General features: G+C 57.5%; 98 protein-coding genes (1 of these 98 running past the window's edge). 42 read left to right on the top strand and 56 right to left on the bottom strand.

The window, feature by feature from the left end:
* Positions 1–323: 323 nt before the first annotated feature.
* The 6 genes from ABLO27_RS26110 to ABLO27_RS26135 all read right to left on the bottom strand — a co-directional run bounded on the left by ABLO27_RS26110 (position 324) and on the right by ABLO27_RS26135 (position 6,392).
* Positions 324–1,172 (bottom strand): carbon-nitrogen hydrolase family protein, encoded by an 849-nt coding sequence (locus ABLO27_RS26110; RefSeq protein WP_353037040.1) that lies wholly within the window; start codon positions 1,170–1,172, stop codon positions 324–326.
* A complete protein-coding gene (locus ABLO27_RS26115) occupies positions 1,173–2,081 on the bottom strand; it encodes a MurR/RpiR family transcriptional regulator (RefSeq protein ID WP_353037041.1) in 909 nt (302 codons plus the stop codon).
* Positions 2,082–2,212: 131 nt separating this feature from the next.
* On the bottom strand, positions 2,213–3,505 hold the full coding sequence (locus ABLO27_RS26120; RefSeq protein WP_353037042.1) for a TRAP transporter large permease: 1,293 nt from the start codon (positions 3,503–3,505) through the stop codon (positions 2,213–2,215).
* Positions 3,502–4,056: a TRAP transporter small permease gene (locus ABLO27_RS26125; RefSeq protein ID WP_353037043.1), complete on the bottom strand. Its 555-nt coding sequence runs from the start codon at positions 4,054–4,056 to the stop codon at positions 3,502–3,504. Before ABLO27_RS26125 ends, ABLO27_RS26120 begins: the two co-directional genes overlap by 4 nt.
* Positions 4,057–4,122: 66 nt before the next feature.
* The gene (dctP, locus tag ABLO27_RS26130) at positions 4,123–5,136 is read right to left on the bottom strand and encodes a TRAP transporter substrate-binding protein DctP (RefSeq protein ID WP_353037044.1); all 1,014 of its coding nucleotides are present in this window, start codon (positions 5,134–5,136) and stop codon (positions 4,123–4,125) included.
* 356 nt (positions 5,137–5,492) lie between these two features.
* Positions 5,493–6,392, bottom strand: a complete 900-nt coding sequence (locus ABLO27_RS26135; RefSeq protein WP_353037045.1) for a MurR/RpiR family transcriptional regulator — start codon at positions 6,390–6,392, stop codon at positions 5,493–5,495.
* Between the two features lie 109 nt (positions 6,393–6,501).
* On the opposite strand from ABLO27_RS26135, the gene ABLO27_RS26140 reads away from it, so the two are divergent.
* Genes ABLO27_RS26140 through ABLO27_RS26150 form a run of 3 tightly spaced genes read left to right on the top strand, consistent with a single transcriptional unit; the run spans position 6,502 to position 10,250 of the window.
* Positions 6,502–7,284: an enoyl-CoA hydratase/isomerase family protein gene (locus ABLO27_RS26140; RefSeq protein WP_353037046.1), complete on the top strand. Its 783-nt coding sequence runs from the start codon at positions 6,502–6,504 to the stop codon at positions 7,282–7,284.
* A 19-nt stretch (positions 7,285–7,303) separates the two neighbouring features.
* Positions 7,304–9,448 (top strand): acetate--CoA ligase family protein, encoded by a 2,145-nt coding sequence (locus ABLO27_RS26145; RefSeq protein WP_353037047.1) that lies wholly within the window; start codon positions 7,304–7,306, stop codon positions 9,446–9,448.
* Position 9,449: 1 nt separating this feature from the next.
* Positions 9,450–10,250: a crotonase/enoyl-CoA hydratase family protein gene (locus ABLO27_RS26150; RefSeq protein WP_353037048.1), complete on the top strand. Its 801-nt coding sequence runs from the start codon at positions 9,450–9,452 to the stop codon at positions 10,248–10,250.
* Between the two features lie 68 nt (positions 10,251–10,318).
* On the opposite strand, the gene ABLO27_RS26155 is transcribed toward ABLO27_RS26150, so the two are convergent.
* The 9 genes from ABLO27_RS26155 to ABLO27_RS26195 all read right to left on the bottom strand — a co-directional run bounded on the left by ABLO27_RS26155 (position 10,319) and on the right by ABLO27_RS26195 (position 21,531).
* The gene (locus ABLO27_RS26155; RefSeq protein ID WP_353037049.1) at positions 10,319–11,827 is read right to left on the bottom strand and encodes a SpoVR family protein; all 1,509 of its coding nucleotides are present in this window, start codon (positions 11,825–11,827) and stop codon (positions 10,319–10,321) included.
* Positions 11,820–13,142 carry a YeaH/YhbH family protein gene (locus ABLO27_RS26160; RefSeq protein WP_353037050.1) on the bottom strand — a complete coding sequence of 441 codons (1,323 nt, stop codon included), beginning with the start codon at positions 13,140–13,142 and terminating at the stop codon, positions 11,820–11,822. Before ABLO27_RS26160 ends, ABLO27_RS26155 begins: the two co-directional genes overlap by 8 nt.
* A gap of 23 nt (positions 13,143–13,165) precedes the next feature.
* The gene (locus ABLO27_RS26165) at positions 13,166–15,103 is read right to left on the bottom strand and encodes a PrkA family serine protein kinase (RefSeq protein ID WP_353037051.1); all 1,938 of its coding nucleotides are present in this window, start codon (positions 15,101–15,103) and stop codon (positions 13,166–13,168) included.
* A gap of 303 nt (positions 15,104–15,406) precedes the next feature.
* On the bottom strand, positions 15,407–16,402 hold the full coding sequence (locus tag ABLO27_RS26170; RefSeq protein ID WP_353037052.1) for an ABC transporter ATP-binding protein: 996 nt from the start codon (positions 16,400–16,402) through the stop codon (positions 15,407–15,409).
* The gene (locus tag ABLO27_RS26175) at positions 16,399–17,430 is read right to left on the bottom strand and encodes a Gfo/Idh/MocA family protein (RefSeq protein ID WP_353037053.1); all 1,032 of its coding nucleotides are present in this window, start codon (positions 17,428–17,430) and stop codon (positions 16,399–16,401) included. Before ABLO27_RS26175 ends, ABLO27_RS26170 begins: the two co-directional genes overlap by 4 nt.
* Positions 17,427–18,266, bottom strand: coding sequence for a carbohydrate ABC transporter permease (locus ABLO27_RS26180; RefSeq protein ID WP_352948775.1), 840 nt, complete (start codon positions 18,264–18,266; stop codon positions 17,427–17,429). The genes ABLO27_RS26175 and ABLO27_RS26180 overlap by 4 nt, the downstream gene beginning before the upstream one ends.
* Before the next feature lie 8 nt (positions 18,267–18,274).
* Complete coding sequence (locus tag ABLO27_RS26185; protein ID WP_353037054.1) at positions 18,275–19,195, bottom strand: carbohydrate ABC transporter permease; 921 nt, start codon at positions 19,193–19,195, stop codon at positions 18,275–18,277.
* A gap of 155 nt (positions 19,196–19,350) precedes the next feature.
* Positions 19,351–20,604: an ABC transporter substrate-binding protein gene (locus ABLO27_RS26190; RefSeq protein ID WP_353037055.1), complete on the bottom strand. Its 1,254-nt coding sequence runs from the start codon at positions 20,602–20,604 to the stop codon at positions 19,351–19,353.
* A gap of 27 nt (positions 20,605–20,631) precedes the next feature.
* On the bottom strand, positions 20,632–21,531 hold the full coding sequence (locus tag ABLO27_RS26195; protein WP_353037056.1) for an N-acetylmuramic acid 6-phosphate etherase: 900 nt from the start codon (positions 21,529–21,531) through the stop codon (positions 20,632–20,634).
* Between the two features lie 157 nt (positions 21,532–21,688).
* Here ABLO27_RS26195 and ABLO27_RS26200 point away from each other — a divergent pair, with 157 nt between their 5' ends.
* Both ABLO27_RS26200 and ABLO27_RS26205 read left to right on the top strand, forming a co-directional pair.
* The gene (locus tag ABLO27_RS26200; RefSeq protein ID WP_353037057.1) at positions 21,689–22,570 is read left to right on the top strand and encodes a BadF/BadG/BcrA/BcrD ATPase family protein; all 882 of its coding nucleotides are present in this window, start codon (positions 21,689–21,691) and stop codon (positions 22,568–22,570) included.
* Positions 22,558–23,316: a GntR family transcriptional regulator gene (locus ABLO27_RS26205; protein WP_353037058.1), complete on the top strand. Its 759-nt coding sequence runs from the start codon at positions 22,558–22,560 to the stop codon at positions 23,314–23,316. The genes ABLO27_RS26200 and ABLO27_RS26205 overlap by 13 nt, the downstream gene beginning before the upstream one ends.
* 7 nt (positions 23,317–23,323) lie before the next feature.
* Here ABLO27_RS26205 and ABLO27_RS26210 read toward each other — a convergent pair whose 3' ends face one another.
* The 5 genes from ABLO27_RS26210 to ABLO27_RS26230 are packed head-to-tail and all read right to left on the bottom strand — an operon-like array spanning position 23,324 to position 27,820.
* Positions 23,324–24,184: an HpcH/HpaI aldolase/citrate lyase family protein gene (locus tag ABLO27_RS26210; RefSeq protein ID WP_353037059.1), complete on the bottom strand. Its 861-nt coding sequence runs from the start codon at positions 24,182–24,184 to the stop codon at positions 23,324–23,326.
* Positions 24,185–24,188: 4 nt separating this feature from the next.
* Positions 24,189–24,794: a TetR/AcrR family transcriptional regulator gene (locus ABLO27_RS26215; RefSeq protein ID WP_353037060.1), complete on the bottom strand. Its 606-nt coding sequence runs from the start codon at positions 24,792–24,794 to the stop codon at positions 24,189–24,191.
* Complete coding sequence (locus ABLO27_RS26220) at positions 24,791–25,819, bottom strand: zinc-dependent alcohol dehydrogenase family protein (protein WP_353037061.1); 1,029 nt, start codon at positions 25,817–25,819, stop codon at positions 24,791–24,793. Before ABLO27_RS26220 ends, ABLO27_RS26215 begins: the two co-directional genes overlap by 4 nt.
* 4 nt (positions 25,820–25,823) lie before the next feature.
* The gene (locus ABLO27_RS26225; RefSeq protein WP_353037062.1) at positions 25,824–26,996 is read right to left on the bottom strand and encodes an acyl-CoA dehydrogenase family protein; all 1,173 of its coding nucleotides are present in this window, start codon (positions 26,994–26,996) and stop codon (positions 25,824–25,826) included.
* A complete protein-coding gene (locus ABLO27_RS26230; RefSeq protein ID WP_353037063.1) occupies positions 26,993–27,820 on the bottom strand; it encodes an enoyl-CoA hydratase/isomerase family protein in 828 nt (275 codons plus the stop codon). The genes ABLO27_RS26225 and ABLO27_RS26230 overlap by 4 nt, the downstream gene beginning before the upstream one ends.
* A 94-nt stretch (positions 27,821–27,914) precedes the next feature.
* Between ABLO27_RS26230 and ABLO27_RS26235 the strand changes: the two genes are divergently transcribed.
* From ABLO27_RS26235 to ABLO27_RS26250, 4 genes are read left to right on the top strand one after another with little or no spacing between them, the layout of a single operon-like run.
* Positions 27,915–29,459 carry an acyl-CoA carboxylase subunit beta gene (locus tag ABLO27_RS26235; protein WP_353037064.1) on the top strand — a complete coding sequence of 515 codons (1,545 nt, stop codon included), beginning with the start codon at positions 27,915–27,917 and terminating at the stop codon, positions 29,457–29,459.
* Positions 29,460–29,467: 8 nt separating this feature from the next.
* Positions 29,468–31,456 carry an acetyl/propionyl/methylcrotonyl-CoA carboxylase subunit alpha gene (locus tag ABLO27_RS26240; protein WP_353037065.1) on the top strand — a complete coding sequence of 663 codons (1,989 nt, stop codon included), beginning with the start codon at positions 29,468–29,470 and terminating at the stop codon, positions 31,454–31,456.
* A 2-nt stretch (positions 31,457–31,458) separates the two neighbouring features.
* Positions 31,459–31,914: a MaoC family dehydratase gene (locus ABLO27_RS26245; RefSeq protein WP_353037066.1), complete on the top strand. Its 456-nt coding sequence runs from the start codon at positions 31,459–31,461 to the stop codon at positions 31,912–31,914.
* The gene (locus ABLO27_RS26250; protein ID WP_353037067.1) at positions 31,911–32,966 is read left to right on the top strand and encodes a CaiB/BaiF CoA transferase family protein; all 1,056 of its coding nucleotides are present in this window, start codon (positions 31,911–31,913) and stop codon (positions 32,964–32,966) included. The genes ABLO27_RS26245 and ABLO27_RS26250 overlap by 4 nt, the downstream gene beginning before the upstream one ends.
* Positions 32,967–33,062: 96 nt before the next feature.
* Here ABLO27_RS26250 and ABLO27_RS26255 read toward each other — a convergent pair whose 3' ends face one another.
* From ABLO27_RS26255 to ABLO27_RS26275, 5 genes are all read right to left on the bottom strand, one after another.
* Positions 33,063–33,884, bottom strand: a complete 822-nt coding sequence (locus ABLO27_RS26255) for an inositol monophosphatase family protein (protein ID WP_353037068.1) — start codon at positions 33,882–33,884, stop codon at positions 33,063–33,065.
* A gap of 11 nt (positions 33,885–33,895) precedes the next feature.
* On the bottom strand, positions 33,896–34,957 hold the full coding sequence (locus ABLO27_RS26260; protein WP_353037069.1) for an ABC transporter ATP-binding protein: 1,062 nt from the start codon (positions 34,955–34,957) through the stop codon (positions 33,896–33,898).
* On the bottom strand, positions 34,954–37,185 hold the full coding sequence (locus ABLO27_RS26265; protein ID WP_353037070.1) for an ABC transporter permease: 2,232 nt from the start codon (positions 37,183–37,185) through the stop codon (positions 34,954–34,956). Before ABLO27_RS26265 ends, ABLO27_RS26260 begins: the two co-directional genes overlap by 4 nt.
* Before the next feature lie 88 nt (positions 37,186–37,273).
* A complete protein-coding gene (locus tag ABLO27_RS26270) occupies positions 37,274–38,275 on the bottom strand; it encodes an ABC transporter substrate-binding protein (protein ID WP_353037200.1) in 1,002 nt (333 codons plus the stop codon).
* A gap of 191 nt (positions 38,276–38,466) precedes the next feature.
* Positions 38,467–39,507, bottom strand: coding sequence for an ABC transporter substrate-binding protein (locus tag ABLO27_RS26275; protein ID WP_353037071.1), 1,041 nt, complete (start codon positions 39,505–39,507; stop codon positions 38,467–38,469).
* A gap of 214 nt (positions 39,508–39,721) precedes the next feature.
* Between ABLO27_RS26275 and ABLO27_RS26280 the strand changes: the two genes are divergently transcribed.
* Positions 39,722–40,462: a response regulator transcription factor gene (locus tag ABLO27_RS26280; RefSeq protein WP_353037072.1), complete on the top strand. Its 741-nt coding sequence runs from the start codon at positions 39,722–39,724 to the stop codon at positions 40,460–40,462.
* The gene (locus tag ABLO27_RS26285; RefSeq protein ID WP_353037201.1) at positions 40,462–42,582 is read left to right on the top strand and encodes an ATP-binding protein; all 2,121 of its coding nucleotides are present in this window, start codon (positions 40,462–40,464) and stop codon (positions 42,580–42,582) included. Before ABLO27_RS26280 ends, ABLO27_RS26285 begins: the two co-directional genes overlap by 1 nt.
* Before the next feature lie 63 nt (positions 42,583–42,645).
* Here the strand turns inward: ABLO27_RS26285 and uxaC are convergent, their stop codons facing one another.
* Complete coding sequence (gene uxaC / locus ABLO27_RS26290; RefSeq protein ID WP_353037073.1) at positions 42,646–44,058, bottom strand: glucuronate isomerase; 1,413 nt, start codon at positions 44,056–44,058, stop codon at positions 42,646–42,648.
* Positions 44,059–44,180: 122 nt separating this feature from the next.
* Between uxaC and ABLO27_RS26295 the strand changes: the two genes are divergently transcribed.
* Both ABLO27_RS26295 and ABLO27_RS26300 read left to right on the top strand, forming a co-directional pair.
* The gene (locus ABLO27_RS26295; RefSeq protein ID WP_353037074.1) at positions 44,181–44,876 is read left to right on the top strand and encodes a GntR family transcriptional regulator; all 696 of its coding nucleotides are present in this window, start codon (positions 44,181–44,183) and stop codon (positions 44,874–44,876) included.
* A gap of 2 nt (positions 44,877–44,878) precedes the next feature.
* Entirely contained in the window at positions 44,879–45,817 is a 939-nt protein-coding gene (locus ABLO27_RS26300) for a sugar kinase (protein WP_353037075.1), read from the top strand.
* 36 nt (positions 45,818–45,853) lie between these two features.
* On the opposite strand, the gene ABLO27_RS26305 is transcribed toward ABLO27_RS26300, so the two are convergent.
* Positions 45,854–47,395: an acetolactate synthase large subunit gene (locus ABLO27_RS26305; protein WP_353037076.1), complete on the bottom strand. Its 1,542-nt coding sequence runs from the start codon at positions 47,393–47,395 to the stop codon at positions 45,854–45,856.
* 314 nt (positions 47,396–47,709) lie between these two features.
* On the opposite strand from ABLO27_RS26305, the gene ABLO27_RS26310 reads away from it, so the two are divergent.
* Both ABLO27_RS26310 and proC read left to right on the top strand, forming a co-directional pair.
* The gene (locus ABLO27_RS26310) at positions 47,710–48,489 is read left to right on the top strand and encodes an aspartate/glutamate racemase family protein (protein WP_417714855.1); all 780 of its coding nucleotides are present in this window, start codon (positions 47,710–47,712) and stop codon (positions 48,487–48,489) included.
* A 7-nt stretch (positions 48,490–48,496) separates the two neighbouring features.
* On the top strand, positions 48,497–49,324 hold the full coding sequence (gene proC, locus ABLO27_RS26315) for a pyrroline-5-carboxylate reductase (RefSeq protein ID WP_353037078.1): 828 nt from the start codon (positions 48,497–48,499) through the stop codon (positions 49,322–49,324).
* A 37-nt stretch (positions 49,325–49,361) separates the two neighbouring features.
* On the opposite strand, the gene ABLO27_RS26320 is transcribed toward proC, so the two are convergent.
* Complete coding sequence (locus tag ABLO27_RS26320) at positions 49,362–50,060, bottom strand: GntR family transcriptional regulator (protein WP_353037079.1); 699 nt, start codon at positions 50,058–50,060, stop codon at positions 49,362–49,364.
* A gap of 167 nt (positions 50,061–50,227) precedes the next feature.
* Between ABLO27_RS26320 and ABLO27_RS26325 the strand changes: the two genes are divergently transcribed.
* The 7 genes from ABLO27_RS26325 to ABLO27_RS26355 all read left to right on the top strand — a co-directional run bounded on the left by ABLO27_RS26325 (position 50,228) and on the right by ABLO27_RS26355 (position 57,831).
* Entirely contained in the window at positions 50,228–51,919 is a 1,692-nt protein-coding gene (locus ABLO27_RS26325; RefSeq protein WP_353037080.1) for a thiamine pyrophosphate-binding protein, read from the top strand.
* A gap of 4 nt (positions 51,920–51,923) precedes the next feature.
* Positions 51,924–53,177: an NAD(P)/FAD-dependent oxidoreductase gene (locus ABLO27_RS26330; protein WP_353037081.1), complete on the top strand. Its 1,254-nt coding sequence runs from the start codon at positions 51,924–51,926 to the stop codon at positions 53,175–53,177.
* 71 nt (positions 53,178–53,248) lie between these two features.
* Positions 53,249–54,232 (top strand): TRAP transporter substrate-binding protein, encoded by a 984-nt coding sequence (locus tag ABLO27_RS26335; protein ID WP_353037082.1) that lies wholly within the window; start codon positions 53,249–53,251, stop codon positions 54,230–54,232.
* A 69-nt stretch (positions 54,233–54,301) separates the two neighbouring features.
* Positions 54,302–54,829 carry a TRAP transporter small permease gene (locus ABLO27_RS26340; RefSeq protein ID WP_353037083.1) on the top strand — a complete coding sequence of 176 codons (528 nt, stop codon included), beginning with the start codon at positions 54,302–54,304 and terminating at the stop codon, positions 54,827–54,829.
* Between the two features lie 3 nt (positions 54,830–54,832).
* On the top strand, positions 54,833–56,146 hold the full coding sequence (locus ABLO27_RS26345) for a TRAP transporter large permease (protein WP_352948673.1): 1,314 nt from the start codon (positions 54,833–54,835) through the stop codon (positions 56,144–56,146).
* A gap of 84 nt (positions 56,147–56,230) precedes the next feature.
* Entirely contained in the window at positions 56,231–56,665 is a 435-nt protein-coding gene (locus tag ABLO27_RS26350; protein ID WP_353037084.1) for a universal stress protein, read from the top strand.
* 41 nt (positions 56,666–56,706) lie between these two features.
* Positions 56,707–57,831 carry an enolase C-terminal domain-like protein gene (locus tag ABLO27_RS26355; protein WP_353037085.1) on the top strand — a complete coding sequence of 375 codons (1,125 nt, stop codon included), beginning with the start codon at positions 56,707–56,709 and terminating at the stop codon, positions 57,829–57,831.
* A gap of 60 nt (positions 57,832–57,891) precedes the next feature.
* Here the strand turns inward: ABLO27_RS26355 and ABLO27_RS26360 are convergent, their stop codons facing one another.
* From ABLO27_RS26360 to glyA, 9 genes are all read right to left on the bottom strand, one after another.
* Entirely contained in the window at positions 57,892–59,946 is a 2,055-nt protein-coding gene (locus ABLO27_RS26360) for a methyl-accepting chemotaxis protein (RefSeq protein ID WP_353037086.1), read from the bottom strand.
* A gap of 278 nt (positions 59,947–60,224) precedes the next feature.
* Positions 60,225–61,640 carry an L-serine ammonia-lyase gene (locus ABLO27_RS26365; protein ID WP_353037087.1) on the bottom strand — a complete coding sequence of 472 codons (1,416 nt, stop codon included), beginning with the start codon at positions 61,638–61,640 and terminating at the stop codon, positions 60,225–60,227.
* 59 nt (positions 61,641–61,699) lie between these two features.
* Positions 61,700–64,555, bottom strand: a complete 2,856-nt coding sequence (gene gcvP, locus ABLO27_RS26370; RefSeq protein ID WP_353037088.1) for an aminomethyl-transferring glycine dehydrogenase — start codon at positions 64,553–64,555, stop codon at positions 61,700–61,702.
* Between the two features lie 12 nt (positions 64,556–64,567).
* Complete coding sequence (gcvH, locus tag ABLO27_RS26375; RefSeq protein WP_353037089.1) at positions 64,568–64,933, bottom strand: glycine cleavage system protein GcvH; 366 nt, start codon at positions 64,931–64,933, stop codon at positions 64,568–64,570.
* A gap of 119 nt (positions 64,934–65,052) precedes the next feature.
* Positions 65,053–66,150 (bottom strand): glycine cleavage system aminomethyltransferase GcvT, encoded by a 1,098-nt coding sequence (gene gcvT / locus ABLO27_RS26380; RefSeq protein WP_353037090.1) that lies wholly within the window; start codon positions 66,148–66,150, stop codon positions 65,053–65,055.
* A 34-nt stretch (positions 66,151–66,184) separates the two neighbouring features.
* Complete coding sequence (locus tag ABLO27_RS26385; protein WP_353037091.1) at positions 66,185–66,598, bottom strand: universal stress protein; 414 nt, start codon at positions 66,596–66,598, stop codon at positions 66,185–66,187.
* A gap of 64 nt (positions 66,599–66,662) precedes the next feature.
* A complete protein-coding gene (locus ABLO27_RS26390; protein WP_353037092.1) occupies positions 66,663–68,036 on the bottom strand; it encodes an alanine/glycine:cation symporter family protein in 1,374 nt (457 codons plus the stop codon).
* 144 nt (positions 68,037–68,180) lie between these two features.
* Positions 68,181–69,575, bottom strand: coding sequence for a dihydrolipoyl dehydrogenase (gene lpdA, locus ABLO27_RS26395; RefSeq protein WP_353037093.1), 1,395 nt, complete (start codon positions 69,573–69,575; stop codon positions 68,181–68,183).
* A 10-nt stretch (positions 69,576–69,585) separates the two neighbouring features.
* Entirely contained in the window at positions 69,586–70,848 is a 1,263-nt protein-coding gene (gene glyA / locus ABLO27_RS26400) for a serine hydroxymethyltransferase (protein ID WP_353037094.1), read from the bottom strand.
* 160 nt (positions 70,849–71,008) lie between these two features.
* Here glyA and ABLO27_RS26405 point away from each other — a divergent pair, with 160 nt between their 5' ends.
* A complete protein-coding gene (locus ABLO27_RS26405) occupies positions 71,009–71,614 on the top strand; it encodes a helix-turn-helix domain-containing protein (protein WP_353037095.1) in 606 nt (201 codons plus the stop codon).
* A gap of 187 nt (positions 71,615–71,801) precedes the next feature.
* On the opposite strand, the gene speB is transcribed toward ABLO27_RS26405, so the two are convergent.
* From speB to dctP (ABLO27_RS26425), 4 genes are all read right to left on the bottom strand, one after another.
* Entirely contained in the window at positions 71,802–72,767 is a 966-nt protein-coding gene (speB, locus tag ABLO27_RS26410) for an agmatinase (RefSeq protein ID WP_353037096.1), read from the bottom strand.
* A gap of 17 nt (positions 72,768–72,784) precedes the next feature.
* The gene (locus tag ABLO27_RS26415) at positions 72,785–74,065 is read right to left on the bottom strand and encodes a TRAP transporter large permease (protein ID WP_353037097.1); all 1,281 of its coding nucleotides are present in this window, start codon (positions 74,063–74,065) and stop codon (positions 72,785–72,787) included.
* Entirely contained in the window at positions 74,062–74,673 is a 612-nt protein-coding gene (locus ABLO27_RS26420) for a TRAP transporter small permease (RefSeq protein ID WP_353037098.1), read from the bottom strand. Before ABLO27_RS26420 ends, ABLO27_RS26415 begins: the two co-directional genes overlap by 4 nt.
* 63 nt (positions 74,674–74,736) lie before the next feature.
* Positions 74,737–75,756, bottom strand: a complete 1,020-nt coding sequence (gene dctP / locus ABLO27_RS26425) for a TRAP transporter substrate-binding protein DctP (protein WP_352948628.1) — start codon at positions 75,754–75,756, stop codon at positions 74,737–74,739.
* A 136-nt stretch (positions 75,757–75,892) separates the two neighbouring features.
* Here dctP (ABLO27_RS26425) and ABLO27_RS26430 point away from each other — a divergent pair, with 136 nt between their 5' ends.
* Positions 75,893–76,780, top strand: coding sequence for a LysR family transcriptional regulator (locus ABLO27_RS26430; RefSeq protein ID WP_353037099.1), 888 nt, complete (start codon positions 75,893–75,895; stop codon positions 76,778–76,780).
* Positions 76,781–76,798: 18 nt separating this feature from the next.
* Here the strand turns inward: ABLO27_RS26430 and hisC are convergent, their stop codons facing one another.
* The 8 genes from hisC to ABLO27_RS26470 all read right to left on the bottom strand — a co-directional run bounded on the left by hisC (position 76,799) and on the right by ABLO27_RS26470 (position 85,154).
* The gene (gene hisC / locus ABLO27_RS26435; RefSeq protein WP_353037100.1) at positions 76,799–77,878 is read right to left on the bottom strand and encodes a histidinol-phosphate transaminase; all 1,080 of its coding nucleotides are present in this window, start codon (positions 77,876–77,878) and stop codon (positions 76,799–76,801) included.
* An 81-nt stretch (positions 77,879–77,959) separates the two neighbouring features.
* A complete protein-coding gene (locus ABLO27_RS26440) occupies positions 77,960–79,342 on the bottom strand; it encodes an FGGY-family carbohydrate kinase (RefSeq protein ID WP_353037101.1) in 1,383 nt (460 codons plus the stop codon).
* A gap of 6 nt (positions 79,343–79,348) precedes the next feature.
* Complete coding sequence (gene rhaM / locus ABLO27_RS26445) at positions 79,349–79,663, bottom strand: L-rhamnose mutarotase (RefSeq protein WP_353037102.1); 315 nt, start codon at positions 79,661–79,663, stop codon at positions 79,349–79,351.
* 3 nt (positions 79,664–79,666) lie between these two features.
* Positions 79,667–80,683: an ABC transporter permease gene (locus ABLO27_RS26450; protein ID WP_353037103.1), complete on the bottom strand. Its 1,017-nt coding sequence runs from the start codon at positions 80,681–80,683 to the stop codon at positions 79,667–79,669.
* Positions 80,680–81,663, bottom strand: a complete 984-nt coding sequence (locus ABLO27_RS26455) for an ABC transporter permease (protein WP_353037104.1) — start codon at positions 81,661–81,663, stop codon at positions 80,680–80,682. The genes ABLO27_RS26450 and ABLO27_RS26455 overlap by 4 nt, the downstream gene beginning before the upstream one ends.
* The gene (locus tag ABLO27_RS26460) at positions 81,660–83,213 is read right to left on the bottom strand and encodes a sugar ABC transporter ATP-binding protein (protein ID WP_353037105.1); all 1,554 of its coding nucleotides are present in this window, start codon (positions 83,211–83,213) and stop codon (positions 81,660–81,662) included. The genes ABLO27_RS26455 and ABLO27_RS26460 overlap by 4 nt, the downstream gene beginning before the upstream one ends.
* A gap of 88 nt (positions 83,214–83,301) precedes the next feature.
* Positions 83,302–84,294, bottom strand: a complete 993-nt coding sequence (gene rhaS, locus ABLO27_RS26465) for a rhamnose ABC transporter substrate-binding protein (protein WP_353037106.1) — start codon at positions 84,292–84,294, stop codon at positions 83,302–83,304.
* 53 nt (positions 84,295–84,347) lie between these two features.
* Positions 84,348–85,154, bottom strand: a complete 807-nt coding sequence (locus ABLO27_RS26470; RefSeq protein WP_353037107.1) for a DeoR/GlpR family DNA-binding transcription regulator — start codon at positions 85,152–85,154, stop codon at positions 84,348–84,350.
* A 185-nt stretch (positions 85,155–85,339) separates the two neighbouring features.
* On the opposite strand from ABLO27_RS26470, the gene ABLO27_RS26475 reads away from it, so the two are divergent.
* The gene (locus ABLO27_RS26475; RefSeq protein WP_353037108.1) at positions 85,340–87,442 is read left to right on the top strand and encodes a bifunctional rhamnulose-1-phosphate aldolase/short-chain dehydrogenase; all 2,103 of its coding nucleotides are present in this window, start codon (positions 85,340–85,342) and stop codon (positions 87,440–87,442) included.
* 11 nt (positions 87,443–87,453) lie between these two features.
* Positions 87,454–88,740 (top strand): L-rhamnose catabolism isomerase, encoded by a 1,287-nt coding sequence (gene rhaI, locus ABLO27_RS26480; RefSeq protein ID WP_417714856.1) that lies wholly within the window; start codon positions 87,454–87,456, stop codon positions 88,738–88,740.
* 100 nt (positions 88,741–88,840) lie between these two features.
* Here the strand turns inward: rhaI and ABLO27_RS26485 are convergent, their stop codons facing one another.
* From ABLO27_RS26485 to ABLO27_RS26500, 4 genes are read right to left on the bottom strand one after another with little or no spacing between them, the layout of a single operon-like run.
* The gene (locus ABLO27_RS26485) at positions 88,841–89,674 is read right to left on the bottom strand and encodes an amidohydrolase family protein (RefSeq protein WP_353037109.1); all 834 of its coding nucleotides are present in this window, start codon (positions 89,672–89,674) and stop codon (positions 88,841–88,843) included.
* Entirely contained in the window at positions 89,671–90,099 is a 429-nt protein-coding gene (locus tag ABLO27_RS26490; protein ID WP_353037110.1) for an RbsD/FucU family protein, read from the bottom strand. Before ABLO27_RS26490 ends, ABLO27_RS26485 begins: the two co-directional genes overlap by 4 nt.
* Positions 90,089–91,141 carry an aldo/keto reductase gene (locus ABLO27_RS26495; protein ID WP_353037111.1) on the bottom strand — a complete coding sequence of 351 codons (1,053 nt, stop codon included), beginning with the start codon at positions 91,139–91,141 and terminating at the stop codon, positions 90,089–90,091. The genes ABLO27_RS26490 and ABLO27_RS26495 overlap by 11 nt, the downstream gene beginning before the upstream one ends.
* A gap of 14 nt (positions 91,142–91,155) precedes the next feature.
* A complete protein-coding gene (locus ABLO27_RS26500; RefSeq protein WP_353037112.1) occupies positions 91,156–91,866 on the bottom strand; it encodes a GntR family transcriptional regulator in 711 nt (236 codons plus the stop codon).
* 114 nt (positions 91,867–91,980) lie between these two features.
* Between ABLO27_RS26500 and ABLO27_RS26505 the strand changes: the two genes are divergently transcribed.
* The 16 genes from ABLO27_RS26505 (at position 91,981) to ABLO27_RS26580 (ending at position 111,534) form a co-directional block, all read left to right on the top strand.
* Complete coding sequence (locus tag ABLO27_RS26505; protein WP_353037113.1) at positions 91,981–93,504, top strand: UxaA family hydrolase; 1,524 nt, start codon at positions 91,981–91,983, stop codon at positions 93,502–93,504.
* Complete coding sequence (locus ABLO27_RS26510) at positions 93,504–94,241, top strand: SDR family oxidoreductase (protein ID WP_353037114.1); 738 nt, start codon at positions 93,504–93,506, stop codon at positions 94,239–94,241. The genes ABLO27_RS26505 and ABLO27_RS26510 overlap by 1 nt, the downstream gene beginning before the upstream one ends.
* A 20-nt stretch (positions 94,242–94,261) precedes the next feature.
* Positions 94,262–95,788, top strand: coding sequence for a sugar ABC transporter ATP-binding protein (locus tag ABLO27_RS26515; RefSeq protein WP_353037115.1), 1,527 nt, complete (start codon positions 94,262–94,264; stop codon positions 95,786–95,788).
* Positions 95,785–96,792, top strand: a complete 1,008-nt coding sequence (locus tag ABLO27_RS26520; RefSeq protein WP_353037116.1) for an ABC transporter permease — start codon at positions 95,785–95,787, stop codon at positions 96,790–96,792. Before ABLO27_RS26515 ends, ABLO27_RS26520 begins: the two co-directional genes overlap by 4 nt.
* A 73-nt stretch (positions 96,793–96,865) precedes the next feature.
* Complete coding sequence (locus ABLO27_RS26525) at positions 96,866–97,810, top strand: ABC transporter substrate-binding protein (RefSeq protein ID WP_353037117.1); 945 nt, start codon at positions 96,866–96,868, stop codon at positions 97,808–97,810.
* A 71-nt stretch (positions 97,811–97,881) separates the two neighbouring features.
* Positions 97,882–98,739 (top strand): fumarylacetoacetate hydrolase family protein, encoded by an 858-nt coding sequence (locus ABLO27_RS26530; protein ID WP_353037118.1) that lies wholly within the window; start codon positions 97,882–97,884, stop codon positions 98,737–98,739.
* Positions 98,740–99,095: 356 nt separating this feature from the next.
* A complete protein-coding gene (locus ABLO27_RS26535) occupies positions 99,096–100,112 on the top strand; it encodes a substrate-binding domain-containing protein (RefSeq protein ID WP_417714857.1) in 1,017 nt (338 codons plus the stop codon).
* Between the two features lie 107 nt (positions 100,113–100,219).
* Positions 100,220–101,740 (top strand): sugar ABC transporter ATP-binding protein, encoded by a 1,521-nt coding sequence (locus tag ABLO27_RS26540; protein ID WP_353037119.1) that lies wholly within the window; start codon positions 100,220–100,222, stop codon positions 101,738–101,740.
* A 92-nt stretch (positions 101,741–101,832) separates the two neighbouring features.
* Positions 101,833–102,756, top strand: a complete 924-nt coding sequence (locus ABLO27_RS26545; RefSeq protein WP_417714862.1) for an ABC transporter permease — start codon at positions 101,833–101,835, stop codon at positions 102,754–102,756.
* 23 nt (positions 102,757–102,779) lie between these two features.
* Positions 102,780–103,760, top strand: coding sequence for a sugar-binding transcriptional regulator (locus ABLO27_RS26550; protein ID WP_353037121.1), 981 nt, complete (start codon positions 102,780–102,782; stop codon positions 103,758–103,760).
* Positions 103,750–104,745: an aldo/keto reductase gene (locus ABLO27_RS26555; protein ID WP_353037122.1), complete on the top strand. Its 996-nt coding sequence runs from the start codon at positions 103,750–103,752 to the stop codon at positions 104,743–104,745. Before ABLO27_RS26550 ends, ABLO27_RS26555 begins: the two co-directional genes overlap by 11 nt.
* A gap of 60 nt (positions 104,746–104,805) precedes the next feature.
* The gene (locus ABLO27_RS26560) at positions 104,806–106,551 is read left to right on the top strand and encodes a glycerol-3-phosphate dehydrogenase/oxidase (RefSeq protein WP_353037123.1); all 1,746 of its coding nucleotides are present in this window, start codon (positions 104,806–104,808) and stop codon (positions 106,549–106,551) included.
* On the top strand, positions 106,524–107,366 hold the full coding sequence (locus ABLO27_RS26565) for a class I fructose-bisphosphate aldolase (protein ID WP_353037124.1): 843 nt from the start codon (positions 106,524–106,526) through the stop codon (positions 107,364–107,366). Before ABLO27_RS26560 ends, ABLO27_RS26565 begins: the two co-directional genes overlap by 28 nt.
* Positions 107,359–108,879 carry an FGGY-family carbohydrate kinase gene (locus tag ABLO27_RS26570; RefSeq protein WP_353037125.1) on the top strand — a complete coding sequence of 507 codons (1,521 nt, stop codon included), beginning with the start codon at positions 107,359–107,361 and terminating at the stop codon, positions 108,877–108,879. The genes ABLO27_RS26565 and ABLO27_RS26570 overlap by 8 nt, the downstream gene beginning before the upstream one ends.
* A gap of 4 nt (positions 108,880–108,883) precedes the next feature.
* Positions 108,884–109,894, top strand: coding sequence for a zinc-binding alcohol dehydrogenase family protein (locus tag ABLO27_RS26575; protein WP_353037126.1), 1,011 nt, complete (start codon positions 108,884–108,886; stop codon positions 109,892–109,894).
* A gap of 17 nt (positions 109,895–109,911) precedes the next feature.
* The gene (locus ABLO27_RS26580; RefSeq protein ID WP_353037127.1) at positions 109,912–111,534 is read left to right on the top strand and encodes a GMC family oxidoreductase; all 1,623 of its coding nucleotides are present in this window, start codon (positions 109,912–109,914) and stop codon (positions 111,532–111,534) included.
* Here the strand turns inward: ABLO27_RS26580 and guaD are convergent.
* From guaD to xdhC, 3 genes are all read right to left on the bottom strand, one after another.
* Positions 111,531–112,829 carry a guanine deaminase gene (gene guaD, locus ABLO27_RS26585; RefSeq protein WP_353037128.1) on the bottom strand — a complete coding sequence of 433 codons (1,299 nt, stop codon included), beginning with the start codon at positions 112,827–112,829 and terminating at the stop codon, positions 111,531–111,533. The two genes, ABLO27_RS26580 and guaD, sit on opposite strands and share 4 nt — an antisense overlap.
* 67 nt (positions 112,830–112,896) lie before the next feature.
* Positions 112,897–114,480, bottom strand: a complete 1,584-nt coding sequence (locus tag ABLO27_RS26590) for a xanthine/uracil/vitamin C permease (RefSeq protein ID WP_353037129.1) — start codon at positions 114,478–114,480, stop codon at positions 112,897–112,899.
* Between the two features lie 71 nt (positions 114,481–114,551).
* A protein-coding gene (gene xdhC / locus ABLO27_RS26595; RefSeq protein WP_353037130.1) for a xanthine dehydrogenase accessory protein XdhC crosses the window boundary here: on the bottom strand, positions 114,552–115,343 show its 3' portion. 63 nt of this gene lie beyond the right edge of the window; the window shows 792 of its 855 coding nt (coding positions 64–855); its start codon lies off the right edge, out of view; its stop codon occupies positions 114,552–114,554.

A 115,343-nucleotide genomic window follows, 5' to 3' on the forward strand; every position in this document is an offset into this window, starting at 1 on the left:
CGCACAAAACAAGAAAATCATGCACAAACAACAAAACAAAAAAAGCCCGCACGGTGCACTCCCGCGGGCTTTTTGACGTCGAAAACGGAAACAGAGCAAAAACTAAAAGGGCTTCCTGACGTGAAAAACTAAGTGCCCTCACTCAAAAACAGAACGTCAAACAGGCTAAAAGCCTAAACAGAACGCTCGATAAGTCTGAGCAACGCACAAAACAAATTCCAATCTGACAGACCTCGGTGGTTCCAAAGCTTTCTTCGTCGGGCATTCAGAAAAAAAGACCCCGCACGGTTGTCCCGGCGGGGTTTTCAGGTGGGACCGGAGAGTTAGGCCTTCATCAGGTCTATCCGATAGTGCTCCAACCGGTCCTTGAGGAAAGTGTAGTCGCTGCGTGCCTTTTTGAGCGTCGCTTTGTTGATGGTGATGACCCGAAAGTCCTCTTCAGTCTCAGCAAACGAAAGCGGTAGAGTATTTTCATCCTGCCAGGGCAGGCAGAACAGGGAATTGCCGTAGGTTTTTCCGGCTCTGTTCAGGGACAGGAAAAAAACCTGATTTTCTAGCGCCCTGGCGACGGCGAAGGCATGCCAGGTATGAAAGCTCTCATCGCGGTAATAAGCGCCGCAATGAAGAAGAACATCGACATTCTGGTCAATCACCAACGTTCTGGAAAGTTCCGGAATGCGAATGTCGTAACAGATGATGGGAGCGAGCCGGAAGCCATTGACCTCAAAGGCGAAAAGGTGGTTTCCGCGATTGAAATACTCCTTTTCCATCGATGCGCCATATTGGGCCAGGTGCAGCTTGTCGTAATAGCCTTTTAGGGTGCCATTCGGACCGACCACTCCGACACTGATAAAAGGACCGTTCCTGTCCGCCCTCGGAAAGCCATAGGAAACATGAACGCCAAACTCCTGGGCGACTTTCCGCCAGGCTTGAAACGACGCGCCTTCCAGGGTCTCTGCCAGGTCATTCAGGCATGAAAACGTTTCGCGCGAATAGTCGATGCTTGAGAGTTCAGGTAGAACCACCAGATCGACCGCCGGTTCCGTAGCCAGCTTTGCTCTCACTTTTGCAACGGATTCTTCCAGGTGAGCATCTCGTTCCGCCGCAGTTTTCATTGGTGGAATGCTGATCTGGCAGGCCAGCAGCGAAAGAGTCTCGTTGGCACTCATCATTCAGGCTTTCTTGTTCTTCCAGTATTCATTCATTCGCATTCGGTCCGCCTCGATCCTTTCAATCCGCTCAACCACGTCGCTGGATTGTCCGATGGTGAAGAAGCCGATCAGGGCCTCTATCAGCACCGTGGTGCCGACATAAGATTCAAAAAACAGCGGGCTGCGGTTCGGTCCGAGCAATACGTAGTCCGCTTCGAATGCAATGGGGGAGGCGGGGCTGTCGGTAATGGCAACGACCTTGGCGCCGCGCTCCCGGGCGATGATTGCCAATTCGATTGAAGCACGGGCGCAGGGTTGCTGACTGATGGATATCATCACGTCGCCTTCACCGATATCGGCAACAGGATCGGCAAACACACCACCTTCACCACGGACCAGTCGGATTTTTCCGCTTGCCATGCCACCTATGTAATGAGTGTAGGCGGAAAAGCTCGCCGAGGCCTGCATCCCGACGACAAAGATTTGCCGGCTCTCGTTCAGTATGTGGGCGACACTGGAGAAATAATCCGGATCGATGGAATCGAATATTGCGCTGACATTGGCGAGGGTTGACGACCGGAATTCTTCCCAGACTTCGCGTTTGCTGGTATCGCCACCGGTCTTCTGCAGGCTTTCTGCGCGCAGGTGATATTCCTTGATATCGTTTTGCTGCACCTGCTTGCGGTAGATTTCACGCAGCTCGCCATAGGTTTCATAGCCGAGTGTCTTGGCCAGGCGCGCAAAGTTCGGCAGGGAGACACCGGCACTGGAGGCGACCTGGCGCATCGACAGAGTTGCGATGTCGCCCGGATGTTCCAGCATATAGGTCGCGGCAACCTTCAAGGCGCGCGGCAATCCTGGAAACACTTCCTTTAAACGTTCGCTGACACTGAGATACGTGTTCATGTCGGTCGTCTTTTCCTGTGGCAAACGAGTCTCCCTGCCTGATTTCCGGGCGCTGATCTGATCATTCGTTACACCCAAGAGCAACAGTTATTACATTTGCAACAACTGCAGCCGGGACATTCCTTGAACGATGGCGCTGCACCTCCTGCAATTGCCTATCGGCTTAACAACAGATCGGGCAGCCAGAGCGACAGCGCCGGCACGAAGGTGGTCACTGCAAGGGTTGGAAGCCACGCACAGAAGATGAACAGGAAGGTCGGGCCGAGCATTTTGCTCACCGGAGTGTTTGTCACCTGGGCCCCGAGATAAAGCAGCGGCGCTGTGGGAGGCGTCACATTGGCCATTCCCAGGTTCACGCCCAGGATTGCGGCAAAGTGGATCGGATCGACGCCTACGCTTTGGACAATCGGTAGCAACAGCGGTGTCGAAAGAAGCAGACCTGAAATGTCGTCCATCAGCATGCCGATCAGGATCATAACAAGATTGACCATGAGCAGGATGACGATTGGATTTTCCGAGACGGAAAACACCATTTCGCGCGCAATGGTCGGGATGTCTTCGAAGATGAGGAACCGACTGACGATCAGGACCATGAAGATCATCGTCATGACGACGCCGATGGTGATACCTGCATCCGACAATGTGTTGATCAGGCTGCGCCAGGTCAGTCCTCTGTAGACATAAATCGCGATCGGGATCGAATAGACCACGGCAACGCCGGCAGCCTCGGTTGGTGTCATGATGCCACCATAGATACCGCCAAGAATGATCAGCGGCATGAACAGAGCGGGCATGGCCTGGCGCGTTTGCAGTTTGAATTCGGGGACGAAGTCTTTCGGCCGGTCTGTAACCTTTATGTCCTTGTATTTGCGCAAGGCAAACTGATTTGTGACGATCAGCAGAATGATCAGGATGATGCCCGGAATAACAGTCGACAGAAACGCCTTGAGCACTGATTGCTGGGCGACCCAGGCGTAAAGAATGTGCGAGGAACTTGGCGGAATCAGCAGGCCCAGGGGACTGGCGCTGACGATTAACGCAGCGGACAGTCCTTCAGGATAATTGGCCTTGCGCAAGTGAGGCATCATGATGCCGCCGATGCACGTCAGCGTCGCATTTGCGCTGCCCGAAATCGAACCGAAGATGCCACTGGCGACGACGGCGGCTGCTGAAAGGCCGCCCTTGATGTGGCCGATGAAAAGTTCGGCCAGGGCAACCAGTGGCGCCGCGATCTTGCCCTTCTCCATGATGGCTCCGGCAATCATGAAAAGAGGGATTGCGAGGAGAACCAGTGTGTTCATCTTCCAGTAGCCGGCTGGGAGATAGCCGGTGATGTCATGTCCCCCGGTCAGGGCAAGGAAAAGAAGAACAGCGCCAAAGGCGATATAGACACTGACCCCGAGCAGCAGCAGGCCGCAGATGATGAGAATGCTTCCGAAGATGATCATTGTTCGGTCTCCGGATGCGCGGCCTCAAATCCTTCGGGACCATCGATGAGATGCAGCACCATGTAGATTGCGTTGAAGAGGGTCATGAAGAAAAAACCGACCAGGATCGCGGCACGCGGAAAAACGGCCGGAATCTTGAGTGCAGTGGTCGTTTCCCAGAGCGGATAGGCAATGATTTCGCTCTCCACTGCCAGGTAGCACCAGTAGACAATGTAGAGGCCGATCACCAGTTCGATGATGTAGACGAGCAGACCGCGCCACCAGGCCAGTTTCGATTTGCCCAGCACGACGCCAAGAATGTCTGCATTGACGTGAGATTTTCTTTCTGCCGCAAGAGCAGCTCCGAAGAAGAAGGACCAGAAACTGATCGCCAGCAGCCATTCTTCATAGGCGAAGAGATTGCCGGAAAAACCGTATCGGATAACGACCACCGCGCAGAACGTGAGGGCCATCAAGAGGCCGCCGGCGGCGACGAAGAGGCGCATGAAGTTGATGACCGCTCTCAAAGGGCGCGCAGCGGCTGGCGGCAGTCGGTCCACGATCTCGGTCATTCGCCCCTCCCAAAGGCTGCCTGATAAAAGTAGCCGGCGACCAGGGCCGCCGGCCCGTTCGCCCGATTATTCGGCGGTCAGGCGGTCCAGAGTGTCTTGCCCTACGGTTTCAACCATTGTCGGCCAGATGTTTTCACGCACCCAGGCAGCCATTTCGGCCTGTTCGTCATCGTTGAGAGCCAGGATCTCATAGCCCTTCTCTTCAAGCTTCTTGCCGAACTCTGCGTCGTTGGCACGGTTATAGGCGAAGAAATCGTCGGAAGCCTTGGTGAAAGCCGCCTGAACAACGGCACGCTGCTCGTCGTTGAGCTTGGCCCATGTTTTTTCAGACGCGTAGTAGGAAGTCAGCTCGGAAACCGAGTTGTACTGAACGTAGTAGTTTCCGACATCCGATTGCGCGAAGATGGAGTAGGTCGCTGACTTGGTGCAGCAGATCGCGCCGTCGACGATCCCGGACTGAAGAGCAGGGAAGATATCGCCCCACGCCATGGTGGTGGCCTGATAGCCCATGCCTTCAACCATTGACTTGATCACGTTTGAAGACCAGACGCGAATGTTCATGTCCTTGGCGCCGAGGGTATTCCAGTTCTCCGGTTTCTTGCTCGCAACAATTCCGGTGAACCCTTCGGGATTGTTGGCCAGGAGGCGAAGACCCAATTCGTTCAGGCGTTCCTGCAGGATCTGGTTGAAAGGGGAGTCCATATTGCGCATCACGCTGTCCATCTCGTCAAAATTGTTGACGAGGAAAGGCATCGACAGGAATTCCAGCCGCGGATCCTTGTGCGAATAGATGAAGGCAGCGGTGAAGTCGATGTTGCCGCGAATTGTGTCTTCCATGAGCGCTTCACCGGAACCGAGCTGGTTGGCCGGGAAGATCGACATTTTCAGCCCGACATCGGCTGCTTCGATGTCCGCCTTGATCTGCTCCATCATCTTGGTGCCCGGATGATCGACCGGGAAGGTGCCTGCGAATTTCAGGCGCATGTCAGCGGCTGTCGCCGCACTCATCGCAGACATCGTCAGGGCGCCAGCCAGAGTGACTTGGGCGAGAACTTTTCCGAATTTCAGTGACTTGAGCATGATTTCCTCCCTTGCTCAGGCTCGTCGTGACCGGCACCGAGGGGCAGCGGTGCGAGGACCTCACCGCGATTTGTCCAATACGGCACCACGCGTGTGATTGGCTTGAGCTAACGGTAAAAATATTACAAATGCAACTCTTTTGTTGAAATATGTTACATTTGATAAAAGTCAAGCAAGGCACGAGCGACGCCCGGAAAACGCTGAAGATTGGAAAACTTCTGGAAAAAGGTGAGTCTGCTTTCATAGCAAATGAAGGAAACAGGCTGTGATATCAATGCGGAAGGCGCATGCCTCTGGAGGAAAGGAGGCACTGAGTGGGAGTGGCTCGCATTATGTCTTGCAATTTGAAGAAGAAACTAATTTTTGCGCAACTTCGGCAACTTGGCCTGCCAGTAAGCGCCGAAATCTTCCCGGAGCGCTTCATAGCTCGCAATGCGGGCCTGCGCGTCGTCTCCGCCTCGGCTGACAAGGTGATAGAGCAGGCACTCAAGGACCACCATTGCGCCTGAAAAACAGCTGAAGTGGTGCAGAGAATTTAGCGACACCTTCAGGAAAAGATCCGCATCGATATTGGGCGCAATAAGTTCTGAATCGGAAATCAGGATGACACGTGTTCCGTTTCGTTTTGCCAGTCTCAATGCGCTGATCGTGTCTGCGCTGTAGGGAGGAAATGTAATCGCCAGGAGAACGTCCTCCTGGCCGACCGAGATCATTTCATCGACCGGGCTGCCCATGTGCCGGGGAATCAGATGCAGGTTCGGCAGCGCCATGCGGCCGACATAGTGAAAGTAATAGGCGAGTGCGTAGCTGGCGCGCGTCGCTGTTACGTAAGCACTGCGAGCCCCTTTGAGCATGTCCACCGCCATTTCCGTCTTCTCCACGGTGAGAAGACGAAGCGACTGTTTGACGATATCGACTTCATTGCGAACTGTTTGGGCATGAGACTGTCCGAACTCGCCGCTGTCGGACAGGCGGTCGATCCAGCCGTCTCCGCCGGCGGTGTCATACTGTTCCACCAGAGAAATCCGAAATGGTTCGCGCAGGTCCTCAAAACTTGCAAAACCAAGGTGGTTGGCGAGGCGCACAAGGGAATTGGCGCTGATACCGATCTTGTCCGCCGTCGCCCGGATCGTGTCGAGACCAAAGTCGTTGGCATGGTCGATAATGTATTTCGCGGCGAGCTGCAGGCGTGGCGGTAGGGAGTCAACGTCTCTCAGCAGTTGCTTGCAGATTTCGTTTTTTTGATTGGAAGACACAGCCGCTCTCCGCGCTTGGACAAAAAAGAACATTTGTTCTTATAATACTGGATTGAGAATATTTGTGCCTCCTGCGCATGTCACGTCCGAATTTTCAAAGGAGGGCGTCATGCCGTACCAGACCATCATCTATCGCAGGAACGGACCGGTTGCCGAAATCCGCTTCAATCGGCCTCATCGGCTGAATGCAGTCGTATCCGAGCTCTATGCCGAAACCATCGAAGCCTTGAGCGAGGCTGCAAACGACATTGATGTGCGCTGTGTCGTGCTGACGGGCGAGGGCCGCGCTTTCTGCGTTGGAGCCGATCTGAAGGAGCACGGGGCAGGAACGCGGACCGAGCTGGAAAAACTGCAGTATCTGCAGCTTGGAAACGATGTCTGCGAAGCAATCTACAAACATCCAAAGCTCATCATTGCAGCAGTCAATGGATATGCCCTCGGCGCGGGGGCGGAAATGTCCTGTTCAGCTGATTTCATTCTGATGAAGCAGAGCGCACAGATCGGGTTTCCAGAGATCTCCATCGGAACCCATGTGGGCGGAGGCGTCACTGAAATTCTGCCGCGGCTTGTCGGTCTGGCGAAAGCGCGTGAACTGATCTTCACGGGACGGCGGATTGATGGCGCGGAAGCCGTTGATATCGGCCTCGCGACAAAGGTCCTTGCCGACGAAGAATTCGAGGCCGGAGTTGCTGCCTTTGCAGCTGAAATCGGCGCCAAAGCGCCGTTTTCGATGCGTTTTGCCAAGGAAAACCTGAACAACGCGCATCGGGACCACGCCTCGCGCCTGGTCACTGAACTGGATGCGCTGCGCACCTGCATGTTGACCGAAGACTGGCAGGAAGGTGTCAACGCCTTTGCGGAAAAGCGGGCACCCGTTTTCAAGGGCAGATAACAGGGCAGGACTTAAGCTCATGAGCAACGCACTCAACAACATCTTCAAGGCACAATCCATCGCCATTATCGGGGCTTCGAACGATCCCTTCAAACGCGGCAACCAGGCAATCCGAATGTTGCGCGCGGATGGGTACGAGGGCCGGATCTACCCGATCAATCCGAAAGCGCCTGAAATCCTCGGCTTGAAAGCCTACGCTTCCGTTCTGGAAGTCGATGACCGGATCGACGTGGTACTTGTCTGCACGCCGGCAAAGACATTACCGGCCATTTTGGAGCAATGCGGCAAGAAGGATATTCCGGGAGCCGTCGTGCTGGCGGCCGGATTTGCCGAAATCGGAGCAGACGGTGAGGCCATCACAAAAGACGCGTTGGAGGCAGCGAGAAAACACAACGTGAGGATTGTCGGACCGAATACCAACGGAGTGTTCAACCTCCACAACAAGATGAACATGGTTGGCGTTCAGGACGTGGAGCCGGGAAACATCGGCATCTGCTCCCAGTCGGGCAACATGATGCTTGCCTTTGTCACAGAGGCGAAGCGCCGGGGAGGTGTTGGTTTCTCATCATACATCGGAGTCGGCAACCAGCTGGATGTGAACCTGGCCGAGTATCTTCAATATTTCGGTGATGATGACGACACAAGGGCGCCGGTCTTCTATGTCGAGGGTTTTCAGGACGGGCGTGCGTTTCTGGAAACCTGCAGGGAGGTGACGCAGAAAAAACCGGTCGTCGTCTATAAGTCCGGCCGAACCGAAGCCGGACAGGTTGCGGCGAGTTCTCACACCGGGTCGCTGGCCTCCAGCTTCGACCTGACCCGGGGTCTGTTGCGGCAGGCCGGAGCAACCGTCGTTGAGCAGTCGGACAAGATCCTGTCGATTGCCGAGGGGCTCTCCAAGCTGGCTGTTCCGCAAGGAGGCCGGGTGGCCATTCTGGCAGATGGCGGCGGCCACGCAACAGTGACAGTCGATGCTCTGGTCGACGCCGGTGTTGAGCTTGCTGACCTGTCCACGGAAACAATTGAGAAGCTGCGGGATGCACTGCCCGCGGCGGCATCCTGCATCAATCCGGTGGACGTTGCCGGGGGCACCGACGACGATCCATCGGTCAGTGCAACATGCGCAGAATTCCTTCTTGCGGATGAGAATGTCGACATCCTGATGATCATCGGCATGTATGGCGGCTTTGCCGCCCGTTTCAATCCGGCGTTGCTCGACGCGGAAATCGAAACTTCCCGGCAGCTGGCAGCACTGCCTGAGAAGTATGGCAAACCTCTGATCGTGCAGAGTGTCTACAACACCCTGCGTCCGAAACCCATCGAGGTACTGAAGGATGCAGGCGTCCCGGTCTTTGTCTGGCCCGAACCTGCCGTTCGGTGCGTCGCGGAACTGATTGACTATGCAAGGGCCAGGGCCAGGAACGCATCATCGCCTCTCATCGTCCCTGACGGTCCAACTGCGGAGGGCATGAAAATTCTGACCGAGGTCAGCGGCGCGCAAAGAGACGCCCTTTATGAACACGAAGCAAAGGATCTCCTGGCAGCTTACGATGTTGCGGTTCCGGGACAGATGCTCGCCCGCAGCGAAGAAGATCTGGTCCGGGTTTCGGGGGAGCTTGGCGATGGGGCAATGGCGATGAAAGTCGTCAGCCAGGACATTTTGCACAAGTCGGATGCAGGTGGGGTAAAGCTCAAGCTCTCCGGTGAGAATGCGCTGCGCCAGGCGTATCGGGAAATCCTCTCGAACGCGCGTGCCTACGATCCGGACGCTGATATTCATGGGGTTCTGGTTTCACCGATGGCACAGCCAGGGGTCGAGATAATCATCGGTGTTGTGCATGATCCCATGTTTGGCCCGGTCATGATGTTTGGTCTCGGGGGCATATTCGTGGAAGTGTTGAAGGACGTTTCCTTCCGGGCCCTGCCAATGAGCCGGGCAGATGCTGAAGAGATGATTGGTGAAATACAGTCCAGCAAGATCTTGGATGGAGTGCGCGGCGGATTGCCTGTCGACAAGGACGCGCTGACCGATCTGATGATGAAGGTCTCCCAACTGGCGCTTGCCCATCCGGAAATCAGGGAAATTGATCTGAACCCGGTTATTGTGCGGCCAGATGGCTATGAAGTTGTCGACGCGCGCATGATCCTGAATTCGAAAGGCCACTGACATGACCGACAAGCTGTTAGTTACGAAAGAAGGTCACGTGGTGACCTTGACCCTCAACATGCCCGAGACGCGCAACGCGTTGACCGACGCGGATCTTTGCGATGCGCTCGTCAACGCATTGCATACGATCAACGCAGACCAGTCCGTGCGATGCGCCATACTGACCGGAACGGGCAAGGCCTTTTCATCCGGCGGCAACCTCAAACACATGCAGGAAAAGTCATCGATCTTCGGCGGTGATGCTATTGATGCAAAGGATCGGTATCGCGAAGGAATTCAACGTGTTGCCAGAGCTGTCTGGGAATGTGAAGTGCCTCTGATCGCGGCGGTCAACGGCCCTGCTTACGGCGCTGGATGCGACATGACCTGCATGTGCGATATCCGTATCGCGTCTTCCCGTGCAACGTTTGCCGAGAACTTTGTTCGTGTCGGCTTGATCTCCGGCGATGGTGGCGCCTGGCTGCTGCCGCGTCAGGTCGGCCTTTCACGGGCAGCCGAAATGACGTTCACGGGCGATCCGGTGGATGCTGAAACGGCGCTTTCCTGGGGGCTCGTTTCGAAGGTGACCGAACCTGAAGAACTGTTGCCCGAAGCAAACAGGCTGGCATCACGAATTGCGCAAAACCCGCCTCGCCAATTGCGCATGGCCAAGCGCCTGTTGCGGGAAGGTCTGAACACCCGTTTCGACAGTCTGCTGCAGTTGGCTGCCGTTTATCAGGGAGCGTGCCACCAGACCGAGGATCACTCTGAAGCAGTGGATGCGCTGCTGGAAAAGCGCGCGCCTCAGTTCACCGGACGTTGACAAACAACACCGGCACCGAGTTTGAAGCCCGGTGCCGGTGTTCATTCAAAAATCAGGTTGAAGCCAGGTTAGGTGGTTGAGTTGACTTCCTTCAGTTCGACCTTGTAGCCCCACAATTGTTCAACATATCTCAACGTGGCCGCTTTGCTGTCGGCGTCCAGTGAAACGCCATTGCGCCGAACAGCCTGCAGGTGCAGACAACGATCTCCCCGTAAATCCGCATCAACGATCTGGATGTCCGGTTCCATGTTGGAAAGATCGTGATTGCGGGCCAGCACGTCGCGCAAATGACGATAGCCGTGATCGTTGTGGATCCCCGTGATGGTGCAATAGGAGGCGCTTGCCTCATCGGCCAGAGCGAACATCCGGAAGCGCCGCATGACAGTTGGCGACAGGAATTGCTGGATGAAACTCTCGTCCCGATAGTTTGCCCAGGCGTGTTTCAGCACGTTACGCCAATCTCCTGACCCCGCAATGTCGGGGAACCATTCCCTGTCTTCCTCCGTTGGTTCCTCGCACACCCGTTTGATGTCCTGCATCATGGCAAAACCCAAAGCATAGGGATTGATGCCGCCATAGCGCGGATCATCGAAGCCGGGTTGGGTCAGCACGTTGGAATGACTGTGCAGGATTTCCAGCATGGCACCGTCCGTCAGGCGGCCCTCGGCGTAGAGTGCGTTCAAAATGTAGTAGTGGACGAAGCAGGCGCAGCCTTCGTTCATCACCTTGGTCTGCTTCTGCGGATAGAAATACTGACCCACATTGCGCACGATCCTGAGGATTTCACGTTGCCAGGATTGCAGTATAGGGCTGTAGAGCTCGAGGAAATAGAGGAGGTTTTCCTCCGGAAGCTGCATCTCGCGTTTGCGTTCCAGCAGCGCGGCGTCGCCGTTTCTTTCGTCGGCCGGCTTGTCGAGAATGGTGTTCCAGAGATAATGGACGTTCTTCTCCGCCGCGGCGAGCCGTTCCTGACGTTGCTCTTCTGCTTCGCGCAGGGACAGCTGGCGCGGACGGCGGTGCCGGAATACGCCGAAGGACATCAGCGCGTGGGCAGCGTCAAGCAGAGCCTCGACTTCATCGGCACCATGCTTTTCCTCGCAGCCTGCGATAAACCGGCGCGCATATTCCAGATAGTCAAGAATGCCTTCCGCGTCTGTCCACTGTTCAAACAGGTGGTTGGACTTGAAAAAATGGTTATGGCCGAAGGCTGCGTGCGCCATGACGAGCGCCTGAAGCGGCATGGTGTTTTCTTCAAGGCAATAGCTGATGCACGGATCGGAATTGATGACGATCTCGTAGGCCAACCCGCGTGCACCCTTTCTGTAGAGGCGTTCATGGCCGAGGAAATGCTTGCCAAATGACCAGTGATGATACATCAGCGGCATGCCGATGGAGGAATAGGCGTCGAGCATCTGCTCTGACGAAATGATCTCGATCTGGTTGGGGTAGGTGTCCAGCTCCAGATCTGTCCGGGACACGTGCTCAATCGCGTCAAAGGTTCTGCGTAGCGTATCGAAATCCCAGTCGGCCTGATCGAACAGCGGGGTCGATTTGGAAGATTCGGCACGCCTATCCATGGTTCTTTCCTGCATGATCCTTTGCGAAGAGTTCGCGGAAAACGGGATAGATATCGGAGGCCTTGGAAACACGTTTCCTGGCAAAATTCGGCCAGATATCAGCGACCTGACGATAGGACTCCCATAATTCCATGCCACTGGCTTCGCTGTTGATCAGTTGAGCTTCGTCCTCGTCGACAATCTCGACATAGGCAAAGTACTGGCAGATCTTCATCAGCTCCTCGTTCAGAAGCGATGCGCATTTTGAAGAATCGCCGCTGAAGTTCTCACCATCGGAGGCCTGAGCGGCGTAAATGTTCCACTCGGATGGCGGATATCGCTCGTCTATGACGTCTTTCATCATGACAAGAGCGGTACTGACAACGGTTCCTCCGGTCTGGGGAGAATAGAAGAAGGTTTCCTCGTCCACTTCGGATGCATCATGGGTATGGCGAATGAAGACGATATCGGTCTTTTCATAACGCCGGTCGAGGAACAGGTGCAGCAGCATGAAGAACCGCTTGGCCAGGTCTTTTTCCCGTTCTCCCATGGAAGCAGATACGTCCATCAGGCAGAACATGACGGCATTTGCATTGGGTTCGGGCTGCTGTTCGAAATAATTGTAGCGAACGTCCAGCGGGTCGATATAGGCCACCACCCGGCGACGCCTCATGATCTGGTCACGCTTTGCCCTGAGGGCGATGAGTTCGTCTATCTGTTCCTTGGTGGGGGAGGAAATCTGTTCCAGCAGCAGAATACGCCTCAACAGGTTCAGCGTTTCCTTGTCTTTGGGGCGGCCAAGTCCGATCCTTCGGCCAAGCGAGTTGCGCATTGTGCGCGCAACATTGATGTTGGCCGGAGCACCTGTGGTCGAATATCCTGCCCGGCGCGGATGGGTCTTGGTGATTTCCTTCAGGCTCTGCTTGATCAGGTCGGGCAGCTCGAGATCGTCAAAGAAGAAATCGAGGAACTCTTCGCGCGAGAGCGCGAACAGAAAATCATCCTCGCCTTCACCGTCCGGCGAGCCCTGTTTGCCGGCACCGCCCGCACCGCCCTGTGGCGGTTTTTCGATCTTGTCGCCGGTCTGGAAGGTCTTGTTTCCGGTAAAGACCTGTTCCCGCCGGCCGCTTTCACGCGATTGCCTGAAAGTCGGCTCGGCGATCCCTTCTGTGGGCACGGAAACGTCCTTGCCGCGATCGACATCGGCAATGCCACGTTCGCGCACGGCTTCTTCGACCGCCCTCTTGATTTGAGTGCGAACCCGTTTGAGAAACCGGCGCCTGTTGCTAAGACTCTTGTCCTTCGGGTTCAACCGGCGGTCGACGAAGTGCGCCATCGTTCATTCGGCCTCCACGTATCTTACCCTGCCTTGTTGACGCGCATGTACCATTCGACCAGGCGTCTGACCTGACGTTTGGTGTAACCGTGCCCGGTCATGCGCTCGACGAACTCGTGATGCTTGGCGTCGGTCTTCTTGTCCCGTTTGGCGCCGAAGCTGATCACCGGCAACAGTTCCTCGACCTTGCCGAACATGCGTTTTTCGATGACCTGACGCAGTTTCTCATAACGCCGCCAGTCCGGATTCTGGCCGTGGTTCTCTGCGCGTGCACGCAGCACGAACTTGACGACCTCGTTCCGGAAGTCCTTCGGGTTGGCAACGCCCGCCGGCTTTTCGATCTTTTCGAGTTCCTTTTCCAGAACCTCACGGTCGAAAATCTGGCCCGTGTCCGGATCCTTGTAGTCCTGCTCCTCGATCCAGGCATCGGCATAAGCAATGTACCGGTCGAACAAGTTCTGGCCGTAATCGGTATAGGATTCCAGATAGGCCTTCTGGATTTCATTACCGATGAATTCGGCGTAGTGCGGCGCAAGCTCCGTCTTGAGGAAGTCGAGATATTTGCTCTCGGTTTCCTTGTCGAACTGCTCCCGCCTGATGGCCTGTTCAAGCACATACATCAGGTGAACCGGGTCAGCCGAGATCTCCTCGGTATCATGGTTGAAGGTTTCCGACAGAACCTTGAACGCAAAGCGCGTCGATATGCCGTTCATGCCTTCATCGACACCAGCCGCGTCCCGGTATTCCTGCAGCGACTTTGCCTTGGGATCGGCGTCTTTCAGCATTTCGCCGTCGTAAACCCGGAGCTTGGAATAAAGCGTCGAGTTTTCATGCTCGTGTAGACGGGTCAGTACGCTGAACCTTGCCAGAAGCGGCAGGGTCTCGGGTGCGCAGGGCGCGTCCGATAGCGCGCTTTCACTCAGAAGCTTTTCATAGATTTCAGCTTCGCCGGTGGCGCGAAGGCAATAAGGCACCTTAACAACGCTGATGCGGTCCAGAAACGCTTCGTTGTTCTTGTTGTTCTTGAACTGATGCCATTCGGATTCATTCGAATGCGCCAGGATCAGGCCGCGATAGGGCAGGGCGCCGATGTTTTCGGTGCCCACGTATGACCCCTCCTGCGTTGCCGTCAGAAGCGGGTGCAGCACCTTGATGGGTGCTTTGAACATCTCGACGAATTCCATCAGACCCTGCGTCGTCCGGTTGAGTGCACCGGAGAAGCTGTAGGCGTCAGGATCGTTCTGGCTGAATTCCTCCAGCTTCCGGATATCGAGCTTGCCGACCAGGGAGGAAACGTCCTGGTTGTTCTCGTCGCCGGGTTCGGTCTTCGTCACGCCGATCTGCTGCAGCCGCGAGGGAAACAGCTTCACGATGGTGAATTTCGAGATGTCGCCATCAAATTCCTGCAGGCGTTTTGCCGCCCATGGCGAAATCAGTCCCGACAAAAGCCTTCTGGGAATGTTGTACTTGTCCTCAAGCAGATCGCCCATGCGCTCAGGACTGAACAGACCGAGAGGCGACTCGTAAATGGGGCTGAGCTGATGGCCAGCCTTGAGCACGTATATCGGCTCCTGTTCTATCAATCGCTTGAGAATTTCAGCGATACTGGACTTGCCGCCACCGACCGGTCCGAGCAGATAAAGGATCTGCTTGCGCTCCTCCAGACCCTGACTGGCATGTCTGAAGAAGCCGACGATGCGCTCGATCGTCGCTTCCATGCCGTAAAGGTTCTTGAACGGCGCGTATCGCTTGATTGTTCGATTCATGAATATACGGCCAAGACGCTGGTCCTGACTCGTATCGATGACCTCGGGCTCTCCAATCGCGGCCATCATTCGCTCTGCCGCCGTGGCGCGCATGAGCGGATCGTCTCTACAACCCAGGAGATAATCCTGGATTGAAAGCTCTTCCAGCTTCTTATTTTTGTAGTCTTCGGCGAACCGTGTGTAGATCTCCATCATTCGACTTCCATTTTAAGGCGATTCCGCATAATCGACCCCTATAAGGATACATGGGGTGCTCCTCCGCGGAGGCAATCCAATCTTTTGGATTCCGTAAATTTTTCGCTTTCAAAATAAAGTGCGATTTCTGATTCGTGCTGGATTCGTTGGCTCAGATGATACCACGCGAACAAGCCCGCGTGTTGGATTTCAGGCCGGGCAGTGGATATCTGGGCACCCGGCCACCACCCGGAAAGCACAAATGTTTCCAGGTGGAGCCGTCGGTTTTCCGCGGATTTGCAGCCAAATTTACCTTAAGGCCAATTAGGTGATGCGCTGGCCGTTCTGGTCGAAGAAATATTGCTTGTCCTGCTGAGCCGATATGCGGATCTGCTCTCCGACATCGATGCGATGCTGGCCGAACAGGCGGACCGTCAGCTCCGATGCGTCGGTGTCGACAATCAGGTTTGTATCTCCGCCAAGGTTCTCTATGTGGGAGACGCGGCCCGAGAGGGGCCCCTCCGGATCCAGCACCAGGTCTTCCGGCCGGATGCCGAGCGTGCGTGTGTCGCCATTGATCAGCGTGCTTGCAGGAAGGAAATTCATCGAAGGAGCCCCAAGAAAGCCGGCGACGAACTGGTTTGCCGGATTGTTGTAGAGCTCCATCGGGCTGCCAACCTGTTCGACGCGGCCGTCGCGCAGGAGAACGATCTTGTCAGCCAGGGTCATGGCTTCGGTCTGGTCGTGGGTCACATAGATCATCGACGCTGAAAGTTGCCTGTGAAGTCTTGAGATCTCCAGACGTGTGTTCATGCGCAGCGCGGCGTCGAGGTTGGAAAGCGGTTCATCGAACAGGAAGAGTTTCGGCTGCCGGACGATTGCACGCCCGATTGCCACGCGCTGGCGCTGGCCCCCGGAAAGTTCCGACGGGTACCGGTCCAGATAATCTTCCAGATTGAGCATCCGGCTGGCTTCGGCAACACGCTTCTCGATCTCCGCTTTCGGCTGGCGCTCCTGCTTCAGAGCAAGGGACATGTTGCCGCGAACATTGAGATGCGGGTAAAGCGCATAGGACTGGAAGACCATGGCAATGCCACGCTTGGCCGGAGGCGTCGCGTTGACCACCTTGCCCCCGATAGTGATCTCGCCGGAAGAGGCATCCTCAAGCCCCGAAATCACCCGCAACAAGGTTGACTTCCCGCAACCCGACGGACCGACGAAGACCACGAATTCGCCGTCTTCGACCTCCAGATCGATGTCTTTCAGAACATGGACGGCACCAAAAGATTTGTTGACGCCTTTCAGTGTCAAAGCCGTCATTGCTCGGTCTCCTTCAAGATAACGGGCTTGCCGCTGCGAATGCTTTCATCCGCCGCAAGGCAGATTGCCAGAGAGTTCACCGCGTCGTTCATGTGGCGGGTAAGGTCCATGTCTTCCGTGATTGCCTTGAGCACGAAGGCCTGTTCGGCGTCACAAAGTTCCTGGTGTCCGGGTTCGGAGGGCAGTTCGATCAATTGATCGCCATTTGGTTTGTGAACGAGGATGCCGCCGACCCTGGTATGACCGTCAATATCGGACGAGGCACCCTTGTCGCTGTCGGTTATCGAAACGGACCCGTTAGGTGAAACGATATCCTTCACGAAAAAGGCGGTTTCGGACATCATCGGACCCCAGCCGGCCTCGTACCAGCCCACCGAGCCGTCAGCGAAGACGACCTGGAACTGGCCATAATTGTACATGTCCTGCGCAATCTCGTCGCTCAAGCGCACACCCATTCCATGCACCCGCTCAGGTTCCGCGTCGGTGATCTGACACATCACATCGACATAGTGAACGCCGCAATCGACGATCGGGCTGGTGGTTCGCATGAGAGCCTTGTGGGTTTCCCATTCCGAGCCGCTGGATTGCTGGTTGAGGTTCAGGCGGAAGACGAACGGACCGCCAAGGTCCTGCGCTTCCTTGATGAGGCGTTGCCATGAAGGATGGTGGCGCAGGATATACCCGACCACGAGCTTGCGTCCGGTTTCCCTGGCCTTTGCCACCACCCGCCTGGCATCGGCAACATTGGTCGCCAGCGGCTTTTCGACGAAAACATGTGCTCCGGCATCCATCGCCGCACATGCATAGTCCGCATGACTGTCCGAATATGTGGCAACAACCACGATGTCCGGCCGTGTTTCCATACCGGCTTCAAATGTTGTGAAGACAGGGTAGTCGGAAAGCTCCGGCGGCAGGGTTGCGGGTGAGCGATTGACCAGTCCGACGACCTGGGCCGAAGGGAGCTTGTGATAGGCCAGAGCATGGGAGATCCCCATGTTGCCGAGGCCGACGATAAGGACACGTTTCATTTGACCGCTCCTGACGTAATGCCGCGGATAAGCTGGCGCGAGAAAATGACATAGAGGATGAGAACCGGCAGGATCGCCATCGACAGGGCCGAGAGAACGGCATTCCAGTCGGTCACGAACTGGCCGATAAAGACCTGGCTGCCCAGGGTCAGTGTTTTCACTTCTTCAGCCGGCGCCAGGATCAGCGGGAACCAGAGGTCGTTCCAGATAGGGATCATGTTGAACACTGCAACTGTCGCCATGGCCGGGCGGACAAGAGGCAGTACCAGCTTGAAGAAGATCGTATATTCGGTGAGGCCGTCGATGCGGCCGGCGTTTTTCAGGTCATCGGACACCTGGCGCATGAATTCGCTCAGGATGAACACCGCTAGCGGCAGGCCCTGGGCGGTGTAGACCAGAATCAGGGCCATGAGAGTGTTCACCAGACCCGTCGCAACCATCATTTCCAGGATGGCGACGGTCCCGATGCGAATCGGGATCATGATGCCGAGCGCCAGATAGAGCCCCATCAGCATGTTGCCGCGGAACCTGTATTCGCTGAGCGCAAACGCGGCCATGGCACCGAACAGCAGGATGAAAAACAGAGATGCCACTGTCACGATCATCGAGTTCTGGAAGTAGAGGAAGAAATCTCCCTGCTTCATCACGGTCTGGTAGCCGATCATCGAAAAACTGTCGGTGGTCGGCAGCGCCAGCGGCTCCCGGAAGATTGCCTTCCGGGTCTTGAAGCTGTTGATCAGGATGACGAACACCGGAAACAGTGCAATGAGCGTGTAAAGGATCAGCGCTCCGTGCATTGCCAGCGTATTGAGCGGGTTTGTGCGTGCCTTATGCATGGTCCACCTCAAAGCTGATATCGGCGCATCCGGGTCTGTATTCCGAAGAGGTAGATACAGACGCCGATCAGGATGATCGCGAACATGGCGCTTGCAATCGCGGAGCCCATGTAAGGGTCGCCCAGTTGCAGCTGAAAACCGAAGAAGGTGCGATAGAGAAACGTGCCCAGGATATCGGTTGAGAAATCCGGCCCCGCCAATGCTCCCTGCGCGGTGTAGATCAGGTCGAAGGCATTGAAGTTGCCGACGAATGTCAGGATCGAAATGATGCCTATGGACGGCAGGATCAACGGCAGCTTGATCTTCCAGAAGGCGGACATCCCGGTGATGCCGTCAAGTTCCGCGGCTTCAAGGATCTCCTCGGGAATCGAGAGCAGAGCGGCATAGATCAACATCATCGGTATGCCGACGAACTGCCAGACGGAAATCAGCGACAGCGTCGTCAGTGCATAGTCTTCCTTGCCGAGCCAGGGCGTATAGAGAAACTTCAGGCCAATGGCATCAAGCATCGAGGGCGCAATACCCCAGATCGGCGACAGGATCAGCTTCCAGGCAAACCCGACGATCACGAAACTGAGGATCGTTGGAATGAAGATGGCCGAACGATACAGGCCGGCGAAGCGCAGACGCGGGTGGCTCAGGATTGCGGCAAGAGCGATACCGATCGGGTTCTGCACAATCATGTGTATGAAAAAGAACCAGAAATTGTTGCCGAGCGCATTCCAGAACTGATCAGACCAGATCGGATCGCCGAACAGGGACTGAAAGTTCTGCAGGCCGACAAAGACACGTGTCTGGTCGATCTGGCTGTAAAGCGCCAGCCGCAGAGTATTGAACAGGGGGAAGATCATCACCGCCGTGTAAACCAGCACCGCAGGCGCCAGGAACACGATGATGTGCCATCGGATTTTGGGTTTGTGCTGGCTCACTGTCGTTCTCATTTCCTGAGCGCTGTGCCGGTTGCAGTCGGCAAGCAAAACGATCCCACAAGAAACCATCCGGGCGGATGTGTAGAAACCCGCCGCGTTTCGCCTTGAATTGCAAACCCCTCCCGACCGGAAAGGCGGGGAGGGGTGTCAGTTTCTTATTTCTGAGGCTCGTACCAGGTGGCAAGGCCATCCTGCAGCTTGGCACCAAGCTCTTCCGGAGAAGACGTTCCCTTAATCGCTGCAACAGATGCGCCCCAGGTTTCGTTTTCCAGGTTGGGCGTGCCACGGGACAGGATGTGGTAAGTCGAGCGAATGGTGGATTCACACTCGTCGCGCCAGCTTGCGAATTCCTTGGCGAGCGGATCTTCCAGCTCGACCGGCTCTTTCGAAAGCGGGAAGAAGCCCGGCAGGGCATTCCCCATGATCGAAGCGAATTCCGGGCTGGCCACCCAGGCCAGGAACGTACGTGCAGCTTCCGGGTTTTCCGACTTGGCGTTCATGCCGATGCCGATGTCGGTGTGATCGGAAATGTAGCAGGTATCGCCAGCATTCTGGACCGGTGGCTTGAACGCGCCGAGTTCAAAATCGGCCTGCGTGTTGAAGCCTGCAATTTCCCAGGAACCAGCCGGATAGATTGCCGCCCGACCGAGGGTAAAGATGTTCTGGCTGTCCGGATAGGTCTGTGCTTCATAGCCGTCGCCCAGATACGGACCCCACTTGGCGAGCGTCTCGAAAGGCGCAACCCACTGCGGATCCGTCAGCTTCTGTTCACCGCTGATGAGTGCCAGACGGCCTTCTTCACCCTTCCAGTAGTTCGGGCCAATGTTGTTGTAGCCCATCGTGGCTGCTTCCCACTGGTCATTCGTGCCCATGGCCATGGGAATGTAGGAGCCGTCTTCCTTGATCTTGTCGAGCGCCGCGAAGAACTCTTCTTCGGTTTTCGGAACTTCAAGGCCAAGCTCTGTAAAGGCGTCCTTGTTGTAGATGAAGCCATGGATCACCGATGCCATCGGCACACAGAACGTTGCCGAAGCGTCGTCGGTCTGCCAGGCGGACTTGGCAACGTCGGAGAAATTCGACATGGCGTCCAGGTCGCTGAGATCTGTCAGGTGACCGGCATCATAAAGGGCAAGCGAAGCGTCGAACGGACGGCAGGTAATCAGGTCTCCGGCACTGCCCGCGTCAAGCTTGGAGTTCAGAACGGCGTTGTATTCGGCCGGGGCGGAAGGCGAAAACTTGACCTTGATGCCCGGGTGTTTTGCTTCAAAAGCCGGAATGATCTTTTCCTGCCAGAGGGTCAGATCGTCATTCCGCCAGCTCTCAATGGTGAGCGTTGCGTCTTCAGCAAATGCGATTGTGGATGTTAATGCGGTTCCTGCCAGGGCAAGGGCAACTGTCTTGCGTATCATTATGGCTCCTCCAGTTAATTCTTGAATTCAGGTATTTGTCAGTTCCAACCGTGCCATTGCACGGTCTACCCGGCCTTCTTCGGACCGTAGGATGGCTTGTGCCTCTTCCCGGGATTTGACCCCGAAAGCGATGAGGCAGGCAACTTTCACGTCGTTGTTTGCCGCCTTCAAAGCGTGTAATGCGCCTGCTTCGTCCACATCGGCGATGTCCTGAACAATCCGGCGCGCGCGCATGTGAAGTTTTTCGTTATCCGCGTGCAGATTGACCATTCGGCCGCGATAGACATGGCCAAGCTCGACACCCATCAGGGTCGACAATGTGTTCAGCGCAATCTTTTGCGCTGTCCCGGCTCCCAGTCGGGTCGAGCCGGATAGAATTTCCGGCGGCGTGTTGAGAAAAATGGCGTGGTTCGCAAGGTCGAACAAGGCCGCGTTCTCATTGTTTGCAATCGCGATGATCGGTGTCCCGGCAGCTTTTGCGAGTTCCGCCGCCTTGACGGCATAGCGCGTATCGCCACTTGCAGACACCACGACAAGACAGTCCTTCGGACCGATGGTTTCCAGCGCTGTCGCGAGGCCGTGGCTTTCATCTTCCACGTCGCCCGGCATGTCGGCGGTTGTCGGAATTCCACCTGCCATCAGGATCTTGACCTGTCTGGTGGGGATGCCGAACGTTCCACCCAGCTCCATTCCGTCCGCGGCGGCCATCAGGCCGGAGGAACCGGCAGCAGCGTAGTAAAGCGTTCCGCCATTACGGATGGCAGCCGCCATGACGGCAGCCCCTTTGGCAATGACGCCGGAGCAGGCCTCCACCGCTTGCGCGGCTTCCACGTTCGCTCTGGCAATGGCTGACGCGGCCTCGCTCAAAGGCAAGGCGTCCAGCGTTTTTTCCATCGCATAGAGCTGCTCGGTTTTACGTGGCGGCATTCGATTACTCCAAATTCCGGGTAATCATACCTATTTAATACCATTAGTCTACCATTTTCTTTTTCGTTTAAATTTCGTAAGCAAATCTGACAAAATCAGGCGTTTTGGAGGGGGGGTGGCCTTTTCATCTGGAAATAGGTATTATATAGGTATCAATATGACGTACCAGCTTCAGACAATCGCGATCGATGGCGGTGGCACCCGTTGCCGGGTGGCATGCATGATTGGCGGACAAAAGCACATTGTTGAAGCCGGTAGCGCCAATGTGTCGACGGACCTTGAAAGTGGTGTGGCGGAAATCGTCAGCGGTCTGGGCGAATTGGCGCGCAAGCTCGATATCCCCGCAGCGGCATTTGAGCCGGTTCCTGCATATATAGGTCTGGCAGGCGCATCGTGGCCTGAAATCGTGGCGAAAGTGGCTGCGCGTTTGCCGTTGAAGCATGTGCGTGTCGAGGATGACCGCCCCTCGGCCGTTCGCGGTGCGCTGGGAAGAGATGACGGGATCCTGGTGCATTGCGGGACCGGTTCCTTTCAGGCGATGCAGCGCGCTGGGCGGATTGTACTGACAGGGGGGTGGGGCCCGGTCCTTGGTGATGAGGCCTCGGCTCAATGGGTCGGGCGCAAGGCGCTCAGTGCCGTGTTGATGGTTCAGGATGGTGTTCGGCCTGTTTCGGAGTTGACCGAACACCTGCTGGAAAAGTTTGGCAGCCCTGCAGGTATCGTTGCTTTTGCAGGAAATGCCTCACCAGCTGATTTCGGCAATCTTGCCAAAGGCGTGACTGAAGCGGCGGCGGAGAACGATCCGGCCGCAATAGAGATAATGCGATCAGGGGCGGATCACATTGCAACGCACGTGCGTGCTCTTGGTTGGTCGGAAGGATTGCCGCTGCTTTTGACAGGTGGAATTGCCGCGCACTACGCGCCTTATCTTGATGTGCGGATGCAGCAGGCACTTGCCCAACCCAAGGGGCAACCGATCGATGGAGCGCTGTCCCTGGCCCGCGAATTTGCAGAGGAGTTGTCCGAATGCTCAGTGTAGCTGAATTTCTGCAGCCGGACGCCTGGCTGTCCGAGAATGCAGGGCCACGCTATGTCCAGCTTTGCCGACGGCTTGAAGACGGCATAAACGACGGCGTTCTGGCCCCCAACAGCTCTCTGCCGCCCGAGCGTGAGCTGGCGGACATGACGGAACTGTCTCGCGTAACCGTTCGCAAGGCGATCCAGGAACTGGTTCAAAAGGGTCTTATCGAACAGCGGCAGGGATCCGGTTCCTTCATTCGTGAGGCAGCTCCAAAGGTTGAGCAGTCCCTCTCGTTTCTCACCTCCTTCAGCGAAGACATGAAACGGCGGGGGATGGAGACGACGTCGAAATGGCTTGAGCGCGGCATCTTTCTCCCCTCGGCGGAAGAAACATCCATACTGGAGCTGCAGCCCGACGCCTCGGTGGCACGCATTTCGCGCTTGCGCGAGGCGGACGGCCGGCCGATGGCCCTGGAGCGTGCGGCGTTGCCTCTCGACATCCTGCCCAATCCGCTGCAGGTCATCACCTCGCTATACGAGGTCCTTGACCTGACTGGTCAACGCCCGGTACGTGCCCTGCAGAAGATCTCGGCGGTCAATCTGTCGGCTGAGGATGCCGAACTGCTCGGAGTTGCCGAAGGCGACGCCGGTTTGAACATCCAGCGCATTTCCTATCAGGAAAACGGACGCGTCGCCGAGTTCACCAAGTCCCTTTATCGCGGCGACGCCTACGACTTTGTCGCCGAACTGCGTCTTTCGGAATAGAAACGGTTCACTCCTGCACGCTTCTGAGGATCTTTTCCGCGAGCCTCAGGTGTGGGCGGTCGAGCATTTTTCCGTCAAGCTGAGCGACCCCGTCACCGGCGGCCTGCAGCGTTTCAATCACGCGGTGCGCCCAATCCAGCTCATTCTTTGTAGGGGCCAACTGTTGATGGATGGGATCAATCTGCGCCGGATGTATGGCAAGCTTCCCATCAAAGCCAATCGCCCGCGCCTGCTGTGTCTCACGCACAAAGCCTTTTTCATCGCGAAAATCGGTATAAACGGAATCGATCGCCAGCACTCCGGCATCCCTGGCGGCAAAGAGAGCCAGATCACGTGCCGTTGCGAAGGGCGAAAGATAAGAATTGTCCTGATCCCGGTTTGTCAGGGCGCCTAGGTCGGCCTGCAGATCCTCACCGCCCCAGGTCAGTCCGGTCAGGAGCGGGTGCGCCCAATCGAGCCGCATGAGATTGCGGACAGCTCGAACCGTTTCGGAGCAGATTGCAACGATACCCGGGAGCTTGTCGGGATTGTGGGCCCGGATAATCCCGGCAAAGCGATCGATATCCTGCGGCCCTTCGCACTTGGGCAGCAGATAGCCGTCCGGAGAGCTTGCGATGGTATGAGCGACGTCGAGTTCCGTCAGATCGGTATCCAGACCATTGACGCGTACGTAGCGAGCCGACCCACTTTGGAGCTGAAGCCTGGCTGCCGTCATTGTGCGGGCTTCGGCTTTCCGCTGAGGTGAGACCGCATCTTCCAAGTCGAAAATGACGGCATCGGCGCCAGCCGACAGCGCCTTTTCCGTTTTTCTGGCATCGTCTGCCGGAACAAATAGCCAGGACCGGTGCCTGTGTGGCGGAATGGGCATTTCGCTATTCCTGTTCTGGAAGCAACCCGGCGATTGAAGCCACGTAAGTGTCGACATCGTCTCGGTCGGAGTTGAACCACTCCAGCGACCAGTTCATGGCACCGAGCAAAGTGTAGCGCAAATGTCGGATCTGGACCGGCGTCGCCGCCGCGCCCAGATAAGCGCCAATAATGTCATTCCAGACCGAGTTGTAAGCACGGCGCACCGCTTTCAGTTCTTCCCTGACCGTATCGGGCACAAAGGGGTAGCATCGAATATGTGCGGATGAAAAATCGCTCTCCGACAAAAGAGTTTTCAAGTGTATGCGCATCGCAAGAATGAGCCGCTCCCGGGCGGACAGGTGACTGCTTTGCTCCAATTCTCCCTTCACAGCGTCTTCCACCATCTCGACCCCAAGACGCATGACTTCCGAGGCCAGCGCTTCCTTGGAAGGAAAATGATAGTAAAGGCTTCCAGCTTTCATGCCGACTTCGGCAGCCAGGTCCCTCAGGGACATGTCGGCATATCCGATCTCGCGCATCATGCGCGCCGCCACTCCCAGGATTTCACGCCGGGCCTCCGCGGCCTTCGCCTTGGATCTCTGCCTGGAGGGTTTGGCTTCTTCGCTCACTTGTCGCTCCCTTGAAAGGAAGAGATGCAGATGTTTCCAACGCCTTTATGCGTTTCAAGGGCCGTGAAAGCAGCTGGGGCTGTATCAAAGGAAATGATTTCGGAAATCTCCGGCCGGATTTCGTGTTGCTCCAGTGCCCGGTTCATTGCCTGGAAGGCGGCGCGCGATCCGCAGGAAACCGAGTGAAGTGTCAGGCGTCGTGTCAGCACGAGCGGCAGGAACAGTTCCGCCTTGTTACCCGTGACATTTCCGATCAGAACAATGGTTCCGCCTGTTCTGACAGCCTTGATGGAAGCTGCAAGGGTTTCCGCGCCACCCAGCTCCAGAACGCGGTCGCATCCAATGCCGCCTGTTACCGTTCGGACTGATTGAGCCCAGTTTTCCTCAGTTGATCTGTCAATCACGATGTCCGCGCCGAGCTCTCGGACCTTCTCTGCTTTCGAAGGTCCGGAAGTCGTGATGATTGTGCGGGCGCCGGAAGCCTTGGCAAGTGACAAGGCCATCAACGCAACACCGCCGGTACCAAGAATGAGAACTGTTTCGCCGGGGCGGATCGGAGCCGGTTCGCTCAAGGCGCTCCAGGCCGTAACGCCCGCGCAGGGCAGGGTGGCAGCCTCTTCGTCGCTGAGATGGTCCGGAACCCGAACGAGGGTTGAGGCCGGGAATACGCAGTGACTGGCAAGAACACCGTCAAGGGGACCGCCAAGTCGTCCGACTTCGAGGTCGGCGGGAGGAGGACCGCCTTGCCAGTGCTGGTAAAAGGCAGGGCAGACCCTGTCACCGATTTTGAAACCGGTTACGTCTTTTCCGGTTTCGACGACCACACCAACTCCATCCGACAGGGGAATGAGCGGTGGCTGGACCATCTTTCCATGCTGTCCGCGCATGACGACAAGGTCGCGGTAATTCAGCGAAACCGCCCGCATTTCCAGCAAGACGTCACGTGGACCGGGGCGAGGGAGTTCGCCCGTCTTTCTGATCAGGTTGTCCAACCCGAACCCGTTTGAAAACGACCAGTATTCCATGCGGTTACATCCGTTTGGCGACTTCTTCCAGCATGACCTCGGTTGCGCCGCCACCTATGGCTTGCACCCGCGCATCACGCGACATGCGTTCAATAGCACTTTCCCGCATGAAACCCATACCGCCGTGAAACTGAACGCAGGCATACATGACCTCGTTCACCAGTTCGCCGCAATAGGCCTTGATCATCGAGACTTCCCGGACAAGGTCCTCGCCGTGCGCGGCACGGGCTGAAGTGGCATAAACCATCTGTCGTCCGGCTTCGACCTTCGCGCTCAGTTCTGCCAGACGATTGCGAATGACCTGCTTGTCCCAGAGTGGCGCTCCGAAAGCCCTGCGATCCCTGACATAATTGACTGTCATTTCGATCGCTGCCTGTGCTTCGCCCATCGCCATGGCGCCAAGCACAAGCCGCTCGTTCTGAAAGTTCTTCATGATTTCGTAGAAACCACGGCCTTCCTGTCCGAGCACGTTTTCTGCAGGAACGAATACATCGACAAAGGACAGTTCGGCCGTGTCGGAACTCAGCCAGCCATGCTTCTTCAGCGATCTTGAAACGGAAAAACCCGGCGTGCCCTTTTCCACGATGAACATGGTCACCGACTGACTGGGCCTGCCGCTCGTATCGGTTTTCGCCGCCACGCAGTAAACGTCGCCAAGAACGCCGTTTGTGATGAAGGTCTTGGCACCGTTCAGAACATAGCCGTCACCCTCTCGCCTGGCTGTTGTCCGAATGCTCTTCACATCCGAGCCTGCGTCGGGTTCGGTGACACCTACCGCAGTAATGATGTCGCCTGAAATAACCCTGGGCAGATACTTTTCCTTCTGTGCATCGTTGCCGGCATTGAAGATATGAACCGAAGCCATGTCCGTATGGACCAGCGCGGTGATGGCAACGCCTGCATAAGTGCATCGTCCGAGCTCTTCAGCCAGAACGACCGTGGCGCGTTCATCCATGTGCGATCCACCGTACTGCTCGGGATAACGAATGCCGAAAAATCCGAGATCGCCCATCTTGCGCAACAGCTCGCGCGGCGTTGCGCCTTCTTCTTCCCAGGCATTGGCATTGGGTTTGATTTCCTCTTCGACAAAGCGTCGCACCTGCGCGCGCAGCAGATGGTGTTCCTCCTCAAAGAAGAAGCTGCTGGTTGTTGTTGCGTCAAACCCGAGTGCACTCATCTTTCAGTCCTGTCGTCTTGAATTGGAGATCTGGTAAAGTCCGGCTTGCGTTTGTCGACGAAAGCAGAAGTGCCTTCCGCAAAATCCGGGCCTGCGCAAAGACGCGCGTTGGTGTCGCGTTCATGATCGAGAGCCTGCTCCAGATTGGATGTCAGGCCCTTGTCGACGGCCTTCCTGATTTCGACGAAGGCCTCAATCGGCCCCCGAGAAAGGTCATGGGCAAGGGTGAACGCTTCGCGGGGAAGATCGTTATCCTCGACACAGCGTGCAATCAGGCCCCGGTTTTCGGCTTGTGCAGCGCCAAGCGTTTCTCCAGTCAGCATCAACTGCATGGCTTTCGCCCTGCCCATGGCCTGGGGAAGAAACCAGGTATTTCCGACGTCCGGAATAACGCCCAACTTTGGTCCGAACACCTGGATGAAACGGGCCGACCGGGCCGCCAGCACCATATCCGCGGAGAGCGCAAGACCGACACCGCCTCCCGCCGCAATGCCGTTGACCGCGCTGACGACGGGTTTCGGCATGGACCGGATCAGGCGCACCGCCCGGTTCCAGCCGTCGTGGAGCAGCTTGTATATGCCGGAGCCCTTGTCCTCGAGGGCAGCCATCTCGCCGACATGGGCCCCGGCGCAAAAACCTCGCCCCGAACCGGTCACGATCACCGCCCTGACCCTCTCGTCCTCATGGAGGTCCTCAAGCCGCCGGATAAGCTGATCCATCATCGGCTTATGGATGGCGTTCAGCTGGTCAGGTGCAGACAGTGTCAGCGTACCGACGGCATCCGATACATCCAGGGTTATCCAGTCTCTCTCGATTGCATCCATCGAAATCTCCAATTCGACACGAGCTGTTGACATTTATTTCTAACGGTCGTTAGGTAGATGTCAACAGTGAAGCATTGAATGAAAGGTGGCGGCAATGGTCGAAATGGCCGATCTCATCGCCGAATTGAGGGAAACTCAGCGATTATCGTCTGAAGGCGGCGGCGAAAGATTTCGGGCCCGGCACCAGCAGCGGGGCAAGATCTTCGTTCGGGACCGAATTGAATTTCTGCTCGATGCGGGGACGGCATTTCTGGAATTGTCGCCGCTGGCGGCGCATGGGCTCTATGGCGGCGAGGTGCCGGGTGCCGGCATCGTGACAGGCATCGGCCTGATCCATGGCCGGCCCTGCATGATCATCGCCAATGATGCGACGGTCAAAGGAGGTTCGTTCTTTGCCGAGACCGTGCGAAAGCATTCCCGAGCGCAGGAGATCGCCCAGCAACATCGATTGCCCTGCCTATACCTGGTCGACTGTGGCGGCGCATTTCTGCCCGAGCAGGACCGCGTCTTTCCGGACCAGGATCATTTCGGTGGAAGTTTCTGGCGGCAATGCCAGATGTCGGCTGCCGGCATACCCCAGATTTCCGTCGTCTTCGGTGGGTGCACCGCTGGAGGCGCTTACATTCCCGCCCTTTCCGATCAGGTCATCATGGTCAGGGGCACCGGGCGGATTCATCTCGGCGGCCCGCCGATCGTCAAGGCGGCGATCAACGAAATTGTCGACGGCGAGACCCTGGGTGGAGCAGACATGCATACAACGGTTTCCGGTGTCAGCGATCATGTTGCTCCAGATGAGGAAACGGCTTTGCAGAAGCTCCGGGAGATCGTGGCCAATCTTGGTATTGAAGGGGCAATCATGCCGCCGCCCAGGCCCCCGGTCGAACCGTTGGCCAACTCGGGAAATCCGGAAGACTATGCGCCTGTTGATCTGAAACGCCCTGCTGACATGCGGGCTTTGATCTGTTCGATGGTCGATGCGTCTGTTCTGTCCGAGTTCAAGCCGGACTACGGCGCAAGCCTGATCACCGGCTTTGCGCATATCCACGGCTATCCGATTGGAATTCTGGCAAACGACGGCGCCCTGTTTTCTGAAAGCTCGCTAAAGGGTGCGCATTTCATCGAATTGTGCGACCAGCGCCAGATCCCGCTTCTTTTCCTTCAGAACATAACCGGCTTCATGGTTGGAACCGAAGCCGAGAAGGGAGGCATTGCCAAACATTCGGCCAAACTGGTCTATGCGGTCTCCAATGCCCGGGTTCCAAAATTCACCGTCATTGTCGGTGGCAGTTATGGAGCCGGGAACTATGGCATGTGTGGTCGGGGCTTCAGGCCGCGCTTCCTGTTTTCCTGGCCCAACGCCCGGATTGCGACCATGAGCCCGGATGTGGCGTCAACGGTCGTGACCGACCTTCGCCGTGCCAGTCTGAAGTCCGAAGCGAGTGAAGAGGACATTGCAGCCCTTGATGCCAGAACCCGAGAGCAGTTCGAAGAGCAATCCGATCCCTACTACGCCACGGCGAGGCTGTGGGACGACGGCATCATCGAACCGAACCAGACACGTGATGTGCTTGGCCTGTGCATCTCGCTGGCTGCGGGAGAGGACCCGGATACGGGGACGCGCCCGGTTTACAGAATGTGAGGTCCCGGATGTTTGACAGTCTGCTGATTGCAAATCGCGGTGAAATTGCCTGCCGCATCATCAAGACGGCCCGAAAGATGGGGCTGCGGACCGTTGCGGTCTTCTCGGAAGCCGACCGGGACGCGCTGCATGTGCGCATGGCCGATCAGGCGGTTGCCATCGGACCCGCCCCGGCGGGTGAAAGTTATCTGTGCACGGACAAGATCCTTGAAGCTGCCAGACTGACGGGCGCGCAAGCGGTTCACCCGGGCTACGGGTTCTTGTCGGAGCAACCTGATCTGGTCGAAGGGTGCGCCGCACAGGGCCTTGTATGGGTTGGGCCCCATCTGGAAGCGATCACTTCCATGGGGTCCAAGATCGCTGCGAAGAAAATCGCACTTGAGGCAGGTGTTCCCTGCATTCCGGGCTATGCGGGTGAGGACCAGAGCGACGCTGCACTTGTTGCTGCTGCACATGAAATCGGTCTGCCCGTCATGGTCAAGGCCAGTGCGGGCGGCGGTGGCAAGGGCATGCGCGCTGTCTTCGAGCCGATTGATCTTGAAGCTGCGATCAGGGCTGCGCGCACGGAGGCTGCAAGGTCCTTCGGCGATGACCGGTTGCTGATTGAAAGACTGATCCGGAATCCACGACACGTCGAGGTACAGCTCCTGGGCGATAAGCATGGCAACGTGATTCATCTGTTCGAGCGTGATTGCTCGGTCCAGCGAAACCACCAGAAGATTCTGGAAGAAGCCCCGGCTCCGAACCTGACCGAAGCAACGCGCCAGGCCCTCTGTGAGGCGGCCGTGGGACTGGGCCGGAAAATTGGCTACGACAGTACCGGCACGGTTGAATTTGTCATGGACGCCGCGACGAGTGAGTTCTTCTTTCTGGAGATGAACACCCGTCTTCAGGTGGAACATACCGTCACTGAAGAAGTGACCGGCCTTGATCTGGTCGAGCAGCAACTGCTGGTCGCTTCCGGTAGACCGCTGGGACTGACGCAGGATCAGGTGATGTGTACCGGTCATGCCATGGAAGCACGCCTGACGGCGGAAGACGCCTCGGACGGTTTCCGTCCGGAAACGGGAACGATCTTGAAATGGCAGGTCCCTCAGAGCATTCGCTGTGACAGCGGTGTCGATGCCGGGTCAGCCGTTGGCTCCAGCTACGATTCCATGATCGCAAAATTGATCGCTCATGGTCCGGACCGAGACGCGGCGCGCCGAAAGCTGATTGCAGGTCTGGAACGAACGGAAGTCGCCGGACTTAGGACCACCAGGCAGTTCTTGCGGGACGCTCTTCAAACCAAACGGTTTCAAAGCGGTGAAATTACAACGGACTTCCTGAGGCAGGAATGGCCCAAAGGCTGGCGGCAATCGAATGGAGACACGCTGGTCTATGCTGCGCTGGCGCTTCATCTGGCACCAAAGGATAGCAAGTCCCCATGGCAGTCGCTCAGCGGATTCAGGCTCCTGGAGGCTGCCGGTCGGCCAGCTCATGCGGTGTACCTGGATGCAAAAGCACCGGAAAACCGGGTTTCGGTTCAAAAGGTAGCTGGAACCCGGTTCGTTGTTGGCAGGACTTCAGATGAGGAAAGACTGGAGGCGACCTGGCTCGCCCCGGAAACGCTCCGTGTTGAGCGAAACGGTGTTCAGGAAATCATTGGAGTTCTGATCTCCAATGGCATGGTGCATGTGTGGGGCAAAGACTTCGACGCCGCCCATCAAGTTGTTCAGCTGGGCGACTACAACGCTGCGCAGCATCAAAAAACCACGGCGGCACCAGATCGGATTGCAGCGACGATGCCGGGTCTGGTGGTGAACGTGCTGGCGGAAAAGGGAGCAGCCGTCGGTGCTGGAGAAACGCTGGTGGTGATGGAATCCATGAAACTGCTGATGGAGCTGAAAGCGCTCGCCGCCGGAACGGTCGAGAGCATCAGGGCAGTGCCGGGAGAGAGCGTCGAGGCCGGCACGCTGCTTGTGCAGTTGCAGCTCAACGAGGAGCAAAGGGGATAGGTATGGCAGGTCTCTGGTACGAAGAGTTTGAAGAAGGCATGGTGATCGACCATGCCATCACCCGCACCATCACAGAGGCAGACAACATGTTCTTCTGCTCAATGACTTACAATTCGCAGCCGTTGCACATCGACCGGCATTTTGCCGAAAAGACGGAGTTCGGCAAACCCCTGGTCAATTCGCTGCTCACTCTGGGTGCGATGATCGGCATGTCTGTTTCCGAGACTACTCTTGGCACAACGATCGCCAACCTCGGGATGACTGATGTCGAGTTTCCGGCACCCGTCTTTCACGGTGATACTCTGCGGGTGCGCACAACGGTTGGAGAATGCCGCGAAAGCCGATCGCGGCCCAATGCCGGGATCGTCCGGTTTCGCCACGAAGCTTTCAATCAGGACAATGTGCTGGTCGCATCCTGCCAGCGCTCCGCGTTCATGCACAAACGATCAGCGGCATGAACCCTTTGAAGCCTCTTGCCGGACTGAAGGTGCTCGAATTCGATGCCATTGGGCCGGTGCCGTTCTGCGCGATGATGCTTGCTGACCATGGCGCCGAGATCACCCGGGTCACGCGTCCGGGTGGACAGCCCAATGGAGTTGATGCAGGTCAGGATGACCTGCTCTTGCGGGGACGTTCGGCTATCGTTCAGCTTGATCTGAAATCGGATGAAGGCCGGAGTGAAGCGCTGGAACAGGTTGCCGGAACAGACGTTCTGCTGGAAGGTCATCGACCAGGCGTGATGGAAAGGCTGGGGCTCGGCCCCGAGACCTGCCGAAAGATCAATCCGGCGTTGGTCTATTGCAGGATCACCGGATACGGGCAGACGGGGCCTCTTGCTGATCATCCCGGACATGACATCAATTATGTCGCGCTTACCGGCGCCCTTCATGCTGCGGGACATGCCGACCGGGAGCCTGCGCCCATACTGCCGCTGGTAGGTGACTTTGCCGGTGGGGGATTGCTCGGGGCCTTTGGTGTGCTTGCAGCAATCTTTTCTGCGAAGACGACCGGACAGGGCTCGGTTGTCGACACGTCGATGGTTGACGGAACCGCCTTGTTGATGGCGCTGCATTACGGTTGGCAGAATGCCGGTCTTTGGTCGCCGGCGCGTCAGAGCAATCTTCTGGATGGCGCCGCCCCCTTTTACCGATGTTATCGTACGGCCGGGGGCCGCCACATTGCGGTGGGAGCCATAGAACCCAAATTCTACCTGGCCATGTGCAAGGCGTTGGATCTGAACGATCCGCTCTTTCAAAACCAGATGGACAAGAAAAACTGGCCTCAGATGAGCCAGCTTGTCGAAGCCCGGGTCGCGTCAATGAGCAACGCCCAGCTTGATCAGGCCTTGGCGATGCCGGACGCCTGTATCTCCTGGGTGGAGACCACCGCCGACGCGCATCTGGGTGAGCACATTGGAGCCCGTGGGACCATCACAAAGGAAGACGGTCGTTTTTCCGTTGCTCCGGCTCCCCGTTTCAGCCGAACCGGGGATTGTTCCGAAGACACATGAGACATGCAAAAGGCCGGCAAAAGCCGGCCTTCTGACATCTGGTGCCGCCACGGCCTTGTCATGCCGGACCGTCGATTTGCACGCCCGTCAGGCTGCTCAGAAATTTTCGATCCTGGGTGCAAGCTCTTCAAGATCGCGGAAGGCACCAGGGCCAGCGGCCAGGACCGGAGATCCCTTGCGGATCGTCTCTCCTTCAACGGGAAAGCGCAGGTGCTCGCCACCGGCTTCTTTCACCAGGCAATATCCGGCCAGGCAGTCCCATGCATGCATGTAGGGCTCGTAGTAGCCAACGAGCCGGCCCGCAGCGACATGGGCCAGCATCAGCGCGCCGGAACCGGTACGGACGAAATTGCCACCGGCTTCCAGGAGCGACGTGATTGAGGCACCGATCATCGCCGGAGGCACATGACTGTTTCCGCCGATGCCGGTCAGGCCGTTCTGTAGCGTTCTCTCCGGGTCCAGCTCGAGGCTTTGGCCATCCAGGGTCGCTCCCTTGCCTTTCATGGCAGCGAAGGTTTCATTGTCGCAAGGGGCCTTGATGACACCGATGACCGGCTCACCATCGTGAAGCAGCGCTATGGAAACGCACCAGCTGGACAGACCGTTGAGAAAGGGAGCGGTACCGTCAATCGGGTCCACCACCCAAGTGTAACCGCTGGTGCCCTCTTCGTAACCGTGCTCTTCACCCAGAATGCCGTCGTCGGGAAAGGATGCTGAGATCCTTTTGCGGATGAGGTCTTCAACGTTCCGGTCAGCGATTGAAACAACGTCGTGCAGGTCGCGTTTGGTTTCAATCATCAGTTCATGACGTCGCTGGAAGTAATCCAAAGCCAGAGCTCCGGCTTCTTCAGCCATTTCTTGTGCGAGCTGGAAGCGCTTGTCCAAGTCTATCGTATCCTCAGTGCTGGAAATGATCATGATGTCTATGCTCAGCCATCGATCAAGGCAAGGCCGCGATTGCGGAAGCTAAGGGAAACAGTCGTTTTGGGAGACAAAAAGCGTTCCACGGCGTGATCGATGACGAAAAAGTTGCCGACCGGCGTTTCCACTTCATATTCGACATGGTCACCGAGATAGGCCGTGGTCAGGATTTCGCCGCCAAGACCTGTATCCGTGTCCGGGTTCAGCGTGACCGCGCCGGGGCGGACAGCCAGTTTCGCCTGACCGACCTTGGCCCGTTTTGAATTCAGCTTGTGCTGAAGACCGCCGACATTGATGGTTGCCAGATCTCCGACCTGCTCGACGACCTCGCAGGAAATGACATTCGCCTCGCCCATGAAGTCCGCAATGAATGCGGAGACCGGTTCGTCGTAAAGGTTCTGCGGTGTATCGGACTGGGCAATCTTGCCATCTTTCATCACGACAATCCGGTCGGATACCGCGAGGGCTTCGTCCTGGTCGTGCGTCACATAGACAGCGGTAAAGCCGAGACGTTGCTGCAGCTCCCGGATGTCTGTCCGCACCTTCCGGCGAAGGCGCGCATCAAGGTTGGAGAGTGGCTCGTCGAGAAGCAGAACCTGCGGCTCCAGAACCAGCGCCCTGGCAACTGCAACGCGTTGCTGCTGACCGCCGGAAAGTTCGGCGGGCAGGCGATGCCCCATCCCTTCCAGCCCGACCTGCACCAGGCCGTCTTCGGCGCGTTCGCGCGCTTCTTTCTTGTTGAAACCCGAGGACTCAAGCCCGTAGGCGACATTGTCCAGCGCACTCATATGCGGGAACAGCGCGTAGGACTGGAAGACCATGGACACGTCCCGCTCGTGAGCGGGAAGCATGGTCACGTCCTTGCCACCGATCAGGATCTTGCCGGAGGTCGGATGTTCCAGTCCGGCCAACATGCGCAGGGTTGTGGTTTTGCCGCAACCGGATGGCCCCAACAGGGTCACCAGGTTGCCGGGTTCGATCGTGAGGGAAAGATCCGGGATCGCGGTAAACGTGCCGAAGTCCTTGCGAACGTTTTCAAATACGACGGATCCGCTTTTCAGGGTAGTCATGCAGTTTTCTCCTGCGACATACGAAATTTACGTGACTTGATGAGACCGGAGACCCGGTTTTCCCGGCGCAGACGCCGTTCGCCAACCAGCAGCTGGAACACGGTAATGACCGTGATCATCACGAAGATGAGCATGGAGGAATAGGCGATCGCGATGCCGTATTCGCCGTTTTCGACGAGGCCGACAATGTAGGAGGTCGCCATGTTGTATTCCGCGCTGACGAGGAAGATGACCGCGCTGATCGACGTGATCGCCCTGACAAAGGAGTAAACCAAGGCAGCGGTGATCGCCGGACGCAGCAAAGGCAGGATCACCTTGCGCAACGTGCGCGCGCTGTTTGCCTTCAGGGTCAGGGAAGCTTCATCCAGGCTCTTGTCGATCTGGCTCATGGCCGCAACACCACCGCGAACGCCGACCGGCATGTTCCGGAAGACGAAGCACGCAACCAGGATCAGGGCTGAACCGGTCATCTCGAGCGGAGGCAGGTTGAACGCCATGATGTAGCTGATGCCGATAACGGTGCCCGGGATCGCGAAACTCATCATCAGGGCGAATTCAAAGGCGTTTTTGCCCGCGAAAGTCTGTCGGACGATGATGTAGGCGGTCAAGAGACCGACGGCCGCAGTCAAGGGAGCCGAGATCAACGCGATTTCCATGGTCGTCCAGAAGGAGTTCCAGGCGACACCGGTCCAGACGAAAGCACCATCTTCGAAGCTGACGGAGAAGGCGCGTGCGTAGTGTTCCAGCGTCAGGGAGTTGTCGAGACCCCAGGTCTTCACGAAACCACCGAAGATGATCATGCCGTAGACGACCAGCGTGAAGCCCATCCAGGGGATGACGATGCCGTAGACCGAAATGGACAGGCTCTTCGGCAGTCCAGCATGCTGACCGCTGTCGCCCTTGCCGGTCACCGTGGCGAAGTTCTTGCCCGACAGCCACAGCCGCTGTGCAAGAAACGCCGTCAGCGTGAAGCTGAGCAGGACAATCGCGAGAACGGCTGCCCGTGATGGATCGATCTGCGATCCGACCACCGCGAAGAAAATCTCCGTCGAGAGAACGCCGTGGCTGCCGCCAAGCACCAGCGGGTTGCCGAAGTCGGCCATGCTCTCGATGAATCCGATCAGGAACGCATTTGCCAGACCCGGCTTCATCAGGGGCAGGGAAACCTTCCAGAACGTTCGCCAGCGATCGGCACGCAAGGTCTGCGACGCCTCTTCCATTGATGGGCTGACACCTTCAACGACGCCGATCAGCACGAGGAACGAAATGGGGGTGAAGGAGAGAACCTGCGCAATCCAGATGCCGGTCAGGCCATAGAGCCAGCGGCTCGGTTCAATGCCGAAGAGGAAATCGAGCGCTTCGGTAACGACGCCGGAACGGCCGAAAAGGAGCGTCAGGGCGAGGCCGATCACGAAGGGTGGCGTGATGATTGGCAACACCGTCAAGAGCCGCAGGCCTCTCTTGAACGGGAAATTGGTGCGCGTTGCCACCAGGGCGAAGGCAAGTCCCAGAACAGTCGAGCCGATCCCGGTCATCACCGCGAGGGTCAGCGTGCGCCACGCAACACCGCAGCGACCTGCGCCAACAACGCAATTGAGGCTCCAGATTGACGGATCCTGCATGTTCTCAAAGAAGCCGTCCGGCTTGAACGAGCCGTCGAAGTCCTGGAACGAACCGACGAACATGCTGCCGATCGGATAAAAAATGAAAACGGTCACCAGGAAGATCAGGACGGAAATCGATCCGACGACGAAGGCATCGCCCTTCATCACACCACGCTCGGCAAAGCCGAAGGCGATGAAAAGAACAAAGACGAGGGACAGCACGATGGCACCGGCGCCCATGGCCGGTTGGCCCGTGGCCAGCATCCCGAAGTTGTTGTCCATGAAGGTCCAGGCCCAGCCGGTGAAGCTGATCGCAAGGCCCTGCATGGTCATGTAGACAATGCCGAGGCTGCCGGCAATCACCATGAGCTTGCCGCGCTTGTCCGGGTCCGCGATGAACCGGGCGCCTGCGCCCACAAGAAAGAATGCCAGTGCGAGGACCAGCCAGCTGCGCCCTTCGACAAACATTTGCAGGATGCCGGGTGCCAAGTCTGACGAGGAGAGGAAACCGGATAGCCATTCAAAGGCAAAGAAGCCCCCCTCCACCCTGTACCAAGGCAGAATTAGAAACGAGATCAGCCCCATTATCAGGAGATAATCCAGCCGTTTATTGCCACTTTGCATGGCCACCCCTGTCATTTCAGTAAGTCATATGATTTGGGCCTGCACCAGAGCCCGAAGGCCCCGGTGCAGACCCGCCCTGGGAGCTCGATTAGTTGGCGATTGCGCCGATTTCATCATCCCAACGCTCCAGAAGAGCCTTGCGGGTCTTCGGGTCGCCATAAGTGGTGAAATCGTAATCGATCAACTTGATGTCTTCGAACTTCGGCGCTTCCTTCGGCACTTCAGCAGCCTTGTTGGACGGAAGCTGGAAGGACTTGGCATCTTTCATGCGGGACTGAACTTCAGGGGAAAGCGCCCAGTCGTACCAGACCTTGGCGTTGTCCAGATTCTTGCTGCCCTTGACGATCGACATGGAGCCGATTTCGTAGCCGGTGCCTTCGCACGGAGCGATTGCCTTGACCGGGAAGCCTGATGCAGCCTGTGCAACTGCGTCGTGCAGGAAGACGATGCCGAGGCCGGTTTCGCCGCGCGCCGCAGCCTTGACCGGAGCGGAACCGGACTTGGTGTACTGCGAGATGTTGTTGTTCAGTTCCTTCAGGTATTCGAACGCCTTGTCCTCGCCCATGATCTGAACAAGCGACGCCAGGGTCGTATAGGCCGTACCGGAGGAGTTCGGGTTTGCGACCTGAATTTCACCTTTGAGTTCTTCGTTCAGGAGGTCCGCCCAGCAGACCGGCTCCTTGTAGCCTTTTTCCTTGAAGATGTCGGTGTTGAAGCCCCAGCCGAGTGCACCGGCATAGATGCCGACGGTCTTGAAGCCGGAGCTTTCCGCCTGCTTTTGCGCCCACTCATGAAGGTCACCGAGCTTGTCGGACTTGTATTCCTGGGTCAGGCCTTCGGAAGCCGCCTGCAAGTGCGGGTCGCCGGTGCCACCCCACCAGATGTCGGTCTTCGGATTGCGTGATTCCGCACGGATCTTGGCATAGCTCTCACCTGAGGACAGGCGCACCATGTTGACCTTGATGTCGTGCTGCTTTTCGAAATCGCCTTTGAGCTGTTCGCAGATGACAACGTCTGCCGAGCAGATGACATTGAGGTTGCCTGCTGCCTGAGCCTGCGAAACGGTGAATGCTGCCGTTGTGGTCAGCATTGCGATGGAAAGAGCTTTAATTGACATTTAGTTTCCTCCACTTAGGGCGTTTGCCTGATGTTTGGTTTTCCGGTTCAGACAACCGGATTCAGCCATTCGGCTGGGTCATGACCGGCATTGGGCATAATTCTCCCGTTCGGAGCCGCGAGAACGGTCCGTTGCCGGTCAGATCTGACGTGTTTGAAAGTCCTCTAGTTCATGGCTTCGGGCTCTGCGTTCTGGAGCACTTCGCCATTGAAGCGTTCAAGCAACCTGCGTCTCTGCTCTGGCGAGCCGAAGGTCGCAAAATCGTAGTCGACCATTCTGATCAACGAGATATCAGGTGCTGCCGGTGGCAGGGCCGCTTTTGCGTTTGACGGGATCTGGTTCTGGCCGGAGGCAGCGCCGGTCGCCTGTCCCGCAGGACTGAGCGAAAAATCGACGAACTGACGGGCCGCTTCCATGTTTCGGGCACCCCTGACGATGCTGACAGCGCCAATTTCGTACCCGGTCCCTTCGCAAGGCGCGACGATGACGAGGGGTACGCCGGCTGCTTTCTGCGTCACGGCGTCATGAATGAAGGAGATACCGATCCCGGTTTCGCCGCGTGCTGCCGCCTTGACCGGCGCGGCGCCCGACGTAGTGAAATCGGATATGTTTCTGCTGAGGGCGGTCAGATAATTGAAGGCTTCATCTTCCCCCAGCAGCTGAACCAGCGTTGCCAGCGTCGTATAGGCCGTTCCGGAAGAGTTCGGATTGGCCATCTGGATCAAGCCGCGGAATTGCGGATCCGTCAGGTCCTTCCAGCACGAAGGCGCAGACACACCGTTCTCGGACAGGACTTCGGAATTGTAGGAAAAGCCGAGCGCGCCGGCATATACTCCGGCGGACATACCACCCGACATTAGATAAAAATTCTGCGCCCAGGGAAGGACGTCATCCTCGTTATACGACCGGTAGGGTTCCAGAAGGTCCTCGGCAACGGCCTGCAAATGAGTGTCGCCGGTTCCGCCCCACCAGATGTCCGTCTTGGGATCTTCGCTCTCGGCGCGAATCTGGTCGAGGATTTCGCCTGTGCTCTTGCGCTTTGTGGACACGTCAAAGCCGGTTTTCTCTTCGAAAGCCGCTTCCATGGCTTGGCACCAGGCCTCGTCAACGCCGCACAGGACATTCAGGTCCTGAGCCGAAGCATCGGCGAGTGAGGCCGACAGCCATAGGGCTGTGCCCACTCCGAGTGGCGTGACAAGTTTCATGTTTCCTCCCACTCCCGAAGACAAGTCTCCAGGAACCTCACCAACATGGCAGAAGTGACGGCATTCACAACTGTAATTTGGTTACCGTTGTTTCGCCGGCGCAGGAAAAAAGTTGCAAATATTACAAACCTTACAAATGTAACAAACACAAGGAAAATCAGTACTTTGCTTATGCGTCGACGATGCATATTATGCATTCCGGGAGGAATGCAAATTGCTCAATGAAGGCATCAATATCCTGATTGTCGAAGACGATCCGGATATGGCGGAGCTTATTTCGGATCTATTGGAGGCCGAAGGCTGGTTGCCCCATATTGCCAGTTCCGCCGAAGAAGCCGCCAGTGTCCTGACGGCAAGACACTTTGATCTTGTGCTGGTGGATCACAATCTGCCCGGCATGTCTGGTCGCGTGTTTGCCCAAAAGCTGAGATCGCAAATGGATATCGGCATCGTCATGGTGACGGCTGCCGGCAGCGCGGCGGAAAGAGTGCTGGGGCTGGAAACCGCAGCAGATGATTATGTGGTCAAGCCGTTCGAGCCGATTGAGCTGACGGCTCGGATCAAGGCCGTTCTGCGGCGCCTTCATCCGGCCCTCAAGAGTGAGAAGGAAAATCCTGCCGTACAGCATGAGCCGTCCGCGATCCTCCTGGGCGACTGGGTCATTGACCTCGTCAATCGCAAGGCGATCTGTACCTCCGATCCGTCGAAGACACTGACATCGTCCGAGTTTTCCTTGTTGGAAATCCTCGCCGCAACGCCGAACGAACCGGTCAGCCGCACCCAGATCCTGGAACAGCTTGGTGCAGAAACAGACCGTCTCATCGACAGGAATGTAGACGTGCTCGTTCTGCGTCTTCGCCGCAAGATCGAGCGAAACCCGGACCTGCCTCGCCATATCAAGACCCGTCGCGGCAAGGGCTATATCCTTCACCGAGACCAAGCCGATCTGACATGATGATCAGCCGCTCTGTCCTTTCTTCAATCGCATTCCGTCTTCCGGCGGCCATCGTGCTGATCTGTGTCGTTGCCTTTGCTCTGTCGGCGATTGCGATTTACGGCCTGCTCAAGGCACGGGAAGAAACAGCGGCCTATGGCCTGCAGGCCTATTCCAGCCTGGCGGATGCGTCACTCGTCTCGCGCCAGGTGTCCGACCTGGTGTCCAGCGCACCCTTTTTGATGAACGCGACATCACCCTATCGGGTGTCCAGCAAGAGCAGGGCATTGGTCGAACAGGTCGACGAATTGCTGCGCACGATCCCCGAATATCCCCCCGGAAAGGAAGCGTACCGGGCTGCGAACACGCGGATCTTCGAGCTTCTGGGCCAGATCAGGGAACAGACACTGGCCCTGGCCGGCAAGGCAGAAACCGCGCAGCAATTCAAGGAACAGGTTTCCTCCGCCCTTGGGGAAATCGCAGTCGGAGAAACCGTCAAGCAGAAGCAGTTGCGTCAGCGTCTGAATGCGATTGTCCATTCCGTCTCGAGCTCCGGCAGTCTGTTTCAGCTCGGAGAGCTGCGCCGCCGATACGTGGCTGAAACCGGAGATCGGTCGATCCCCGCCGAAAAGTTGATGGAAGCCGAACTTGAGCCATATGAACGGGTCTTTGCGGCACAGACCAGCTATCTCCTGGAAATCTTCGCAGTGCGTTCTTCGATTGCCAGGCTGCACGATGTGGCGAGAGAGCTTTCCCTCGCGACCGAAACCCAATCCGATATTGTCACCGAAACGCTCAACAAGGATTTTCAGTCGACCTCTCAGACGCTCCAGAACCTCTTGATCATCGTTGCTCTGGCATCCTTGCTGGTTCTGACCATTGCCGTTGTTTCGATCCGTTCGGCCATTCGGGTCTCAAGAGGGATCGTTTCTCTTTCCAGCGGCATGAATGATCTGGCCAAGGGCCAGAAAGATGTGGGACCGCCGGTCTATCAGGGCGATGAAACGGAGCTCCTGAACCTTCAGAGTGCCTTTCAGGCGTTCAAGGAGAGTGTGGACCGCGTGACGCGTCTGCGCCGCACCGCGGAAGCTGCTGCCCGCACCATTCGCTCGACCTTCCGCAGCATGAACGAAGGCATTGCCATTTTCGATGCATCTGGCCTTCCGATCACCATGAACCGCCGCGTGATCGAGCTCATGGGACACAAGGGCGCTGCCCGCAAGCTGCCGCTTGTTCAGTTTCTGGAACCCATTCCGGAAATTCGGACCGACACTCTGCCGGGCGGTACCAACGGACGTCCTTTGACCGAACCGGTCTCGGTCCGCCACCGCGCGGAAAACGGCACGGTTACGGAGATTTCGCTGTCGCATCAGAGCGACGATGGCGTCGTCTTGCTTGCCCGCGATGTCACGCTTCTGGACAAACAGGAAGCGGAGGCCGCAAAGGCAATGCGGCTTGATGGCATCATGCGTCTGACGCATCAGCTGAGCCATGAAGTCGGCAATATGATCGGCATCATCACCGGAAGTCTCGGCCTGCTGGAACAGGATGGCGGTTTCAGCCAGAAGCAGATGCGCAACATTACCCGTATCCGCAAGGCTGCCGACCGGGGACGTTCGCTTGCCAGCAGCATGCTGACCATCGGCCGTCAGCAGCCGATCAACTCCAGCAAAATCGAGCTCTCGGCGGTGCTTCGCGGAATGGCCGACATCCTGGAAATCGCCATAGGTGAGACCTGCAGCCTGAAACTTGATCTGGACAACGATTTGCCGGCCATGGTTCTCGACCCGGAGCTGTTTGAGCAATCAATCCTCAATCTGTGTCTCAATGCAGCAGCGGCAATGCCTGAAGGTGGAGAAGTTTGCGTGAAGACCCTCCAGCATGCAGGTGAGGTTGTCGTTCAGGTTGAGGACAAGGGCATTGGCATGAGCCACGAAGAGGTCGACAAGGCGTTCGAACCCTATTTCACGACCCGGACCGATCAGGGTGGTGCCGGGCTCGGACTGGCAGTGGTCTACGGATTCGTCCGCCAAAGCGGCGGTTCGGCAAGCATCATCTCCGAACCGGGCAAGGGAACGACCGTCGAACTGCGGTTCCCTTGCGAACTTCAATCCTTGCCTCTGGCTGCGTCCACCGGATGATTTACCGGGATCAAGCCGTCATCTGGGGGCATTCCGGATCGTTCAGAACTCGGACGAACGCCCTTAAAGCCGGTACGCTTCCTTTGCGAGTCTGTAGGTAAGGTCATGGGCAACCTCGAAGGCTTCGTCCTCGTCCAGCCTGCCCGAGGTTACGAGAGTTGCAAGATAAGCGCAGTCGACACGGCGTGCCACGTCATGGCGCGCAGGGATCGAGCAGAATGCGCGAGTATCGTCATTGAAACCGACCGTGTTGTAGAAGCCGGCCGTTTCAGTCGTCATCTCGCGGAAGCGGCGCATGCCCTCCGGACTGTCGTGGAACCACCAGGCCGGTCCCAGTTTCAGGGTTGGATAAACACCGGCAAGAGGCGCCAGCTCACGGGAATAGGCCGTTTCGTCCAGTGTGAACAATATGATGCTGAGGTCTTTCTCCAATCCGACACGGTCAAGCATTGGCCTGAGTGACTTCACATAGTCTGTTGATGTCGGAATATCGAAACCCTTGTCCCGGCCGTAAGCGGCCATAACCGGATTGGAGTGGTTCCGATAGCTGCCCGGATGTATTTGCAGTACCAACCCGTCGTCGAGGCTCATCACGGCCATTTCAGTGAGCATATGCCCACGGAAGGCGTCGGCTTCCTCTGGTGTGCAGCGGCCGGTCAACGCTTTCTGGAAGAGGTCCTCAGCCTGGTTCTCCGGCAGGTTCTCGGTTCGCGCCGTCGGATGTCCGTGATCGGATGAAGTTGCGCCAAACGACTTGAAATACTCACGGCGGACGCGATGGGCACGAAGATAGCCTTTCCAGGAAGTCGTGTCCTCACCCGTCAGCTCACCGAACCTTTCAACATTGGCTGTAAACCCCTCAAAATCCGGGTCAACAACCGGATCAGGCCGGTATGCCGTGACAACCCTGCCGTTCCAGTCTTCATCGCGGATTTGCCGGTGCCACTTCAAATCGTCGAGCGGGGACTCCGTTGTCGCGATGACTTCGATGTTGAAGCGTTCGAACAACGCGCGTGGACGGAATTCGGGCCGCGTCAGGCAATCAGCGATATGGTCGTAGGCAGCATCCGCATTTTCGGCGCAAAGGCGGGTGTTCCAGCCAAACACTTCCTGAAAGGCGTGATCCAGCCACATGCGCGACGGGGTTGCCCGGAAGAGATGGTAGTTCTGTGCAAACAGGCGCCAGATTTTCCGGCTGTCCCGCTCCGTCCAGCCCTCGTCGGTTCGGGGAACACCGAGCGCGCTGAGGTCGATGCCCCGGGAGAACAGCATCCGGAAGACGTAGTGGTCCGGGACAATGAACAGCTGCGCCGGGTCCGGAAAGGCCGTGTCTTCGGCAAACCATCGCGGATCGGTGTGGCCGTGAGGGCTGATGATCGGCAGGCTTTCAACCGTCTCGTAAAGTTTTGCGGCGAAGGATCTTGAATCTGGATCAGCCGGAAACAGCCGCTGCGGATCTAGCTTGTTGTTGCTCATCGCCAAAACACCCACCGGTTTCAATTGCTGTCAGCGCTTCAACCAGAGAAGCGCGAGGGTTCATGTTGAAACTGGTAAACTGATATGCTAGTTGAGTAGTTGTGTCAACGAAGGGAAACCTGATGGCAGATAGCAGCGCACTCAAGACGCTTGGCCCGTTAAAGATCCAATCGATTGCCGACACGGTGTTCGATGAGCTGCATCAGCAGATACTGTCGCTGGAATTGCCGCCGGGAACGAAGGTTTCGGAAGCGGAGGTTGCGAAGCATCTGGGTGTTTCCCGGCAACCGGTCAGGGATGCCTTCTACAGGCTTTCCCAGCTCGGTCTTCTTTTGATCCGCCCTCAGAGGGCAACGGTGATTTCGAAGATTTCCAAAGCTTCGGTGCTGAAGGCAAAGTTCATAAGAACCGCCCTCGAAGTTGCCTGCTGGAAGCTTGTGCTCAAGGTCATTACGGAGAGCCAGATTGGTGAATTGGAAGATATGCTGCATCAGCAGCAAGCCTCAATTGCCGCCAACAACCAGCAGCTCTTTCATCAACTTGACGATGATTTCCATCGCCTGATCTGTGAAATCGCGGGGCAGGGCTATGTGTGGACGCTCATTCGAGAGCAAAAGGCGCATATGGACAGGGTGCGGTTTATCTCGCTCACCATCGGCGCTGCACAAAAGGCTTATGAAGATCACATCAAGCTTGTCGAAGCTGTGCGTGAGCGTGACGCTGCCAGGCTGGAGATCGTTCTGACCGAGCACCTAGGCGGCGTTGAGATGGTTCTGGAGCAAATTCGTGCCGAAAGACCAGAGTTTTTTGAGGAGTGACCATGGTGCAGCGGTTTCTCGCCATTGGCGAATGCATGATCGAGATGTCACCGACTGCGGATGGCACTTATGCACTCGGTTACGCCGGCGATACTTTCAACACCGCCTGGTACGTAAGGCAGGTGTCAAAGGGTAGTGCTCTCGATGTCTCCTACTTCAGCGCCGTTGGAGACGATCAGGTATCAGCTGATCTGATCAAGTTCATGCAGAGTGCCGGCATCGAAACGCATATGGCGCGCGTGACGGGGGTCAGTTCCGGCCTCTACATGATTTTTCTGGATGACGGAGAAAGAAGTTTTCAATATTGGCGCTCGACATCGGCTGCGCGTCAATTGGCGGACCATCTTGATCTGCTGCCTCGAACCGACGCTGGCGATGTCGTCTATTTTTCCGGAATCACCGTGGCCATACTGCCTGAAGACGGCAGACGCAGGTTGCTTGAAAGGCTGACGGAGCTGGCTCAGCAAGGCGCGACGGTCGTCTTCGATCCGAACCTGCGACCACGACTTTGGGAAAAGATTGAAGACATGAGGGACTGGACGATGAAGTCGGCGGCAACCGCGCGGATCGTCCTGCCTTCTTTTGCTGACGAAGCAGAATTTTTCGGCGACCGGAGTGCCGCCGAGACCGCGGATCGTTATCTCCGGAACGGCGCGACGCTTGCCGTTGTCAAAGACGGTCCCGAACCTGTTGTCGTCAAGGATGCTGACGGGCACGGGTTCCGGTACCGGCCACAGGCGGCGGTGGACATCGTTGACACCACGGCTGCAGGGGATTCATTCAACGCCGCCTTCCTGGTCGAATATCTGAGGCAAGGCGAGCTGCAGGCGGCCGTTGAGGCGGGATGTGAACTCTCACGCAAGGTGATCAGCCAGCGCGGGGCACTTGTACCAATCGCGAAGGCTGAGTCAGATGATGAACCCGTTGCTGCACACGGTTGAGTGGCCAACAGGCTTCCGTTGATGGCCGCCGGTTTCTTAAGTAAGCAGTTCGATCAGGAAAGGGCCAGGTTTGGCAAAGCTGGCCCGCATCAGGTCGCACAGTTCGTCGAGATTGCTGGCAACGGCACCTTCAACACCCATACCATTGGCAAGGCTGACCCAGTTCAGGTCGGGATTGCCGAGATCCAGCATGTCCATCGCAGTCTTTCCCGGAGTGGCCCCCACATTCTCGTATTCGCCGATCAAGATGCTGTATTGCCGGTTCGAAAGAATAATCGTGGTGCACGGCAGGTTTTCACGAGCTTGCGTCCAGAGCGACTGTAGCGAATACATGGCGCTTCCGTCGGCCTGCAGATTGATGACCCGCCGTTCGCGGTTTGCGCCGATCGCGGCGCCCGTCGCCACGGGCAATCCGTCGCCGATGGCGCCGCCCGCAAGATGCAGCCAGTCATGGGCTGGTGCTGCGAATGTGTGCGGGTAAAACGCGTATCCGAAGGTAATGCTTTCATCAGAGACGATTGTTCGCTCCGGCATCAGGGCCGCCACGGCCTGTGCAAGTCCTTCTGACGAAACCTCGCCGCTAGGGACCCCAGGTCGCGGACCCGGATCTGGAATGGAAACTTCGGGAACATTCAGCTCCTCTGCCAACATTCTAAGGGCGGCAAGAGCGTCCTGGTCAGGTCGTGAGAGAGTTAGCAGTTGTGCATCGGGAGCATATTGAGTCGATGGTTTTCCCGGATAGGCAAAGAAGCCGACGGGTGGTTTGGCTCCGACCAGAATTATGTTCTTGAATGGTGCAAGTGTTTCCCTGGCAACGTCGGTGTTGTAAGGCACGCGCTTGATCTGAAGCCGGCCACGGCCACGTGACAGATGTGAACACATGAAGTCCGCCATAACCTCCGCACCGCTAGCCTGTGCGATGCTCCAGACGAGGCTCTGGGCAGGTGCGAGGATGCCTTGTCCGGAAAGAAGGATCAGCGTTTTTTCACCATTCCGTAACATTCGCGCAGCTTGCTCTATGACATGAGGATCAAGAGTGGGGGGCGTCGGCACCGGAAGCGGTTCGGCGACCACGCCTCCATCTTTCCAGCTGGCGTCGGAAGGCAGGATCAATGTTGCGATCTGACCGGGATGGGTCTTCGCCGCCCGGACGGCAAGAGCCGCATCGTGTCCGACATCCTCGGACCTGGTGCTGGTGTGGATCCACTGCGATACCGTTCTCGCCAGACTGTCGGTGTCAGCCGTGAGGGGAGCGTCAAGCGGCCGGTGATAGGTTGCCTGATCGCCGACAATATTGACGATCCCGGCATTGGCCCGGCGTGCATTGTGGAGATTGCCCAAGCCGTTGGCGAGACCGGGACCGCAATGGAGCAGGGTTGCTGCCGGTTTTCCCGCGATCCGGTAATAGCCGTCCGCCATGCCGGTAACCACGTTTTCCTGCAGGCCAAGCACACAATGCATTCCCGGTATCTGGTCGAGAGCGGCTACGAAATGCATCTCGCTTGTGCCCGGATTGGCAAAGCAGGTGTCGATATCAGACTTGAGCAGGGTCCTGACGAGGCTCTCGGCGCCGTTCATTTCTATTCCTTTGCCGGGTGGTAAATGCGCGGACCTTATCGTCAAATCGACGCGGCCGGAAATCTTTTCATCTCAACAATTGTGAGGATCGGTCCTGACGAAGCAAGGTTGAGCGGGTTTTCGGTCTCGAGAAACGCTTTGGGGCTTCGAAGCGGTGTGACAGAAGAACATTTGAGAACGCATAAAGCATGTGAGCTCTTTTCCCGGACAAGCCTTCACCTCATATTTCCTGCATGAAGAAAGATGGTTCGAGCGAGATCGATCGATGTTCATGAAAAATTGTATACACCTTTGCGTTCAAACTTGTATATTACATGACAAATCGATCTCCAAAATCAGAGGGCGTTGCAGTGACGACTGAACATGGCGGCAAGACCGTTTACGGTGCCAATGTTGGAATTTTGATGCTTGAAACCCGGTTCCCGCGGATACATGGCGACATCGGCAATGCATCCACCTGGCCATTCCCGGTGCAATACCGCGTTGTGCGCGAGGCAACGCCGGACAAGGTTGTGCGGAACGATGCCCGTGTTCTCCTGGACAAGTTCATCGATGCCGCGAAGGATCTTGTGGCAAGCGGCTGTGACGGCATCACAACCAATTGCGGCTTCCTCTCCATCCTTCAGGACCAGCTTGCGGAAGAAATCCAGGTCCCGGTTGCCACGTCTTCGCTCATGCAGGTTCCGATGGTTCAGTCCACGCTTCCTCCTGGAAAGCGGGTCGGCATCCTGACGATTTCGAAGGAAACCTTGACCGACGCCCATCTGGAGGCGGCAAAGGTTCCCCTTGATACGCCGATTGTCGGGACCGAGGGCGGCAAGGTGTTCACCCGAGACATTCTCGGCGATGCCGCCGAGATCGATTTCGCGGCCTGCCGGGAAGACATGCGCGAAGCCGCACGCGAGCTGGTTTCCCGGCATGACGATCTCGGAGCGATCGTTCTGGAATGCACAAACATGACGCCTTACGCAGCCGATGTGCGCAAGATTACCGGTCTGCCGGTTTATTCCATCTACAGCTATCTTCTCTGGTTCCATCAAAGCCTGGTGCCTGACCGATTCCCTGCCGGTCTCGACGACCCGCGCTGGAGCTAAACACTTGATGACGAAGGAAAGCGAAGCGTTCGCCAGGGTCAACCAGGACGGGCTCTTTCTTGTCGGCTGCGGCAAGATGGGATCGGCCTTGCTCAAGGGGTGGCTTGATGCCGGGGTGAAACCGGCTTCAGTCAGTGTTCTTGATCCCCATCCGTCCGACTGGCTCAAGGGGCTCGCCAAAGAAGGCCTGCGCCTGAACGATGTGCCTGAGACGGCAGCCGTGTGCCTGCTCGCCGTAAAGCCTCAGGTGATCAGCGATGTAATCGACCTGGAACAGTTGCGCAAAGGTGGCGCAACCTTCGTTTCTGTTGCAGCCGGAACAACGCTGGCAAAACTCGCAGATGTCATCGGTCCCGAAGCGGCAATCGTGCGGTCGATGCCAAACACGCCTGCCGCCATCGGGCAGGGAATGACGGCATTGGTCGGAAATTCCCATTGTGATGACCGGCAACTGGCGCTGGCGGATGTGTTGCTGCGTGCAGTCGGCCAGACAATCGTGCTGGATCGCGAAGAGCAGATGGATGCGGTTACGGGCGTATCCGGCTCAGGGCCTGCTTATGTTTTTCACATGATCGAAGCCCTGGCTGAGGCCGGTGAGGCTGAAGGTCTTGCACCTGACATTGCGATGAAACTGGCCATCGCCACGGTGGCCGGCGCAGGAGCGCTTGCGCAGTCAGCGGAAGAAACACCGACAAAGCTGAGAGAAAATGTGACTTCGCCGGCCGGCACCACAGCTGCCGGATTGAGCATTCTCATGTCTTCCGAAAGCGGTTTGCGGCCGCTCATGCGCGAAACGGTGAATGCGGCAGCGGATCGAAGCAGGGAACTGGCTTAAGTCGCAGATCCTTCCGCAATCGGACGGGGCGGACGACTTAGAAGCTCGGAACGTAAAGCTGCGAATAGGCGAGGCGGACGAGTTCCACCGTCTCTTCGCTTCGCCTTTCGATATGACTTCGCAGCGCCTTGACCGCGGCGGCCGTATCCCTGTTTTTCACGGCGTCGACAATCGTGCGGTGTGCGGAAAGCGATGAATTGTCCGTATGGTTGTCGTGATGGCGCTCGCGGATCTGCCGCAGGTTGATCAGCCGGACGTAACGGATCCTGTCATTCAGGTTGCCAAGCAGTCTGACCAGTTCGCCATTGCCTGAAAGGGCAGCCAGACGCAGGTGAAACTCCTCGTCCATCTGCACCAGTTCCGGCAGGTCTGTGCAGGTGAAATAGACTTTTTCGGACTCTTCAAGATACGCATAAAGATCAGCGATTGCGTCGTCGCTCGCGCTTACGATGCCGCGGATGATCGCCTCTGTCTCGATGGCACAGCGTGCCTGATAAAGTTCCAGTATCTGGTCTGGCTCCAGGGAGCGGCAAAAGAAGCCCTGCCCCTTTGCCAGCGTCAGGAAACCTTCGGCGACGAGCCGGTTGAGGGCCTCGCGCAACGGCGTGCGGCTGGCGCCGAGCTCCGACGTCAACGCAGATTCGTTGATGCGCTCACCCGGTTTGAAATCGAAGTTGATAGCCATATCGCGCAGTGTCTCGTACACGCGGTCCACGCTGCTGACACGTTTCGTCATTGTTGTCCTTCAGTGCACATTCAATCAGCTGTACTCCCTGATAGATCAAAAAATGGAATTTGTGAACATTTGCGTCTTCACATTTGCCTACAGAGCTGTATACAATATTGCGTGCAGAGTTAATTCAATGGGTCGCCCACCTGCCGGCGACAAGCTTGGGGGATACCTTGCGAAACACGATGAATGGCGCCGAAGCAATGGTGCGCTCCCTGGAAGCACATGGCGTGCGGCATATTTTCGGGCTGTGCGGCGACACCACGCTGCCCTTCTATGATGCGATGCATAATCTCGATCACAACATCACGCACGTGTTGACGCGGGACGAGCGCAGCGCGACCTACATGGCTGACGCTTATTCCCGGGTCACGGGGCGCGTCGGGGTGTGTGAAGGTCCTTCTGGCGGTGGCGCCACCTACATTTTGCCCGGTCTGATCGAGGCTAACGAAAGTTCTTACGCGGTCCTGTCCATCACCACGGATATCTCGGTTGCCTCCTATGGCAAATATCCGCTGACCGAAGTGGACCAGGAGGCTCTGATGCGGCCGCTGACCAAGTTCAACACAGTCATCAAGCGCGCAACCCATATTCCGCGCATGGTCCGTCAGGCATTCCGTGCCATGACCACCGGCCGGTCCGGCTCGGCACATCTCGGGTTGCCCTATGACATCCAGTATGACGACGTGCCGACGGAAGATATCTGGGGTGATCCCAAGCACCAGACCTATCCGTCCTACCGCGCAGCGCCCGAGCCGGGTGTTGTCGAGGCAGCCGTCGAGGCGATCCTGACGGCAAAGTCACCGCTGATCGTCTGCGGCGGCGGTGTCGTGATTGCCGGCGGAATGGACGAGCTTGAGAAACTTGCAAGCCGTCTGGACCTTGCCGTGGCCACATCGATTTCGGGCAAAGGCTCGCTGGCCGACACGCATCCGCTTTCGCTCGGCGTTGTCGGTTCCAACGGTGGTACCGATGAAACCTGGGAAATGATGGAAGAAGCCGATCTGGTGATCTTCATGGGGTGCCGCGCTGGCTCCACGACGACGTCGCGCTGGGAAGCCCCCAAGCCGGGTCAACGGATCGTTCACTTCGACAATGACCCGATGACAATCGGTGCGAACTATCCGACCGAAGTCGGCGTCGTCGCCGATCTGAAGCTGGCTCTGGCAGACGTGAATGCCTATCTGGATGCGCGCGAAGGGGACGTTCCGTCCTTTGGTGGCGCAGCCAGGGTTGCCGACATCAAGGAACGCAAGTTCGCCAAGTTTCAGGCGCTGGCACAAAGCGATGCCGAACTGATCATTCCTGAACAGATCATTGACACGCTGAACAAAAACCTCCCTGATGATGCCGTCGTGGTATCAGATCCGGGAACCAGCTGCCCTTATTACAATGCCTACTCGCAACAGAAGAATCCTGGCCGACAGTATATAACCAACCGCGCTCACGGCGCTCTCGGTTATTCGCTTTCGGCTGCATTGGGCGCCTGGTATGGCCGTCCGGACAGCAAAGTTGTGGCAATGATGGGTGATGGTTCCTTCGCGTTTGCATGTGGGGAGCTGGAAACTGTCGTGCGAAGCAATGCGCCGATCACATATATCGTTTTCTCCAATTCCAACTTCGGTTGGATCAAGGCGAGCCAATACGCCGATTGCGAGAAGCGCTACTACAATGTTGACTTCAACCGGACGAACCAGGCAGCCGTTGCCGAAGCTTTCGGCCTGAAGTCCTGGCGGGTGGAAGAGGCGGAAGACCTGGACAGGGTCATGAAGGAAGCGTTTGCCCACAACGGGCCGACCCTGATCGACGTGATCTGCCAACCGCTCGAAGAAGCCGCTGCCCCTGTGCGGCGCTGGATGGGCTGACGACATGAGTGGAGGCAACCCCTCTCATGTTGTTGTGATTGGTGCGGGCATCGTGGGGGTGTCCGCGGCAATCTGGCTGCGTCGTGCCGGGATCGATGTCACGATCATTGACCGCGAAGTCCCGGGAAGCTCGGCGTCGACATCCTATGGCAATGCCGGTGTGCTGGCATCCTGTTCGGTTGCTCCGGTTACCGCGCCGGGAATGATCCTGAAAAGCCCGAAAATGCTTCTGGATCCGAACTTCCCGCTGTTTCTGCGCTGGTCCTACCTGCCCAAACTGACGCCATGGCTGCTGAAATACCTCTCGCATGCCAATGACAAGGAAACGCGCCGCATTTCCTCCGGACTTGCGCCGATCACCTTCGACAGCACGGATCAGCACGCAGCCCTGATCAAGGGAACGGACGCCGAGGAGTGGCTGGTCAATTCCGACTACAGCTTTGTTTATCCTTCCCGGGCAGCGTTTGAAGACGATCACTACACCTGGATGCTGAGGCGCAAGGCAGGTTTTGAACCGGACCTGATTGAAGGCGAAGCAGTTCGCGAGTTTGAACCGAACCTGTCCAAGGATCTTAACTTCCTGGCCGTCATGCATGACCACGGATACGTCCGCGATCCGGGAAGCTATGTCGCTGCTCTGGCGAGTGAGGCACAGAAGCTCGGTGCAAAGATCGTTCAGGCCGAGGTCAAGGATTTCACCCTGAGTGAGGGACGCGTAACCAGTGTCAGCACGTCGGCTGGTGAGCTGAGCTGTGACCAGGTGGTTCTGGCGACAGGTGTCTGGTCCGGTCCGCTGGCAAAGAAACTCGGTCTTTCGGTGCCGCTTGAAACCGAGCGCGGCTACCACATCGTGTTCCGGTCTCCGGAAGGAGCGCCAAGAACGCCCTTGATGGTCACCAGCGGAAAGTTCGTCGGAACGCCCATGAAAGACGGGTTGCGCTGTGCCGGTGTTGTTGAATTCGGCGGACTGGAAGCCCCGGCTTCCAAGGCGCCGCTTGAACTTCTGCGCCGCAAGGTGCTCGAGAGCTTCCCGAATCTGACTTTCGAGAAGGAAGAAAGTTGGCTCGGTCATCGTCCTGCTCCATCCGACAGTTTGCCCCTGATTGGGGAAATCAAGGGATCGGGCGTGTTTGCGGGCTTTGGCCACCATCACATCGGTCTGACGGCCGGACCGAAAACCGGCCGCATTCTGGCCGGGCTGATATCCGGCCAGCGTCAGAATATCGATCTGTCAGCCTATGATCCGTCGCGGTTCTAGGCCGGCATGCAAGAGCAGTTTGTCCCGCATTGGGTGGGGCATTCGGGGACAAGAAAACGAGGAGGAGTTACATGTCCAGCAAAGTGAAAGTTCTTCTGGCAAGCGTTGCCGTTTCCGCAGTGACCGCAGCTTCTGCCACGGCGGAAACCTGGGACATGCCGATGGCCTATTCGGCCACCAACTTTCATTCCGCAACCGGTGAAGTGTTTGCCGAATGCGTAACCAAAGGCACCGGCGGTGCTCTTGAGATCAAGACCCACCCGGGCGGTTCTCTTTATGCCGGTTCGGAAATCAAGCGCGCTATCCAGACCGGCCAGGTGCCGATTGGTGAACGCCTTCTTTCCGGCCACCAGAACGAAAACCCGATTTTCGGCTTTGACTCCGTGCCGTTCCTGGCAACGTCATTCGAAGATTCCGAAAAGCTCTGGGAAGTGGCCAAGGAGCCTCTGACCAAGATTCTGGAAGAGCAGAACCTGCACCTGCTTTACTCCGTGCCGTGGCCGGCACAGGGCCTTTACTTTGATCGTGAAGTGAATTCGCTTGATGACGTGAAGGGTCTGAAGTTCCGGACCTACAACACCGCAAGTGCTCGCATGGCTGAACTGGCCGGAATGCAGCCGGTTCAGATCGAAGCCGCAGAAATCAGCCAGGCTTTCGCAACCGGTGTTGCTCAGGGCATGGTGTCCTCAGGTTCCACCGGTTACGATCGGAAAATCTGGGAAAGCCTTTCCCATTACTACTCCGCTGATGCCTGGCTGCCGCGCAACTACGTGATGGTGAACATGGACAGCTGGAACAGTCTGGATGATGCAACCAAGAACGTCATCAACGGCTGTGCAGCTCTGGCTGAATATGCAGGTGACTGGCGCTCCATCCAGTATAACGAGTTCACAGTCAACGAGCTGGGCAAGAACGGCATGGCCACCGGCCCGGTCAGCGACAAGATGGCTGAAGAGCTGCGCGCGATTGGTGAAACCATGACCGCTGAATGGCTGGAAACCGCTGGCGACGGCGGCAAGGCCATCGTTGATGCATTCAAGGCATCACAGCAATAAGCTGTTGAAATGTCATGATTCTGCCCGGTGATTTCCGCCGGGCAGATTTTCTCGGGAGGAGGAACGGCGGTGGCCATTTTCAAGGTGCTACGCACCAGTCTCGATGCTATTTACAAATATGCCGGCTACCTGGCCGCTATCTTTCTGATCTTGATTCTGGTCTTTGTCGCGCTCCAGATGGTGGCCCGTTGGGGGGGCAGCATCATCACGGGCGCTCCTGACTTTACCGGCTACTGCATGGCCGCGGCGTCGTTTCTGGCGCTGCCTTACGCACTCAATGGCGGGGCACATATTCGTGTCAGCCTGTTGCTGAATGCGCTGGGCCGATACAAGAAATTCGGCGAAATCTGGTGCTGGGCAATTGCCAGCTACCTGACGTTTCTGTTCGCGCGTTACGCGGTCAAGATGACCTACGAAAGCTACCGGTTCAATGAAATCAGCCAGGGGCAGGACGCCTGGCCGATCTGGATACCGCAAATGTCCATGACTGTGGGCACGATCCTGCTGGCCGTCTGCGCGTTCGACAATCTCGTTTCAACGCTGTTCACCGGGCGGGACAATATCCACGCCGCCGGCTTCAATCCGCACGGAGAGTAAAACATGGAACAGTTCTACCTCGTTGCGATCTTTCTGTTTGTGCTGTTCCTGCTTCTTGGAACCGGTGTCTGGGTTGGCCTGGCCCTGTTCGGGGTCGCCTATCTCGGCCTTGAAATGTTTACCTCTCGCCCGGCGGGCGACGCGATGCTTACGCGTATCTGGACCGGTTCGTCCAGCTGGACCCTGACCGCGCTGCCCCTCTTTATCTGGATGGGCGAGATTCTGTTCCGAAGTCGATTATCGCAAGACATGTTCCGCGGCCTCAGTCCCTGGATGCAGCGGCTTCCGGGTGGTCTGGTGCACGTCAACATCGTCGGTTGCACGATCTTCGCCGCCGTTTCGGGTTCGTCTGCGGCAACCCTCACCACTGTTGGCAAGATGTCGATCCCGGAACTGCGCAAGCGTGGCTATCCGGAATACATGACCATCGGCACGTTGACCGGCGCCGCTACGCTCGGTCTTATGATCCCGCCGTCTCTGACCCTGATTGTGTATGGCGTTGCCGTTGAGCAGTCCATTTCAAAGCTGTTCATGGCCGGCATCCTGCCCGGGATCGTTCTGGCGGGCCTGTTCATGGCCTATGTGGCGGGCTGGTCCTTTGTGCGCCCAAGCGAGGTGCCGACAATCGCCAACCGCATGACGTTCCGTGAGAAAATTCATGAAAGCCGGTTCCTGATTCCGATCATCATTCTGATCCTCGTCGTTATCGGTTCCATGTATGGGGGCTGGGCAACGGCGACGGAAGCTGCTTCCATCGGCGTGATCGGCGCGTTCGTTCTTGCGGCAACGCAGGGGTCACTGACCAAGGAAGCGTTCATCGAGAGCCTTCTGGGCGCGACCCGGACTTCGGCGATGATCGCTCTCATCCTGATGGGCGCGACGGCGCTCACTTTGGCCATGGGCTTTACCGGCCTGCCGCGGGCTTTGGCCGAATATATCGAAAGCCTGCAGTTGTCACGCTTCTCTCTGCTGATGGCCCTGATGCTGTTCTACATCGTCCTTGGTATGTTCCTGGACGGGATCTCGTCTGTTGTTCTGACCATGGCGATCGTTCAGCCGATGGTGCAGGGCGCAGGTATTGATCTGATCTGGTTTGGCATCTTCATTGTGGTCGTCGTCGAGATGGCCCAGATCACGCCGCCGATCGGGTTTAATCTGTTCGTCATGCAGGGGATCACCAAGCATGAGATGGGATACATCGCGAAAACAGCCTTGCCGCTGTTCCTCATCATGGTGGTTATGGTGTTCGTGATGATCTTCTTCCCGGAACTGGCGACCTATCTGCCTGAAAGCATGCGGAACGCGAACGGTCGATGACTGTCCGCTGTCCCCTCGTCCGCTCATGAAAGCCGGGTGAGGGGACAGCGCGAAACTCATTTGGGCATCCAGGAGAGATTCATTATGCCGAAAACCAAGATCATTGCTGCTGTGGACTTGCACCACAGGGATTGGGACAGCTGCGTGGTCAAGGAAGCGATCATGCTGGCGCAAAGTCATGACGCCGAAGTTGAGCTCGTCTTCGTGATCCCTGATCAGCAGAATTCTTATGTCCAGGAATACATCCCGGCTGACATGCGCGACCGGGTCGAGATCGACGCCCGCAGGGACCTTGAGGCCTATGGCGCGCAGTTCGACTGGGGCGATATTGATCACAGCACCGAAATCCTGCGCGGTGTCGTCTATGAAACCCTGATCGAACACGCGGATGAACAATCGGCCCGATTTATCGTCATCGGTGCAAACAAGCCGAGTGTAAAGGATCTCTTTATCGGCCCGAACGCCGCACGTGTGGCCCGATACGCTTCGTGCTGTGTGCTGGTCGTGCGTCCGGAATAACCCTCTTCTTTCAACATCGCTAAGCTGCCTCGGAGGCCCTGGTGAGCGACCACAAGATAGAAAGGATCCGGGTGCACCGGATCCTGATACCTGCAAAGGCAGTCCATTCCCACGGCAGTGGGGATGTCGCCGGCATCAATGTAGCCATCCTGGAAATCACCACGGACACCGGGATTACGGGCTGGGGCGAAGCCTCGCCCTGGCCGGTTTTCACCGGCACGGCGGAAGGCTGCGCAGCCGCGCTCCATGTTCATTTGCGGCCACACCTGATCGGCCAGGACCCGGTTCAGGTCGAAAAGCACATGTCCATGGCCGACAAGATCGTTGTCGGACACACCGAGGCCAAGGCGGCCCTGGAAATGGCGCTGCTGGACATCACTGGCCAGATTTCCGGTCTTTCGGTGTGCGAACTTGTCGGCGGCAAGATGCGCGACGACATGGGCATGAGCTTTTCCGTCGCCAATCCGGATTTTGACAAGGATCTGGAAGATGTTGCCACCATGTGGGACGACGGCGTGCGGATTTTCAAGTTCAAGACCGGGTTTGCTGGCCACAAGTTTGACCTGATGCGGCTTGAAAGGATGCGTGAGATCTACGGCGAGGAAGCCGATATCCGCATCGACTACAATCAGGGCCTGCTGGCGTATGATGCCGTGCGGTGCATTCGCGACCTGGAAGCGTTCCGCCCCACATTCGTCGAGCAGCCGGTCAAGATGCACGAACGTGAAGTTCTGGCGCATATTACCGACGTAATCGACACGCCGATCATGGCGGACGAAAGCGTGTTCGACCCCAAGGGCGCGCTCTACGGCGCCAGCATCAGGATGGCGGACATCTTCTCGCTGAAGATCATGAAGTCAGGTGGCATACGCCGGGCACTGGAAGTTGCTGCGATTGCGCGGGCAGCGGGTATCGAGGTCTATGGCGGGTGCATGTTCGAGACCGGTCTTGCCCATGCCGCCGGTGCCCACCTGATGGCCGCCGTCCCGGATCTCGTCCTGCAGTGCGAGTTCTATATGGCCACCTACTACGCTCAGGACGATATCCTGACCGAGGCGTTCCCGGTTCGAAAAGGCAGGGTTCACGTGCCGGAAGGCCCGGGCCTGGGGGTTGGAGTAGATCCTGAAAAACTTGCCAAATACGCCGTGTCCGCACCTCTGGGTTAAGGACCGCAAACGCGTTGGAAATATCAGGCGGACCCATAAGGGTCCGCCTGATGTCTTTTGTCAGCTTGCACGAACCTGCTGGATGAAATCGGAGACTTCGGTCTTGAGGCGTTCCGACTGGGTCGACAGCTCGTGCGAGGCGGACGTTACCTGGCTGGCTGCCGCACCGGCTTCCTGGGCGGCTTCGCTGACACCGGCGATGTTCTGGTTCACGTCGTTTGTGCCGACCGCGGCTTCCTGAACGCTTCGGGAAATCTCCTGGGTGGTTGCACCCTGTTCCTCCATTGCCGCGGCGATCGCGGTTGCGACATCGTTGAGGTGGGCAATCCCGCTGGTAATCTCGGACATGGAAGCGACCGCATCCTTGGTCGCCATCTGAACTTCCTCGATCTGGCGATTGATTTCCTCGGTCGCCTTTCCGGTCTGCCCGGCAAGTTCCTTCACTTCCGAGGCAACCACGGCAAAACCCTTTCCGGCTTCACCGGCTCGCGCAGATTCGATGGTGGCATTCAGGGCAAGCAGGTTGGTCTGTTCGGCAATGTCGGAAATAATCTTCACCACATCGCCGATCTTTTCGGCCTTGTTGGAAAGCACTTCGATCTGCTGGCTGGTGTTTTGCGCACTGTTGACCGCTTTCTGCGACGCTTCGGAAGCTTGCACCATTTGCCCGCTGATTTCACCGATGGACGTTGCCATTTCTTCAGCTGCGGAGGCAACGGTCTGAACATTCGCGGAAGCCTGTTCGGAGGCTGCCGCAACCGTTGCGGCCCGCCCACTCGCCTGATCCGAGACATTGACCATGGCTTCGGCGGTGGAGTTCAACTCGGCTGAGGCGGACGAGACCGTCTGGATGATGGAGCCGACTTTCTGGTCGAAATCGTCGGCCAACTGCTGCATCGTGTTGCGCTTTTCGGCCTCGGCGCGTTCGGCATCCTGAGCCTGGCGTTGCTCAAGTTCTACCTTCTGAACAGCGTTTTCCTTGAAAACCTGAACGCATTCGATCATCTCGCCGATTTCGTTGGAGCGCATTTCCGGCAGTTCGGTTTCCAGGTCACCATCCGCCAGGCGGGTCATGGCGGTTATCAGTTGCCGGAAGGCGCGATTGAGGCTCGTAATGATCACCAGCGCCAGAAGAGAGGCAATAAGCAGTGCGCCGAGGGCCTGCAGGATCGATTGCCACTCATGGTTCACGGCCTCGGCTTCCAAAGTGGCGAGATCCTTGATGAGACCGGCGCTCAAATCGTCTTCGATCGCCTTCAGACCGTTGATTTTTTTGGTGATGGTAGCGAACCAGGTATTGGCTGTCAGACCGTCGAAATCACCCGCCAGGCCACCAGCCATGATCAGGTCCCGCATCGCGGCGACTTCCTTTGCCGGCTGGCCGGTCATTACCTTTTCAAACAAGGCGGTCTGCTCGTCGGTCGCTTCGCTCAGAAACACGTTGTTGTAGGTGTCCTGCATGGAGATCAGCAGCTTGAACCGATCCATCAGTTCCGGAGTAAATGCACCGGCTGCGAGACCATTGGACCCGACAGCCCTTTCAATTCCTGCGCGTTCCTTGCCCTGCAGATAGTTTGCGTAGCCGAACAGGCGCCTGGTGACAGTTGGATCGGAGCTCAGTGACGTCATCGAACTGATGAGCGACAGGCTTTGCCCATTCAGACCGGTGAAATATCCAATTGCCTCCTTGGTAGGAATTGACAAGGTGTCGACCTCTCTGCGAACCGAATCCATTTTCTCGGTATTTCGCAGGATCTTGCGAAGATCGTAGGAGAAAGCTTTCCCGTAGACCGACTTGTCGAAGCTGCTCAGGTAGGTGTCGAGCGCTGCACGTTTTCCGTCGGTCAATTCGCGCTGTTCGGCCAATTCACGGACAAAACGCTGGCCGTTGCTTCCAAGGTAGACGGCTGTCGCCCCACGTTCCTTCTGCTGCTCGTGCACGAGAGCGCTGAGTTGAACCGAGAGACCGACAAGTTGACTGAGATCGCTCGTCTGCGAGGCAATCTTCACGTCGTTGAGAACACTTCGCCCGGCAAACAGCATCGTAGCGAAAATAGGGATGGCTGCGACCAGGACGATCGCATGCGAGATTTTCAGATTACGTAGCAACGACATAGGCTTACAAGCACTTTTCGGATTTGAATTCAGCACGTTTTTGGCGTGCGTCTGAAGGTCCAAGACACAAAAATCGCTTATATGAGCCGATGATTAACGAAGGCTGTAACTATGTTGTACGTAGTTTAACTTACCGCAGTGGTTGAGTAACCTTTCGTCATCTGAAAGTCGTACCGAGCACGTCTTTTAATGCGCTGATCTCTGCGGACTTAGAGGAAAGGTGTCTGTTGTTGTGCTGTTTACAGCATGGGCGCGTTGCTCGCAGCTGCGTCAATCTGTCAACATTCGGGCAGGTTGACCGCAAGTCCACCCAGGGAGGTTTCCTTGTACTTCTCGCGCATGTCCTGGCCGGTCTGACGCATGGTCTCGATGCAGTTGTCGAGTGGCATGAAATGCGCCCCGTCACCATGGAGCGCCAACGATGCTGCGGAAACGGCTTTGATCGCACCCATGCCATTGCGTTCGATACACGGAACCTGCACCAGCCCCTTGACTGGGTCGCAAGTCATGCCGAGATGGTGTTCCAGCGCGATTTCGGCGGCATTTTCGATCTGTTCATTGGTGCCGCCGAGAGCAGCGCACAGGCCCGCTGCCGCCATGGCAGACGCCGAGCCGACTTCCGCCTGGCAGCCGCATTCGGCGCCGGAAATTGAAGCGTTGTGCTTGATCAGGCCACCAATGGCAGCGGCAGTCAGCAAGAACGTATCGATGCCTTCACGTGTGCAGTCGACACAATGATCTCGATAATACCGGATAACCGCGGGAACGACGCCTGCAGCACCGTTGGTCGGTGAGGTCACCACCTGACCGCCAGCGGCATTTTCTTCGTTCACGGCCATCGCATAGACGGAAAGCCAGTCATTCACCGTGTGCGGCTGCTGTCGGTTCGAACCGCTCTGGCCTTGCAGACGCTGATAAATCCTCTTGGCGCGGCGCTTCACGCTCAACCCGCCCGGAAGCTCACCTTCCTGGGACAGGCCGCGTTCGATGCAGTTGTTCATCACATTCCAGATGGCATCGAGCTTGGAATTCAAGGCTTCAGCGCCAAGAACGGATTCCTCGTTGGCGCGTTTCATTTCGGCAATCGTCATCCCGGACGTCTTGCCCATCTGAAGCATTTCTGCTGCGGAGCCGAACGGATAGGGGTAACCGACGGCTTCCTTTTCTTCGTGCAGATCGACTTCGGGACCGTTCTCGGAGGCGATAAGTTCAGCCTCAGTCATCACGAAGCCGCCGCCGATCGAATAATAGGTATCGGCAAGCAGAACCTCGCCGTTTTCGTCCAGTGCGTTCAGCTTCATGCCGTTGGCGTGGAGCGGCAGCGCCGGGCCGAAGTCGAAAATCAGATCGTTGTCGGGATCAAACCGGACCTTTCCGCACCCCGCAATTGTGAGGGTGGAGGTCTCGTACAGGTGCTTGAGCCGTTCTTCGGCCAGATCCGCATCCACGGCATCCGGTCTGAAGCCAAGCAGACCCAGCATAACGGCCCGGTCGGAAGCATGGCCTTTTCCGGTGAACGCAAGCGAACCGTGCAATGATGCGGTTATCCGGGAGACTGAACCGGGGTCAAACCGGCCGTTTTCTCCGCTGGACAGGCGGTCGAGGAAGTCAACCGCTGCCGTCATCGGTCCCATTGTGTGGGACGACGATGGCCCGATGCCGATCTTGAAAATATCAAAGACGCTGAGAAACATGGCTTCAGGCTCTGTCTGGTGTGCGGCGCCCCGGTTGGGGCGCCACGCATTGTTTCAGGTCATTCCGCGGCTTCCGCGTAGTCCGACATCGGCGGACAGGTGCAAACCAGGTTCCGGTCGCCGTAAGCGTTGTCAACCCGGTTGACCGGTGACCAGTACTTGTCGACATCCAGAGACCCGGCAGGATAGCAGGCCTGCTCGCGGCTGTAAGGACGGTTCCACTCGCCAACAAGATCGGCCACTGTGTGCGGCGCGTTCCTCAACGGGTTGTTTTCCGCATCCATCTTGCCGTCGATGATGTCCTGCGCTTCCGCGCGAATGGACAGCATCGCATCGCAGAACCGGTCCAGTTCTGCCTTCGGCTCGGACTCGGTTGGTTCAACCATGAGCGTTCCGGCAACCGGCCAGGACATTGTCGGAGCGTGGAAGCCGTTGTCGATCAGGCGCTTGGCGATGTCGTCAACGCTGACGCCGGCGCTGTCGGCCAACGGACGCGTGTCAAGGATACATTCATGCGCCACCCGTCCGGTTTCGGACGTGTAGAGAATATCATATCCTTCTTTCAGGCGTGCCGCGATGTAGTTGGCATTCAGGATCGCAACCTTGGTTGCCTGAGTCAGGCCGTTTCCTCCCATCAGCAGGACATATGCCCAGCTGACCGGCAGGATGGAAGGCGATCCGAACGGAGCTGCGGACACCGGTCCGACGGTGGATCCGTATTCCGGGTGACCCGGCAGGTAGGGCTCCAGATGCGCCTTGACACCGATCGGGCCCATGCCTGGGCCGCCGCCGCCATGCGGAATGCAGAAGGTCTTGTGCAGGTTCAGGTGGCTGACGTCGCCGCCGATCTTGCCCGGTTGGACGAGACCGACCATGGCGTTCATGTTCGCGCCGTCGATGTAAACCTGACCGCCATGATCGTGAGTGATCTGGCAGACTTCCTGTACCGTTTCTTCAAACACGCCGTGCGTCGACGGGTAGGTGATCATGCAGGCAGCGAGATTGTCAGAGTGTTTCTCCGCTTTTTCGCGGAAGTCTGCAATGTCGATGTTGCCGTGATCATCGGATTTGACAGGAACCACCTTGTAGCCAACCATCTGCGCGGACGCCGGATTGGTGCCGTGTGCGGAGGTCGGGATCAGACAGATGTCGCGATGCCCTTCGCCGCGCGCCTTGTGGTAGTTGCGAATGGTCAGAAGACCCGCATATTCACCCTGCGCACCGGAGTTCGGTTGCTGGCTGATGGCGTCGTAGCCGGTGATCTGGCAGAGCTTGTCGTTCAGATCCGCGATCATCTCGTAATACCCGGCAGCCTGATCTTCAGGCACGAACGGGTGCAGGTTGGAGAATTCCGGCCAGGTGACGGGAATCATCTCGATGGTCGCGTTCAGCTTCATCGTGCACGAACCCAGCGGGATCATTGCACGGTCAAGCGCCAGGTCGCGGTCCGCCAGGCGGCGCATGTAGCGGGTGATTTCCGCTTCCGCCCGGTTCAGGTGGAAGATCGGGTGGGTCAGATACTCGCTTTCGCGCAGTGCGTGCTGCGGCAGGCGGTATTCCCGGTTTGCCTCGCTGTCGTCCTTCATGTTGCCGCCGAAGGCACGCCATACGGCTTCAATGGTTTCCGGACGGGTCTGTTCGTCGAGCGAAATTCCGACGCGGGTTTCGCCGACCTTGCGCAGGTTGATGCCATTGGCAACACCGGCATTCAGGATGACACCCTGGAGTGCGCCGACTTCGACGGTGATCGTGTCGAAGAACACTTCCGGCTGGACTTCAAAGCCCAGGGACTCAAGTCCCTTGGCCATCCGGGACGTCTTGCGGTGCACCGACTGGGCAATCGCCTTGATCCCATCCGGACCGTGGTAGACCGCGTACATGGAAGCGATGACGGCCAGAAGCGCTTGCGCGGTACAGACGTTGGAGTTGGCCTTTTCACGGCGGATATGCTGCTCGCGGGTCTGCAGGGCAAGCCGGTAGGCTTTCTTGCCGCGGCTGTCGACGGAAACGCCGATGATGCGGCCCGGCATGGAGCGCTTGAAGGCGTCCTTGCAGGCCATATAGGCAGCGTGAGGGCCGCCGAAGCCCATCGGAACACCGAAACGCTGGGTCGAGCCGACTGCGATATCGGCGCCCATTTCACCCGGTGATTTCAGCAGCGCGAGTGCCAGCGGATCTGCGGCAACGATTGCCAGGGCCTTGTTCTCGTGCAGTTTCTCGATCAGGCCGGTGAAATCACGGACGTGACCGTAAGTGCCCGGATACTGAAAGATCGCACCGAAGACCGCGGCCGGATCAAGGTCGTCCGGATTGCCGACGATGACTTCGATCCCGAGCGGTTCCGCGCGGGTCTGAATCACCGCGATGTTCTGCGGATGACAGTTTTCATCCACGAAGAAGGCATTTGCCTTCGACTTCGCCGAACGCTTTGCCATGGTCATGGCTTCAGCGGCAGCAGTGGATTCGTCAAGAAGCGACGCATTTGCGATGTCCAGACCGGTCAGGTCGGAGACCATGGTCTGGAAATTCAAGAGTGCCTCGAGACGTCCCTGGGAAATTTCCGGCTGATAAGGCGTGTAGGCCGTATACCAGGCAGGGTTTTCCAGAATGTTGCGCAGGATCGGGGCAGGCGTCGTGGTGCCGTAATACCCCTGACCGATCAGGGAGGTCAGAACCTGGTTCTTTTCTGCGACTTCACGCATGTAAAACAGGGCATCACGTTCCGACAGGCCCGGTCCGCCCCAGTCAAGCGCATCCTTCTGACGGATGGACGGCGGGACGGTCGCGTCAATCAGGTCGTCGAGGTTGTCGAAGCCGACAACCTTCAGCATCTCTTCCATTTCGGAAGGAGACGGGCCGATATGCCGGCGATTGGCAAAATCGTAGGCCTGATAGGTGGTTAGTTCAAATGGCATTTCTGCGCTCCTTTAGGCGATAAAGGACTTGTAGCCGTCAAGATCCATCAAGTCGTTAAGCTGGGAGGTATCGGACAGCTTGATCTTGTACAGCCAGCCATCGCCTTCCGGGCTTTCGTTCAGCTTGGCAGGGTTATCGGCCAGCGATTCGTTGGCTTCCACGATCTCGCCGTCGACGGGCGCATAGATTTCAGATGCAGCCTTGACCGACTCGACCACGCCGATCTCGTCGCCTTTTTCGAAGGTGTCGCCGCCGTCTTTCTGTTCGACATAGACGATCTCGCCAAGCTGTTCGGCAGCATGTGCGGTGATCCCTACGGTAGCGGTGTCGCCTTCAACGGTGATCCATTCGTGTTCTTCGGAATAATAGGTGGTCATGTCGGTCTCTCCCTGATGACTGCGTCCCCGTCCTTTTGGTTTACCGGCTTGGCGGTTCGGAGACGCTTAAAGACAATGAGTTAGAGCATTTGAGCGATTTAGCGAATACGGGAAATGCTCTAGCGCTTGTAATTTTGCTGCACAAACGGCAGCGACACGATTTCAGCAGGCTGAGCCTTGCCCCGGACCATGAGGTTGACCTTGGTGCCGGGTTCCGCCTGAGCGGTGGCAACATAGCCGAGAGCGACCGGACCACCCACGGTCGGGCCGAAACCGCCGGAAGTGACAGTGCCGATGCTTTCGCCTTCCAGGCTCTGTACTTCGACACCCTGACGGGCCGGTGCACGGCCTTCCGGCTTGATGCCGACCAGCTTGCGCGACGTTCCTTCCGCAATGTCACGCAGGACGCGATCGGCACCCGGGAAACCGCCTTCTTCACGGCGACGCTTCTGGATCGCCCAGTTCAGTGAAGCTTCGATCGGTGACGTGTCGTTGTCGATGTCGTTGCCATAAAGGCACAGGCCGGCTTCCAGTCTGAGGGAGTCGCGTGCGCCAAGTCCGGCCGGTTCGCAGTTTTCATCGGCAAGAAAGGCGCGGGTGACCTCAACGGCCTTATCCTGCGGAATGGAGATCTCGTAGCCATCTTCTCCGGTGTAACCGAGGCGGGAGATCCGGCATTCAACGCCGTTGATGTCACCCAGCATGGTTTCCATGAATTTCATGTCGCGGGCTGCGGGACAAAGCGCGCCGACAACGTCTTCGGCCTTCGGGCCTTGAACCGCGACGAGCGCACGGTCGAAAATCTCGGTGACCTCGACGCCGTCGAGGTGCTTGGCCATGTGCGGAATATCCTGGTGGCGCATGGAAGCATTCACGACCACGAAGAAATGGTCGCCGGCGTTGGAGACGATCAGGTCGTCCATGATGCCGCCGTTCTCGTTGGTGAAGAAGCTGTAGCGCGCCTTGCCTTCCTTCAGGGCCGTGAAAGCCTGCGGGCAAATCGTTTCAAGCTTCTCGGCGACATTTTCGCCCTTGAGGATCACCTGGCCCATATGGCTGACGTCAAACAGAGCGGCCTTTTCCCGGCACTGCTTGTGTTCCCCCATAATGCCCATGGGGTATTGCACCGGCATTTCCCAGCCGGCGAAGTCGACCATCTTGCCGCCGAGTTCGACATGCAGATCGTAGAGCGGGGTGCGTTTGGGGGCGTCAGCCATGTTCCCGGTCCTTTCTTTTCAGATTATTTGGGGGTCAGTTACGCACAACCATGACCGTACAATGCGCGTTGCGCACGACACGGGCAAGATTGGGACCGATTTCGTAGTTCGGGAAGTCGCCTTCCGCGGAAGCCATCACGATCAGGTCGGCGCCTTCCTTGTGGGCGAATTTGAGGAGTTCGCGATAGACGCTGCCTTCTTCGATATGAACGGGCACGTCCGCCGCATTGTTGGCGGACAGGATCGCGGCAATCTTGTCGCGCACGAAATCCTTGGCACCGGAGCCATAGCCGGCCGGCAGGTTGGGCAGCTGAATGATCTCGGGAATGACGGAAATGGCGTGCAGCTCGGCACCGTAGAACTTTGCCTGTTCCAGGGCCAATGGCAGCGCCTTCTTCCACGAATTTTCATCCGTATGGTCAATCGGCAAAAGAATCTTTGTGAACATCAGTCATCTCCAGAATATGGGATGTCGGGATGGGAGGGCCGGGGTGCGGCCCTCCCGTGGTCACTTATTCCGCAGGGCTCGTCCCACCTTCTTCCGTCGCACCGTTGGAAGCGAAGAACTCCCTGGTGAGCGTGAAGACGACCGGGCTGAGCAGAGCCAGAGCGATCAGGTTCGGGATGGCCATCATGGCGTTGAGCGTATCGGCCAGCAGCCAGATGAAGCCGAGATCTGCGGTCGCACCGAAGTAGATCATCACGATCCAGAGGATGCGGTAGGGCATCAGGGCACGGTAGCCGAAGAAGAACCCGACGCACTTCTCGCCGTAGAACGACCAGCCCAGGATGGTGGTGAACGCGAAGATCGACAGCGCGATCGCGATCAGGTAGCCACCGATGCCCGGCAGAGAGGTTTCGAACGCCAGGGACGTCAGGGCCGCACCCGATTCACCACTTGTCCAGGCACCGGAGCTGATGATTGCAAGACCGGTGATCGAACAAACGATGATCGTGTCGATGAACGTGCCGAGCATCGCGACCAGACCCTGGTTGACCGGGCCCTTGGTGGAAGCGGCAGCGTGAGCGATCGGAGCGGAGCCGAGGCCTGCTTCGTTGGAGAAGACGCCGCGCGCGACACCGAACCGGATCGCCGCCCAGACAGCTGCACCTGCAAAGCCACCCTGTGCAGCGGACGGGGTGAAGGCATAGGTGAAGACCAGTTCCAGCGTTTCGATGATCTGACCGGCATTGATCAGCAGCACCAGCAGACCCGCAACGATGTAGCTGACAGCCATGAAGGGAACCAGCTTACCGGCAACAGCGCCGATGCGGGTGATGCCACCCAGGATGACCGCTGCGGTCAGGACCATCAGGACGACGCCGGTCACGGACGGGTTGAGGCCGAAGTTGGCGTCCAGAACGTGCGCCACACCATTGGCCTGTACGCCGTTGCCGATACCGAAGGCCGCGATTGCGCCGAACAGGGCGAAAGCCCAGCCGAGCCAATGCCAATGGGAAGCGAGGCCGTTCTTGATGTAATACATCGGGCCGCCGACAAAGTTGCCCAGCTCGTCGGTCTCACGGTATTTCACCGCGCACACGGCTTCTGCATATTTGGTGGCCATGCCGACAAGAGCGGTCATCCACATCCAGAAGAGCGCACCGGGACCACCGAGAAAGATCGCCGTTGCCACGCCGGCGATATTGCCGGTACCGATGGTGGCCGAAAGCGATGTCATCAAGGCGTTGAACGGGCTGATCTGACCTGCGCCCTGACTATGACGTCCCTTGAACAGCAGACCGAAGCCCGTGCCCAGACGCAGGATCGGCATGAATTTCAGGCCGACCTGCAGGAAAAAACCGACGCCAAGGATGAGAACCAGCATGAGCGGCCCCCACACAACGCCATTAATGGCCCCTACGATACTGTCTAACGCTTCCATGGTTTTCCTCCCAATGCGTTTAGGTTCATGCTCTGAAAACCATCACCATGCGGCGTGGTCGAAACAGAGCGACGAATTCTTCAAACTCCTCAACCGGCCAGGTTGAACATGGTGGAGTGAAGTCGGTTGTTGTTCGCCGATGCCTCAAGCGTGGATTGCGCGGCCGAGCGCGTCAAGACATGCTTCCTTGACGGCCTCGCCCATCGCCGGGTGGGCATGACAGGTTCTGGCGACCTCTTCCACGGTGGCGCCCTTGGTCATGGCCAGCACCAGTTCCGCGATCAGGTCACCGCCATGGGCGCCGCAAATATGAGCGCCAAGCAGTTTGCCGCCGGGTGACGCCAGTACTTTGACGGCACCATCGGTTTCGCCCGTCGAACGGGCGCGGCTGTTGGCCATGAAGTTGAATTTGCCGCTGATATACTCAGTACCAGCTTCTTTGAGAGCTTCCTCGGTCACGCCGACGGAGGCCACTTCCGGGTCGGTGTAAACGACGCCCGGAACGGTGTTGTAGTCCACGTGACCATGCTCACCTGCAAGCATCTCGACACAGGCGACACCGTCTTCTTCCGCCTTGTGGGCAAGCATCGGACCCGGAACACAGTCGCCGATGGCGTAAATGCCTGGAACAGATGTCTGGAATGCGTCATCGACGTCAATGAAGCCGCGACCGTTGACCTTGACACCGAGCGAGTCCAGTCCGAGGCCGCGTGTCACCGGACGACGGCCGATCGCCACAAGAACCTTGTCGGCCTCAAGCGTTTCGGCGACATCCTTGCCAACGCGCTCCAGGGACAGGGTCAGACCGTCAGCGCCCCGTTCGATCCCGGTGACCTTCCGGCCGAGCTGAAACTTGAGACCACGCTTCGAAAGTGCCCGCTGCGCCAGCTTGGCGATCTCGCCGTCAATTCCTGGCAGGATCCGGTCGAGATACTCAACCACTGTCACTTTTGCACCGAGACGCGACCAGACTTGGCCGAGTTCGAGACCGATAACGCCTGCTCCGATCACCGCAAGGTGCTGAGGCACCTCTGAGAGGGCCAACGCTCCGGTGCTGCTCAGGACATCGGTTTCATCGATCTCGATGCCGGGAAGCGGGGTCGGCTCGGAGCCGGTCGCAATCAGGATGTTTTTCGCGGCAAGCATGGTCTCGCCGTCGCCGGTGGCAACGCGCACCTGACCTGCCTCGGGAATTGAAGCCCAGCCTTCGACCAGCTCAACACCGTTTTTCTTGAACAGGAAGGCAATGCCCTTGGTCAGGTCACCGACAACCTTGTCCTTGCGTCCCATCATCGCGCCAAGGTCGAGCGATGTGCCTTCCACGCCGATACCATGGGCCGACAGATGGGACAGTTCCGCATATTTGGCTGACGAGGTCAGCAGAGCCTTGGAGGGAATGCAGCCCACATTCAGGCAGGTTCCGCCAAGAGAGCCGCGGCCTTCAACACAGGCAACGCTCAAGCCCAGTTGCGCAGCGCGGATGGCAGCCACATAGCCGCCCGGGCCGCCGCCAATGACGACAAGGTCAAAGTTTTGCATTTGGATCGCCTCAGCGCTCGTCATAAATCGGGAATTGTTTGCACAGTTCGGAGACCTGGGCCCGGGTCGCAGCTTCGACCTCGGCATTGCCGTCCGGATTTGCAGCCAATGCGTCCAGAACATCGCTGATCAGGTGACCGATCTTGCTGAATTCCTCGGGACCGAATCCGCGAGAGCATCCAGCCGCTGTACCAAGACGAACGCCGCTGGTGACGGTCGGCTTCTCGGGATCATCGGGAACGCCGTTCTTGTTGCAGGTGATGCCGGCTCGTTCCAGCGCTGCTTCGGCGGCATTTCCCTTCACGCCCTTGGGGCGAAGGTCGACCAGCATCAGGTGATTGTCCGTTCCACCCGAAACGATCGCGCAGCCGCGTTCGGTCATGACGTCGGACAGTGCCTTGGCGCTGTCGACGACGCGTTGGCAGTATTCCTTGAAGTCCGGCTTCAGGGCTTCACCGAAGGCCACGGCCTTGGCCGCGATCACGTGCATCAGCGGTCCGCCCTGCAAGCCCGGAAAGACTGCAGAGTTGATCTTTTTCGCCAACGCTTCGTCATTGGTCAGAATGACGCCGCCACGCGGACCGCGCAGGGTCTTGTGGGTGGTCGACGTCACGACATGGGCATGGGGCATCGGCGAAGGATGCAGGCCTGTGGCCACCAGTCCGGCGATGTGGGCCATGTCGACCAGAAGCCAGGCGCCAACTTCGTCGGCGATCTCGCGGAACTTCTTGAAATCGATGATGCGGGAATAGGCGGAAGCACCGGCGATGATCAGATGCGGCTTTTCGGCCCGTGCCAATTCGGCCACCTGATCGTAATCGATGACGCCTTCAGCAGTCAGTCCGTATTGAACCGGACGGAACCATTTGCCTGACTGAGCCGGCTTTGCGCCATGCGTCAGGTGACCACCTGCATCAAGGGACATGCCGAGGATCGTGTCGCCCGGCTTCAGGAGAGCCAGTTTCACCGCGCCGTTTGCCTGCGCGCCGGAGTGAGGCTGGACGTTGGCGAATTCTGCGCCGAACAGTTTCTTCAACCGGTCGATGGCTTCTGCTTCGACTTCATCGACATATTCGCAGCCGCCGTAGTAGCGCCGTCCCGGATAGCCTTCGGCGTATTTGTTGGTCAGGACGGAGCCCTGAGCCTGAAGCACGGCTTTAGAGACGATATTTTCCGAGGCGATCAATTCGATCTGATCGGCCTGACGCTCTGCTTCACGGTCAATCGACTTCGCAATGACCGGGTCTGCAACATCCAGATTAGTCCGAAACATTTCTTCCTCCACGTGATTTCCGAAATGCCACCCGTTTCCCCTAAGGCGTCTAATGTTTCTTATAGGAAACTTTTCTTATTTTTGCAACAAATGTTTTCGTTAGAGAAATTTGACCAGTTTTCGAGAATGTGCGACTTACGATGGAGCAGTTGAAAGGCAGATGATGGAACCGGTTTCTCAGAACAAAGACGAAGAGATCGCTGAGGCGGTGGATCCCGATCACCTGGGAAAAATGATCCGCGAGGCGCGCCTGCAAAAAGGCTGGACTCTCGAGGAAGCTGGCAAGGCGGCCGGAATTGGCCGATCGACCCTGTCGAAGATCGAAAACAACCAGACGCGTCCGAGTTTCGATATCGTTCGTCGCCTGACGAAGGCGTTGGAGCTGAAAACGCCGCAGTTGTTCGTTCAATCGGGGCCGAGTGATATTTCAGGCCGGCGCGATGTTACCATTGCCGGTCAGGGGGAACAGCAGGACACGCCGACCTACAGTCACGAGTTATTATGCACCGAGCTGACCAGCAAACGGATGTTTCCCTATATTAGCACGATCAAGGCCAGGGATGTTTCCGAATTCGAAGCGTGGATCCGCCATCGCGGCGAGGAATTCATGTATGTGATCAGCGGAGAGTTGACCCTGTTCACCGAGCACTACCGCCCGCTCGCGCTCAAGGCAGGCGATTCCGTTTATTATGATAGCGGCATGGGCCACGGGTGCGTCTCCACAAGCAAGGAAGACGCTAAGGTTCTCTGGGTGTCTTTGGAATAGGTCTTCTGTTTCCATCTGAAAGAAACAGAAAATGGCGTCAGACAGGCTGGGTTCCATATGAGAGAGCCCGGCCTGTTTGCATGTTTGCGCCACTTTTCTCACAAAAAAACAGCCTGACGCGCTTTCCGGAGCATTGCGTCAGGCTGACAGGAACCTTTTCTGAAGGGGGAATCTACAGAAAGGGAAATTATTTCTTATTATGGAAAATGAAGCCGATGAAGTTCAGCAGCAACTGGGCAGCCAGGACTTGCGTGCTTTGGCTCGGGTCATAGTCAGGCGCGACTTCCACAAGGTCGATGCCGACCACGTTTCCCTGTTTTGACAGGCCCTGCAGAATTTCCAGCACGTCATAATACTGGAAACCACCATGGCTGGGGGTGCCCGTTCCCGGAGCGATTGACGGACAGAAAGCGTCGATGTCGATAGTGACGTAATAGCGGGCGCCTTCCGGAATGCGTGCCAGCACCTGCTCGGTTCCAAGCTTGCGCACCTGACGAACGGAAAGAATGTCCGAACCGCGCGCACGGGCGTCTTCATATCCTTCCCTGGCCGTGGACGACACGTTGCGGATACCCAATTGGGTCATCCCGGACACGTAGTCCTTTTCGATCGCGCGGCGCATGGGGTTGCCATGTCCAACGGTGACACCGTGGCGCTCGTCGACAAAATCCAGATGCGCATCGATCTGGATCACGTGGATCGGACCATTCTTCGCACAGTCATCCTTGAAAGCATTGACGCAGGGAATATTGACGGAGTGATCGCCGCCGATGGTCACCGGCAGGGCACCGGCGTCGAGGATTTTCTTCACGCCGTATTCGATATTGGCGTGACTTTCCTCGGTTTTGGTATGGACGATGTCGGCATCGCCGATATCGACGATCCGCACGTCTTCGCCCAGATAGGTGGCGTCGTCTTCATGATCATAGGCGCCGGCGTGACCGAAGCTGAACAGCGTCGAGGCTTCGCGTACCGACCGCGGACCGAAGCGGGCGCCGGAACGGAACTGACACCCGAAATCGAACGGGGCACCAAGGATTGCGACATCGGCGTCGATCTTGTCCCAGTCGGCGACATATTCCTTCTTGCCAAAGGTGGCGATGCCGACGAATGGCAAGTTCAAGCGACCTGATTCATAGCCATGTCCTGACATGAATTTCTCCGTGTTGTTTATCTGTAGGCCAGTTCCGGCAGGAACAGGGCGATTTGCGGGAAGGCGACCAGGAGACCGGTGACCACCAGCAAGATGATGAGGAAAGGTGGCACACCTCGCACCACATCCACAAACGGGCGCCGGAATACGGCAATCGCGGTGAAGAGGTTACAGCCGAATGGCGGTGTTGCCGCACCAATGGCCACCTGGAGCGTGATCAGCACCCCGACCAGCACCGGATCGAGACCGGTCGCCTTGATCATGGGTGCGAAGATCGGCACCAGGATCAGGATCACCACGATCGAATCCACGAACATGCAGCCGACAAAGAAGGCGATGTTGATCGCAAGCAGAACCGTGAGCGGTCCGGCTTCACTCAGCCCGAGTGCGGAGATGATCGTCTGCGGAACCTGGGCGAACGACAAGGTCCAGGAGAAGGCGGCTCCGGCGGCGATCAGGATGAAGACGACCGACGTGATCGCACCCGTCGACAAGGCGATGTCGGGCAAATCTCGCAGGCGGATCGAGCGAAACACCACAGCTTCCAGGATGACCGCGTAGAGAACGCAGATTGCAGCTGCCTCAGTGGGTGAAAACACGCCGCCATAGATGCCGCCGACAATGATCAGCGGGAAACCCATCGGCCAGACGGCTCGGCGAACCGATTTGAACCGTTCGCCCCAGTCAGCCTTGGGCAGGACAGGAATGTCGTGACGGATCGCGTACCACATGCAATAGGCGGAAAAGAGCGCCACGATCAGAAGACCCGGTACGATCCCTGCAATAAAGAGCTGCGAGATCGAAGTGCCCGAGACAACCCCGTAAATGATCATGCCGATGGAGGGCGGGATCAGATAGGCGAGGTCGGCTGCGTTGACGATCAGGCCGATCGCGAAGCTGTCATTGTAGCCCGATTTCAGCATGCGGGGACGCATGGCGCCGCCAATGGCGACAACGGTTGCCTGGGTGGATCCGCAGACCGCGCCGAACAGGGCGCAGGCGCTGGTGACCGAGATCGCAAGACCACCCTTGATGTGCCCCATGAAACTCATGACCACGTCGATCAGCCTGTTTGCCGAGTGGCCCCGGGTGATGATGTCGGCTGCCAGAATGAACATCGGCACGGCGATCAGCGCTGCTGGCTTGACCCCGCCGATCATCTGCTGAACCAGGATCTGCAGGTTCATGTCCGGGAAATAGACGAGAAACCCGAGCACGGCTGCCGAAATCAGCGGCATCTTCATCGGAAATCCTGCCAGCAGCAGGACAACCATCACAATGAGCATGAGCTCGGTCATGACTTGCTCTCCTCACCTTGCTGATCTGCATAGCGGCTAAGCGCTGCAGTGGTTTCCGGATCTTCGTAGCTGTCCACCTCGACGTAAGAGACATAGACCTCTTCTTCGGCGAGGTTCAGGTTGCGAAGGGCCGTCAGGAAGTATTGAAGGGACGTCAGCGCCAGGCCGACCACCACCCAGATATAGGTGAGATAAAGCGGCACCTGCAGCGACGGCGTCACACGTCCCCTGCGCGCAACCTTGGCGACATATTCGTAGGCATACCAGGCAAGAACCGCCATCATGATCGCCGTTGTAAGCGCGATGACGATCATCAGGATCTTGCGCGCCTTCAATGGCAGGGCGTCATAGATCGCCGACATGCGGATATGGATGCCTTTTCGCGTGGCATAGCCCAGTCCCATGAAGGTGACGATCACGATCAGGAACTCGTTGAGCTCTTCGGAAAAATAGATGGATTGATGAAACACGTAGCGGCCAAGCACGTTGGCGATCGTGTTTGCCGCCATCAGGATGATACCCCAGCTCAGGATCTGAACTTCGATCTTGCCGATGACGGCATCGACCTTGCCAAGGATGCTGAGCGATGCGGATTTGCTCTCCTGCATGATCCCCTCCCGGTGTTGTGTCCCCTGCGCGAACCACGCAGGGGACGGTTTGACCGAACAGGCTTACTGGGAGGCTTGGATTTCAGCCTGCAGAGCGTCCAGCAGCTCCTGGCCACGTGCACCGGCAGTTTCTATGTAGGCTGCTGCGGTGTCACCGCTGCGGGCACGAAAGGCGTCACGCTCTTCTTCGGTCAGGACGACGATGCCGATATCCGGTTTCGCTTCCTTGATGATGTCCAGTCGCTTCTGGTTGAAGTCCGTGACCACACCGTCAATGAAACCGGTCATGTCGGCCATGGTGTCGCGAACCAGCTTCTGGCGATCCGGAGACAGGGTCTCGAACCAGTCGGATCCGGCGACAACGGTGGTCACGAGTTCCTGTTCACCGGCCCAGATCAGGTGGCTGGTAACCTCGTAGAACTTCATTTCCTCAATGGTCGGGATCGGGTTCACCTGGCCGTCAACCGCGCCGAGCTGCAAGGCCCCGAATACCTCGCCGAAAGGCAGCGGGGTCGGGCTGGCACCCATATTTTTGTAGGTCTCCAGAAGGATCGGGGACACCATGACGCGCATCTTGAAGTTGGAGAAATCTTCCGGCGAGCGGATTTCCCGGTTGGTGGTCCAGACCTGCGCGCCTTCGGAATACATCGTCAGCACTTCCAGGCCACGCTGGCGGAAATCCTCGTTGAGAGGCCCGTAGATGGTTTCCGAGCTACTGAGAATGTTCGAGATTGCAGCTGGATCGGACGGCAGCAGGTAAGGCAGCAGGAACACCTGGCTTTCCGGCACGATGGTGCCGAGGTTGCCGATGGAGACGTTGGTGAACTGGATGACGTTGTCGGCAGCCTGTTCGACTGTCTGGGTCGGCGTGCCGAGGGTTCCCATCGGGTAGACGGTGACTGTCACTTCGCCGTTGGTTGCGGTCTCGATGCGCTTTTTGAACTCCTGCGCATAGGCGTCCATGATCGAGCCCGGAATTTCCTCGATGGCAAATTTCCAGTCTTCAGCCTGTGCGCTGAAAGGGGCCAGTCCGAGTGCGGCCACAACCGCTGCAGACTTCAGGATCGGGAACTTGAATTTCATGCTGGTTCTCCTCCCAGAGATTTCAAAGTGGAACTGAGTGGGCAGAGAACATCACATTGCCTTTCGTTAAAAAATATCGTTTATATGATCCTTACATGAACGAAATTCATGTAATCCCGATATCATGGAGAACGTCATGAAATTGCTTCGCAATACACTGCTGGAGACTTTCGTGGCGGTCGTTGAATGTGGTGGCTTCAGCGACGCGCAACATCGTCTGGGCATCACGCAATCGGCAATAAGCTGCCGCATCCGTGACCTGGAAATCACCCTTGGCTACCGGGTCTGCGAGCGCGGACGCGGCGGTTTTTGCCTCACGGAACGAGGGAAAATTGCCTATGAGAAGGCGAGGGATGTTCTGCGGCGTGTGCGTGACTTCGATTCAGAACTCACCGAGCTCAGGGACAATATCTCCGGGGATCTGCGCATAGGCATTGTCGATACGATCAGCAGTCTTCCAGGCTTTCCGTTGGTTCCGGCAATGCAGAAATTCCTGAGCCGTAAAAACGAAGTCCAGCTGGAAGTCGTCGTCGCCTCGCCGACGGATTTGACGCAAGGCCTGATCACCGGCCTGCTGCATGTCGCGATCGCACCGTTCAAGAACCAGGTTGCCGAGCTGAGCTACGCGGAGATCTGTACCGAGGTTCACAATCTCTATTGCGGCCGGGACCATCCCTTGTTTTCGGCGCCACCTGAGGAGATCACACCGGACATCTTGCAAAAGTATCCGGTTTGCCGACGCGCCTACGACCCTGGGACAGCCGCACTCGTTTCCGCCTCTGAGCCCAGCCCGGTGGTGGCCAACATGGAAGCCATGGCGATGTTGATCGAGAGCGGACACTATCTCGGTGCGCTTCCCGATCATTTTGCGCAAGCCTGGGTGCAAAGGGGCGCCTTCAAGGAACTGACCCACGAAGAACTGCGCTGGACCTCGACCTTTTACATCGCAGCCAGGGAGTCACAGGTTCAACGGCGCGCGGTGGAATTGTTCCTTCAGGACACTATGGGTGTCTTGAACTTGTGACGACGCGCTCCGGAGCCGTTATTTCCTACCCGCAGCCGTCTCTAGAAGAATGTCACCGGTTGCATCCAGTAGTTTGCCGCACTCTTGCGACGACCCGATGGAAATTCTGAGCCAGTTGTCGATCCGGGGTTGGATGAAATGGCGGACCAGGATGCCTCGGGACCGCAGACCTGTGAGCAGGTCCCTTGCGGGTACCTTGCTGTGTGACGCAAAGACGAAATTTGTTGCCGACGGCAACACGGTGAATCCCTGAACCTTGAGAGCTTCTGCAACTCGCTTCCGGTCAACAACGACCTTGTCGCGAGTGGTCTCGAACCAGTCCCGGTCGTTCCAGGCGGCCAGGCCCCCCGCAAGTGACAGACGGCTTATAGGATAGGAGTTGAAACTGTCCTTGATCCGCCTGAGAGCTTCGATGAGGTGCGGCTGCCCGGCAGCAAAACCAACACGCATCCCGGCAAGGCTTCGGGACTTCGAAAAGGTCTGGACCACGAGAAGGTTGTCGTACCGGGGCACAAGCGTGACCGCACTCTCGGCACCGAAATCGACATAGGCTTCGTCAACCAGAACAACAACGTCTGGATTTTGTCTCAGGACCTGTTCCAGACTGTCCAGAGACATGGCAATCCCTGTCGGAGCATTCGGGTTGGCTATGACGACACCGCCGCAAGGAACCGCATAGTCCTCAAGGTCATATTCGAAGGCGTCGTTCAGCGGAATGGTCCGATATTCGATGCTGTAAAGCCGACAATAGGTTCTGTAGAAGCTGTAGGTAACATCGGCAAAAAGAACCGGTTCCTTGCCAGTGAAGAATGCGTTGAATGCGTGTGCCAGCACATCGTCGGATCCATTGCCGACAAAGATATTGTCCGATCCGAGTTGGAGGTCAGCTCCAATGGCCGATTTCAGGTCGGTAGCCTCGGGGTCCGGATAAAGCCTCAGCCCGACATCTGTTGCAGCTCGTATCGCATCCAGTGCGCTGGGCGATGGCCCATATGGATTTTCATTGGTGTTGAGCTTGATGAAAACCTGGTTCTTGGGTTGCTCCCCCGGCGTATAGGGAACCAGTCTTTCCACGATGGGGCTCCAGAACCTGCTCATGACCTATCCTGCATTGTCCGGTTTGCTTGCGGGTTTGCAAAACACACGCCTAGGCCGGATGAAGGAATTCAGCAAGGCGATTCAGTGCACGAGGTCGCGCCACTTTGCTGCATAGCCGGAAAATGCCGGAGTGATGGTTAGGGTTTGTTTGCTGTTGTCGGCCATGGAATCGTTCTGGCGTTGAGGTCCTTTGGCCAGCAAGGCCGCTCCGATGCTGGTTCCGGTGACAGAGCCTTCGGCGGCTTCAACCGGCCGGTTCGTTGCGGCTTCCAGCATGCGCTTGTAGAGGGAATTGGATGCAAACGGCCCTTCCACAATGATGGGCCCTTTCGCTCCCGTCATGGCAAGGCATTCTGCGGTCATCAAGGCAAGATAGAAGGAAAGAGCGGCAAAGCGCTCTCCGTCCGTCAATTCTGTTTCGGCGGCGGTCCAGCGATGGCTCTTTCCCTGAAAGGGCCCGGAGCGGGGATCAACGGCCGGGAGCAGCATCACGCTCTGTTCAACGACTTTTCGGGCTTCAGTGTCAGTTGCCGTGCATGGACGACCGTCCAGGACCAATTCGAACTCGCGTCCTCCCATGAAACGGGCCGACGGTACAGGGTCACCAAGAGCGTTGACATTGATCAGCGTGTCCCGTGCAGGGTCGAGTTGAACAGGCTCTCCGTCAATCGCCAAAACGATGACCCAGGTGCCGGTCGAGACGACCGAGAAGGGAGCTTCACGCCTTAGGAGGTGCGGAAGCAGAGATGCGTTGGAATCGTGAATTCCGCACGAGACGGGAACGGTCTCCGGCAATCCGGTCAGTGCCGTCACCTCCGGCAGGACCGGACCGAGCGTGTCGATCGCGCGGTGGACCGGTGCCATTTTGCCGGCAAGTTCCATGCGCGTAACAAGCGAGGAAAAGCAGTTTTGCGACGGGTTCCACAAATCCGTGTGGCACCCGAGAGAGGTTACCTCATTGGCGCGAATTCCGGTGAGGCGGTAGGTCCAGTATTGCGGGTAAGTCAGAATGGTCGCCGTTCTGTCGCGCAGCATTGGATCTGACTTGAATTGCCAGAACAACTGGGCACCGACATTCAGTCCCATTCCAAGACGGGGGGAGCCTGTTTCGGAAAACTCCGGACGGATCGCATCATAATCGGCTGCAAGCGTGTCCGGGCCATCGAATTCGTAGTCCAGAACAGGTGCGGCGAGAGTGCCGTCTTCTTTTAGTAGGACAGCCGACGCGCCGTGGGTCGTGACCGAAATGGCATCTACGCCGAAATCTGAATGAAGCTGCTTCAGGGCATCGCAAATGAAGTGCCAGTGCCCGTCGATGTCGTAATGTGGATAGGGGGGACCTGACAGCACTTTGTTGGGCCGAGTCAGAACTCCGGTTTCCCGTTCGGTTTCAATATCGACGACAGCCACTTTTGCATTTGTCTTACCGATATCGATCACGCCGACATGTTTCACATCCCTCATCCGCTTTCAGTCCATGTGAAAGACGGTTTCAAGCGGAATGGCGACGGGTTCATTGTCCGATCCGGTTTCCATGATGTCCGCCATATGCGCCCACCACTTTTGCATGACCGGATGAGACGGCAGGTCTTCCATCTTGTGATCGTCGGAACGCCACAGGACCCCGAAAAGAATGTGTGTCTGAGGGTCAAGGTGAATGGAATAGTCCCGGATACCGGCCTCTTTCAGCAGAGCGACAAGTTCGGGCCAGATCTCGTCATGGCGCTTTCTGTATTCTGCTTCCATGCCCGGATTGAGCTGCATCCTGAATGCAAATTTTTCCATGGGTCATGTTCTCCTGCGGGCAAGCAGCTGCCGGGCAATCCTGGGAAGTGCGATTACAGCGATCAGGAGCAGGCCGATGAAGATCGACATCACGATGCCCGGAACATTCAAGAGGCCGAAGCCGAATGTAACCATGCCCATGACGAAGGCGGCGATGACGACACCGGGGATGGTTCCCGATCCGCCCAGAATACTGATCCCGCCAAGCACCACCATGGTGACGACTTCAAGCTCCCAACCAAAAGCGATGGAGGGACGCGTCGCTCCAAGTCTGGACGTCAGGCAAATGGCGGCCACACCCGACATAACTCCTGTCAGCAGGAACAGTATGAATTTCACTCTGGAAACCTGAATTCCGGAAAAGAGAGCGCCGACCGGGTTGTTGCCGATGACATAAACCGCACGGCCGAAATTTGTCCGGTGCAGAAGAATGGCAAACAGGATTGCCATCACGGCAAACAGGACGAGCTCAAAGGAAATCACCCACCAGACATAGCCTTGTCCGAAAAAGGCAAAATCGGACGGGTAACCTGTGTAGGCTTTGTCCCCGAGCACGATATAGGAGATGCCCCGGAACAGGCTCATTGTTCCGATGGTGACGACAATCGACGGCAATCCGAATCCCGTCACCAGAAAACCGTTGAATGCTCCGCAGGCAAGCCCAACACCGAGGCCGATCAAAACCAGAATGGAGGTATCAGCTCCCAGCTGGACGGCAAAACCCATCGCGGTCGACGCGAGCGCGATGATCGATGCGACAGAAAGGTCGATTTCGCCCGAAATGATCAGCAACGCCATGGCAAAGGCGATCAGCGCCTTTTCGGTGAAATTGAACGTCGCGTCGGAAAGGTTCCAAGGGTCGAGGAAATAGGGTGATGCGAAGCTGTTGATGATGAACACCGCGACGGCAACGCCGAGCAGCAACAGTTCCCAACTCGCGAGAAAACGTTGCAGAGGAGACCTTAGCCGGTCCGGTATCTGGCGATCTGAAACCTGAGAGGTGCCTGAGGCAAGGCTCATAACGCGTGCTCCGCTTTTTTCAGAATGACCCGGCCCTTGGTCCGGTTGGACGTTGCATTGAAGGCGACGGCGATGATGATTGCGCTGCCCGAAATGGCGAGCTGCCAGAAAGGCGAAATGTTGACGACTGGCAGCGCGTTCTTGACGATGCCGAGGAACAGGGCTCCGAGCAGGGCGCCTCCCACAGAGCCGATGCCGCCGGCAATCGAAATTCCGCCGATGACGCAGGCCGCAACCACCTCCAGTTCGAAACCACCTGCAATATCGACATAGGCAACAGCATAGCGGGCAACCCAGAGATATCCCGTCAAACCGGCCAGGGCCCCGGACAGAATGAAGGCCGCGCACTGGGTTCGGCCGACATTTATGCCGGTGTAGACTGCAGCATGAGGATTGCCGCCCACGGCATAGAAGGCGCGACCGAGCGGGCTTCTGCCAACCAGAATGATGAAGCCGACAACGACCAGAATGGCCATCCAGGAGAGAACCGGCAGGCCAAGAATGACTTCTCGCGGGAAGGCCTTGAAGGCCGGGCTCATCTCATGGGCGTTGATCCATTCCCCGCCCGAAATCACAAAGATGATGCCGCGATAAATGGTCATTGTACCGAGCGTGACGACAATCGGCGGAATGTCGAGCTTCCAGACCAGCAGACCGTTCACCAGACCCATCAGCGTTCCAAGGCCAATGGCGATCAGCAGGATCACGGGAACAGGCAAGTCCGGCATGGCGGTGTTGAGCATTGCGACAACCATGCCTGTCAGAGCCAGATTTGCGGCGACGGAAAGATCGATGCAGCGGGTCAGAATGACGGCCATCTGCCCAAGAGCAAGAATGATCAGCGGGGCGGTGTCGTTGAACACACTGGCCAGGTTCTTTGGAGCTGCAAAGGCTGGAAAGCGTGTCGAGATCACCAACAGGAGCGCCAGGATGGCTGCTGCCAGAATGCCCTCGCGAGACTTGATCAACGATTGGATCATGACTTCACCTCCGAGATGCCGGCTGCCGCCCTGACAAGATGTTCCGGAGTGAGGTCACCACCTTCAAACTCCGCCGCGATACGACCTTCGCGCATGACGATCACCCGATCCGACATGCCCAAAATTTCCGGAATCTCGGAAGAAACCATGATGACGGCGAGCCCTTCGGCCGCCAGTTCAGCCATGAATTCATGCACCGCCGCCTTGGAGCCGATATCGATGCCCTTGGTCGGTTCATCCAGGATGATGACTCGCGGCTGCGTCGCCAGCCATTTGGCGATGACCACCTTTTGCTGGTTGCCGCCGGAAAGTTCGCCAATGTCCTGATCAAGTGCTGCTGCGCGTAAATCAAGGCGCTGAGTGTAATCGCGCGCCAGTTTGAACTCCTCGGCCAGTCGGAGAAAACCGTTCTTCGAGGTCTTCTTCAGCGAGGGCAGAGAAACGTTCTGGAAGATAGGCAATCCCTTGATTGCCCCCTGCCTGCCGCGATCCTCAGGCACATAGACGATACCGTGGCTGATCGCTTCGTCAGGCGACCGGATAACAGCGATTTCCCCGTCAATGCGTATCGCGCCTTTCGACGGTTTGGTCACGCCGAAGAGCGCCTGCATGACTTCACTTCGGCCCGCACCGACCAATCCGTAGAAACCAAGGATTTCTCCCCTTCGCAATGAGAAGCCGATATCCTCGAATTCCGTGGGATGGCAGTAGCCGGCGACCTTGAAAACTTCCTCTCCCGGATTGGAATTGCGCTCGGGAAAAACCTGATCGACCGACCGTCCAACCATCAGGCGGACAAGATCCTGTTCGGTGACATCGGAGATTTTTCCCGCACCGACCATCTGGCCATCCCGAAACACCGTGAAACGGTCTGCGATCCGGAAGATCTCATCGAATTTGTGGCTGATGAAGAGGATTGCCTTGCCTTCCGCCTTCAGCCGCTCGACGAGTTCGTAGGTTTCTTCGATTTCCTTGTGCGACAGAGATGCGGTCGGCTCATCCATGATCACGATTTTCGCGTCCACGGAAAGCGCCCGCGCAATGGCGACAAGGTGCTTGTTGGCGATGCCGAGATCTTTCAGCGTTACTTTCGGATCTATCTGCGCACCTATCCGATCGAGCAGATCCTTGGACTTGCGCAGCATCTCTGCACGGTCGATCAGGCCAAAGCGGGTTTTCGGTGCGTGCCCTATGAATATGTTTTCCGCTACCGACAAGTCGTCGAAGAGTACGGTTTCCTGGTGAATGGCGGTGACGCCAGCCTTGCCCGCATCCTGCGCCGTTGGAAAGGAGACGGGTTGGCCGTTGATGGAAATCCGGCCGCCATCTGGCTGATAGATGCCTGTCAGGACTTTCACGATGGTGGATTTTCCCGCACCGTTTTCGCCGACCAGCGCGGTGACTTCACCGGGGTAGAGTTCGAGCGCGACCTCAGAGAGCGCCTTGACGCCTGGAAAGGACTTCGAAATGCCCTCCAGCGAAAGAACCGGCGCTGCTCCTTGTGTTGCGTGCGCGTGCACGTTCTCGATGCCCTGCGAGTTCGCAAGCATTACCAGTACCCCGGTGACTATTGTTGTTATTGGGTTTGGAAAGGCCCGGCACTGTTCGCCGGGCCGTCAATTGCCTGGAACCTAAAGCTTAGAAGATATCCTTGAAGTCGTCGATGTTGGAGCTGTCATAGACAAACGGGTCAGCCATCGCGCCTTCATTGTTATCATCAAGTGTCAGGGATCCCATGCGGCCCATCGGAATTTCAGCACCTGGCTTTGCTTCGGCGTTACCATTCGCCAGATTGTAGGCAAGCATGGTGGCGGAGTAACCGAGATCGATCGGGTTCCAGATCGCAAAGGACTTCGAGGCACCGGAGTCGATGTGGCCGGCCATCTCAGAAGGCAGGCCCAGTCCGGTCACGTTGATCTGACCGGCTTTTTCGGCGTCAGACACGGCCTGCGCAGCGGCAACGATACCCACGGATGTCGGGGCGATAATCGCTTTCAGATCAGGGTAAGTCTGCATGAGGCCCTGCGCTTCGCGATAGGACTTGTCGGCCAGGTCATCGCCGTAAACGGTCGCAACGACATTGATGCCCGGATAATTGCCCTTCACCTTGTTCATCTCTTCGATCCAGGTGTTCTGGTTCGTCGCCGTAGCGGAAGCGGAGAGAACAGCAACGTCGCCACCATCAGGCAGGTGGTCTGCCGCCAGTTTGATGATCATGTTGCCGATCAGAGGATTGGAAGAGGGATTGAGGTGCAGTTGGCGGCCCTCGGGCGCGACGCCTGAATCCCAGGAAACCACCGTAATGCCGCGTTGCATGGCTTTCTTCAGTGCCGGAACCAGGGCGTCCTGATCATTTGCGGAAATGGCGATTGCATCGACCTTCTGCGCAATCAGCGCATTAATGACTTCGATCTGTCCTTCCGCTGTCGTGTCGGTCGGTCCGGTGTAGATGATTTCAACATCACCAAGTTCCTTGGCGGCTTCCTCGGCCCCCTTGGCGGCCGCCTCGAAGAAGCCGATGCCGAGTGCCTTGACGACAAGGGCAATGCGTTTGGTTTCGGCCTGTGCCGGTCCAGCTATACAGACGGCGGCAACGGCAGTTGCAGCCAGAAGTGATTTGAAGAGTTTCATTGTCTTCCTCCCTAGATAGCTGCCGGCCCTCCCAGGTCTCGGCAGAATTCCGGCTAACCGCTTGAGGTTGCCTTGGTTTGTGCGGCGTTCGATTGCGCCACGATCAATTTCACGTCTGCCTGCTCGAGCATGTTGGCCGCGCTATCGGGAATGCCTTCGTCCGTGACCACGGTCGAGATCCGTTCCAGCGGACACAGGATCAGGCTGGAGCGGGCGCTGAATTTGGATGAATCCACCAGAACCACCAGTTCGTCTGCCTGTCCGATGAGTTTCTGTTCGGCCTGGATCAGCAAGGGGTCGGCTTCCATCAGTCCGAGAGGGCCCAATCCTTGAGCGCCCATGAACATGCGCTTGGCATAGAAATTCCGCGTCACGTCATTGTCGAACGGGCTCAGAATGATGTTCTGCTCGCGATAGATCGCGCCACCCGAAAGCATGATCGTGTTTTTGGAATTCTTCAGAAGATGCTCGGCAATCGGAAAGGAGTTGGTGAACACCTGCATGCGCTTGGTTGCCAGCGGATGCACCATCTGAAATGTCGTCGTGCCGCCATTGATGATGATTGCATCGCCATCCTCGCAGAGCTCAACCGCCTTTTGGGCAATTGCGCGTTTTTGCGCGATGTTGATCGTTTCGTTGACGCTGAAGGGGCGTCCGGCCAGTCCGACGAATTGCGGTGGATGGATCGACTCGGCCCCGCCGCGAACCCGGCGCAACTTTTTCTGCACATGCAGTGTTGCAATGTCCCGGCGGATCGTCGCCTCCGAGGAATCGGTCAACGCCACCAGTTCCTGGACAGTCACGACCGGACGATCCTGGACGGCGGATAGAATTATCCTGTGGCGTTCTTTCTCGTGCATGTGTTCCTCCCGATGTTCAAAAGTTTCCACCAAAAACGCTCACTGTCAATCATAAAATGTCAAAAATAATCATATTGCGACGCATAATGATTGTTAATGATCGTTTTTGATTGACAATACGATCTGTTCGAGCGAGTTTCTAATCAACCAGGCAAGCGCTGTCAGGCATATTTTGGGAGGAATGAATGTTGAACTCTGCCGCAGGATCCCGGCTTCAGAATCTTTGGGACGAGGAGAAGGCGCGGAGCATGAGCGAAGCCGAGCTCTTGCTGTACCGGTCGAACCTTCTTGGTTCAGACAAACGCATCACCAACTACGGCGGTGGCAACACCTCGGCAAAGGCGCTTGAGAATGACCCTTTGTCGGGAGCGCAGGTTGAGGTTCTTTGGGTCAAGGGATCTGGCGGCGATGTCGGCACGATCAAGATGGACGGCTTTGCCACGCTCTACATGGACAAGCTGCACGCTCTCAAGGACCTCTATCGAGGTGTCGAGTTTGAAGATGAGATGGTTGGCTATCTGCCCCATTGCACTTTCAACCTGAACCCGCGCGCGGCTTCCATCGACACGCCGCTGCATGCCTATGTTCCCGGGAAGCATGTCGATCACATGCACCCTGATGCCATTATCGCCATCGCCGCAGCCGCTGACAGCAAGGCCCTCACTCAGGAAATCTTTGGAGATGAGATCGGATGGCTTCCCTGGAAGCGGCCGGGCTATGAGCTCGGATTGTGGCTGGAGAAGTTTTGCAGAGAAAACCCTGAAGCGCGTGGAGTTGTGCTGGAAAGTCACGGCCTTTTCACCTGGTCCGACGATGCCAGAACCTGTTACGAGACCACGCTTGAAATCATCAACAAGGCGATCGGGTGGTTCGAAAACAGAACTTCGGGCAAGGACGCTTTTGGTGGCGCAAGGCACTGTGCATTGTCTCCTGCCGAACGGCGTCAGGTGGCGGCAGGTCTGATGCCGGCCATACGTGGAATGGTGTCCGGCAAGCAGCACATGGTCGGACATTTCGATGACAGCGATGCGGTGCTGGAATTCGTATGTTCAAGGGATATGGAAGCGCTGGCAGCACTCGGAACGAGTTGTCCCGACCACTTCCTGCGGACCAAGATCCGACCTCTTGTCGTGAATTTTGATCCGGCTGCTCCGGATCTGAATGCCACTTTGGCCGGTCTTGGAGATGCCATCGCGACTTATCGCGAAGACTATGCAGCCTACTATGATCGCTGCAAGCACACCGACAGTCCGGCGCTGCGCGACGCGAATGCCGTCGTCTATCTTGTCCCCGGAGTTGGCATGATCACTTTTGCCAAGGACAAGGCAACCGCCCGGATCTCCGCAGAGTTCTACGTCAACGCGATCAACGTCATGCGTGGAGCCTCAAGCGTCTCCACCTATCGCGGCCTGCCGGAGCAGGAAGCGTTCGACATCGAATACTGGCTTCTGGAAGAGGCCAAGTTGCAGCGGATGCCGAAACCGAAAAGCCTTGCCGGCAAGATTGCTCTTGTGACCGGCGGTGCCGGCGGGATCGGATCTGCAACAGCGGAACGTTTCCTGCGCGAAGGGGCCTGCGTCGTCTTGGCAGACATCGATGCAGAGGCGCTTTCCGCGACTGCCGAGCTGCTAAGCGGTCGGTATTCCTCCGATGCTGTCAGATCGGTCACGATGGATGTCACGAGCGAAGAAGCCGTTGCAGACAGTTTCGCGCGCGCCGCACTGGAATTCGGCGGCGTTGACATTCTTGTCTCCAACGCCGGGATCGCGTCGTCTGCGCCGATCGAGGAAACAACGTTGGACCTCTGGAACCGGAACATGTCGATCCTGTCCACCGGCTATTTCCTCGTCTCACGGGCAGCTTTCCGGTTGATGAAAGCGCAGAAGATCGGCGGGTCGATCGTCTTTATCGGTTCAAAGAATGGTCTTGCGGCTTCGCCGGGTGCCAGCGCCTATTGCACGGCCAAGGCGTCGGAGTTGCATCTCGCCCGTTGCCTTGCACTTGAAGGGGCGCCGGAAGGCATTCGTGTCAATGTCGTCAATCCGGATGCCGTCTTGCGTGGTTCCAAGATCTGGTCCGGCAGCTGGTTGAAGGAACGCGCCGACGCCTATGGCAAGGATACGTCCGAACTCGAAGAGCATTATCGGCAGCGGTCGTTGCTGAAAAAGTCCGTTCTGCCCGAAGACATCGCTGAGGCGACCTATTTCTTCGCCAGCGAGTTTTCGGCAAAATCCACCGGCAACATTCTCAATGTTGATGCCGGAAACGTTCAGGCCTTCACGCGCTAACGGAGAGTTTCATGCCAATGATTGAAGGCGGCCTGCTGGCACGCGAAAACGAGATGCGCACGCATGACCTGAAGCGCGACTATGACATGCTTGGCGAACATCTTGAGCGTCGCGGCATTGCAATTGACAGGATCAGGGACAAGGTTGCCGCCTACGGTGTGGCAATCCCCTCCTGGGGAGTTGGAACGGGCGGTACCCGGTTTGCACGCTTTCCCGGTGCCGGAGAGCCCCGCAACATCTTCGACAAGCTGGAAGACTGCTCAGTCATTCAGGAACTGACCAGGGCAACCCCCAGGGTTTCGTTGCACATCCCCTGGGACAAGGCGGATCCTGCCGACCTGAAAGCCGCCGCCGCGGAACTCGGTCTTGGCTTTGACGCCATGAATTCCAATACCTTTCAGGATCAGCCTGGCCAACCGTTTTCGTACAAGTTCGGTTCCTTGTCTCATACCGACCGGGGCACGCGGCAACAGGCCATCGAGCACAATCTGGAATGCATTGAACTTGGCAAGGCGATAGGGTCAATGGCCCTGACGGTCTGGGTTGGCGATGGTTCGAACTTCCCCGGTCAGGCACATTTTGTCCGGCAGTTCGAACGCTACCTGGAAGCGGCTCGAACAATCTATGCCAGCCTGCCTGAGGACTGGCGGCTCTTTACCGAGCACAAGATGTATGAGCCGGCATTTTATTCAACCGTGGTCCAGGATTGGGGGACCAACTACCTGATTGCCAATGAGCTGGGTGACAAGGCGTTTTGCCTCGTCGACCTTGGACATCACGCACCCAACGTCAACATTGAGATGGTCGTCGCCCGCCTCGTTCAGTTCGGCAAGCTCGGCGGATTTCATTTCAATGACAGCAAGTATGGGGACGACGATCTGGATACCGGGTCAATCGACCCTTATCGGCTGTTCCTTGTTTTCAATGAGCTTGTCGATGCTGAAAACCTTCAGGCGCCAGGTTTCGATCCGGCTCACATGCTGGACCAGTCGCACAATGTCACCGATCCGATTGAAAGCCTGATGGTTTCCGCCATGGAAGTTCAGCGGGCCTATGCCCAGGCCCTGCTGGTGGACAGGCAAAGGCTGGAAGTTTGCCAGGAAGAAAATGATGCCCTGATGGCAACCGCGACGTTGAAACGTGCCTTCCGCACAGATGTTGAACCGATCCTGGCAATGGCAAGGTTGGAAACGGGGGGCGCTATTGATCCGGTTGCCACCTATCGCGCATCGGGTTACCGCCGAAAAGTCGCCGAAATCCGCCCCGAAGTGACGGGGGCAGGCGGCGGTATCGTCTAGGTTCAGATTAAAAAGTTCTGGAAAGCGTCATTCCGGCAAGCGCTTTGCCGGTCCGGAATGACGCCTGGAAAGTTTGGCTCTGCCAAAAGACCTGAAATGATCAAAGCGTCAGCTTGTAGGCTCGAATGGCGTTTCCGCCGAGAATAGCGTTTTGCTCTTCTGTACTCAGATCCGAAAGCAGTTCCTCGGTTGTCTCCACCCAGCGCTTATAGTCGCTTGCCAGCAGGCAAACCGGCCAATCACTGCCCCAGATCAGACGGTCAGGACCAAAGGTTTCAAGCAAGTGATCGACATAGGGACGAAGGTCGTCCACCGTCCAATTGGGCTTTGCCTCGGTCACGAGGCCCGACAGCTTGCAGTAAGCCTGTGTCTTCTCGGCAAGCGCCGCCATATCCGCGGCCCAGTCTTCGATTTGACTTTCCCGGATGACCGGCTTGGAACCATGATCAATGACAACACGCATTTCGGGGTGTCGTGCCAGCAGCTCCTGAAGGTTTGAAAGGTGATGAGGCAGTGTCAGTGCGTCAAAGGTCAGGTCTGCCTTTTGAAGCGCATCGAAGGCGGGTCGAAGTTCGCGCCGCAACATCCAGTCGGCATCCGGAATGTCCTGAATCATCGGACGCAGACCGACAAGAGAGCGGTGTTCTGCAAGTTCGGCAATCAGGTCCGGTGCGGCCGGGTCTTCAAAATCCACCCAGCCAACGACGCCTTTGACCAGTTCGTTGCTGTCGGCAAGCGACAACATGAACCGTGTTTCTTCAACAGTGGGAGCCGCCTGGACCAGAACTGTGCCTGAAAGACCGTGCTGATCCAGAAGGGGAGCGAGGTCTTGCGGCAGGAAATCTCTGTATATGACGTCAAGCTCCGGTGTCAGCCAACCATAGTCTCCACGCTGAAGCGCCCAGAAATGCTGGTGTGCATCAATCCGCGTCACCCGATCACTCCTTTCTTGAGAATGATATTGCCGTAGAGGCGACGCTCACCGGTTTGGACGATGGCAAAAGCTGTTGCGGCGCGTTCGTAAAAGGCAAAGCGTTCCAGTGTCTGGATTTGAGCCGGATTGTCCGCTGTCTTTTTGATGATGTTCTGGAAGTCCGCAACGGCTTCGGGAATGGCGTCCGGATCACCGACCACCTGCATCGTCAGGGCAGGGTCGGGCACATAGATGTCGAGCGGCATCACGGAGAGAACGGCCTGCAGGACTTCGCTGGCGGTGGAGCCGTCTGCACGAATGCAGGTCGGCCCCAGGCTTTCACCCGGAAAATTGGCGTCCGCCAGAACGATCTCGTCGCCATGTCCCATTGCGCGCAGAGCATAAAGAAGGTCAGGAGACAGGATTGGATCGATGTCACGCAGCATGACGGGCCTCCGACGGTAGTGGGGCGTCAGGGCGGATCAATCCTTCACTGCGAAGATCCGACCACAGTCCGTCCGGGATCGGCGTTTCGAGCAGTTCGACATTGGAATTGACTTCACGCGCGTTGACACCGCCAGGGATCACGGTTTTGACGCTTGGATGTCCGAGCACGAATTGCAGGGCAGCGGCAATCAGTCTTGTGTCATGTGCCGCACACACCGCTTCAATCTTGCGCACACGTTCCAGGATTTCGGGTGGAGCATCATCGTAGTTGTACTTGGCTCCCGGAATGGCACCGGTTGCCAGGATGCCTGAATTGTATGGTCCGCCGAGAATAATGCCGACATCGCGCTTTTCGCAAAGCGGAAGAAAGCTCTCCAGAGCCTCCTGTTCCAGCAGAGTATAGCGTCCTGCCAGCAGGAAGCCGTCAAAGTCACCGAGACCGAGCAGTTTTTCGCAAACCTGCCATTCGTTGACGCCGGCGCCGATCGCGGAAACGTCCCCGGCATCGCGTAGTTCGCACAATGCCCGGTACCCGCCGCCATCAAAGAGCTCTTTCACCTTGGCGTCGCTGATCTCCTGAGAGCCTTGTGAGAACGCGCAGACGTCATGCACCAGAAGGATGTCGGCATTCGATACGTCGAGGCGCTTCTTGCTGGCCTCGTAGCTGCGCATGACGCCGTCATAAGTATAGTCGAAAACGATCCGCTTCTGCGGCACATCGACAAAGGCTTCGGGCGTGACTTCATGTGGCTCGCAGTCCAGAAGAAGACGGCCGATCTTGGTCGACAGCTGAACAGTCTCACGGCCGAACCGCTTCAGCGCGACACCAAACCGTTCTTCGGAACGGCCTAGACCGTATTGAGGGGCGGTGTCGAAGTACCGAATGCCTGCGTCATAGGCCGCCTGGAGAGCTGCCTGCGCATCTTCATCCGAAACCTTGCGATACAGGTTTCCCAAAGGAGCCCCACCGAAACCCATGCGGGTAAGGGGAACCGGCCGGGCCGTTCGCGCATTCAATAGGGTGGTGTCGGTGACCTTCATACTGGTTCCTGTCTTCAGCGTGATTGGAATAGATCGGGACGTTTTTCGGCCAGGGCCTCAATGCGTGGCATGAGCTGACCCAAATGATAACGCATGGCATCCTGTGCAGCTTCCGGGTTCTGATCCCGCACGGCATCAACAACGGCCTGGTGTTCTTCGAGCGTTTCGTTCGACCGCCCCGGTGTCGGCAGCAGCAGCATCCGGGCGCGGGTCACCTGTAGCGAGACCATGCGGGCAACAGTCTTCAGGCGCGGATAGCCGGTGAAATGCATGAGCATGGCGTGAAACTCTTCATCGGCCTGATAAAAGCCGGCAAAGTCCTGGTCCTCTACCAACAGGGCCTGAAGGCGGACATTTCTGTTGAGTTGCGCCATCTGTTCGTCGGTCCGGTCACGGGCAACCTTGGCAACGCTCGCCAGTTCCAGTGCTTCCCGCAGGAAAGTGCCTTCACGAATGTCATCCATTGAAAAGTAGGCGACGCGGGTTGCCGATTGCGGAACCACGTCGACCAGTCCCTCATTCGAAAGCCGGGCGATGGCTTCCGATACGGGTGAGCGGGACACCCCGAGCTTCTCACAGATCAAGCCTTTGCGGACAATGGCGCCGGGAAGGAATTGCAACGACAGGATCGCTTCCTGCAGGGCCAGGTAGACCCGCTGGGCAAGCGATCCTTCGAAGGCTCCGATCTCCCGGAGATTGGTTACGTCGATATCGGTATTCGTCATTTTTGCCTCTAGTAGACTAACATGTTAGTTGACATAGTCCGCAAGTCAAGCTAGTTCCTGAGTACAACGGAGATCCACAAAAGTGGAGACGATGGGAGAGGGAGACGCACACAAATGACTGGAAGCGATGTTCTCAAGCTGCGAGCTGAAGACAATGTCGTCATCGCTTTGCGCGCGCTTCCGGCCGGTTCCGTTCTGGAAGGTGTGCCCGAGCCATTGGCTGCTCCCGTCACGCAGGGGCACAAGATTGCCTGCAAACCGATTGCCGAAGGTCAGGACGTATTGCGCTATGGCCAGATCATCGGTCAGGCAAAGACCCGGATTAATCCGGGCGAGCATGTGCATACCCACAATCTCGGAATGGATTCGCACAGTCTGCAGGACTACGAATTCGCGACCCAAAACGCTCAACTGGTTCCAATCGAGGACCAGCGGACTTTCCAGGGATATCACCGGGCTGACGGCAAAGTCGGCACCCGGAACTATGTCGGCATCCTCACATCGGTGAATTGCTCCGGTTCCGTTGCCCGTTTCATCGCCGAGGCTGCCGAAAAAAACGGATTGCTGGATGCATTTCCGAATGTGGACGGCATCGTGCCGATTGTACATGGCACCGGTTGCGGCATGTCCGGTGAGAACGAGGGCTATGCGGCTCTGTTCAGAACCTTGTCCGGCTATGCGCAACACCCGAATTTCGGTGGCATTCTTCTGATCGGCCTGGGCTGTGAAGTGATGCAGGTCGCGGACCTGGTGGGCGGCAGGCCGATCCGTGCCGATGGCGCCTTGCGTTACATGACGATCCAGCATGTCGGCGGCACGCGCAAGACGATCGAAAAGGGGCTCGAAGAGCTTTGCGGAATTCTGGAAATCGCAAACGGGGTCACGAGACAGCCTGCACCGATCAGCGAAATTACCGTCGGCATGCAATGCGGTGGCTCAGACGGGTATTCCGGTATTACAGCCAATCCGGCCCTTGGATATGCCTCCGACCTGCTGGTGCGTCATGGTGGCACCACAATCCTCTCCGAGACGTCCGAAGTTTATGGCGCTGAACACCTGCTGACCCGAAGAGCCGAGACGGCCGAGGTTGGCGAAAAGCTGATCGAGCGCATTCACTGGTGGGAGGATTACACCGCCCGCAATGGCGGAGAAATGGACAACAACCCAAGCCCGGGCAACAAGCGCGGCGGGTTGACCACAATCCTGGAAAAGTCGCTCGGCGCTGTTGCCAAGGGCGGCACCGCTCCGCTGACGGATGTCTATCAGTTTGCCGAACTCATCGACAAGAAGGGCTTTGTCTTCATGGACAGCCCGGGCTTCGATCCTTGTTCCGTAACCGGGCAGGTGGCGTCGGGAGCAAACCTCATCATCTTCACCACCGGTCGCGGTTCGGTCTCCGGGTACAAGCCGACGCCCTGCATCAAGCTGGCGACGAATTCGGAAATGTACGGTCGGATGTCCGACGACATGGACCTCAATTGCGGTGACATCGTCACGGATGGTGTCAGCATCGAGGCAAAGGGTGAGGAACTGCTTGAGTTGATCATTCGGGTTGCGTCCGGAGAAGAGACCAAGAGTGAGGAACTCGGATTTGGCGGCGCGGAATTCGTGCCGTGGCAGATAGGAGCAGTGATGTAATGCGGCTGCAAGGAAAGACCATTCTAGTCACTGCGGCAGGCCAGGGCATGGGGCGTGCAAGTGCACTCGCCTGTGCCGCCGAAGGTGCCCGGGTGATCGCCACGGACAGGGACGTCTCGCTGATGGAAGGCCTTGAAGGGATCGAATGCCGGGCCCTTGATGTCACCGATCCCAAGGCAATTGCCGCTTTGGCTTCGGACCTGCCGGATCTTGACGGATTGTTCAACGTCGCCGGCTTTGTTCACCACGGCACGCTACTGGATATTTCCGATGAGGACTGGGCCTTCAGCTTCGACCTGAATGTGACTGCCATGATGAGGCTGTCCCGTGCCTGCCTGCCGGGAATGTTACGCCGCGCGGAAGTGACAGGAAGCAGTTCAATCCTGAACATGGCTTCCATGGCAAGCTCCATCAAAGGGTTCCCGCTGCGAACCGCATATGGTGCCACCAAGGCTGCGGTGATCGGACTCACCAAGGGCATCGCGTCGGATTTCGTCAAAGAGGGGATTCGTTGCAATGCGTTGTGCCCGGGCACCGTGGATACACCATCGTTGCGCGGCCGGATCGCCGCTGCGGATGATCCGATCCAGGCCGAGAAGGATTTTATCGCCCGTCAGCCCATGGGCCGATTGGCGGAAGTCGGCGATATCACGCCGCTGGTTGTCTACCTTTTGTCTGATGAAAGCCGTTTCGTGACCGGGCAGGCCCTGCTGGTCGACGGCGGCGTCACCATCTGACGGCTGCAAAGGGGGAGGTTGTGGCAACACTTGTAAAAATGACCGGCATCGAAAAGCGGTTTCCGGGAGTTCACGCACTCAAGAATGTGCAGTTTGAACTGGAGGCCGGTGAGGTGCACGCCCTGATGGGCGAGAACGGTGCCGGTAAATCCACCTTGATGAAGATCCTTTCGGGGATCTATCAGCGCGACGGCGGCGACCTCCAGGTCAACGGCAAGAGCGTCACGATAGACAGCCCTCGAGCGGCGCAGGATCTCGGAATCGGCATCATCCACCAGGAACTCAGCCTGATGAATGATCTGACCGCCGCTCAGAACATCTTCATCGGCCGCGAGCCGCGCAGGAGTTTCGGCAGACTGGACGAAGCTGCGCTGAACGCCAGGGCGGCTGAAATCTTCGCTTCCATGAACCTCAATCTGGACCCGAAGGCCAATGTCGGCAGTCTGACCATCGCCAAACAGCAGATGGTCGAGATCGCAAAGGCATTGTCATACGATTCGCGCGTCCTGATCATGGATGAACCGACCGCCGCTCTCAACGATGCGGAGATCGCCGAGCTGTTCGTCATCATCAACCGGTTGAAATCCGAAGGCGTCGGCATCGTCTATATCAGCCACAAGATGGACGAGTTGAAGCGGATTTCTGACCGCGTCACGGTCATGCGCGACGGCGAATACGTCGCAACCGTCGGCGCGGCTGACACGCCGATCTCCAAGATCATCGCCATGATGGTGGGGCGCGAAGTCAAGGAAGAGCCGCTGGAGGTCCCCAATCTTTCAGAGGCGGAAGTTTCCCTGGAAGTGTCCGACCTCAACCGCGGGCGGGAAATCCGCGACGTCGGTTTCTCGGTCCGCAAGGGTGAGATACTCGGTTTTGCCGGTCTGATGGGGGCAGGTCGGACCGAAGTCGCCCGGGCCATCTTTGGCGCTGATCCGAAGGACTCCGGTGTTATCCGGGTTCATGGCCAGGAGGTTTCTATCTCGCGCCCTTCCGATGCAGTGAAGGCGGGAATTGGTTATCTGTCGGAAGACCGCAAGCATTTCGGTCTCGCAACCGGCATGAACGTGCGTGACAACATCGCCCTTGCATCGATGGACCGCTTCACCAGCTGGGGCGGCGTTCTTGACGACGAAGCCATGCGCAAGACCGCGCTGGACTACATTCGCAAACTCGGAATACGTACGCCTTCCGACACGCAGGAAGTCCGGCTGCTTTCGGGAGGCAACCAGCAAAAGGCCGTCATTGCCAAGTGGCTGCTCAGGGATTGCGACATCCTGATCTTCGATGAACCCACCCGCGGGATCGATGTCGGGGCGAAATCGGAAATCTACAAGCTGCTGGAGAGCCTGGCGGCGGAGGGCAAGACCATCATCGTGATCTCCTCGGAACTGCCGGAGATCATGCGGCTCAGCCATCGCATCGCTGTGATGTGCGAAGGCCGGCTGACCGGGATTTTGCCGGGCGGCAAAGACACTACTCAGGAAATGATCATGCAACTGGCTACGCAACGTGAAGCGGCCATGCAACCGGATGGGGGGACAGCGTGAGTACTGCGCAGGAAACGAAACCGGTCAATCTGCTGTCGCGATTGATCGATACCGGAGCGCACCAGAAACTTCTGGCCTTCGCCTCTCTCGTGGCCTTGCTGATCGGCTTCTCGATTGCATCGCCCAACTTCATGCAGACCTCGAACATGATCGCGATCTTGCAGGCGACATCGGTCAACGGTGTGCTGGCCGTGGCGGTCACGCTCGTGATCATCACCGGCGGGATCGATCTGTCGGTCGGAACCCTGATGACATTCTGTGCGGTGATCGCCGGCGTCGTCCTGACATATGCCGGTCTGCCCTTGCTGCTCGGCGTCATCGCCGCCATTGCAGCCGGTGCCCTCTGCGGTCTGTGCTCCGGAACGTTTGTCGCGAAAATGAAGATCCCGCCCTTCATCGCCACGCTTGGAATGATGCTGATCCTGAAGGGATTGTCGCTGGTGATCTCGGGAACCCGGCCGATCTATTTCAACGATACACCGGGCTTCGACCAGATTTCGCGTGGCTCTCTGATCGGGGAAATCTTTCCGGCGCTGCCGATCCCCAACGGCGTTCTCATTCTCTTCATCGTCGCTCTCAGCGTTGCCTACATTCTCGGCCGCACGGTGCTGGGCCGCTACACCTTCGCGCTTGGCTCCAACGAGGAAGCCGTGCGTCTTTCGGGCGTCAACACCGATGCCTGGAAGATGGCCATCTACTCGCTGGCAGGCGGCATTTGCGGCGTTGCCGGCATCCTGATCGCCTCGCGCCTGAATTCCGCACAGCCAGCTCTTGGGCTGGGCTACGAACTTGAAGCTATCGCGGCCGTTGTCATCGGCGGCACGTCTCTGTCGGGTGGACGCGGCACCATTCTGGGTACCCTGATCGGCGCGCTGATCATGGCTGTCCTGACCAATGGACTGCGCGTTCTTTCCGTCGCGCAGGAATGGCAGACCGTCGTGACCGGCGCAATCATCATCCTGGCCGTCTACGCCGACATGGTTCGGCGCAAACAGGCCAAGTGAGCTCAAGCAAGAGGACAATAAAGTCCCGGAATCTTTTGAGAAACTAGTGAACTTATGTAGAGGAGGAATACTCATGTTTTCACGTCGTTTCATTCTTGGAGCCATCAGCGCATTGGCGATGACGGTACCTTCGACGGCTTCTTTTGCCGACGAAATGTATATCCCTCTGGTCTCCAAGGGCTTCCAGCATCAGTTCTGGCAAGCCGTGAAACTGGGTGCAGAAAAGGCCGCTGACGAAGAGGGTGTCCGCATCACCTTCGAAGGGCCAGACAACGAAACGATGGTCGACCGTCAGATCGACATGCTGGCAGCGGCTCTTGCCAACAAGCCTGCGGCTCTCGGTTTCGCAGCGCTCGACAGCCAGGCCGCCATTCCGCTGCTGCGTCAGGCTCAGGAAGCCGGCATCCCGGTCGTGGCCTTCGACAGTGGTGTCGACAGTGACATTCCGATTGCAACCGCAACCACCGACAACGTCGCTGCTGCCGGTCTCGCCGCGGACAAGATGGCTGAAAAACTCGGTGGCAAGGGTCAGGTTGCCGTGGTCGCACATGATCAGACCAGCCGCACCGGCATTGATCGTCGCGATGGATTCGTGAACCGTATGGCCGAGAAGTATCCGGGCATCGAGATTGTCACCGTTCAGTACGGACAGGGCGACCACCTCAAGTCCACCGAAGTGACCAAGGCAATCCTGACAGCCAACCCGGACCTGAAAGGGATCTTCGGAACCAATGAAGGTTCTGCGATCGGCGTCGTCAACGGCGTGCAGGAGTTGGGCAAGAAGGATCTGGTGATCATCGGATACGATTCCGGCAAGGCTCAGAAAGAAGCGATCAAGAGCGGTCTGATGGCCGGCGCGATCACCCAGAACCCGGTCGGCATCGGTTATGAAACCGTCAAGGCAGCTGTGGCGGCCACCAAGGGTCAGGAAGTTCCGACGCTGATCGACACTGGTTTCTTCTACTACGATGCGTCTAACATGGACGATCCGGAAATCGCTGCGGTCCTTTACGACTGATCGATTCCAGTTAGCAACAACGGCCCGTCAGGAAACTGGCGGGCCGGTCTATACGTGAAAGAATTAAGATCATGAAATTGCTGCGATATGGCCCGTCTGGTTCAGAGAAACCGGGTTTGCTTGATGACGATGGCCGGGTGCGCGACCTGTCTGGACATGTGGCCGACATTTCCGGGGATGCCCTGCTGCCGGAAACGCTTACCAGACTTCAGGCGCTGAACCCGTTCGATCTGCCGCTGGTGGATGGCCTGCCGCAGAACGATCTTCGTCTGGGGCCATGTGTCGGCAATGTCGGCAAGTTCATCTGCATCGGCCTGAACTACGCCGACCACGCCGCCGAGGCCGGTATGGATATCCCGCCGGAACCGGTCGTTTTCGGCAAATGGACGTCTGCCATTGTCGGGCCTGACGATGACGTTGAAATTCCGCGGGACTCGGAAAAGACCGACTGGGAAGTCGAGCTCGGTGTGATCATCGGCAAGGGCGGCCGTTACATCGATGAAGCGGATGCGCTGTCCCATGTCGCAGGATTCTGCGTCATCAACGATGTTTCCGAGCGTGATTTCCAGCTCAACCGCGCAGGCACCTGGGATAAGGGCAAGGGCAACGACACTTTCGGTCCGCTCGGCCCCTGGCTTGTCACGAAAGACGAAGTCGGTGATTTCGATCAGCTCGGCATGTGGCTGGAAGTCGACGGCCATCGCTACCAGAACGGTTCGACGGCAACGATGGTCTACAAGGTGCCGCATCTGGTCAGTTATTGCAGCCGCTTCATGAGCCTGCAGCCTGGTGACGTCATTTCGACCGGCACACCTCCCGGGGTCGGCATGGGTCAGAAGCCGCCCGTCTATCTGAAGGGTGGCGAAGTGATGAAACTCGGCATCGACAAGCTCGGTGTGCAGACGCAGAAAGTGAAAAACGCCGAGTAGTCGTTCCTGATTGCGCAGCAAGCGGACACGTTTCGGTCGCTACGTTTTTGAATTGAGCCCCTGTCGAGAAATCGGCAGGGGTTTTTCTGTCTTCTGAGTTAATTCGAAAAAGAGCTATGTTTTCCAGTTGGTTATCACCTTGCAAGAGTCGTCTTTGGTACTCCGAGGTGACTCAGAAACTGAAATAAATTTCACAAAAAGAAATTTATACCAAAATTGTTTGACGCTACCATTCGGGCTCCCTTATCCATGAACTCGCTGGGATAAAAACCAGCGATTGAAATATCTTGCAGAGGCTGATTGTCTTTGACAGGCTGTGCTGCAGGACCGGGAGGAGCTGCTCAAGGGAGGAAACTATGGGCGCTTTGAAATTGAAGGGTGTACTGCTGTCCGCCGCGCTGTCCACTGCTGTTCTGTCAGCAATGCCGGCACAGGCGGAAGGCCTGAAATGCGAACCGGGTGAGACTTACATCATGAACGTCATGGTGTCTGGTCACCCCTACTGGGTACCGGTTTACCAGGGCTTCAAGCAAGCTGCGGAAGCTTTCGGTTGCGAGACCGTTTTCTCCGGCACGCCCGATTACGACATCACCAAGCAGATTGCTTCGTTTGAACAGGACATGGTCAAGCAACCGGCCGGTATCCTGCTGCACCCGATGCAATCCGATCCGTTCATCGAGCCGATAGATCGTGCGATCGAAAGCGGCACGCAGATCGTGACCTTCGCGGCGGACAGCCCGAAGTCCAAGCGCACCGCCTACATCACGTCCGATAACCTGGCCGAAGCCAAGTTCGCGGCCGAGGAAATCGTGAAGCAGATTGGCGACAGTGCTGAATACGCGGTTCTGGAAAATCCGGGTCAGTCCAACCACGACCTGCGCGTGACGGCCCTGATCGCCTACATGGAAGAGAACTATCCGAACATGAAACTGGTTGGCCGTCAGGCAACCAACCAGGACAGCAACGCCGCCTACCGTGCAACGGCGTCCATCCTGCAGGCGAACCCGAACCTGGGGGCACTCTGGATCCCTGAAGCCGGTTCGGCTGAAGGCGCTGTCGCAGCCGTTCTGGAAGCCGAGGCAGACGTTCTCATCATGCATGCGGATGTGACGCCGACGACGCTCGAGCACATCAAGGCCGGTAACATTCACATGGCGCTGAATCCGAACCAGGGCATGCAGGGTTTCATGGGCTTCATGGCAACCTTCCTGGCGGCGCATTCCGACGTGTTCGACCCGTTCAACGACTATAAGGTCTCCGGCTACAACCCGGTTCAGATCCCATATGTCGACAACGGCTTTGCCGTCATCACCAAGGACAATGCCGACAGCTTTGATCTGAATGTCTACATGGAAGGCCGCGATCCGAGCTGACTGTGATGTCGGGACGCCAAGAGTGTCTCCGCAAAACGGGCTGTCTGTTGAACTGCAAACGTGCAGACAGCCCGGCTTCCCTGGAATTCTAGTGCAAAGTGGCCGTCATGACTGGCGATGTGATCCTCAAGATCTCCAACCTAAGCAAATCGTTTGGGCCTGTCCGTGCGCTCAAGGGCGTCGATTTCGAACTTCGCAAGGGCGAGATCCACGCGATTGCAGGCGAAAACGGAGCCGGCAAGTCGACCCTGATGAATGTCATCGACGGCATTCTCCAGCCTGACGGTGGCGAGATCGTGCTTGACGGTTCAGCGGTGAAAATTTCTTCCCCCGCCATGGCGCAGAAACTGGGCATCGGGTTCGTGCATCAGGAAATCGCCCTGTGTCCGGATGTATCGGTTGCCGAGAACATCTTCATGGCCACCACCAATGCCAGCCGCTCCTGGCTGATGGACTATCGCGCTCTGGAAAAGAAGGCAGCTGACGTCCTGGGCCAACTCACGACGATCAATCCGAAAACGCTGGTCCGGAACCTGTCGATCTCCCATCAGCAATTGGTCGAGATCGCAAAGGCGCTGACACTCGATTGCCGGATCCTGATACTGGACGAGCCGACAGCGGCTTTGACGGAAAAAGAGGCCCAGATCCTCTTTGGGATCATGCGCCAGCTTGCGGACCGGGGCATTTCCATCATCTACATCTCTCACCGCATGGTAGAGATCTTCGACAATTGCGACCGGGTGTCCGTCTATCGGGACGGCCGCTACATCACCACCCGCGATGTCGCTGACATTCAGCCGAGCGATGTGGTCAACGCCATGGTTGGAAGGGTCATTGACGACCTTTATCCGCAAAAGCAGACCGAGGCGGAAAAGTCGGATGAAAAAATTCTCGAAGTCCGCAATCTGACCGAAAGAACACGTTTCAACGACGTCTCGTTTGATCTCCAAAAGGGCGAGATACTCGGGATTGCAGGATTGATCGGCGCCGGGCGCAGTGAAATCGTCAAGGGCATCTGCCGCCTGGAAGGAGACGTCACCGGTGAGGTCTCCCTGAACGGCAAGAAACTGAACATCAGTTCCTACCGGGACAGCATCGCGGAAGGGGTGGTGTACCTGTCGGAAGACAGAAAGGGAGATGGCATCTTTCTCGACATGTCGATTGCCTCGAACGTTTCGGCTTTGAAACCGGAGCAGGTCGCGAATGCCCTTGGGCTGATCCTGAAGCAGAGAGAGGACGATCAGGCAAGAGATCTTGGAAAGCGGCTCAATCTGAAATGCGGCTCGCTCGCAGATCCCGTTTCGTCGCTTTCCGGCGGCAATCAGCAGAAAGTGGCCATTGCCAAGATGCTTTCGGTCAATCCGAAGCTCATTTTCCTGGATGAACCGACACGCGGGGTTGATGTCGGAGCCAAGGCTGAAATTCACCGCATATTGCGAAATCTCGCCAGCAATGGCGTCGGCATCGTCGTGATTTCGTCTGAACTGCCCGAACTGATTGGCGTCTGCGACCGGGTCCTTGTCGTCCGCGAGGGACAGATAAGCGGCGAAGTGACCGGCGATCAGATGACTGAAGAAAACATCATGCACCTGGCATCCGTCGGCGATGCCCAGGCAACGATACACTAAGCGTGGGGGAAACCATGGAAGACACCGTCTCCCTGACAAACGAGCCTGCGGCCAAGGCCGCCGAGACCTCTCTCATCCGCCGGATCCTGCGCATGCGCGAAACCGGTCTGATCGCGATCATTCTGCTGCTGTTTGTCGTGATGTCCTTTGCGTCGCCCTACTTTCTGACCTGGGTGAACATGCGCGCGATGGTGATGGCATTTGCCGTGGAAGGCATCGTCGTTGTCGGCATGACGATCCTGCTGATCTCGGGTGGCATCGATCTGTCGGTTGGATCGGTGACAGCCCTTGCCATGGTGATCGCCGGCTGGCTCTTTTTGAATGGCATCGATCCCTGGGTTGCGTCGGCGATTTCCATTGCCGCCTGTACCGGTATCGGTGCGTTCATGGGTTTTTTCGTCACCCGGGTCGGCCTGCACCATTTCATCGTGTCGCTGGCCATCATGGTGATCGCACGTGGCGCCTGCCTGTTGGGCACCGGCGGAAGACCGCTCGGCCTCTACACTCTGCCGCCTGAGTTCAAGTTCATCGGTCAGGGATCCATCGGTCCGATCCCTGTCGTGATCCTGCTTTTCATTGTCGTGGTGGTTGCGTTCGACTTCATGCTGCGCCGGACCACCATGTTCCGGAAGGTCTTTTATACCGGCAGCAACGAGAAAGCGGCGGCCTACTCCGGCATCCGGACCAAGAAGGTCGTCTTCCTGACAACCACCTTGTGTTCCGCCCTGTGTGGCTTTGCCGGCATCATCTACATGGCACGCTTCGGGTCCGCCCAGCCGACCTTCGGCATCGGGATGGAGCTGAACGTGATCGCCGCAGCCGTAATCGGCGGAGCAAGCCTTTCGGGTGGATCGGGCACGATCTTCGGAGCCATTCTCGGCGCGGTGCTGTTGTCGGTGGTCTCCAGCTCTCTCGCCCTTCTGGATGTCTCGGTCTACTGGCAGGACATCATTCGCGGATCGATCCTGCTCGCGGCAGTTTCCATCGACCATTACCTCGTCAAGAAGCGCGCCTGACAGGGCAGGGAGGAGCGTGTCCAATGGCTGATAAAAAGAACGATATCGAGTTGATGCGTCAGATGCATACGGTGCTCGTGCTTCATTTTCTGGAAGGAAAGAAGCAGTCGGAGATTGCCGAGACGCTGAACCTGTCGACGTCCAAGGTCAACCGGTTGATCACGCAAGGCCGGAAGATGGGAATGGTCAAGATCGATATTGAAAACCCGTTCCAGCGCCTGACGGATCTGGAAGAACTCCTGGTGAAGGAAGTGCCTCTGTCACGAGCGCTTGTCACCTCGGCGGTTCCGGGCAGTCCCGGCACGACGCTGAAACAGGTGGGCCTTGCCGCGGCCAATCATCTCGTTGAGACCATCCGGGATGGCGATGTCATTGCGATCACCGGCGGCAAGGCGGTCAGCGCGGTGGTCCAGAACATTGAAACCGACCGGTCGTTCGATGTGACGGTGGTTCCGCTCACCGGTGGGGTCCAGGGAAAATTCTATACCGATGTAAATCATCTGGCGACGCAATTGGCTGATCGGCTGGGTGGCTCGACCATGCTTGTGCACGCACCGCTTTTCGCCGAAAGCCGTGAACAGCGCGACATGTTGATGGAAGTTGCGTCGATCAAACAGGTTTTCGACATCGCCCGTCAGGCAAATGTCGCGCTGGTCGGCGTTGGTTCCATCCAGACCCCCGCATCCAGTTACTACGACTTGCACCCGATGCCGGAATCCGATCGCAAGATGCTGGCAGGCACTGGCGTCATCGCCGAGTTTCTGGCGCACTTGATGCGGCAGGACGGCACGGTTGCCGATTATGCCCTCAATTCTCGTCTCGTCGCCCTCAGGCCCGAAGAACTGAAACAGTGCAAGCGGGTTATCGGCGTTGCTTCGGGAGAGGAAAAGATCGAACCGATAAAGGCCGTCCTCAACGGACACCACATGGATTCACTCATTCTGGATGAAGAAACGGCCAGCGCGGTACTGGCCACAATGGAAGGCGCTCAAAATGTTGCATGAAATGTTGACGCGTAAGATCGGACGATCCGGCATCGACGCCTCCGCAATCGGCCTGGGAACCTGGGCCATAGGTGGCTGGATGTGGGGCGGCACCGACGAAAGCCGTTCCATCGAAGCCATCCAGGCATCGATCGACGAAGGTGTCAGCCTGATCGACACGGCGCCTGCCTATGGCCAGGGGCTGGCGGAGGAAATAGTCGGCAAGGCGTTGAACGGCCGGCGCGAGAAAGTGGTGCTGGCAACCAAATGCGGGCTGGTCTGGCACACGCAAAAGGGCAATCATTTCTTCGATTATGACGGCAAGCCGGTGCATCGCTATCTCGGCAAGGAAGAGATTGTCTACGAGGTCGAGCAAAGCCTCAAGCGACTTGGAACGGACTATATCGACCATTACATCACCCACTGGCAGGACCCCACGACATCCATCGATGAAACGATGGAAGCGCTGGAAAGTCTCAAGTCTCAGGGAAAGATCCGCTCGATCGGCGCCAGCAACACGTCTCCGGAAGAGCTGAAAGCCTATGTCGCGGCAGGCCAGCTGGACGCGATCCAGGAAGAATACAGCATGGTCAAGCGGGACATTGAGGCCACCCATGTTCCGTTCTGCCTGGAAAACGGTGTTTCGGTCCTGAGTTATTCGTCTCTGGCGCTTGGTCTGCTTACCGGAAAAATCGGTCCGGACCGGACCTTCAGCGGTGATGATCAGCGCAAGGACAATCCCAGATTTTCGCTTGAAAACAGGCAGAAGGTTGCCCGCCTCATGGAAACGGTCTCACCGATCGCGGAGGCGCACGGAGCGACCAACGCCCAGGTGGTGATCGCCTGGACACTGCAACAGCCGGGGATCACTTTTTCTCTTTGTGGCGCGCGCGATCCGGGCCAGGCGGTAGAGAACGCCAAGGCCGGTCGTCTCCGTCTGTCGCAAGCAGATCTTGAAGCCATCAGCAATGCAGCGCAGCGCCATCTGACTCAACTGGCGGCCTGACGCAAACCGAAAATCTGAATGAAAGGACGCCGTTACCTCGTTTCGGCGAACGGGAAATCTATGTCCGATCAACGGCAAAAGAACTGGAAAAAGTTGCAGGGCGACAGCGCCTTCGATGCCGTGATCGTCGGTGGCGGTATCAACGGTATGGGCGTCTTTCGCGAACTGGCGTTGCAGGGATTGCGTATCCTGCTGGTGGAACGCAACGACTTTTGCTCCGGATGCAGCGCCGCCCCTTCACGCATGATCCACGGTGGGCTGAGATACCTGGAAAACGGCGAGTTCGATCTGGTTCGGGAATCGCTGAGGGAACGGGATGCGTTGCTGACAAATGCGCCACATCTGGTGCATCCCCTGCCGACGGTCATTCCGATCGCATCCGTCTTTTCAGGACTGCTGAATTCGGCAGCCGGGTTTTTTGGCCTGACCGGAAAACCATCCAGCCGCGGAGCGCTGCCGATCAAGCTGGGGTTGTCGCTTTACGACTGGGTGACGCGCAAGCGGCGTTTGTTGCCGAAGCACGTATTCCGCAGTCGGAGCAAGACAAAATCCCTTTGGCCGAAACTGATGCCCGGGCTGAAATTCTCTGCAACCTACCACGACGCGTGGATCAGCCACCCGGAGCGACTGGGAATAGAGCTTCTGCGCGACACCGCCCAGCTTGCGCCAACTTCCATTGCCCTGAACTACGCGGAATTGCAGCCCGAAGGTGACGGGTTTCTCGTGACCTGCAGCCGGACCGGTCATAGTCTTCGGGTCACTGCGAAAATAGTCGTGAACGCCACCGGTGCCTGGCTGGATGAAACGATTTCCCGGATCAATGGCGGCAACCATTCGGAAAGGCTCGTGTCCGGGACCAAGGGATCGCATCTCATCATCGATCATCCCGAACTCGAAGCGGCACTTGCCGGGCATATGGCCTATTTCGAAAACTCCGATGGCCGGGTCTGTATCGTCTTTCCATATCTCGGCAAGGTGCTTGCCGGATCGACAGACATTCGTGTGAATTCGGCCAAACGGGTACGCTGCGAGCCGGAAGAAGAGCGTTACATCCTCGACTCGTTGCGCCTGGTCTTTCCCGACATCGAAGTCCGGCCCGAGGATGTGGTCTTCAGCTACGCTGGAATCCGGCCGCTTCCGAAAAGCGACCACGACTTTACGGGGCGGATTTCACGTGGACATTACACAAAGCGGCTCGATGGTCCTGTGCCTCAACTCTGCATGATCGGCGGCAAGTGGACCACCTTTCGCGCCTTTGCCGAACAGACCGCCGACGAAGTCCTGAAGGAACTTGGAACCGAGCGGCGGGTGGAGACACTGGCACTTGCGATTGGTGGCGGCAGAGACTTTCCAGCTGAAACAGATGCGCTGAAGAAACAGCTTCAGACCGACTTTGATATCAGCGCGGAGCGCGCATCGCATGTGGCGGGAATCTATGGCTCCGGAGCACGGGCCGTCCTTGAACATTGCCGATCCTGTGCGGTGGATCGACCGCTGGTGGAAGGGACTGGCCAGACCACGGGAGAACTGGCCTTTCTCTTGAAAAACGAATTTGTCGAAACGCTGTCGGATCTTGTTCTGCGGCGTACGTCTCTGGCGATCGACGGCAGCCTGTCGATGGACATGCTGGACACCCTGGTGGACCTCTTTCGCGCCGAAACCGGCCTTTCTGTCCAAGACACCGACCGGCAACGCACCGATCTCATCAACGAACTCAACGACTTTCATGGTGTTTCCCGCGCGATGCTGGAAAGCCGGAATCTGAACTGGAGTAAAGAATGCGCGTTAGCACAAAAGCCCGCATGAACCGCATGTTCACCAACGGCGGTTGCCTGGACGTGGCGATCGACCACGGTGTTTGCAACGAACCGAGTTTCATGGTCGGTCTTGAGGACATGGCCGGTGTAGTCGACACCTTGATCAATGCAAAGCCGGATGCGATCCAGATGGCTTACGGGCAGGCGGATCTGCTGCAGGACCGGCCGGAAAAAGACAAGCCGGCACTGGTCATGCGCATCGACATGGGCAATCCCTATAACGATCAACGCCACCGGGTCATGTGGTCCATGTTGCAAAACGCGGACGAGCCGATCATTGGCGCATTGGAAATGGATGCTGCCTGTGTGGTGGTGAACCTGTTCATGCTGCCGGACGAACCCGAGCTTTTTCGCCAGTGCGTTGAAAACATCTCCCGCGTTCGGGCCGCGTGCCACAAATACGGCATGCCGCTGATGATTGAGCCTCTTGTCATGCTGCCGAACGACATCAGGGGGGGCTATCAGGTTGACGGCAATGCGGAGAAGATCGTCACGCTGGTCAGGCTCGCCAGTGAAATGGGCGCCGACATCATCAAGGCGGATCCGACCGAAAATGCCGAAGATTTTCATCGGGTGGTGGAGGCAGCCCGCGTTCCTGTGCTGGTGCGCGGCGGTGGCAAGGAAGACCTGAAAACTGTTCTGAAAAAATCTGCGGCCTTGATGGCACAAGGTGCCAAGGGCATGGTCTATGGTCGCAACATCTACCAGCATGACAACCCGAAAGCGGTCGTCGCAGCGCTCATGGCGATGATCCATGATGGTGCTGGTGGTGAGGAAGCTTGGGATATCTACAACCGTGGCTGACACGAAAAAATACTTGCTCGGGCTCGATGCCGGCAACACGGTCATCAAGGCGGTACTGTTTGATCTTCAAGGGCGGCAGATTGCCGTTCACGCCCTCGATGGGCAGTCTTCAACACCGCAACCGGGTCATGTCGAACGGGATCTGAACGAACTCTGGGACAATGCCAAGCTCGTCATTCGCCTGTGTCTAGAGGCGGCTTCGGTGAGTCCTGCCGACGTCGCTGCAATCGGCTGCGCCGGCCATGGGAATGGGCTCTATCTGCTGGATCGCCAGAACGAACCGCTCGTCGGCATCCAGTCACTCGACACCAGGGCCGCAGATCTGGCTGAAAGTTTGCGAGCTGCAAGAGGCAAGGAACTCCACGCGCTTTGCCTGCAGGAACCCTGGCCGTCACAAACCCCGGTTCTGCTCGCCTGGATCAAGAAAAACAGGCCGGACCTCTACCGGCGGGCCGGAACGGTTCTTCTGTGCAAGGACTTCATCACCTTCAAGTTGACCGGCCAAAGGGTCAGCGAGATTTCCGACATGTCGGGGTGTGGTCTGATCCGCATGCCCGACTGCGTCTATGATGACAGCCTGCTCGCCTATTACGACCTGTCCGATGCAAGGGAGTTGCTGCCGCGTTTGCTCCATCCCTCCGATGTTGCCGGAAGGATCACGCCCGAGGCCTCGAAACTCACCGGACTGGCGGAAGGAACGCCTGTCATCGGCGGGTATTTTGACGTGATTGCCAGCGCACTCGGTTCGGGTGTCGTCAATTCGGGTGAAGCTTCCATTATCGCCGGAACCTGGAGCATCAATCAGGTGCTTTCCAAGGAACCGGTGGTGGACCGCAATGTCTTTATGGCATCGGGGTTTGCACCGGGCCGGTTTGTAAACATCGAAGCCAGCGCAACGTCTGCTGCGAACCTGGAATGGTATGTGCGTGAGTTTGTTGAACGCGGTGGTCACCACGACGATCCGTTCGGCTATTGCAACGCCAGGATTGCGGAAGTGACGCCCGCTGCCGACGATCCTTTCTTTCATCCCTTCCTGTACGGTTCCGGCCAGGGAGCTGACTTTCGGGCAGGCTTTTACGGTGTCGCCGGTTGGCATGGGGAAGGGCACCTGTTGAGAGCGCTGTTTGAAGGCGTGCTGTTCGAGCACAGGCGCCATGTCGAAGCCCTTCAAACCGCAGGCGTCGAATTTGAACGGGCCATTCTTTCAGGTGGCGGAGCGCGCAGTCCCGTCTGGCCGCAGATGTTTGCCGACTGTCTGGGAGTGCCCATCAGTGTTGCGACAGCCCGGGAAACCGGAGCTCTCGGAGCTGCCATAGGTGCCGGTGTCGGCACCGGCGTCTTCCCGTCATACGAAGACGCGGTCGACGCCATGACTTCGGTTCGGCAGACATACCGGCCAGATACCTCGATGAAGTCTCACTATGACGAACGGTACCGCACCTATCTGAAGCTGGTTGCGGCCATGCGATCTGTCTGGAATGACCTGTCGGAGAACAGATCAAGCGGAGGGTAAACCAATGAAAGCGGTTGGATTCTTGAGATCCCTGCCAATTGATGATCCTGAGAGCCTGATGGATGTCGAGTTGCCGGATCCGGCACCAACGGCCACTGATCTGTTGGTTGAGGTCAAGGCTGTTTCGGTCAATCCGGCTGATGCCAAGCGACGTATCCGGATCGCGGCAGAACAGCCCCACGAAAGCCCTTTCGTGCTGGGATATGATGCGGTCGGGATCGTGCGTGCCTGCGGTGGCTCGGTGACTGGGTTCAACCCCGGAGACAGGGTCTGGTACGCAGGAGATGTCTCGAGATCAGGATCCTATGCGGAGCTGCAATGTGTCGATCATCGCATTGCTGCGCATGCTCCGAATGGGGTTTCAGCAGAAGCCGCAGCGTCGCTCCCTTTGGTGTCCTTGACTGCCTGGGAAATGCTGTTTTCACGTCTGCAGGTGCCGTCGAACGAACGCCCCTTTACGCTGCTTGTCATCGGCGGGGCAGGCGGTGTTGGTTCCATCACCACTCAGATTGCCCGCAAGTTGACGAATGCGACCGTCATCGCAACCGCCTCTCGCCGGGAATCAAGTGACTGGTGCAAAAAAATGGGTGCTCATGTGGTCGTCGATCACAGAAACCTTGTCGAACAGGTTCGCGACGCCGGGTTCGAGTTCGTTGATTACATCGTCCAGTATGCGGATACGGCCCAGCACTGGGAGGCCATGTGCGAACTGATAGCTCCACAGGGGCGCATCGGCACGATTGTGGAAACGCCGGACAAGCTTGATGTTTCCGCCCTGCAAGCCAAGTCCGCCGCTCTCATGTGGGAGCTCATGTTCACACGGTCTCTCTTCGGAACCCACGACATGTCTCGTCAGGGCGAAATTCTGTCCCGCATGGCCCGGCTGGTGGAAGATAGTATCATTTCAACCCTCGATACCAGGGTTTTAAATGGGTTGACTGCGGAGACTTTCAAACAAGCGCACGGGCTCATCGAGCAAGGCGCCATGATCGGCAAACTTGTCGTCAAGTATTAGAAACGAATGGATTTTTCATGGACCGGCCAGAGGAACTGGATGGAACTTACGATTACATCATCGTTGGAGCCGGAACGGCCGGATGCGTTCTGGCCAATCGGCTGACGGAAGACCCGTCGGTCAAGGTGCTGTTGCTCGAAGCCGGTGGTTCTGACAACTACCATTGGGTCCACATTCCGGTCGGGTACCTTTACTGCATTGGCAATCCACGGACCGACTGGATGATGAAAACCGCAGCCGAGCCGGGATTGAACGGGCGCTCTCTCGTCTATCCGCGTGGCAAGGTTCTGGGCGGGTGTACGTCGGTCAACGGCATGATCTACATGCGCGGCCAGGCAGCCGATTACGACCATTGGCGTCAGTTGGGCAATGTTGGTTGGTCCTGGGAGGACGTTCTTCCCTATTTTCTGAAATCCGAAGATCACCATGCTGGCAGCAACACGCTCCATGGCAGCGGTGGTGAGTGGAAAGTCAGCAAGCAGCGGCTCGAATGGGACATTCTTCGAGCCGTTCAGGACGGTGCAAGGGAGTTCGGCGTCGAACCGCGTCCCGACTTCAACGACGGCAACAACGAAGGCAGCGGCTTTTTCGAGGTCAATCAGAAAAACGGAGTGCGCTGGAACACGGCCAAGGGGTTCCTGAAACCCGCGCTCAAGCGCCAAAACCTCAGACTGGAAACCCATGCCGAAACAGAGGGCCTTCTCTTCGACGGAAAACGCGCCGTTGGTGTGCGTTATCGTCAGAAGGGGAAGGCCGTGACCGCACGCGCATCAGGTGAAGTCCTGCTTGCAGCCGGGGCGATCAATTCGCCGAAAATACTGGAACTGTCAGGCGTTGGGGACGCTGAGGTTCTTTCCAGGTTCGGGATCGATGTCCATCATGAAATGGCGGGTGTCGGCGCAAACCTTCAGGATCACTTGCAGATCCGCACTGTCTTCAAGGTTCACAATGCCAAGACACTGAACACAAAGGCGAACAGCTTGATCGGCAAGGCACAGATCGCGTTGCAATATGCCTTGACGCAGTCAGGCCCGATGTCGATGGCACCAAGCCAGTTCGGCATGTTCACCAAGTCCGATCCGTCGCTGGAAACTCCGGATCTGGAATATCACGTGCAGCCGCTGTCAACGAACCGGCTCGGCGATCCACTTCACGATTTCCCGGCGATCACGGTCTCGGTCTGCAACCTGCGTCCTGAAAGTGTCGGGTCATGTCACATCGGCAGCAAGGACCTGGACCGGCAACCGGATATCCGCCTCAATTATCTGTCGACGGACAAGGATCGCGACATCGCCGTCAAATCCGTGCGTCAAGCGCGGCAGATCATGACGGCAAAGGCCCTCGAGCCTTACCGGCCGGAAGAAATTCTGCCCGGACCGGTGGTTTCGAGTGATGCGGATCTGCTTGAGAGCATTGGCGACATCGCCACCACAATCTTTCACCCTGTCGGAACTTGCCGGATGGGTTCGGACGAGGCGGCGGTGGTCGATCCGGAGCTGCGGGTCAACGGACTGGACGGTGTTCGTGTCATCGATGCGTCGATCATGCCGAAAATCGTATCGGGAAACACGGCTTCGCCCGTTGTCATGATCGCGGAGAAAGCTGCGGACATGATCCGCAGCTCGGCAAAGGCCGCTTAACGTTTCTGGGGCCGTCCGGCGACATAGACCTCGTCGATGACCCGGTCGTCGCCTAGCATCTGCAGCACGAAGAGCTCTTCGCTGAGGGTTTCCGCACGCTCCATCCGCAAGGACATCGCATCGGTTGCCCGGGCGTTCAGAACGACGATATCGGCCTCCGTTCCCTCATCCAGCGTTCCGATCTTGTCTTCGAGACCAAGGGCGAGCGCGTTGCCTCTGGTGATCCAGTGAAAGGCGCGCAGCGGGTGTAGCTTCTGGTCCTGCAGCTGAAGGATCTTGTAGCCCTCGTTGAGCGACTGCAGCATCGAATAGCTTGTGCCGGCACCGATATCGGTGGCGATGGCGTTGGTGATACCGCGCGCTCGCAGACCTGCGTCATCGAAGAGGCCGCTGCCGAGGAACAGGTTCGAGGTTGGACAGAAAACCGGGCGTGCCTTTGTTTCAGCCAGGGCGTCGATTTCCCGTGGCTCGAGGTGAATGGAGTGGCCAAGCAGCATTTTGGAACTCAGGAGCCCGTAGCCCTGATAGACGTCGAGATAGTCCTTCGCTCTTGGATAGAGCTCCAGCGTATAGGCGATCTCGTTCCGGTTTTCCGAAAGATGGGTCTGGACATAGCAGTCCGGGTGTTCGGCAACGAGCGCACCGGCCATTTCCATCTGGTCCGGTGTTGACGTGATCGCAAATCGGGGCGTGATGGCATAATGCGCCCGGCCTCTGCCATGCCACTTTGCAATCAGTTCCTTGCTGTCGTCGTAGCCGCCGATCGGTGTGTCCCTGAGCCCGTCGGGCGCGTTGCGATCCATCATCACCTTGCCGCCGATGACGCGCATGTTGCGCTGCTCTGCCTCTTCGAAATAGGCATTCGCCGATCCCTTGTGGACCGAGCAGAAGGCAACGGAAGTGGTTGTGCCGTGATTGATCAGGAGATCGAAGAACCGGCAGGCCATACTGGCCGCATGATCGTCATCGGCAAAGCGGGTCTCTTCCGGAAAAGTGTAGGAGTTCAGCCAGTCGAGCAGCTGTGCTCCCCATGACGCGACGATCTGAACCTGCGGAAAGTGGATGTGGGTGTCGATGAAACCTGCGGTCAGCAGATGTGGCCGGTGATCGATGATCTCCGCATCGCCCGCCTTGGCGACCACATCGCAATAGGCTCCGCGAGCGCGGATCATGCCATCCTCGATTAGAAGCGCACCGTCTTCGATATAGTCATAGGAAGACGTGTCATCAGGAGTTTGCGGTTCGGACTTGAAGGTGAGAACACGTCCACGGAGCAGCAAGCGATCTGATTGCATTGAGAATTATCCCGTTTGACAGAATTTCGGGGCGGAAGGTCCGCCCCGAATGATTTGAAGTACTTGGTTACTCGGCCGGACTTGCCTGCGGTTCCGGTGTCTGCTCCGCTTCCGGTACGATTGCGTCTTCCCGGTGAAAGATCGGGTAGATCAACAGGAAGGCGGCGGCGATCATGTAGCCGAGGCTGACGGCGCTGAATTCAGGCCAATGCAGGTTGGCGGAGTGAATGATGCCGATCGAGGACATGACGAAGGCAGCAAAGGCGAACCCGCCGGCGTTGCGGAACTTGCCGTCGATGACGCAGGCAACGATCGCGCCCCAGATCAGACCGGTGAGGATGGCACCCTGACTGAGCGCCAGATGACCATCGTAGTGCGCACCCTGTTGCAGCAGCGCAGCGGTCAGTTCCGGGTTGCCGAGCGGCAGCACGCCTTCGGCACCGGTTGCGTTGAGCGCACCCATCAGGGAGCCCCACTTGATCACCAGGAAGCTGGAAACATGCGGCATCATCGCGATGGTGACCGCAGCCATATGTTCCGTGCGAACCGCATGGGCCGTGTTGGTGATCAGGCTGAGAGCGACGAACACCAGGACCGGAGCGGCAGCCGCAACCGGGATCAGGTTGGTCAGGAAGGCCAGGAAGCCGAAGAAGGCAGCAAGCGGAATAACGATACCGACGCCGATGACATAACCGGAATGTGCACCCATGCGCTTGTAGGCCGGATGACCGATATAGGCGGTGGTCGGGAACGGCGAACCGAACAGGGCGCCGATCATGGTGCCGGCACCATCGGTGATCTGACAGGTCGCGACCGGGTAATGATCGCCGGCGGCCTCAGCGCTTTCCACATTGTTCATCGTTTCGATGAAGTTGTAGATCTGCACCGGTACGAGAACCAGGAACAGCTGCGGGTTTTCGAACAGATGCTGGATACCGGCAACCAGGTCACCGAAATAGGGAAGCGGCGGATAGAAGCCGACACCTTCGAAGCTGAACTTCGACTGGCCGATCAGCAAAGCGACAACGGTACCGATGATCAGTGCCAGCAGACCGGCGGGAATGTTGAACGGCAGGCGGAAACGGCCGACCAGACCCCACAGGATAATGATCATCGAGGCAAAGCCGATGAACGGGTTCTCGAAGACCGTTGCCAGGGGAACGGTTCCGATGAAGACCAGCGCGATGCCGCACAACGTGCCAAGCATGCCTGCACGCGGTGTCACCCGCTTCAGCCAGGGGCCGACGATGGCGCCGAGACCGGCAACGATGCCGCCGATGAAACCGGCGCCGATACCGACCTGCCAGGCCAGAACCGGGTCGTTGGTCGACCAGTAGATCGGACCGATGACACCGAAGAGATAGACGAACATGACCGGCGTCGAGATGCCATACGGCAACGCGGTTACGTCATGGCCCTGTTCCGCTGCTGCCCGTTTTGCCAGCAGCACATAAATGGCGACACCAGCCAGAACGGCGATTGCGGCCCCTGGAACGATCCGGCCGTAGACGATCTCTGCTGGCATCTGGAAGACAAACTGACAGATGCCGGCGAGCACCATCAGATTGACGAGGTTATCGGTGAACAATGCCCAGAAGGCACTGAAATCTCCGCGCGAAAACAGCTTGTAGTCGTAGCTCCCAACCCGCATATCGGGTCTCCTTTCTCGACGATTTAGGCAGAGTCCACCCGTTCTCCCGGTTCAGTGGAGCTGCCCGTGATTTACTGTGCGGCTTCGAGCGGCACAGCCTCCTCCTTGCCGCTGAGTGCCAGATTTTCCGCGGTGAGCGCGGTCAGGACTTCGGCGGCTACAAATGCGGCAATGATTTCGGGTCTCTTGTCGCGGCTGCCCGCCGCACCGATCGGACAAGTGAGATTGTCGATCGAAAGCCCGTTGCAATGCGTGCGGCACCAGGACCGCAATTTGGCGCGCTTCGTCGCCGAACCGATCATGCCCACATAGGTGGCATGGCCGAGTTCGAGGGCGGCGGACGTCAAAAGAAAATCAAGCCCGTGGTCGTGCGTGAGCACGATGAAGGCGCTGTTTTCCGGCGCGTTGTAGACGTCAACTTCCGGGATGGCCCGCAGACGTTTTTCAACATCCGCAGAGCATTTCGCCAATTCTTCCTCGCGCATGTCGACCAGGACGCAGTGCACTGGTGCGTGTTGCAGGAGATTGGCAATGGCGCGGCCGACGTGGCCGGCGCCCATGATGAAGACGTGCGGCTGCTGCTCCTCCTCGGCACGCAGACGGTCCAGAGCGTCTTCACGATCCTTGCGGCCCATACGGGACAACTTCATCTCGACACGGCCACCGCAGCATTGGCCGATTTCCGGGCCGAGCGGCAGGTCGAGATTTTCACCCAACGTGCCGTTTGCCAGCATTGTCCGCGCGCGGTTGACCGCGATTTGTTCGAGCTGCCCACCACCGATCGTGCCCCACAGGTCCGCCGCAGCCACGAACATTTCGGTACCTGCTTCGCGTGGGGAAGAACCGCGGACGCGGGTCAGCTC

It is taken from the genome of Roseibium sp. SCP15 (assembly GCF_040329435.1).
In the GTDB taxonomy this organism is placed as follows: domain Bacteria; phylum Pseudomonadota; class Alphaproteobacteria; order Rhizobiales; family Stappiaceae; genus Roseibium.

What these genes read in the sequence shown, in the direction of transcription:
- ABLO27_RS26110 (WP_353037040.1), bottom strand. Translation starts at nt 1,172, where the DNA reads ATGATGAGTGCCAACGAGACTCTTTCGCTGCTGGCCTGCCAGATCAGC.
- ABLO27_RS26120 (WP_353037042.1), bottom strand. Translation starts at nt 3,505, where the DNA reads ATGATCATCTTCGGAAGCATTCTCATCATCTGCGGCCTGCTGCTGCTC.
- ABLO27_RS26125 (WP_353037043.1), bottom strand. Translation starts at nt 4,056, where the DNA reads ATGACCGAGATCGTGGACCGACTGCCGCCAGCCGCTGCGCGCCCTTTG.
- dctP (WP_353037044.1), bottom strand. Translation starts at nt 5,136, where the DNA reads ATGCTCAAGTCACTGAAATTCGGAAAAGTTCTCGCCCAAGTCACTCTG.
- ABLO27_RS26140 (WP_353037046.1), top strand. Translation starts at nt 6,502, where the DNA reads ATGCCGTACCAGACCATCATCTATCGCAGGAACGGACCGGTTGCCGAA.
- ABLO27_RS26145 (WP_353037047.1), top strand. Translation starts at nt 7,304, where the DNA reads ATGAGCAACGCACTCAACAACATCTTCAAGGCACAATCCATCGCCATT.
- ABLO27_RS26150 (WP_353037048.1), top strand. Translation starts at nt 9,450, where the DNA reads ATGACCGACAAGCTGTTAGTTACGAAAGAAGGTCACGTGGTGACCTTG.
- ABLO27_RS26155 (WP_353037049.1), bottom strand. Translation starts at nt 11,827, where the DNA reads ATGGATAGGCGTGCCGAATCTTCCAAATCGACCCCGCTGTTCGATCAG.
- ABLO27_RS26160 (WP_353037050.1), bottom strand. Translation starts at nt 13,142, where the DNA reads ATGGCGCACTTCGTCGACCGCCGGTTGAACCCGAAGGACAAGAGTCTT.
- ABLO27_RS26165 (WP_353037051.1), bottom strand. Translation starts at nt 15,103, where the DNA reads ATGATGGAGATCTACACACGGTTCGCCGAAGACTACAAAAATAAGAAG.
- ABLO27_RS26170 (WP_353037052.1), bottom strand. Translation starts at nt 16,402, where the DNA reads ATGACGGCTTTGACACTGAAAGGCGTCAACAAATCTTTTGGTGCCGTC.
- ABLO27_RS26175 (WP_353037053.1), bottom strand. Translation starts at nt 17,430, where the DNA reads ATGAAACGTGTCCTTATCGTCGGCCTCGGCAACATGGGGATCTCCCAT.
- ABLO27_RS26180 (WP_352948775.1), bottom strand. Translation starts at nt 18,266, where the DNA reads ATGCATAAGGCACGCACAAACCCGCTCAATACGCTGGCAATGCACGGA.
- ABLO27_RS26190 (WP_353037055.1), bottom strand. Translation starts at nt 20,604, where the DNA reads ATGATACGCAAGACAGTTGCCCTTGCCCTGGCAGGAACCGCATTAACA.
- ABLO27_RS26195 (WP_353037056.1), bottom strand. Translation starts at nt 21,531, where the DNA reads ATGCCGCCACGTAAAACCGAGCAGCTCTATGCGATGGAAAAAACGCTG.
- ABLO27_RS26200 (WP_353037057.1), top strand. Translation starts at nt 21,689, where the DNA reads ATGACGTACCAGCTTCAGACAATCGCGATCGATGGCGGTGGCACCCGT.
- ABLO27_RS26205 (WP_353037058.1), top strand. Translation starts at nt 22,558, where the DNA reads ATGCTCAGTGTAGCTGAATTTCTGCAGCCGGACGCCTGGCTGTCCGAG.
- ABLO27_RS26210 (WP_353037059.1), bottom strand. Translation starts at nt 24,184, where the DNA reads ATGCCCATTCCGCCACACAGGCACCGGTCCTGGCTATTTGTTCCGGCA.
- ABLO27_RS26220 (WP_353037061.1), bottom strand. Translation starts at nt 25,819, where the DNA reads ATGGAATACTGGTCGTTTTCAAACGGGTTCGGGTTGGACAACCTGATC.
- ABLO27_RS26225 (WP_353037062.1), bottom strand. Translation starts at nt 26,996, where the DNA reads ATGAGTGCACTCGGGTTTGACGCAACAACAACCAGCAGCTTCTTCTTT.
- ABLO27_RS26230 (WP_353037063.1), bottom strand. Translation starts at nt 27,820, where the DNA reads ATGGATGCAATCGAGAGAGACTGGATAACCCTGGATGTATCGGATGCC.
- ABLO27_RS26235 (WP_353037064.1), top strand. Translation starts at nt 27,915, where the DNA reads ATGGTCGAAATGGCCGATCTCATCGCCGAATTGAGGGAAACTCAGCGA.
- ABLO27_RS26240 (WP_353037065.1), top strand. Translation starts at nt 29,468, where the DNA reads ATGTTTGACAGTCTGCTGATTGCAAATCGCGGTGAAATTGCCTGCCGC.
- ABLO27_RS26245 (WP_353037066.1), top strand. Translation starts at nt 31,459, where the DNA reads ATGGCAGGTCTCTGGTACGAAGAGTTTGAAGAAGGCATGGTGATCGAC.
- ABLO27_RS26250 (WP_353037067.1), top strand. Translation starts at nt 31,911, where the DNA reads ATGAACCCTTTGAAGCCTCTTGCCGGACTGAAGGTGCTCGAATTCGAT.
- ABLO27_RS26255 (WP_353037068.1), bottom strand. Translation starts at nt 33,884, where the DNA reads ATGATCATTTCCAGCACTGAGGATACGATAGACTTGGACAAGCGCTTC.
- ABLO27_RS26260 (WP_353037069.1), bottom strand. Translation starts at nt 34,957, where the DNA reads ATGACTACCCTGAAAAGCGGATCCGTCGTATTTGAAAACGTTCGCAAG.
- ABLO27_RS26265 (WP_353037070.1), bottom strand. Translation starts at nt 37,185, where the DNA reads ATGCAAAGTGGCAATAAACGGCTGGATTATCTCCTGATAATGGGGCTG.
- ABLO27_RS26270 (WP_353037200.1), bottom strand. Translation starts at nt 38,275, where the DNA reads ATGCTGACCACAACGGCAGCATTCACCGTTTCGCAGGCTCAGGCAGCA.
- ABLO27_RS26275 (WP_353037071.1), bottom strand. Translation starts at nt 39,507, where the DNA reads ATGAAACTTGTCACGCCACTCGGAGTGGGCACAGCCCTATGGCTGTCG.
- ABLO27_RS26285 (WP_353037201.1), top strand. Translation starts at nt 40,462, where the DNA reads ATGATCAGCCGCTCTGTCCTTTCTTCAATCGCATTCCGTCTTCCGGCG.
- uxaC (WP_353037073.1), bottom strand. Translation starts at nt 44,058, where the DNA reads ATGAGCAACAACAAGCTAGATCCGCAGCGGCTGTTTCCGGCTGATCCA.
- ABLO27_RS26295 (WP_353037074.1), top strand. Translation starts at nt 44,181, where the DNA reads ATGGCAGATAGCAGCGCACTCAAGACGCTTGGCCCGTTAAAGATCCAA.
- ABLO27_RS26300 (WP_353037075.1), top strand. Translation starts at nt 44,879, where the DNA reads ATGGTGCAGCGGTTTCTCGCCATTGGCGAATGCATGATCGAGATGTCA.
- ABLO27_RS26305 (WP_353037076.1), bottom strand. Translation starts at nt 47,395, where the DNA reads ATGAACGGCGCCGAGAGCCTCGTCAGGACCCTGCTCAAGTCTGATATC.
- ABLO27_RS26310 (WP_417714855.1), top strand. Translation starts at nt 47,710, where the DNA reads ATGACAAATCGATCTCCAAAATCAGAGGGCGTTGCAGTGACGACTGAA.
- proC (WP_353037078.1), top strand. Translation starts at nt 48,497, where the DNA reads ATGACGAAGGAAAGCGAAGCGTTCGCCAGGGTCAACCAGGACGGGCTC.
- ABLO27_RS26320 (WP_353037079.1), bottom strand. Translation starts at nt 50,060, where the DNA reads ATGACGAAACGTGTCAGCAGCGTGGACCGCGTGTACGAGACACTGCGC.
- ABLO27_RS26330 (WP_353037081.1), top strand. Translation starts at nt 51,924, where the DNA reads ATGAGTGGAGGCAACCCCTCTCATGTTGTTGTGATTGGTGCGGGCATC.
- ABLO27_RS26335 (WP_353037082.1), top strand. Translation starts at nt 53,249, where the DNA reads ATGTCCAGCAAAGTGAAAGTTCTTCTGGCAAGCGTTGCCGTTTCCGCA.
- ABLO27_RS26345 (WP_352948673.1), top strand. Translation starts at nt 54,833, where the DNA reads ATGGAACAGTTCTACCTCGTTGCGATCTTTCTGTTTGTGCTGTTCCTG.
- ABLO27_RS26350 (WP_353037084.1), top strand. Translation starts at nt 56,231, where the DNA reads ATGCCGAAAACCAAGATCATTGCTGCTGTGGACTTGCACCACAGGGAT.
- ABLO27_RS26360 (WP_353037086.1), bottom strand. Translation starts at nt 59,946, where the DNA reads ATGTCGTTGCTACGTAATCTGAAAATCTCGCATGCGATCGTCCTGGTC.
- ABLO27_RS26365 (WP_353037087.1), bottom strand. Translation starts at nt 61,640, where the DNA reads ATGTTTCTCAGCGTCTTTGATATTTTCAAGATCGGCATCGGGCCATCG.
- gcvP (WP_353037088.1), bottom strand. Translation starts at nt 64,555, where the DNA reads ATGCCATTTGAACTAACCACCTATCAGGCCTACGATTTTGCCAATCGC.
- gcvH (WP_353037089.1), bottom strand. Translation starts at nt 64,933, where the DNA reads ATGACCACCTATTATTCCGAAGAACACGAATGGATCACCGTTGAAGGC.
- gcvT (WP_353037090.1), bottom strand. Translation starts at nt 66,150, where the DNA reads ATGGCTGACGCCCCCAAACGCACCCCGCTCTACGATCTGCATGTCGAA.
- ABLO27_RS26385 (WP_353037091.1), bottom strand. Translation starts at nt 66,598, where the DNA reads ATGTTCACAAAGATTCTTTTGCCGATTGACCATACGGATGAAAATTCG.
- ABLO27_RS26390 (WP_353037092.1), bottom strand. Translation starts at nt 68,036, where the DNA reads ATGGAAGCGTTAGACAGTATCGTAGGGGCCATTAATGGCGTTGTGTGG.
- lpdA (WP_353037093.1), bottom strand. Translation starts at nt 69,575, where the DNA reads ATGCAAAACTTTGACCTTGTCGTCATTGGCGGCGGCCCGGGCGGCTAT.
- glyA (WP_353037094.1), bottom strand. Translation starts at nt 70,848, where the DNA reads ATGTTTCGGACTAATCTGGATGTTGCAGACCCGGTCATTGCGAAGTCG.
- ABLO27_RS26405 (WP_353037095.1), top strand. Translation starts at nt 71,009, where the DNA reads ATGATGGAACCGGTTTCTCAGAACAAAGACGAAGAGATCGCTGAGGCG.
- speB (WP_353037096.1), bottom strand. Translation starts at nt 72,767, where the DNA reads ATGTCAGGACATGGCTATGAATCAGGTCGCTTGAACTTGCCATTCGTC.
- ABLO27_RS26415 (WP_353037097.1), bottom strand. Translation starts at nt 74,065, where the DNA reads ATGACCGAGCTCATGCTCATTGTGATGGTTGTCCTGCTGCTGGCAGGA.
- ABLO27_RS26420 (WP_353037098.1), bottom strand. Translation starts at nt 74,673, where the DNA reads ATGCAGGAGAGCAAATCCGCATCGCTCAGCATCCTTGGCAAGGTCGAT.
- dctP (WP_352948628.1), bottom strand. Translation starts at nt 75,756, where the DNA reads ATGAAATTCAAGTTCCCGATCCTGAAGTCTGCAGCGGTTGTGGCCGCA.
- ABLO27_RS26430 (WP_353037099.1), top strand. Translation starts at nt 75,893, where the DNA reads ATGAAATTGCTTCGCAATACACTGCTGGAGACTTTCGTGGCGGTCGTT.
- hisC (WP_353037100.1), bottom strand. Translation starts at nt 77,878, where the DNA reads ATGAGCAGGTTCTGGAGCCCCATCGTGGAAAGACTGGTTCCCTATACG.
- ABLO27_RS26440 (WP_353037101.1), bottom strand. Translation starts at nt 79,342, where the DNA reads ATGAGGGATGTGAAACATGTCGGCGTGATCGATATCGGTAAGACAAAT.
- rhaM (WP_353037102.1), bottom strand. Translation starts at nt 79,663, where the DNA reads ATGGAAAAATTTGCATTCAGGATGCAGCTCAATCCGGGCATGGAAGCA.
- ABLO27_RS26450 (WP_353037103.1), bottom strand. Translation starts at nt 80,683, where the DNA reads ATGAGCCTTGCCTCAGGCACCTCTCAGGTTTCAGATCGCCAGATACCG.
- ABLO27_RS26455 (WP_353037104.1), bottom strand. Translation starts at nt 81,663, where the DNA reads ATGATCCAATCGTTGATCAAGTCTCGCGAGGGCATTCTGGCAGCAGCC.
- ABLO27_RS26460 (WP_353037105.1), bottom strand. Translation starts at nt 83,213, where the DNA reads ATGCTTGCGAACTCGCAGGGCATCGAGAACGTGCACGCGCACGCAACA.
- rhaS (WP_353037106.1), bottom strand. Translation starts at nt 84,294, where the DNA reads ATGAAACTCTTCAAATCACTTCTGGCTGCAACTGCCGTTGCCGCCGTC.
- ABLO27_RS26470 (WP_353037107.1), bottom strand. Translation starts at nt 85,154, where the DNA reads ATGCACGAGAAAGAACGCCACAGGATAATTCTATCCGCCGTCCAGGAT.
- ABLO27_RS26475 (WP_353037108.1), top strand. Translation starts at nt 85,340, where the DNA reads ATGTTGAACTCTGCCGCAGGATCCCGGCTTCAGAATCTTTGGGACGAG.
- rhaI (WP_417714856.1), top strand. Translation starts at nt 87,454, where the DNA reads ATGCCAATGATTGAAGGCGGCCTGCTGGCACGCGAAAACGAGATGCGC.
- ABLO27_RS26490 (WP_353037110.1), bottom strand. Translation starts at nt 90,099, where the DNA reads ATGCTGCGTGACATCGATCCAATCCTGTCTCCTGACCTTCTTTATGCT.
- ABLO27_RS26495 (WP_353037111.1), bottom strand. Translation starts at nt 91,141, where the DNA reads ATGAAGGTCACCGACACCACCCTATTGAATGCGCGAACGGCCCGGCCG.
- ABLO27_RS26500 (WP_353037112.1), bottom strand. Translation starts at nt 91,866, where the DNA reads ATGACGAATACCGATATCGACGTAACCAATCTCCGGGAGATCGGAGCC.
- ABLO27_RS26505 (WP_353037113.1), top strand. Translation starts at nt 91,981, where the DNA reads ATGACTGGAAGCGATGTTCTCAAGCTGCGAGCTGAAGACAATGTCGTC.
- ABLO27_RS26510 (WP_353037114.1), top strand. Translation starts at nt 93,504, where the DNA reads ATGCGGCTGCAAGGAAAGACCATTCTAGTCACTGCGGCAGGCCAGGGC.
- ABLO27_RS26525 (WP_353037117.1), top strand. Translation starts at nt 96,866, where the DNA reads ATGTTTTCACGTCGTTTCATTCTTGGAGCCATCAGCGCATTGGCGATG.
- ABLO27_RS26530 (WP_353037118.1), top strand. Translation starts at nt 97,882, where the DNA reads ATGAAATTGCTGCGATATGGCCCGTCTGGTTCAGAGAAACCGGGTTTG.
- ABLO27_RS26535 (WP_417714857.1), top strand. Translation starts at nt 99,096, where the DNA reads ATGGGCGCTTTGAAATTGAAGGGTGTACTGCTGTCCGCCGCGCTGTCC.
- ABLO27_RS26540 (WP_353037119.1), top strand. Translation starts at nt 100,220, where the DNA reads ATGACTGGCGATGTGATCCTCAAGATCTCCAACCTAAGCAAATCGTTT.
- ABLO27_RS26545 (WP_417714862.1), top strand. Translation starts at nt 101,833, where the DNA reads ATGCGCGAAACCGGTCTGATCGCGATCATTCTGCTGCTGTTTGTCGTG.
- ABLO27_RS26550 (WP_353037121.1), top strand. Translation starts at nt 102,780, where the DNA reads ATGGCTGATAAAAAGAACGATATCGAGTTGATGCGTCAGATGCATACG.
- ABLO27_RS26555 (WP_353037122.1), top strand. Translation starts at nt 103,750, where the DNA reads ATGTTGCATGAAATGTTGACGCGTAAGATCGGACGATCCGGCATCGAC.
- ABLO27_RS26560 (WP_353037123.1), top strand. Translation starts at nt 104,806, where the DNA reads ATGTCCGATCAACGGCAAAAGAACTGGAAAAAGTTGCAGGGCGACAGC.
- ABLO27_RS26565 (WP_353037124.1), top strand. Translation starts at nt 106,524, where the DNA reads ATGCGCGTTAGCACAAAAGCCCGCATGAACCGCATGTTCACCAACGGC.
- ABLO27_RS26575 (WP_353037126.1), top strand. Translation starts at nt 108,884, where the DNA reads ATGAAAGCGGTTGGATTCTTGAGATCCCTGCCAATTGATGATCCTGAG.
- ABLO27_RS26580 (WP_353037127.1), top strand. Translation starts at nt 109,912, where the DNA reads ATGGACCGGCCAGAGGAACTGGATGGAACTTACGATTACATCATCGTT.
- guaD (WP_353037128.1), bottom strand. Translation starts at nt 112,829, where the DNA reads ATGCAATCAGATCGCTTGCTGCTCCGTGGACGTGTTCTCACCTTCAAG.
- ABLO27_RS26590 (WP_353037129.1), bottom strand. Translation starts at nt 114,480, where the DNA reads ATGCGGGTTGGGAGCTACGACTACAAGCTGTTTTCGCGCGGAGATTTC.